The following is a 115,343-nucleotide window of genomic DNA, read 5'->3' on the forward strand; positions in this document are numbered from 1 at the left end:
AACGGCCACTTGCAGATCACCTACAAGGACACCGCCGACAAGTGGGCGACCACCGACCTCACCACCAAGGTCGGCACCCCGGTGACGGACGGCGCTGTCAGCGCCACCACCGATCCCGACGGCACCCTCGCCATCTACTCCCGCAGCTCCCTCAACGGCGGCCACATCAACCTCACCGCCCTCCAACCGAACGGTCAGTGGGCCGCGGTCGACCTCACCAACATCGTCGGCACCCCCGCCAGCTGACCCACCTATCAGACCGACGGTGAAACGGCCCGGCCCTGAAGAGGCCCTGTCCCATCATCAGTGGTAACGAAGCGTGACGGGCGTCGCTGACAGCTCATGCGAGATGTCAGCGAGCTTGTGAGTGTGGTGTTTTCGGGATTACGGGGCAGCGCCCGGTGACCGGTGTGTCTCCCAATCACGGAAGAGCAGCTCATGAGCGCCGCCGGCGTCAGGGCGTCAGGGCGTCAGGGCGATCGTGGGAGCGAGGCGAGGATGGCGTCGAGGCCGAACTCGAAGACGTCCCGCTGGGTGAAGGTCGGGAAGTCGACGGTGGTGGCGTGCATCGCCGGGTACACCTCGGCCGGGAGGCGGGCCCACTGTTGGCGGACCCGTTCCCAGTGCTGCGGGTCCTCGTCCCAGACCCGGCGGACGGGGTAGAGCGTGGCGCAGCCGAGGACGAAGCGGATCAGCGTGGCGAGCAGGCCGATCGCCGTCCGGTGGTCGACCTGCAGTCGCGCCAGGCGGGCGTAGATCTGTTCGGACATGCGGGCCTCGACGTCGCCGACTCCGTCGGAGGGGGTGTTGATCTGCAGGAGGGCCGGGTGCGTGATGAACAGCTCGAAGTAGGCGTGCATCACCTGCCGGAGCCATGCGACGTCGTCGAGGTCGGGGTCGGGCCACTGGAATCGGCTCAGCAGTTCCGCGGTGACGGCGAGGAGGATCGCGTCCTTGTCGCGGAAGTGCGTGTAGAGCGACATCGGGCGGACGCCGAGGTGGTCGGCGAGCCGACGGATGGTCACCGCGTCCAGTCCGTCGCGGTCGATCAGTTCGATCGCCGCGTGGACGATGGCCTCGGGGCTGAGGGTGCCGCGGGGTGCGCGAGCGGGCGCTGTCTTGTGCCTGGGCGATGACATTGGGGTTCCTGATTCGTTCGGGACCGCAGTTCCATCAGCGTACCGTACGCTGTACTGTTCCTGGATCGAGACTGATTCCAGGAGGCCGGATGTCCATGAACGCACTCCCCGCCATCGCCTACGACCGAGCTGAACGGATGCTGCTGCACAACCGATCCCGGCTCGCCCTGCGGGCCAAGGCGAAGCCCGTCTGGATCGGCGGCGGCGAGAGGTTCTGGTACCGGGTCGAGACCGAGCGGGGCGGCGAGTTCGTGCTGGTCGACCCCGCCGCCGGGACCCGGGGGCCGGCGTTCGACCCCGAACGACTCGCCGCCGCGCTGGCGTCCGCCGCCGGCCAGCCGGTCCAGCCGTACGCACTGCCGTTCCGGGCGGTCGAGTTCGCGGACGGGACGGTCGCGTTCGACGCGTTCGGCGCGCGCTGGACCTGCCGGCTGGCCGACTACCGGTGCGCGCGGGACGAGAAGCACGCCGAACCCGCACCGCTGGAAGTCGCCTCGCCGGACAAGAAGTGGGCGGCGTTCCGCCGCGACCACGACCTGTGGGTGCGTTCGGCCGAGACGGGCGAGGAGTTCCCGCTCACCGCCGACGGCACCGCGGATCGCAGCTACGCGGCCCACCCCGACGCGGCGGTCCCCACGCACCTGCTCGGCAAGCTCGGTCTTGCGGACATGCCGCCGGCGCTGCTGTGGTCGCCGGACTCGGCGCGCATCCTCACCCACCGCACCGACCAGAGCGATGTCGCCCTGATGCACCTGGTCGAAGCCGTCCCGCCGGATGGCGGCCGGCCGCGCCTGCGCAGCTACCACTACCCGGTCCCCGGCGAGCCGATGACCTGCGGCGAGTGGATCGTCTTCGATGTCGCGTCCCGGACCGCGACACCCGCCAAGACCGACCCGTTCCTGCTGCCCTACATGTCACCTGTCTCGCTGAAGAAGGCGTGGTGGGCCAAGGACAGCGCGGCCGTCTACTACCTGGATCAGCCCCGTGACCTCCGGACGCTGCGGCTGCACGCACTCGACCCGGCGACCGGCGAGGTGCGCACCCTGGTCGAGGAGCACGGCGACACGCGGGTGGAGGCCGCGCAGGAGATCACCCAGAAGCCGATCGTGCACGTGCTCGCCGGCGGCCGCGAGACGCTGTGGTACTCCCAGCGCGACGGCTGGGGGCACCTGTACCGCTACGAGGACGGGGCGCTGGTCGAACAGCTCACCCGAGGGCCGTTCGCGGTGCAGCAGATCGTGCACGTCGACGAGGCGGAACGGGTCGCGTACGCCGTCGTCTCAGGACTGGTCCAGGCCGACCCGTACCGACGGTCTCTGGTCCGGGTCGGCCTGGACGGCGGCGGGATCGCCAAGCTCACCGACGACGATCTGGACCACGTGATCACCGCGCCGGAACACGGCCGCTGGTTCGTCGACTCCGCGTCGACCGTCGACACCCCACCGACGATCACCGTGCGTGACCGGGGCGGAGCCGTGCTGGTCGAGCTGGAACAGGCCGACATCACACCGCTGCTGGCCGCCGGCTGGACGCCGCCGGAGCGGGTCAGGACCCTGGCCGCCGACGGCGTCACCGAGATCTACGGCGTCCTCTACAAGCCCCACGGCTTCGACGCCGCGCAGCGCTACCCGGTGATCGACCACCCCTACCCGGGCCCGCAGATCCACCGGGTGGCGGCCTCCTTCGACCCGGGCGCCTACGGCTACGACGCCGAGGCGGTGGCGGCGCTGGGCTTCGCGGTGCTGGCCGTCGACGGCCGCGGAACGCCCGGCCGGGACAAGGCCTTCCACGATCACGCCCACCGCAACATGGGCAGCGCGGGCGCGCTCGAAGACCATGTCGCGGCGCTGCGCCAACTCGCGCAAGCGCGTCCGTGGCTGGACCTGGACCGGGTCGGCGTCTTCGGCGTCTCCGGCGGGGGATTCACCACCGCCCGCGCCCTCCTGGCGTTCCCCGACTTCTACAAGGTCGGCGTGGCCGAGGCCGGCAACCACGACAACCGCCACTACCACGCGCTGTGGGCCGAGGCCTACGACGGACCGTTCGACCCGGACGCCGGGGCCCGGCTGTCCAACACCGAGCTGGCCGGGAACCTGGTCGGCAAACTACTGCTCGTCCACGGCGACATGGACGACAACGTGACACCGCATCTGACGATGCGGCTGGTCGACGCGCTGATCGCCGCGAACAAGGACTTCGACCTGCTGATAGTCCCCGGCGTCGAGCACAGCTTCCTCGGCCGCAGCGGTTACGTCGCCCGCCGCCGCTGGGACTACCTGGTGCGCCACCTCATGCACCGCGAGCCGCCGGCCGGCTACCGGCTGGCGGACGTCCCGCTCTCCCTGGAACTGCTCGAAGCCCTCTTCAGCTGACGTGGAAAGGACCTTCCCCATGCCCACCTTCTCCGCCCGGGCCCGGCCCTTCTTCTTGAACCGCGAGTAGCCGCCGGCCCGGCCGACACGACGGCCCGGCCGGCGAGTCGAACCAGTTCCCGAACGCCGTGTCCGCATCGATGAACGCGGACTGGAACGCGTCGGTGGATACCTCATGCCACCGCGGACACGGCGCCGGCGGACCATGGAACCCGTCTGCCGGATCGTCGGTCCGGGAGTCGCCTTCGATCGCGTCGAGGTGCTTCTTGATCGCGGCCTGCCTGGGAATCCGGACGTCGGCCTTCATCCTCGCCTCGGCCTCGCTCAGCCCACCTGCGACCAGCACCATCTCGTCGACGCCGGTCAGCCTTCGCCGGCGTTTCTTGACGATCTGCGGCTCGAAGCTGCCCTCACGGTCTCGGGGCACCTCGACCTCGACCGGGCCGGCGAGCACGTCGGCGGGTGCGACGGGGAGGTAGTGGCCGTAGGAGGTGTCCAGTTCCAGGTCCGTCATCAGGTCGGCGAATCGCCGACTCTCTCCTACGGCCCGACGGGGCCCATCAGAAGGAGCTGCTGCTTCCGGCGAAGGGGCTGGGCTCTGCAGAGGGGCTGATCTCCGCCGAGGAGCTGAGCTCGCCCGGAGCGCTGGGTGCGGCCGGGGAACCGGGCGTGGCCGAGAGGCTGGGCACGGCTGAGGGGCTGAGCTCGTCCGAGCGGTTGGGGGTGGCCGAGGGGCTGGGTGCGGCTGGGGAAGCGGGCGTGGCCGAGGGGCTGAGCGCGTCCGAGTGGTTGGGCGTGGCCGAGGGGCTGAACTCGTCCGAGCGGCTCGGGTACGGCTGAGGGGCCGGCTGTGGCCGAGCGCCGGTGGGCGTGGCGGACGGGCTGGGTGAGGCGGAGGAACTGGGCTTGGCTGAAGAACTGGGCTTGGCGGAGGGGCTGGCCGTGGCCGAGGCGCTCGACGTTGCCGAGGGGCTCGGGCGGGGGTCGTGGGGGCAGAGCACGTCGGGGTCTTTGAACCCGTAGCTCAAGCCCCAGTCCCTGTCGCAGCCGCCCCAGTACGTTCTCACCCAGCCGCAGTAGGGGCCGCCGTAGCTGAAGCAACGGGGCACCGAGTCGTCCGAGTCCGGATCGGTGGAGGGTGACCAGGATGATTCGGCTTCGCTCTGCGAGGTGCCGAGGGCGTTGACCGTGCGGACCTGCGCGGCATCGGAACTCTGGGCCGTCCCGCCCGTGAAGAAGAGGGCCAGGCCGAAGGCTGAGGCGGAGGCCGCCACGATTGAAGCGGCGAGAGCGCGGCGGGTGGAGCGCATGACTGTTCCTCTTGGCTTCGTGGTCTGTGGCACGTGGGAATGCACTCCGGGCACGAGCATCGCCGCTGTGAGCGCCGGAATTAAACGTATGGTCTGAAGACCTTTCAGTGGCTGGCGAAGCGCCGCTCAGGCGGCCCTGCTCCGGTTTTTCACTCGAAGGGTCTCGCCTCGACCCACGTGTCGCGACCGCGCGCAGATCTTCGCCGACGGGGGCCTCGGCCGGGCCCGGTGATCGGCGGATGACCGGCGATCGACACGGTCAACGCAGGGAGCGGATCGCCGGGCTCGTGGCGACCAGGCCGGCACACGCCAGGACGGCGCTGCCGCAGACCAGGAACAGCGTCGTCGTGCCGTAGGGGAGCAGGGCGCCGGCGATCACGTAGGAGAACGGGTCGAACGCCACCGTGGCCAGCACGACGAGGCTGAGCACTCGGCCCAGCAGTTGCTCGGGCACCCGCTCCTGCAGAGTGGCCACGACGACCACTCCGAGGAACCCGGATCCGAGGCCGATCAGCGAGACGACCGCCGTTGCGGCGACGACATGGGTGACGGCGGCGAGTCCGGCCATGCCTGCGCCGATCGCCGCGACACCGCCGACCACGGTCCGGCCGCGCCGGGCGGGCGGCCGCCACCCGGCCATCAGTGAGCCGGCCAGTGAGCCGGCACCGAAACCGGAGAGCACGACGCCCAGGGATCCCGCGCCGCCGAGGCGTTGATCGGCGAGCACGGCGCCGCCCACCAGCACGGGGCCCACGACCGCGATGTTGATCAGGGCGATGGCGGCCAGCATCCCTCGTACCAGTGGTTCGTGCCAGGCGTATCCCAAGCCCACGCCGAGGGCACGCGCACTGCTGAACTGCTCGCCGTCGACGGCGGCCGGACCGGCGTCGACCCCGGCACCTTCGCCACGTCGTACCACCCGGATCAGCGTGCTGAGGACGACGGCGGCCAACGCTGCCATCGCCACGATCCCACCGAGCGTCGCGGCGAAGCCGACTGCGGCGATGCATCCGGCGGCCACCGCCGGGCCGACCAGATCGCCCCCCGACTCCGCGCCCTGCACCAGCCCGTTGACCCGGGAGAGCTTGTCGGTCGGCACGACGGCGGGTAGCAACGCCAGGGCCGCCGGGAAGTACGCGGCGTCGGCGGCGCCGAGCAGCCCGCCGAGCAGCGCGACCGTCGTCAACGACGGTGAGGTGAAGGTGACCAGGGCGCCGAGGGCGAGCAGGACGGCGACCCGGAGCCAGGCGGCGCCGGCCACGACACGGGCGGGACCGAGGCGGTCGACCAGTACTCCCGCAGGAGGCAGGAGCACCGCTCGTGGCAGCGCCACGGCCACCAGAACCAACCCCGTGGCGATTCCGGGTTCCGACAGGTCGAGCACGAAGAGCGTGAGCCAGACGATGAACAGCGCATCGACCACGGCCGCCAGCCCTTGACCCGCGATCAGGCGGCGCAGGTGCGAATCGCCGAGCGGTTCGCGCGGAAGAGGCGGGGCAGTCGGCTCCGTCGTCATCGGTGGCTCTCCGGGGCTCGGGTACGGGGCATCAGCCATGGCGCGGCGGCGGCCCACCGGCAACGCCGGCGGGTCCGGCGCCGGGTGTCACCATGCGATGTGGGTGCCCCCGTCGAAGAGCCGTCCCGGCGGCGGTCACCGGTGCTCGGCGACGTAGTTCACCGCGTCGCCGACGGTCCTCAACCCCGTGACCCGGTCGTCCGGGATCTTCACCTCGAACCTGTCCTCGACCGCCACGGCGATCTCCATCATGGCCAGGGAGTCGACGTCGAGGTCGTCGGTGAACGACGTCTCGGCGCTCACCTCGGCGGAGTCGATGCCGAGGACCTCCTCGACGATCTCGGCAATGGCGTTGAGGATGTCGATGTAGTCCACCACGGGTTCCTCTCTCTGGGGATGGGGATGGGGTCGGCTTCGGTCATCAGTCGGTGCGGCGGGCCTCGGTGGGGACGTCAGAGCCCGAGGCGTCGCCGGTAGGTGAGGAGGGTGCGCAGGAAGCCGTCCAGCTGCTCCTCGGTGTGGCCCGCGTGCGGGAACAGGCGCAGGAGCGCCTGGTTGCGTGAGACGGCCGGGTAGGAGAAGACGGGGACGAGGTAGCCGTCCTCGACGAACCACTCCCGCATCTGCAGGGCGGCGGCGTCGCTTCCGATCGGCACCGAGAGCATGTACGACTCCGTCGGCGTCGTCGCCGTGCCGGCCTCGTGCATCTGTTGGCGAAGGCGGGCGGCATGCGCCAGGTAGTCGTCGACGATCCCCGGAGTGCCGGCGAGGACGTCGATCGTGCGGTCGGCGGCGTAGGCGGTCGGCGGCTGGATGGCGGCCGTGAACATCGAGGTGCCGGAGAGCAGTTCGAAGGCGTCGATGGCCGCCGCCGGCCCGGCGATCGCGCCGCCTTCCAGACCGATGGCCTTCGACAGCGACACCATGACGAAGTCGGCCCGCTCCCGGATCGCGGCCGCCTCCCGGGCGTAGGGGCGGTTCTCGGGTCCGTAGACCATGAAGCCGTTCGCATCGTCGATCATGCTGACGGCACCGTGCCGGTCGCACTCGTCGAGGATCTCCACGATCGGCCCCATGGTGCCGTCGGCCGAATAGATGCTCTCGGCGATCACCACGGTCTTGCGGGTGCGGGCCCGGTCCAGGACGCGTGCCAGGTCGGAGACGTCGTTGTGCCGGAACGCGTGGACGTTGCGGCCGTAGTCAAGTCCCTGGAGGCCCTTCCAGATGCTCCAGTGGACGTCGCGGTCGACGACGAACACGGTGTCGTGGTTGCGCACCTCGATCCCGGCGTCGAAGTGCGCGGAACTGCTCATGGCGTGGACGAACCCGATGTTGGCCAGGAGCCCCGTGGCGAAGCTGATGGCACGTTCCTTGCCGGTGTGACGGGCGATCGTCTCCTCCAGCACCTGGTGCGGGCGGCAGATTCCCTGGGTCATCCTGGATCCGCTGGTGCTCAGGCCGTGGGCGAGCGCCCCCTCCGCGAAATGACGCCGTACCGGGACGTGGCGCTCCAGATCGAGGAAGCTGATGCTGGCGAAGTTCACCAGCTCGCGGCCGTTGCGGACGATGGTCGGCCCGACCGGACCGTCCACCACCGGCGGGCGGTATGCCGTGTCGTGGGTGTTCGCCTCGACGAAGGCGGCGAAGGCCCACGGGGCCAGGCGGTCCGCGGAGGGTCCAGCGGTGCGGGACGCGGTCATGGTGAGGTGTCTCCTCCACGATGGGCGCGGGGCGGTGAGGGCTCCAGGGCGGTGGCAAGGTGGCCGAGCGAGGCCGTTCCGGCCAGTTCGTCCGGCGCGATCCCGGTGAAGCCGAACCGGTGGAGCACCGCCAGCAGACGAGGGACGGCGACCAGGGTGATTCCGTGGTCGGCGAGGCAACGGTTCATGTCCACCGCGTCAGGGCTGTCGGAGGAGCCGTCCGGCGGACCGCCGGGTGCGACGGCGGCCACGGCGGCGGCCAGCGCCCGTTCGGCGCCTGTCGCGGGCGGGCGCGACGGGATCCGCAGGGCTGCCGTGCCGGTGGTGGCGGTGATCGCGGTGCGGGACCGGTCGGACCGACGGCCGGATCCGGGGCCAGCCGGGGACAGGACGTAGCGGCCCGGGGCCGCGATGCCGGGCACTTCGTCGAGGTGGTCCAGGACGTGGCGGTGCAACTCGTCGGGGGTGACACCGGGGGCGGTGCGAGCGCGTGCGACGAGGTGCGGTTCACCTTCCCCCGCGGCGTCCCCGCTGGGCGCCACCATCACGTCGAGCACTCCGGCGTGGCCGCGCAACACGTCCTCGACCTTGGCCGGGCACACCCACCCCTGCGGGGCGCGCCACCATCCGGAGGCGGCCGGTGTCAGCGGGCGCGCCGGAACCGGGCACGCGGCACCGCCGGCGAGCGCGCGCAGGAAGGCGCACAGACGGACGGGCAACGCCACGGCCTGCCCGGCGTCGAGCAGGTGGTCCCCGACGGTGACATCGAGGGTGACGAACCCCGCGTCGAGGCCGAGGTCGACGTAGAGCGTGTCGCAGGGCTCGTCGGGCGCGCTGCGGATCCAGGTGGCGGACGCGTCCGGCAAAGTGTCGTGCGCGGGGGCCGGGTACCCGGGGACCAGGTAGTCGCGCGGCCACGAGTAGCAGTTGTACTCGATGGTCGGTACGGTCACGACACCGAGGCGACGGTGCATCCGCGCCTCGGCGGCGACCAGTTCCGCGGGGCGCCACTGACCGTGCCGGTAGGCGGCGGCGGAGGCGGCGGCCACCGAGGCGACCACCTCGCCGAACGCCGCGCCCGGGCGGAGGTCGATCTGCACCGGAACCGTCAGGGCCCGGACGCCGATGCTGTCGCGCAGAGCGGCCCGGGCCCGGTTGGAGACGACCACGGACGCGAGGAACCGGTGTTCACCGGTGCGGCCGGCGACGTCGTGGGCCAGCGCCGCGAGCACGACGACCTCCGGGCTGACCCGATGGCGCCGGGCGACGCGGTGGAGATCGTCGTACGCACCCACCGAGCGGTGCTGGAGGCGGTGGCGCCCGGCGCCGTCGTCGGCCCCGCCGAACGGGGCCAGCACGCCGGTCGGATTGCTCGCGCGACGCGCGAGCCACTCGTGCTCCGCCGCGCGGGCGCGTTCCAGGGGCTGGGCGGCGACCGTGTCGAGCGGGTGCACGGACGCCTCCGCCGGCGCGCCGACGCCGCACAGTTGGTCGTGCAACTGGTTGATCAGCACCGCCAGCCCCCAGCCGTCGATCAGCACGTGGTGGGTGGCCAGCAGGACGGCACGCGGCCTTCCCGCCACGAGCAGCACCCTGGCGAGCCAGGGCGGATTCCGCTCGGGATCGATCGGGCGGGCGGCCAGCGCCGCGGTGGCGGCCTCCAGGGTGTCGGCATCGACGGCGGGGACGTCGAGGTGGTCGACCGGCAGCGGGGCCCAGTCCGCGCGGTGGACGTGCTGGACCGGGAGGAGAGGGTCGACCGTGGTGCGCAGCGCCTCGTGACGGGCGGTGAGGGAGGCGAGTGCCACGTGGACGTCGGCGAGGGTTGCCGGGGGCGGGACGTGGCAGTGGTCGGCGAGCGGCGTCGGGTTGACCCGCCGTCGTGCGGGAACGGTGCGTTCGAACCAGTGCCACTGCTGGACCCAGGTCAGCGGCCCGCTGCGGGTGACGGCGGCGGCGCTCGGGGTCGGCTCCGGGAGTCGGTTCACGGCCTGGCCCTCACACCGCTCGGACCACGAGAGCGGCATTGTGGCCGCCGAAGCCGAACGAGTTGCTGAGAGCGATCCGCATCCGCTCGTGGTGCTGCGCCCGGTGCGGCACGAAGTTGATGTCCGGGTCGATCGGCTCGTCGCAGTTGATGGTCGGCGGGACGTCACCCGTGCGCAGGACCTGGATCGAGGCCACGAGCTCGACCGCTCCGGCGGCACCGATCATGTGCCCGGTCATCGACTTGGTGGAGCTGACCGGGATCCGGGTGACACGATCACCCAGCACCTTGCGCAGGACGGCCGTCTCGGTGGCGTCGTTCAGCACCGTTCCGGTGCCGTGCGCGTTGACGTAGTCCACGTCCGCCCCCGTGATCCCCGCGTCGCGCAGCGCCGCCTCGACGGCGAGGCACGCGCCCCGCCCCTGCGGATGCGGGGCGGTCCAGTGATGAGCGTCGGAACTCGCTCCGTAACCCGCGAGTTCGGCCAGAGCCGTCGCCCCTCGCCGGTCGGCCACCTCGGCGGCCTCCAGCACCACCACGGCGGCCCCCTCGCTCATCACGAACCCGTCGCGGTGCGCGTCGAACGGCCGGCACGCCGCCGTCGGGTCGTCGTTGCGCCTGGACAGCGCGCGGGCGTTGCCGCTGCCCGCGAGGTCGACGGTGGTGACGCAGGCGTCGGCGCCGCCGACCAGGACGACGTCCGCCTCCCCGCTGCCGATCATGCGCATCCCCGCGCCCACCGCGTCCGCGCCGCTGGCGCACGCCGTGCTCTGGGCCCGGCTGGGCCCCTGTGTGCCGAGACGCATGCTGATCTCGCAGGCGGCGCTGTCCATGGCGGTGGTGACCTGGGTGAACGGGCTGATGCCCCGCGGCCCCTTGTCGCGCAGCGTGTTCGCGGCGCGGTAGATCGCCCCGACCGGGCCGTAGCCGCTGCCGATGATCACGGCGACCCGCGGCGCCAGGCGGTCGTCGACGACGAGTCCGGCGTGCTCGCACGCCTCCAGCGCCGCGGCGAGGGCGTACTGCGCGTACGGGTCGGCCCGGCGGCTGACCGTCGGCGGCATGTAGCGGCCGGGTGTGAAGCCGCGCACCTGGCCGCCGATCCGGACTTCGAGACCGGTCACGTCGATCGCGTCCACGGTGGCGATGCCGCTGCGGCCGGCGAGCATCGCCGCCCAGGTCTCGCCGACACTGTGGCCGAGCGGCGTCACCGCCCCGTACCCGGTGACCACCACCTGGCGCCGGGACCGGCTGCGCCCGGCATCGCCCCGCTCTCCTGCGTTCGTCACTGGGGAACCACCTCGGCGTCGCGGATGCAGGGGAGGATGTCGTCGGGTGCGACCGGCACCATGAGCACGGCCGTGCCTCCCCGGGAGCAGAACCGTCGCGCGGCAAGAAGCTCAGCGGTCAGTGCGGCCTTGTCGCGCAGCACTCGACAGTGGATGTCCGGCCCGTCCACCACGGGCGGCGGCGCGCCCGGGCGGGCGAAGGGGTGGCGTTCGGCGTCGAGACCGAGGCGGGCGCGTTGGGCGTCCAGCCAGCCGTAGCCGCCGTTGCACAGCACCACGTACAGCACGCCGCCGTGGGCCGGAGCGGTGACGGCGATGTCCGCGCGGGCCGCGAGGAACGCGCCGTCCCCGATGAACGCGGTGACCTCGTGGTCCGGGGCGGCCCGCTTGACCCCGATGGCCGCGGCCGCGCCGAAGCCCAAGGGGGTCTGCTCCGACGGCACGACGGACCCGCCACCGACGTGGAAGGGGAAGCCGTAGGACCACATGTCCTGCAGCCCGTTCTCCTGGACCAGCACGCGGGGCTCGCCGGCGGTGGCGTCGAGCGCGGCGAGCAGTTCGGCGATGCGGATCCCCGGCAGCGTCGCCGCGCGGGCCAGTTCCGCCTCCACCTCAAGCGACATGGCTTTGCGGGCGTCGGCGATCCTGTTCGCCCACGCCTCGGTCGCGGCTGCGCGTTCGGCCTCGCCGCCCTCCTCCAGCGCCCGCGACCAGCCGAGCACGGCGTGCCGGGCGTCCCCGAGCACCCGCGGGCCCGCGAACTCGGCCGACAGGCCGCCCGGATCCACATTGACCTGCACCACCGCGACCGGGGGCCACGGTGTCCCGCCTTCGACGACCGTCTCCTCGAGTCGCCCGGCGAGCGACACCACCAGGTCGCAGGACGACCACAGTTCGCGGGCGGGGGCCGAGGCGTAGAGGCCCGCCACGCCGCAGAACAGCGGGTGGTGCTCGTCGACGGCACCGCGGCCGGACGCGGTGGTGAAGAGCGCCGCGCCGAGGCGTTCGGCGAAGCGCTCGACCACGCCGCCGCCGTTGCGGTGCCGCATTCCGCCGCCCACCAGCACCACCGGACGCCGGCTCTCGCGGATCGCCGCCAGGGCCGGCCCCGGCGTCACGGGAACGGACTCGAGGACCAGTGGTTCGGGCAGCGTCGGCCATGCTCCGGTGACGAGGATCTCGGCCGTGCGGACGTCATCGGGCACCTCCAGGTACACGGGTCCGGGCGGCGGCCCCAGAGCCCGGGTCAGCGCCGTCACCGCCGCGGGGACGACCCGGTCCGGATGCCCCACCCGGTGCGCCCACCGCACGAGCGGCGCTGTCACGGCGACCTGGTCGAGTTCCTGGAATCCGCCGCTGCCCCGGCGACGTTCGGGCACGCCGGCGGCGAGCACGAGGACGGGTGCACCGGACTCCCGAGCTTCGAGCAGTCCCGTGGCCGCGTGTGTGACAGCCGGGCCCTTGCCCAGTGCGCATACGGCGAGCCGGCCCGACTGCAGCGCGTAACCGGTCGCCATGTACATCGCGTTGCGCTGGTCACGGCACGGCACGAGGTCCAGTCCGGCGGCGTCGAGGGCGCGAAGCAGCTCCAGATCGTCGCCGGGCAACCCGAAGCAGGTGTCCACCCCGTTGGCCACCAGCAGGTCGACGATCGCGGACCACGCGTCGGCGTACCGTCTGCTCACCTGGCTCACCTGGCTCACCTGGCTCACCTGGCTCACTCCCCGCTCACCGTGACGGGGGCAGCCGCCGGGAGGGTCTGCGCCACGGCCTGCGACATGAGCAGCGGTTCGGCGTGCCGCTCGCCGCCGTAGGAGATGTAGTTCGCCCGCATCCCGAAGCCTCCGAACGGGCGGTTGCCGTCCTCGGCGTCGAGCAGTGTGTGGTCGACACAGGTCTGGTGACGCCTGGCCAGGACATCCACCGTCTGCGGATCGTTCCCGTAGACCATCGCTCCCAGCGCGCGTTCGCTGAAGTAGGGGTTCGACAGCCGTTCACGCAACAGCCTCGCGCTGGGATAGGCCACGACGTTGAACACCGGGGCGAACATCTCCTCAAGGGGGATCTTGTCGTCGAAGCCCCAGAGCAGCACGGTCGGCTCGATCTTGCGGGACGGCAGGTCGATGCGCCCGCCGTGCCGGATGCGACGTGCGTGGTGCACCAGGTAGCCCGAGCAGTTCACCAGCGCCGAGTCGTAGAAGATCGGGCCGTAGTCGGCGGCGGGGTCGCCGTTCCGTCCGAATCGCAGCGAAGCCAGCTCGGCGGACAGCAGGTCGACGAAGTCCTCGGTGCGGCCCTTCGGCGTGAACACGACGTCTGGGCCGAAACAGTCCTGGCCCGAGTTGTAGAGCCGGATCCTCGTGAGGTCGTGCACGGCGCGGGTGAGATCGGCGTCGGGTGCGATCACGAAGGGGTTGATGCCGTTACCGAAGAAGAGGAGGAGTTGGTCTTCCGCCAGCCCCTCGCGGACGGTCTCGGCATTGACGTAATTGCCGGTGAAGACGACAAGGTCCGCCTCGCGTACCGGCCCTGTCACGAATTTGCGCTGACTGAGCTCGGAAAGGCTGATGGGCAGGCCGTGAACCGGTGCCAGCAGGTCGTGCAGGCGCTGCACCTGGCTTTTGATCTCGGAGGACGGCCGAAAGGTGATTCTTTCGCTGTAAAGGGATGCTATGAGCATGTAGAGCGCGTAGGAATGGAGCGGCATGTTGGAGGGCATGAAGACCGCGACCCGAGGCACGCAGCCGGGCCGGACGCGACGGATCTCCTCCTCCGCTCCGTCCAGGGTGGCGAGGAAGGAGCGGATCTCCGCGCCGGCGGTGTGGTGGGGCGAGATCTCGGTGAGGATTCCCATCACCGTGTCCTCGTTGTCGGCCACGTACCGGCGCACTGCGCGCAGCGCGTCGACCCGGCCGGCGAAGGGGATGCGGTAGCCGGTCGAGCCGGTGGTCGAGCCGGTGGTCGAGCCGACGGTCGAGTCGGATGCGGTGACGTCGGTGGTCGTCCTGGGCGATGCGGGCAGCGAGCTCATGGCGATCTTCTCCAGAACGGCCCGGTCGGGCTTTCCCGTGTTCGTGAGGGGCAACGAGGGAAGCACGACGATGTGGTCGGGCTGCTCGTAGCGGGCGAGCACAGGGCGCAGCAGCCGTTTCCAGTGCGCGGGCTCGTGAGCGTCCGGGTCCGCGATCACGAACACCAGGCGACAGCCCAGACGTGCGTCGGGGACCGCGACGACCTCGGTCTGCGCGCCGGCCGACTCGGCCAGCTTGGCAAGGTGGTCGGGATAGAGCGTGTGGCCGTCGCGGTGCGCGGCGTGCTTGCGCCCGACCGGGAAGACGCGGCCGGCGTCGTCGATCAGGCCGATGTCGCCGGTGCGGTGAACGGGGCTCGAAACCGGAACGATCTCACCGTCGGCGCCGAGGTGGCCGGTCATCAGGCCGTCACTGCGGACGACGAGCTCGCCGAGCCGGCCGGGGGGAAGCTGCCTGCCGTGGTCGTCGTGGACTTCGACGACCACACCGGGCAGCGGCGTGCCGCACCCGACCGGATCGGTCGGGTGCGCCAGCGCGATGTTTCCGGCCTCGGTCGCTCCGTAGCCGTCGAGCAGGTGCCGGCCCGTGCGGGCGTGGAACCGGGCCGCCAGGCTGCTTCCCAGCGGCGCGCCGCCCACGCACCAGGCCCGTACCGTCTCCAGCGCGTTCACGAGGGCGGGGCGGCGGTCGAGCACGTTGAGCAGGCTGTAGTAGGTCGACGGGGCTCCGTCGACGATGGAGAGGCCGTGGTCGACGCCGACCGCGAGCGCACGGTCCAGGCGCGTGGTCGGCCCGTAGACCACGAGCGTGCCTCCGCCCAGCCACCAGCAGAGGACCAGGGACAAGCCGTACTGGTGGGAGTACGGCAGGATGGGCAGGAAGACGTCGTCAGGCCGGTACCCCATGCGTTCCGCACTGAGCGTGAGGTTGTCCAGAATCGAACGGCCGGAGCGAACGATGCCTTTGGGGCTGCCGGTCGTACCCGACGACCAGGAGATCGCGGCGTCCTGGCGCCGTGCCCAGCTCGCGACGTCGGGCACGGCCGCGGTGTTCGAAGCGGGGCGCGGCGCCGCGGTGCGGCCCGTACCGTCGCTGATTTCGAGCACCACGCGCGCCTGGGCGCGGATCTTCGACCGCTGTGACGGGGTGGCGCGATGATCGGCCAGGACCACCGAGGCGTCGAGGTGAATGAGCGCGAGCAGAGCGACGACCCATTCCGGGGAATTGGCCCCGCTCATCATCACCCGCGAACCGGGCCCGACGCCACGGCGTGCAAGAAGTTCGGTGGAGGCGAATACGCGGGCCGTGATTTCGTCGGTTTCCCAGATGTGTCCATCGGGCGAGATCAATCTCCTGGAAACGGGCAACTTGTGCTCCTCAAAACCAGGTGGTTCAAATTGACTGTCCCACACCTGAAGAACGGTGTCGAGTGTTTCGGTGAAATTCCGCTACCTGTGAGGGGTGATTGAGTGTGTAGTGACGAAAGAGGCTTATGGGGTGTGAGGTATTCTCAATAGAAATAATTTAATATGGCCATTGAGGGCGAAGGTGGAGCGGGCAATGCCGCCGATAAGGTCACCACCGCCACCGGCACACACGCCGCCGGACCCGACCCCTTGCTCGGACCGATCGGCCGGATGGTCCTGGACAACCTGCTGCCCACCACGCGGCGCCGGCGCGTCAAGGCCCGCAGCCGCAAGAACCCAACGAGCAAGTACGGGCCGAACGCAGGAAAACGCCCGCAAACCACCCAGACCCACGCCCTTTCCGTCGAGATCCACGTCATGGAAGACGGACTTGCATCACGCCGCCGCCGGTAAACGCAACTGCGTTGAAGCCCTACTAGTTGTATTCGAACCAGGTCAGGATGGCCTTCACCCGGCGGTTGTCCTCGCCGGAGGGCATGCCGAGTTTCAGGAAGACGTTCCCCACGTGTTTGGCCACGGCGGCGCCCGAGAGGAACAGCTCTGCCGCGATCTCCGCGTTGGAGCGGCCTTCGGCCATGAGAGCGAGCACCTCCTGTTCGCGGGCCGTGAGCCGGGCGAGCGGGCCCCGCGGCGGGTCGGCGCGGGTGACGTGGCGAACCACCTCGGGGTCGATCACCACTCCGCCGCCGGAGACCGTTTCGACGGCCCGCAGGAAGTCCGCCACTCTGCCCACCTTCTCCTTGAGCAGGTAGCCGACTGCCCCGTCGGCGCCCGGGCCGTTCAGGAGTTCGCGCACGTATGGGCCCGTGACGTAGGCGGAGAGGACCAGTACCGGCAGGTCCTGGTGCCGCGACCGAATGTCGATCGCGGCCCGGAGTCCGTCGTCGGTGTTCCCGGGCGGCATGCGAACATCCGTGATCACCAGGTCGGGGGCGGCTCCGGCGGCGGCGAGGTCGTCGACAGCGGCGACCAGTTCGTCGGCGTCCTCGCATTCACGGATCACGTCGTGGGCACTGGAAACCAGGATCTCCCGGATTCCGGCGCGTATCAGCAGACTGTCGTCCGCCAGGATGATTCTCACAATCGATTTCCCATCGCTTTTCCCTGTCGAATTCCGTCACCACGGGGGTTGGGCCGGGGCGGATGCCACGACCTCCGTTCCGCCGCCCGGCGGGCTGATGATTTCGAGGTTCCCACCGACGCTTCGCATCCGCTCACGCAGCCCGGAGAGCCCGGATCCGGTGCTGATCCGCGCGCCGCCGGCGCCGTCGTCGCCCACCCGGACGCGGACGCCGCTCTCGGTGCACCGCATCTCGATCCGGGCGCTCCCGACGCCCGCGTGCTTGGCAATGTTCGTCAGGGCCTCGGAGACCGTGAAGTACACGGCCGTGGCGATCGTCGAGGAGAGCCAGGCGTCCGTACCGGTGCTGGTCAGTTCGACCTGCAACGGTGATCTGGCCACCAGTTCCCGGACGGCGGCGATGAGACCGAGATCGCTCAGTTCGCTGGGGTGGATGTCGCGCACCGTCTCCCTCAGCCGTTCGAGCGCGCGCTCCGCCTGGGCCTGGGCCTGGCGGGCCAGTTGGACGATCCGTTCCTGGTCGGTGGCCGTCGCTGCGGCTTCCAGGATGCCCAGGCGCATGACGAGGGCGACGAGTTCCTGCTGGGCGCCGTCGTGCAGGTCACGCTCGATGCGCCGGCGCTCGTTCTCGAAGGCCGCCGTCAGCGACGCCCGGCTGGCGCGGACTTCCTCCAGTTTCGCGAGCAGGTCGGGGTTCCGGCTCCCCGAGAAGGCCCGCAGGAGCAGGTCGCGGAGCAGGGAGATGCCGGCCAGCGCGCCCACGGTGACCGCACCGAGGGCGATTCCCGCGGGCACCGCCACGAGGGTTTCCCACAGGGCGGCCGGGGTGAACGGGCCGACTTTCGCGGCGATGCCGAAACCCCAGAGGACGGGGGAGAAAACCAGCGCCAGAGCGCCGAAGAATCCGAAGAAGCCCACCAACAGCGAGAGCGCGGACAGGAGCGCGGCGGTGACGAACACGGGGAGGTCGGTCCTCCACACCGACCGTGCCCGCAGCCGACCGGCCACCCACTGCGGCCAGCTGCGGTCGGCGGGTCGCAGCGGCATCGTCCGGACTCCGCACCACTGCGCCCTGGAGCGGTCCAGTTCGGCCACCACCGGAACCGAGACCGGCGCAGCGAGAACGGAAATCAGGAGAATCGGAAAGGCGGCCGCTGCGACGAATTCGGTCAGCAGCCTCCGGGCAACACGAATCTGCGCCATGATCAACATTTTCGCACAGTTCGGATCGGTCAGGCGGTAGATCCAAGTCTACCTCCAATAGCAGTGCAGGAACCCGTGCACTCCACTGCCCGGCCCTGCTTTCCTTGATTCATGCCATTTTCCACTACCGCTCCCGTGCCGTGCATTCGTTTGCGCGGCCTTCGGACGGAATTCCCCATTCCCGGCCGCCGGGGCGAGACGACGCGCGTCCTGCACGACATCGACCTGGAGATTCCCGAAGGCCGGCTGACCGCCGTCGTCGGCCCCTCCGGTTCGGGCAAGTCGACGCTCCTGCTCTGCACGGCCGGGCTGGAGCGGGCGACCGCGGGGTCCGTCGAGATCCTCGGGACGGACGTCCGCTCACTCAGCCCCCGCAAGCAGGCCGCGTTCCGCAGCGAGAACATCGGCTTCGTCTTCCAGGAGTACAACCTCGTCAGCTCGCTGACGGTCGAGGACAACATCGCCCTGCCGGCGCGGCTCGCCGGCCGCCGGGTGCCCAGGGCGCGGGTCGAGGACGCCATGGCGCGGCTCGGCATCGCCAAGCACGCGCGGCGACGCCCCGACCGCCTCTCCGGTGGCGAGCGCCAGCGCGTCGCGGTGGCCCGGGTGGTGGCGAACCAGCCGCGGATCGTCTTCGCCGACGAGCCGACGGGTGCGCTCGACCTCAAGTCGGGTCATGTGGTGCTCGACTGGCTGCAGGCGCTTCCCGCCCAGGGGAGCACGGTGCTCATGGTCACCCACGACCCTCATGCGGCCGCGCGGGCCGATCAGGTCGTGGTGATGGGGTCCGGGCGGGTACACGCCGTCATCCCCGGTGGCGACTCCCGCGCGGTGGGCGACGCCGTCCTCGCGGCGCAGTCGGCGGACGAAGCGGGCGGGGAGGAGTCGTGATCCGGCTCGTGCTGTCGGACATCCGCCTGCAGGCGTCGATGTGGTGGTGGACGCTCCTGTGCGCCACGGTCGGCGCGGCGTGCTCGGCGGGCTCGGCCATCGCGATGTTCACCGCCGTCTCGGCGGCGCGGGCGGCGGGTGACGCACGGATGGTCTCCGCGTCGATCGCCCTCGGCGGCAACATCGTCTTCTTCACCGTGCTCGCCGCCGTGGGCATCGTCGCCTCCGCGGTCGGTCTGACGCTGACGACCCAGCGGCGCGAGCACGCCCTGTGGGTGATCCTCGGGATTCCGCGCCACCGGGTCAGGTTCATCCTGCGGACGGAGATGGTGGTGCTGGGCGCGGTGGCCGGCGCGCTGGCCGCACCGCTCGCCCTGCTGGTCGCGGGTGTCGCCCTCGCGCAGTGGAAGGGGACGGGTCTCGAACTGCACGGGGCCTCGGTCGGGTTCCGGTTCTGGTACGTCGGCGTGAGCGTGCTGTTCGGACTGGTTCCATGCCTGCTCGGGGGCTGGGGCGTCACCCGGCGGGCCGCCAGGACGCCGGAGATGCGCGCCTTCCGGGACTTCTCCGATCCCCCGGCGCGGCCGGGCGTAGCCCGCGGTGGCCTCGCCCTGTGCCTGCTCGCCGGTGTGGTCGGGATGTGGGTCCCCGGCCTGGGCCTCGAACTCAAGGGCGGGCTCGCCCAGCGGACGGCCTTCGCGTTCGCCGGGAACCTCTTCCTCCTCTGCCTGCTGCTGATGGGGCCGTGGGTGCTCACCCCGCTGATGAAGCTCTGGACGGCGCTGGTGCCCTCGCGCGGCGTCGCCTGGCACCTTGCCGTGCAGTCGTGCCAGGCCCGCGCGACGAGGAGCGTCACCACGGTGCTGCCCTTCGCGCTCTCCCTGTCGTTCGTCGGCCTCTTCATGGTGATGGGGAAGGTCATGCCCGGAGGCAGCGCCGGGCTGGACAACATCCTGGTCGTGCTGGGCTGGGTCTTCGTCGTGTCCTGGGTCGGGGGCCTCGCCGTGATCGCCCTCGTCGGGCGGGAGCGCGCCCGTGACTCCGCCGTCGTGACGGTGGCCGGTGCGCGGCCGGGCGTGGTCACCCGGTCGATCGTCTACGAGGGGGCGATCTACGCGGGGACGGCGATCGTCTTCGGCGCGCTGTTCGTCGCCGTGTCGAGTCTCACCATCGCCCTGGGAGCCCGGATCGACGTCGTCCGGGTCCTGGCGGGCCTCCCCTGGGCCACGCTCGGGGCGCTCGCCGCCGGGACGCTGGTCACCACCTGCCTCGCGCTGGTCCTGCAGGCGGCCCGGGTGTCGCGCACGGTCGCGGTCCGGGCGCTGCGCTCGTGAACCGGGGTGCGGGAATCCACACCACCATGTTCGTTGACGAAGGAAGAATTCGATGAAACCGACCACGCGCACGCTTCTCGCCTTCGGCGCAGCCGCGCTCCTCGGCCTCGCCGCCACGGCCTGCACCACGGACGGCGCATCGGCCGACACGACCGTGGAATCGAAGTCCTTCGACTTCGCCGGTGGCAGCCTGACCGTCAACTCCGGTTCCGCCGACCTCGCGCTGGTGGCCGCCGACATCGAGGGCGTTCAGGTGGAACGACGGGTCAGCGGCAGGAAGGTTGGCGGGGAGGTGGGGTCCGGCTGGCAGCTCGAAGGGGGCACGCTCACACTCTCGCTGGACTGCACGGGGATCTCGGTGGACTGCAGCGCGAAGTACACCGTGAAGGTGCCGCGCGCCGTCGCCGTCACCGCCGAGAGCGGCAAGGGGCGCATCGAGGCCACCGGCTTCACCGCGGACTTCTCGGCCAGGACCGCCGGCGGCGACGTCCGGTTGTCGGACCTCCACGGAGCCAAGCTGGCCCTGGAAGGCGGCGACGGAAGCATCAAGGGCGACGGGATCTCCGCCCGGTCCGTCAGCGTCACGTCGCGGAACGGCAACGTCGACCTGGGCCTGGCCGCCGTGCCCGACCTGGTCGACGTGCAGAGCAGGGACGGCAACGTCGAGCTGGGCCTGCCGGAATCGAAGTACGCGGTCCGCACGGCCGCGAAGAAGGGCGACGTCACCGTGAACGTCGCGAAGGACGACGCGAGCGGCCATTCCGTGGCCGTCCGGACCCGCAACGGCAGCATCGCCATCGGCAAGGGCGGGAAGTCCTAGCCGCCGCGCAGCAACCAGGCCGGAAGCGTTCGATCGAGCGCGAAAGTCGAACAGGAAAGAACGAATGTCAAGCAACTCCCTCTCAAGCAACTCCCTCTCCGGAATCAAGACACCTCGGGTACGGCGGCGTACAGCCCTGGCGCTCGCCGCTTCGATGACGGCTGCCGTGGCGATGACGGCGTGCTCCCACAACTCCACGGACAACTCAGCCTCTCCGGCACCGGGTGCCACACGGGTAAGCGCCGACCTGCAGAAGCTCATGAGTACCGCGCCGTGGTCGTCGGGCCAGTGGGGCCTGGAGGTCGCCGATCTGCAGACGGGGAAGGTCGTCCAATCCAAGGGCGCCGATTCCCAGTTCATGACCGGTTCGACGGCCAAGACCTTCGCGGTCAGTGCTGCGCTCGATGTCCTGGGTGACGACCATCGCTTCCGTACGCCCGTGGTGCATTCGGGTGCGGTCTCCGCGGACGGGCGGCTCTCCGGCGATCTCATCCTGGTCGGGAGCGGCGATCTGGCACTCGGCGGGCGGACCACCGCGTCAGGCGGACTGGACGTCCCCGACTTCGACCACTATGACGCCAACGCCGTACCCGGCATGGCGACCATCACCGAAGAGGATCCGCTGGCGGGTGTCAACGAGCTGGCTCGACAGGTCGCGGCCAGTGGAGTCCGCCATGTCGACGGCGACGTGGTGATCGACAACCGACTCTGGGATCCGGTGTCGATCGGCGGGGTGCCGGTCACTCCGACCATCGTCAACGACAACCTGATCGACGTGCTCATCACGCCGGGCGCACCCGGCGAGCCAGCCAAGGTCGACTGGCGCCCGAAGACGGCCGCCTTCGGCGTCGACGCGCAGGTGACGACCACACCCGCCGGAAGCAAGCCGACGGTGACGACCGAAAGCGTGAGTCCTGGTCATATTCGGGTCCGAGGTTCCGTGCCCGCGGACGTGAAGGCTCCCTTCGTGACGACCTACCAGGTTCCCGACCCGGCGGCGTTCGCCCGCACCGTCCTCATCGAGGCACTCGCCAGAAACGGCGTCAGCGTATCCGCCCCCTCGCTGGGAGCGAACCCCGACAGCAAGCTTCCTCCGTCGGCGGAAGTGAGCTCGCTGCCCGCATCGGCGACCTACACTTCTCCGCCCTTCAAGGAGTACGCAAAGCTGATCAACAAGGTCAGCCACAATCTCGGGGCGAACCTTCTGCCGCCGCTGATGGCAGCACACAACGGGCAACGAACCTATGCGGACGGCATGAAGATCGAGAAGGAGTTCCTCGCTCACTCAGGTGTGGATCCGAATTCGGTGAGCCTCGTCGATGCCCAGGGCCTCCCCGGCGACAAGGCGACGCCGACTGCCCAGGTGGCGCTGCTGCGGCACCTGGCACGACAGGACGACTTCGACGTCTTCTACGACTCCATGCCGAACATGGGCGTCGACGGTTCGCTTGCCGACGTCATCGAGCGCACCGATCCCGGCGCAGGACACATCCGTGCGAAGACTGGCACCCTGGTCAGTTCCTACCAGGGCAAGCTGGCTCTCGGCACGAAGGCGCTCGCAGGCTATATCGATGCGAAGGACGGCCGCCGCTACGCCTTCGCGATCTACGTGAACAACATTCCGGTGCCCAGTGACTCCGTGAGCGATGCCATCGACCTCGCGCTCAAGGCCAACAAGCAACTGGGAGCGATGGCCGCCACCATCTACAAGTCGCCCAAGGCGTGATGGGCAGCCCGAGCAGGTGATCGATTCAGCAGCCGGAGACCAACGCCGTTGCGTTTGCCGGCGGCGGCGTGCAACGGGACCCCTGGGTCTTGATCATCTTGCTTGACGCAAGTGATCTACCAGAGGTCCCGTTCCTCGTCGTCAGGGACTTGACCAGCCGCCGAACAGCCAAACGCAACGGCGTTGAGCTCAACGGGTGTGGGCGATCTGCGAGTTGACCGCGCACCACTGGCCCTTCTCCATGTCTCCGGTCGTGTTGTCCGGCACGTCGAAGGCGGCTGCGGCTCCCGGCTGGAAGACCAGGACCATGCTGGAGCCGCCGTAGCTGAAATATCCCAGCTCGTCGCCCTTGTCGACGTGCTGCCCCGGCGTGACCCCGATGGTGAGCGAGGAGATCTCGGTGATGCCGATGGGCATCACGCAGACGATGCCGACGGGGTCGGGGCTCTTGACGAAGATCAGGGCGCGGGCGTTGACCGAGGCCTCGTAGATCTGCGACTGAACGCCGGCATCCTCGTCGTGGCCCGCCGATTCGAGTTCGGTGAACGTCAGCCCCTCGACCACCCGTGCGCTGATGACCGTACCGCTGACCGGGGTGTGCCAGCGGTGGTAGTCGCCGCCGGAGAGGAACGACTGGTAGACGTCGCCTCCGACGAAGCCGTCCGTCAGATCGCTGCCGTCCAGCATGTCGTAGAGGGAGTAGCGCTGGCCCTTGACCCAGAACTCGTCGGTGCGCCGCACGTTCCCCTGGATCTTGACCACCCTGCCGTCGTTGGGGGCGACGATGACCTTGGGATCCGTGTCGCCCGCGACCGGGCGTTTGCCGGGCCTGACCTCCCGGTGGAAGAAGTCGTTGAACGAGGCCAACCCACCGTAGGGCTGCGTGAAATCGACTTCGAAGTCGTCGAGCTTGAGCTCCTTCCTCGCATCCGGTGACAGCCACTGGTCGGTGGTCAGCACCTCGCGGCTGGCAGGGCTGTCCAGGTACGTGCACCACTCCCGCAGGATCCCCACGAGTGCCCTGTTGAGGTCCCTGTTGCGGAAGACGGCCTCTCCGGCCGGCGTGTACATCATGTCGACGAACAGGGCGGACATCGGAAAGTGGATCTTGTCGGTGTAGCGCGGGGCCCAGGTGACGATGGCGTCGAGGTGGTCGAGCAGGTCGGGAATGTCGCGCACCTTGCCCTTCCAGCTCTCCGCAGCCTGCTCGATCATCAGGCTCACGTACATCCGCACCACGGGATCCCGGTCGATCAGCCTCGCCAGCCCGGCCACCGAGTTGTGCCGGACGATGGCGCCCTGTGCCTGCTGCCGCTCGACGTACCCGCCGAGTTCGTCCAGCCAGGCGTGGACGACGGCCCGGTCCGGCGGAAGGTACCCGGCGGCCCGGCCGAACGAGTTCTGGTAGCGGGCCTCTGCGGCCTGCTCGGTGCATTGGTTGCCGTTACTGTGCGTCACTGGGTTCCCTTCGCCCTGGCTGGTGAACTGAACGCATAGGGAGGGCCTGACTCCGCGTCCACATTCGGCAGCGCGACCTCGATCTGCGGCACGCGGTGCTGTGCGGCCCGAACGAGGCTCTTTCGGAACGGCCTCGAACCCACCCGCTCCCCGATAGCATTATCTGCACACGATCTATCTGATGTCCACTTGAACCGTTACGCAGGGTCACATCGGCCCTGGGGGTCAAGTGGCCGCAGGTTCAAATCCTGTCGTCCCGACGGAATGCCTCTTGTGCGCACCGCTGGCGTCGGCGGCCAAGCGCGCGGTCTGCCCGTGGTGGACGAGCCAGGCCACCTGCTCGCTTCCCCGCCGGCCGACCTTCTGGCACCGGCGTCCGCCAGGCTACGCCGCCGCGCACGGCCGGTCGGCCGCAGCGGCGCCGCATTGTACGGGGAGTGCCGCCGGGTATTGCCCCGTCGGATTCCTTGGGTCAAGGTGAGACCGGTGCGGCAACCGGCCTGGGCGTGCCGCGAGTTGGCCACGGAGGTGCCATGGGTTCCGAAGCAGCTCACTCCGAAAGCCGCAAGGCCGCGCCGGGCGGGGCACGAGTACGCGACGTGGTCCGTGACGTGGTGGCCGAGGCCGCCGCAGAGGAACTGCCGCTCGTGGCGTGGCTGACCCGGTTCGACGACGCATCGGCCGTGCGCCGGCTCGCGGGCCGCAGCCGGAGCGAACCACTGGGTTTCGGCCTCGGCGAAGTCGCCGCGTTGGTGACCCCCGTGGTGTGGCTGGCGCTGGACCAGGTGGGGCAGAGGATCGCGGACGCTGCGGTGGACGGCGCCGCCAAGGGGCTGAGAGCCGGGCTGCGCAAGGTCTTCCGCAAGGGGGCCGTGCCGGTGACGATCCCTCCGCTGACGCGTGAGCAGCTCGTCGAGGTGCGGCAGTCGGTGCTGGACTCGGCCGCGCAGCGGGGCCTGGCGGAACAGCGCGCGTCGGCGATCGCCGACGCGGTGGTGGCCCGGCTGGCCCTGGCCGACCCGGGCGACACCGGACACGAGTCGGCCGAAGCCGCACCGCACCGCACCGCACTGGACCCGGCCGAATCCGACCCGGCCGAACCCGACCCGGCGGCCGACGGCGAGGCGCGATGACCGACGCGCCCGCCGACGCCGCCCCCGAGGCAGGCCCACGGCAGGCCCCGGCTCCGCCCGACGAGCGGGTCCTCGCCGCCGGCACCACCCTGCGCTTCGTTCTGCTCCTGCTCCTGTTGGCGGCGGCCGGCGCCAGCATGGTCCCGAGGACCGTCTGGCAGCTCCTCGCCTCCTCCCAGCAGGCCGACAAGGAGATGGCCTGCTGGCTGGCCGCGGGCCTCGACCCGGGCGCACCCATGAATGCCGGCTACGTCCTGTCCACCCGGAACCAGTCCGCGCTCAAGGTGTGCGCGGCGCGCTACGTCCAGAACTTCGACGGGGTGTCCGTCGCCGTGGGCGCGCTGCTGGTCGTCGTGGTTCTCACGGTGTACTGGTTGCTGCCGGTGTGGAAGGCGCGCCGTTCCCGGGTCGTCGCCCTGGAGGAGCTGGACACGACCGGACGGCTGCGGCAGCAGCTCGACGAGCTGGTGGACACGGCCGGGCTCGCCCGCACGCCCCGGTTCGTCGTCGACCCGGTCGTGCCGGAGGTCGGCGCCGTCGTGTTCGGCCGCTGGCGCAACCCCACGGTCTGCCTGTACGGCGGGCTGTTCGCCACAAGCGGCACGGACCGGGACCGGTTCCGTGCCGTGGTCCTGCACGAGCTCGCGCACCTGCGGAACAAGGACATCGGCATCACCTACGCCACCGTCGCCCTGTGGCGCGTCTTCCTTGTGCTGGTCCTGCTCCCGTGGGCCGCAGTGGGCGTGAAGAACCTCTTCTTCACCGGAACCGCGGACGTCCGGGGGCAGTTCGCCCCGTTCAACACGCACGAACTGGTGCTCGGCCTCCTGATCGCGGTGTCCGTCCACCTCACGCGGGCCGGGATCCTGCGCAACCGCGAGATCTACGCCGACCTCATGGCGGCCCGCTGGGGCGCGAGCCGGGAGTCCTGGAACGTCCCCGTCCGGCCGGGCTCCGGCCGCGCACTGCCGCGGGCCCTCGCCGCGTTCGTCGAACTCTGGCGCACCCACCCGTCCTGGGAACTGCGCCGGACCTCCCTGACCGACCCGAAGGCACTGTTCGCGCTGGACGCCCTGCCCCTGTTCCTCACCGGGCTCGCCGCCGACATCCTCGTCTGGCAGCTCGGAAGCCTGCCCTACGAGGCCTTCCCCGCGAAAGCGGTCCTCATCGCGACACTCGTCGTCGGCATCGGCGGCGTCGCCCTGTGGCGTGCCGTGGTGTACGCCGTCCTCACCGGCCGGCCGACTCCACCGGGATGGCCCGTCGGCCTGTGGCTCGGCACCGGCGTCGTCGCGGCCGAACTGCTCGGCCCAAGGGCGGCCTGGAACCACTGGTGGCCCAACCACCCCGAAGCCCTGCTGATCCTCGTCGCCGCGCTGGTGCTGGCGATGACCTGGACCGCTCAGAACGCCGAGTGGTGGATCGCCTCCTGGCGCGGGCGCTCGCTGCGCCCCGTCATGGTCGTGGGCCTGGCCGCCGCCTCGCTGGCCCTCGCCTGCGTACTGTACTGGTGGTACGCGCAGGGCGAGGTCCTGACCGACGGGTGGCCGTTCACCACGGCCGGGCTCCTGGGCTCGTACGGTCTGCCCGGGCTGCCGCCGGCGCACATCGGCCCGCTGCTGGAGGTCGTCGCGGTGGTGGGCGTCCTGCCCGGCACCGACAACGAGGCCCACAGCCTGTGGTGGGCCGAGTCGCTGCTCTGGATGCTGCCGTTGCTCGCGCTGGCGCTGCGCCGGCCGGGGCGCCGTGCGAAGTGGCTCGCCGAAGCGCTGCCGGGGGCGGCTGACGCACAGCCGAACACGGACGTACCGCCCGGCCCGGACGCACCGCCGCCCTCGCCCTCGCCCCTGTCCCTGGCCGTGTCACCGAACGCCGCCGCGCTGCCCGGCCCGGGCAGGCTCCTGGTCGCCGGCCTGGCGGGCGGGCTGCTCTGCTGGGCCGCCCTGGCCGCGGCGAAGGCCCACATGCACACACCGCGCCCGGCGGCCGTGCGGATGACCGGCCCGTTCCAGATCACCTACCTGATGTGGCCGATCCTGGTGATCTGCGCCGCGATGGCACTGACCGCCGTGGTCGTCGCCGCCGTGACGAGGGCGGCCTGGCTGCTCGCCGGGCTCGTCACAGCCGGCGTCGCCGGCCTGATCGGCATGGTGGGCACCTTCGTTCTGGCGAGTGCGGACGGCTGCCTCGGCCCGTTCAACGTCATGACCAACACCTGTGGGTGGAGGCCGGGGGCGGTGTGGAGGCTGGTGGAGATCGCGGCGGCCTACACGCTGACCCTGGGGATATTGGTGGCGGCCCTGGCCGCCTTCGTGGGCCGGGGGGCGGGCCTGCTGTGGCGGCGCGTCCGGGCCGGGCTGCGCCCCGCCGCGGTACCGCCTGACGTCGCGCCGCCCGTCGCGGTGGGGCTGCCCCGCCGGAGGCGGCGGTATGGCGCCCGGGTGGCGGCCGTCGCGGCTGTCGCGGCGGTGGTGGCCGGGGCCGCCGGCGCAGCGGTGACCGTCGTTCAGCTGCCCGGCTCGGGCAGCGGGAACGCCCAACGCGCGGAGTCGATGCTGGACCAGACGACGAGCGCTCCCTCGGCGGCGATCGCGCTGGCCCAGAACCAGGCCTGGGCGGCGGTCGGAGGCCTGGACCACATCAACGAGCTCAACGCGGCGCAGCGTGACTTCGCCGCCGCAATGGGCGGCGCCGCGAACGCCACCTCCGACGCTCAGGTCGAAGCGGAGCTGCGCACAGTGGGCGGCACCTGCGAACAGCTCGCCGGGGCGACCTGGCGGGCCGACGAGTATTTCACGGTGCCCGACCCGACGGGACAGCGGCTGTGGTCCCGACTGCTGGTCGGCTACCAGCAGTTGACCACTGCGTGCCGGAACCTCGTGGACCGGCCGGACATCGTCGCGAACGGCTATGCCGCCGGTGAGGCGCAACGCGCCGCCGTCGATGCGGGGAGCCGGATGGTCTCCTGGCTCGCCGGATCGGGCGCGGTGGTCCGGCGAACCCCACCCCGATGACCCGCGACCACCGTGGCCCAATCATTCGAACGCATCACGCTCAGGAGAAGCGTGAAGAACGGTCGCGTCACGTACCCCCGGTTCAAACCTGGATCGACTGCCGATCCAACTGGATGATCACCGTGCCAGGGCTAGCGTGTCGGTGTACGATCCACCGCTTGTTGTCGGGAGAGTTCGGGAAAACAGCAGCACCCCCGAGTTCGGAGCCGACCCTTGAGCCGACCCTTGAGCCTGTCACCAGCCGAGCCGTCCGGCCCTTCCCCGGCGCCGGGCCGGGACACGCCCTCCGGGGGTGGGGCCGTGGCCATCGTGGGTGTCGGTGTGCGGCTGCCCGGCGGCATCACCAGCCTGGACGGCCTGTGGCAGGCCCTGGTTCAGGACCGGGATCTGGTCGGCAAGGTCCCCCCTGACCGTTTCGACGTGGCGCGCGTCCTCGCGCCGGGCGGGCCGGGGTCCGCGCGGCCGGGAAAGACCTATACCGACGACGGCGGCTTCCTGGCACAGGACGTCGCCGCGTTCGACGCGGACTTCTTCGGGATCTCCCCGAGGGAGGCCTCCCGCATGGACCCGCAGCAGAAGCTCCTCCTGGAGTGCGCGGTCGAGGCGTTCGACGACGCGGGGATCGACCCGGCAGTGCTGGCCGGCGGCGACACGGCGGTGGTGGTGGGCGTCTCGTCCCACGACTTCGCCGATCTGCAGCAGCGGCGGCTGCGGACCGTCAACGCGTACAGCAACACCGGCATGGTGCTGTGCAACACGGCCAACCGCCTCTCCCACGTGTTCGACCTGCGGGGGCCCTCGTTCTCCGTGGACACCGCCTGCGCCTCGGCCCTGACCGCCGTGCACACCGCCTGCGAGCACCTGCGCGGCGGCCACAGCCGGCTCGCGCTGGCGTGCGGGGTGAACGTGATGCTCAGCCCGGCCCTCTACGTGGGCTTCGCGCAGGCCTCCATGCTCTCGCCGACCGGGCGCTGCCGGCCGTTCGCCGAAGGCGCCGACGGCTTCGTGCGGGCGGAGGGCGCCGGGGTGCTGCTGCTCAAGCCGCTGGTGGCGGCCCTGGCCGACGGGGACCGCGTCCATGCGGTGATCGCCGGGTCCGGGGTGAACGCGGACGGTCGCACCAAGGGCCTGTCCCTGCCCAGTGCCCGCGCCCAGGCCGACCTGCTGCGCCGGGTGTACGCGCAGGCCGGCGTGGAGGCGGCGCGGGTCGTCTACGTGGAGGCGCACGGGACGGGGACACAGGCGGGTGACCCGGTGGAATGCGAGGCCCTGGGCGAGGTGCTGGGAGCCGCGCGCCGGGCCGGCGGCGGCGTGCTGCCGGTGGGGTCGGTGAAGTCGAACCTGGGGCACCTGGAGGCGGCTTCGGGCGTGCCGAGCCTGCTGAAGGCCCTGCTGGTGCTGCGCGAGGGAGCCGTCCCCGCGACGCTGCACGCGGAACCGCTCAGTGGGCGGATCGACTTCGCCGGGCTGGGTCTGGCGCCGGTGACCGCCCGACGGAGCCTGGAGGTGCGCGAGGGCGATGTGGTGGGGGTGAACTCGTTCGGCTTCGGCGGGGCGAACGCCCATGTGATCATGGCCGCGCCACCGAAGCCGGCCACCGGAAGCGGGTCCCCTGCCGGGGGCGGCGCAGGACCCGTGCGAGGGCTCCCGGTCATGGTCAGCGCCCGCACCCGCGAAGCCCTCGTCCAGGGCGCGCTGGCCTGGGCGGCACACCTTGAGGCCTTGGAGGAGCGGGACTTCTACGACCTCGCGGCGACCTCGTGCCGGCGCCGGGCACGCCACGAGCACCGGGCGGTGGTCGTGGCGCGGGACGCGGGCGAGGCGGCCCGCGCCCTGCGAGGCCTGGCGGCGGGAGAGCCCGTCGACGGAGCCGCCGTGGCCCAGGGCGCGCGCGGCGGCCGGATCGGGTTCGTCTTCAACGGCAACGGGTCCCAGTGGGCCGGCATGGGCTCGCTCCTGCTGGCCCAGGACCGGACCTTCGCCGCCGAGGTCGCCGCGCTCGATTTCGAACTGGCGCCACTGCTCGGCTGGTCCGTCCAGGAGGAGCTCGCTCGTCCGGACCGCGACCGGTGGGGCCGCACCGAGATCACCCAGCCGGCGCTCTTCGTGGTGCAGGCGGCGCTCGCCGCCGCACTGCACGCCCGTGGTGTCACCCCCGGGGCGGTGGTCGGCCACAGCGTCGGCGAGGTGGCGGCGGCGCACTGTGCGGGCGTACTCGACCGTTCCGCGGCCTGCCGGCTGATCGCCGCCCGCAGCCGCGCCCAGGGCGGAACGGCAGGGCAGGGACGGATGGCGGCCCTGGGCCTGGGGGAGCGGGAGGCGCAGACGTGGCTGGGCCGCGACCCGTACCAGGACCACGTGGTCGTGGCCGGCGTCAACACCGCGCGGGACGTCACCGTCGCCGGAGACGCACAGGCGCTGGCCCAACTGGAGCGCGAGGCACAGGAACATGGAACGTTCTTCCGGGACCTGGGCCTGGACTACGCCTTCCACAGCCCGGCCATGGACACCCTGCGGCAACCGCTGAAGGACGCGCTGGCCGACCTCCTCCCGGTGGAGGGCCGTCTCCCGCTGGTGTCCACCGTCACCGGGACGCTCGCGCGCGGCAGCGATCTGGGGGCGGAGTACTGGTGGCGGAACGTGCGTGCCCCCGTCCGCTTCCACCAGGCCGTGCTGGAGATGATCACCGGTCAGGGCTGCGGTGTGCTGGTGGAGATCGGCCCCCACCCGGCGCTGGGCACCTACCTGCGGCGCATCGCCGCCGAGCAGGACGACGAGGTCGCCGTGGTGGCCACGCTCTCGCGCACCGGAGCGGGAGCCGCAGCCCTGGAGAGTGCGCTCGCACGCGTCGTGGCCGCCGGCGGCGAGGTGGACTGGAGCGTGCCGTTTCCCCGGCCCGCGCGAGTGGTCTGCGCGCCGGGCTACCCGTGGCAGCGCGAGCGGCACTTCAACGGGGACCCGTCGTGGTGGCTGGAGTCCTCGGCCGAGGGCGAGAGCCCGCGGCAGCACCACCCGCTGCTGGGCGCACGGCAGGGCGGCCCTGAACCCGCCTGGCGCCAGGTGCTCGACCCGTCAGCCCTGGGCTGGCTGCCCGACCACCGGATCGCCACCGCCGTGGTGATGCCCGCGGCGGCCTACGTGGACATGGCCCTGGAAGCCGGCCGGCAGGTCTTCGGGACACCGGCCGAGGTGACCGGCATGTCCATCGAGCGCGCGCTCACCCTGCCACCCGACCCGGACACCGAGATCCACGTGCAGACGGACCTCGGGGAGGGCGGATCCCTGCGCATCCGCAGCCGCGGCGAAGCGGGCGGACCGTGGACGGAACACGTACGCGGCCGGCTGCGCCGACTGCTGCGCCCGGCCCCGGCCCCCCTCGACCTGGACGGGTTGAGGGCACGGATGCCGAGCGCCGTCAGCGCCGAGGACCACTACCGGAACTGTGCGAGGACCGGGCTGATGTACGGGCCGGCCTTCCGGACGGCGGCCCGACTGCACGTCGGAGACGGCGAACTGCTCGCCGACTACGCGGCCACCGTGGCCACCGGAGCGGAGCACACCGCCCACCCCACCGTGCTGGACGTCGCCTTCCAGGCGGGCATCCAGCTCTCCACCGCGGTCCTCGGACACCCCCTGCCCTTCCTGCCCACGGGCATCGAGGCCGTCGCCTGCTGGCACCCGATGCCCGAACTCGGGGTCCTGCACGTGTGTGCCCGTGAGGTTTCCGAACACCGCCTCGTGTGTGACGTGTCCGTCGCCGCCCCCGACGGGACGGTGGTGATGGAGCTGACCGGATGCCAGGGGCGCCGCCTGGAGAGCACGACCAGGCAGGAGGCGCAGCAGCTGACCGAGGTCGTCCGCGTCGCACCGCTGGGACGCTCCCGACACCTGGAGATGCCCGCGCTGCCCCGGCCGGAGCGGCTGTGGCGGCCCTGCGAGCCGGCCGCGCCGGACACCGCGCGGCACCTCAGCCCGCCGGCTGAGCTGCGCGCCCGCCTCGGCCGCGTGCAGGCGCACTTCCTCGGCGCAGCCGTCGAGGCGATGCTGCCCGGCCGGGACGGCTTCACCCTCGCCGACCTCACCGCCGCCGGGGCCGTCGCCGCCCCCGCCCGGCTGCTGCCCGAACTCATCACCGCCGCCACCCGGCACGGCGTCCTCGCCGAAACCGCCCCGGGAACCTGGCGGCCGGTCGGGCGGCCCCGGCCGGAACGGGAGTTCGCTGCGGCACTGCGCGACTTCCCGGCTGCCGCCACAGCCGTGCAGGCCTACGGTGTGTGCGGCCGGCGCCTGAGCGAGCTGCTGCGCGGCGACCTCGACCCGCGCGACCTCCTCGAATCCGCGGCCGACGCGCTCGCCGACCGGTTCCGGCGGGACGACCACGTGGTGGACGGCCAGCACCGCCACGTGCAGGGCCTGCTCGACGGAATCGTCGCCGCCTGGCCGCGTGGGCGGGCCCTGCGCATCCTGGAACTCGGCGCGGGCAGCGGCACGCTCACCGCCCAGCTGGTACCGCGCCTGCCGGCCCACCGCACCCGGTACACCGTCACCGACCGCACACCGGACGGCTTCCCCGCGGCACAAACCCGCCTGTCCGCCTACGACTTCATCGAATACCGCCGGCTGGACCCGGGCGAGGAGGTGGCGGCCCAGGGCTTCACGCCCGGTTCCTTCGACCTGGTGATCGCGGCGAACACCCTGCCCGGCACCCCGGACGTGCGCACGGCACTGTCCCAGGCGGCCGGCCTGCTGTGCGACGGCGGACTGCTGCTCGCCGTCGAACGGCACGACACCGACTGGCTGCTGCCCGTACTCGGGCTGCTGGACTCCTTCTGGGCCGCCACCGACCTCGACCTGCGCCCCCGCGGCCCGCTGATCTCGCACCGCGACTGGCCCCACCTGCTGGCCGCCGCCGGCTTCACCCGGCCCGTGCGGCCCGCAGTCCCGGACGGCGGGGAGTGGTCCGCAGTCCTCGCGGCACGCGCCGCCCGGCCCCCGGAGCCCGACTCCGTCATCCCCGCGACCGAGACCGCCGCGCAGCGCCGCCGGTGGGTCGTCTGCCCCCTGCACACCGGCGATCCGGCGGCCTCCCTCCAGCCCGTCACCGAAGCGGCCCTGCGGGTGCTGGCCCCCGAGGCTGCGCCCACCGTGACCGTCGGCGACGATCCCGCGCACTGGACGCCCCACCTGACCCGCGCCCGCGACGAAGACACCGCCCTCGATCTCGTCCTGATCGCCGACACCCCGCTCATCGCCGAGCCACACCACCACACCGACCTGGCCGTGCACGGCCTCGGCGTCCTGCGCGCCGTCGCGACCGCGTGCCAACGCGCCGAACAGCAGCCCCGGGCGACGATCTGGCTGATCGCGGCAGCTGACGACGGCCCCGACGGTACCCCCGCCCCGACCCCGGCCTCCCCGGCGGCCGCCGCGATCTGGGGCGCCACCCGCACCCTCGCCAACGAACACCCGAACCTGACGGTGCGCCGGATCGCCCTCCAGTCGCCCGAGCAGGGCGCTCACGGCGCTCACGCAGGTCACGCCGCTCAGGCCGGTCACGCCGCGCTGCTCGCCGACCAGCTCGCCGCCGAACTCGCGCTGCCCGGCGGGACGGAAGAAGTCCTGCTCACCGCCACCGAACGTTTCGTGACCCGGGTCCGCCCCCAGCCGCCGCTGCTGGACACGGCGGCCGACGGCGAGCGGACTCCGTACGTGCTCACGCTGCGCGATCCGGGGATGCACCCCAGGCTCGGCTGGCACATCGCCCCCGAGGGGGCACCGGAGCCCGGTCCGGACCAGGTCGTGGTCAAAGTGTCCGCGGCCGCGCTCAACTACCGCGACACGATGATGGCCACCGGCCGGATCCCGCTCACCACCTGCGCCCTGCGTCCCGGCATGCCGGCGATCGGGCTGGAATGCGTCGGCACCGTCACCGCCGTGGGGCCCCAGGTCACCACGGTCGCCGTGGGCGATCGCGTGGCCGGCGGCTCATCGGGCTGCCTCGCCTCCCACGCGCTCCTGCGCGCCGCCTACACCTACCGCCTGCCGGCGTCGATGTCCGACACCGAAGCGGCCACCATGCCGGTGCTCTTCATCACCGTCCGGCACAGCCTCGAACACCTCGCCCGCCTACAGCCCGGGGAAGTGCTCCTGGTGCACGGCGCGAGCGGTGGGGTCGGGCTCGCGGCCCTCCAGCACGCGGGGCGCCTGGGCGCGCAGGTCATCGCCACCGCCGGAACCCCCGCCAAGCGCGAACTGCTGTCCCTCCTCGGCATCGAGCACGTCTTCGACTCCCGGAGCCTGGACTTCGTGGAACACGTCCGGCAGGCCACCGGCGGCCACGGTGTGGACGTCGTCCTGAACTCGCTGTCCGGTGAAGCCCAACTGCGCAGCCTCGGGCTGCTCAAGCCGCACGGCCGGTTCATCGAACTCGGCAAACGCGACTTCCTGGCCGACAGCCCCATGCCGCAGGCGCCATTCCTGCGCAACCTGTCCTTCTTCGGCGTGGACATCGACCCCGTGATCAACCAGCCCTCCAGGCTGGGCGAGCAGTACATCCGCGCCATCCACGACGCCACCCACAGCGGCGCGTACCGGCCGCTGCCGCACCAGGTCCACCCCGCCGCCCGGATCGGTGACGCCTTCGACCAGCTCCGCCACTCCCGCCACATCGGCAAGGTCGTCATCAGCTTCGACCAGCCGGTGACCGCGGAACATTCCCCGCCGCCCTTCGCGCCGGACCCGGACGCGGTCCACCTCGTCACCGGCGGGCTGAGCGGATTCGGCGCGGCCACCGCCCGCCACCTCGTCCGTCGCGGCGCCCGCCGCCTCGCCGTCATCGGACGCCGCGGAGAGCGGAGCCCCGAAGCCCCGGCACTGCTCGCGGAACTCGCCGCCCTCGGCGCGAGCGTCACCGTGCACGCCGCCGACGCCGCCGACCCCGCCGCCATGCGCCGGATCTTCGACACCATCGACGCCGCCGGCCACCGCCTGGCCGGCGTCGTCCACGCCGCGATGGTCCTGGACGACGCCCCGCTCACCGAACTGGGCCACGACCGCCTCCGGGCCGTGCTGGCACCCAAGTTGACCGCCGCCCACATCCTCGACACCCTCACCCGCGAACGCGACCTGGACTACTTCGTCCTGTACAGCTCCATCTCCGCCCTGATCGGCAACATCCACCAAACCCCGTATACCGCCGCCAACTTCGCGATGGAAGCACTCGCCCGCCGGCGCCGCCGGGCCGGGCTTCCCGCCCTCGCCGTGCAATGGGGCGCCCTCGCCGACACGGGCTACGTCCACCGCACCTCCCGGACCCAGGAGATGACCACCCTCGGAATGGGAACGCTCACGGCCGAGGAAGCGCTGCACCACCTCGACCACCACCTGGGCCGCGCCGACACCGACGTCGTCACGATCGCCCGCCCGGACTGGCAGCGCCTCGCCCGCGTCCTGCCCACCCTGAACCTCCCGCGCACCCGCTCCCTGCTGCCCGAACGCACCGACCCCGCCACCTCGGCCAGCCTGCGCGAAACCATCACGGCCGCCGACCCGCGCACCGCGCCCACCCTGGTCGAGGACGCCGTGGCCGACGTCCTCGCCCGCGTCCTGCAGACCGCCCCCGAACGCATCGACCGCACCCGCAGGCTCGACCACCTCGGCCTGGACTCCCTCATGGCGGCAGAACTGTCGACCATGCTCGCCAACCGCCTCGGCTGCGACATCCCCGCCGTGGAGGTCACCAGCGCCACCAGCATCACGGCGCTCGCCCGCCGACTGCTCCCGCGCATCCGTGTCAACACCCCGCACCAGCCGCTCTGACGGCCCCACCGTCGCACGCACCCGTCGGTGCTCTCGACCTGTCGGCCTTTTTCCCACGGATGCAACAGGAACTCCCATGGACTCACCGGCCCCACCCGCCTCCGGCACCGCGCAGCCGTCCATCGCGGTCCTCGCCGCACGCCCGGCCGCCCGGACGTTGCTGTACTGCCTGCCGCCGAGCGGCCTCGGCCCGAGCTACTTCTCGTCATGGGCAGCCGTGCTGCCCCCCACCGTCGAACTGAGGGCCGTGGCCCTGCCCGGGCGCGAAGCCCTCGCCGACACCCCCTCATGGACCGACCCGGCCCCGCTCGCCGCCTCGATCGCCCGGTGCATCAGCACCGACCCCGATCCGCGGCCCTACGCACTGTTCGGACACAGCGTCGGCGCGCTCCTCGCCTTCGAGACGGCCCGCCGCCTGCAACGCCTCGGCCACCGGCCGCCCGAACTGCTGGCGCTCTCCGGCCTGGCCGCCCCCCACCTCGGCACCTACCGCACCGCCATGCCGCAACTCCTGCTCGCAGGCCGCGAGGGCATCGCCGAACTCCTCGGCCCCCTGCTCCTCGACGACGCCGACACCGTCCTCGCCGTCGGCATCCCCTTCCTGGCCGACGTCCTCCTGATGCTCCACTACCGCTACCAGGACGACCAGCCGCTGCAGACGTCCCTGGCCGTCTACGGCGGCCGCGACGACCCCCTCAACCCGCTGCCGCACCTGGAGGCATGGAACGACCTGGCCACCATGCCCACGCCGGTACGGCTCTTCCCCGGCACCCACACCTACCCCAACGACCAGCGCGAAGCCCTCCTCCGGCAGCTGACCGCCGACCTCACCGCCACCCGCACCCCCTCGGCGACAGACACACGGTGACGGACGCACGGTGACGGACGCACGGTGACACCGCGGCAGCACACGACCTCGCCAGGCCCGGCAGAAAGCCCCGACCACATGCCCGACACACCCGCTCGACCACCGTCCCCCGCCACCCCGGGCCGCGCCCGGCACCGCTGGACGGCGGCGGCCACCATGTACCTCGGCCTGTACCTGCTGGGCCTGGACCTCACCGTCCTCAACGTCGCCGCCCCCGACCTCCAGAACGACCTGCACGCCCACCTCTCACAAGTGCAGTGGGTGGTCAACGGATACACCCTCGCCCTCGGCGGCACCGTCCTCGCCGTCGGCGCGATGACCGACCGCATCGGCCGCAGACGCGCCTTCACCGCCGGCCTGGCCCTGTGCGCCGCAGCATCCGCCGCAGGAGCCCTGGCCAGCGGCGTCACCCAGGTGATCGCCGCGCGCTTCGCCATGGGAACCGGGGCCTCCCTGCTCATGCCCGCCACCCTGTCCACCGTCATCAGCCTCTTCCCCGAACCGCAGCTGCGCCAACGCGCCATCGCGCTGTGGGCTGCCGTCGGCGGCATCGGATTCGCCAGCGGCCCGGTGGCCGGCGGATGGCTGGTCGAGCACCACGGCTGGCGCGCCGGTTTCTGGATCAATCTCCCGATCGCCGCGACGGCCATCGTCCTGGCCTACTGCGTCGTCCCCGAATCCCGGGACACGGAACGGCGCCGCGTGGACCTCACCGGTGCGGTCCTGTCCGCCGCGGGACTGCTGACACTCGTATGGGCCGTCATCGAGGCCCCGACCCGGGGTTGGACCAGCACGACCGTCCTGGCCGCGTTCACCGTGGCGACAGGATGGCTGGCGGCCTTCCTCGTCCACCAGAGCCGCAGCGCGGCGCCGATGCTGCCCCTGGCCTTCCTGCGCGACCCGCGCATCGGCGTCGCCGCAGCCACCCTGGCCACCCTCTCCCTGGCCCTGTACGGCGCCCTGCTGGTCGTCTCCCTCTACCTTCAGGAGGTGCTGGGCTACTCGCCGTGGCAGGCGGGCGTCCGCACCCTCCCCCTGCCGCTCGCCCTTGCCGCGGGGGCCGTCGCGGTGGTGCCGCAGATCTCCCGATGGGGAGCGCGGGCGACGGTCGTGAGCGGCCTGGCCCTCGTCGTCGCCGCCTTCGTCGTCCTGGCCGGAGCGACCCCGGAATCCGGGTACCCGCGGGTGGCCGTCTTCCAGATCATCGCAGGATTCGGCGCGGGCATGGCCGCAACAGCGGGAACCGGGTCCGTGATGGGGGCCGTTCCCGCGCAGCGTGCCGCACTCGGCTCGGCCATCAACGACGCGACCCGCCAGGTCGGCTCGGCGGTGGGGGTGGCCCTGCAAGGCTCGATCCTCGCGTCCGTGTCCGCCTCCAGCCTGCACCGCTCCCTGTCCCCGTACTCCGCCCAACTCCCTGAAGCAGCAAGGGCCGACATCCTCAGCACCCGCCTCTACCTGGCAGACGTCCCGCCCGCGCTCAGGTCCGTCGTCCTGGCCTCGGCCCGCCAGGCGTTCATCGACGGCCTGATCACGGCAGCACTGGTCGCCGGGGCACTCACCCTGGCCGCCGGCGCCGCAGCCGCAGTGTGGCTGCCGCGACGGTCAACGAGCTGCGTGCCGGGCTCGGAGGTGGACGGGGCGGCGCCACGGGACGGCACCGCGGAGTCCTGCGAGCGGGCGGAGCGGTGAGCCCTTCGACCTGCTCGACGAGCGTCACCGCGGTGCAGAGGCCGCTCGGCGCCCGGACCGCGCTCCGGCCCCGCTCCGGACCGGGCTCCGGCCCCCGCTCCGGACCGGCCCTGGCTCAGCCCCAGGCGTCCATCAGGGAGGTGACGTAGGCGTCCAGCCGCTGCTCCACGGCTCGCGTCGTCAGCTCCGCCCTCCCTGCCTCCCGCCAGGGCTGCGCCACCGACCGCACTTCCTCCGAGCACGCCAGTCCGTCCCGCACCCGCCAGTACAGCCGCTCGCTCGCGGTCGCGGCCAGCACCCCGCCGGCCTCCTCGTACGCCTCGGCGAACCGCTGACCCCACGCCGGGCCGTGCAGCAGCGCGAGATTGGTGGAGCAGTGCGCCACGTCGAGATCCGCCGGGCCCCAGGAGGCCGCCGCCCAGTCGACGACGCCGGTGATCCGCGCACCTGCCGGCCCTGGGGGCGGCACGTCGAACAGCACGTTGCCGGGTTGGAAGTCCCGGTGCAGGAACCGCCCTTCACCGGGCGGCGCGGGCCGGCGGATCACGTCGATCGCCGCGGCCCATGCCGCCGCGTCGGCGCCCTTCGGCACGACGACGGTGTCGGCGGTCGTCAACGCCACATAATCCCGGGGCTGTTCGGCGGGCCGCAGCGCGTGGATCGCCACGAGCTGACGGGCCAGCAGCGGGACGCGTGTCTCCACCCCCTCATCGTCGAGGACCGTCCGGCCCGCCAGATGCGTCATGAGGAGCGACGGATACTCGCACTGCGCGGCGCTCGGATCAACCGCGACCAGCGCGGGAGCCGGCACACCGGTCCCCGCCAGCAGGGTCAGGGCGCCGGCCTCCCTGCCCAGCCAGTCCTCGGCGCGCTCCACGGAGAACGGGTCGACGAAACTCCGCAGCACCAGGTCGCGGGTGCCTCCGTCCCGCGTGCCGATGGTCAGCCTCCGCATCTCGGCAGTGATGCCGCCGTGCAGCGCCTCGATTCCGACGATCCGTTCGCCGGCCTCCAGGTGCCGGCGCACCCAAGCCAGTGTCAACGGTCGGACGGCTGACGCTTCGTCATGGTTGGTCACCGCGCCACCTCATCATCCGGGCAGCAGCGCGCGCAAAGGACTTCAGCGGCATGACGGTCAACGGTCAGCCGCAGGCAGCCGCGATTCCGCCGGACGGTGAGGGCCCCCGATCGCGGCGGTACCGCCCGTGACAGCCTCCTGGCCTTCGACGATGGACGTCAGACCGTCGAGGAGCGTCTTGAGGCCGAATTCGAAGAGCGCGTCGAGGCGCAGGTCGTAGCCGTCCTCGAAGGATCCGACCACCTTGGTGAAGGCCGGGAAGCGGCCGGATTCCACCAGTTCCTGGAGGGCGGGGGCGCGGCTGTCCATCCACTGGTCTTCCGACTGGCCCGTGGCGGCCTCGGCGTGCGCTTCCATCTCCAGGTGCACCGCCAGGCCCTGGACATGGCTGTAGAGCAGGACGTGGATGTCGAACAGCGTCGTGGGGTCGAGTCCGTGGCCGTCGAGGGCGCTCAGCACCCACTCGCCGTGGACCATCAGATTGGGCACGAGCAGCGGGCGCGTGAGGGAGCCGAGCTGCGCCAGCCACGGGTGCTGCCGGTACAGGCTCCACAGGGTCCGGGCGCCCAGCTCGATGCGGGTGCGCCAATCCTCGGGGGCGTCGGGGGCGTCGGGGGCGTCGGGGGTTTCTGCGGGGTAGGACTTCTCGCCGAACGCGGCGTCGGCCATGCGCAGGACGAGGTCTTCCTTGCTCGGGACGTACCGGTAGGTCGACATCGCCGCGACGCCGAGGCGGGCCGCGACGCCGCGCATGGAGAGCGCCGGGAGCCCTTCGGCGTCGGCGATCTCGATGGCGGTACGGACGATCCGGTCGAGGCTCAGCTCCTGCTCCTGCTCCTGCTCGGGGTCCGGGACGGGTGACGGGCGCCTGCGGGCCGGTGCGGCGGGGGCGGTTCCGGCGACGACCGTGCCGATCCGGGGCCGGGCCTCGACAAGTCCCTCCAGGCGCAGGGTGGTCAGGGCCTTGGTGGCGGTGGCGAGCGCGACGCCCCATTCCGCGGCGATCTGCCGGGTCGAGGGAACCCGGTCCCCGGGGGCGAGTTCACCGTGCGCGATGCGCCGCCGGATCGCGGCGACGATGCGCAGATAGGGCGGATCACCGGCTGTCCCTGTGGTCTTCGTCACGACCTGCCGCCTTCCTTCTGTGTACTAGGACAGAGGGTAGCAGCGGTAACGCCGAACGGAACGGGACTGCTCTAGTACACGTCGCGTAGACGGCTGGTTGAAGGCTCTGCGCGTACGGCGTACGTTCAGGGCGCGTACATCGTACAGAGCACTGGAGGAGCTCCTCATGCAGACCGTACTCATCTCCGGCGGCGGAATCGCCGGGCCCGTCCTCGCCTACTGGCTGCGCCGCCACGGCTTCGCGCCCACTGTCGTCGAACGCGCTCCGGGCCGGCGCCCCGGCGGACAGGCCGTGGACATCCGCGGTGTCGCGCTGGAAGTCGTGGAGCGGATGGGCCTGCTGGAGCAGGCAAGTAGCGTACGGACCCGGATGCGCGGCATGTCGATCCTCGGCCCCGACGGCCGCGAGGTCGACCGCTCCACCGAGGCGACCTTCAGCAGCGGACGGCTCGACAGCGAGGACATCGAGGTGCTGCGCGAGGACCTGGTGAGGATGATGCACGAGCACACGCGCGCAGGCGTCGAGTACCTCTTCGGCGACAGCATCGCCGCGCTGGACGAGGACGAGACCGGCGTGCGCGTCGACTTCGCGCACGGACCGTCCCGCACCTTCGATCTCGTGGTCGGGGCTGACGGCCTGCACTCCACCGTACGGCGCCTGGCCTTCGGGCCGGAGAAGCGTTTCGCCCACCACCTGGGCAGCTACCTCTCGGTGTTCAGCGCGGACAACTTCCTCGCCCTGGACAACTGGCAGGTATGGCTGCGGGACGGCGACGCGGGCTTCGGCATCATGCCCGTGCGTGACAACACCGAACTCAGGATCGCCTTCGGCTTCGAGTCCGCCCCCCTCGCCCACGACCTCCGCGGCGGCGCCGCCCTCCGGCAGCTCGTCGTGGACAAGCTCGCGTCGATGCGTTGGGAAGGGACCCGCTTGGCCGAGGCCGCCCGGAAGGCCCCCGACTTCTACTGCGACGCGATGGCCCAGATCCGCATGGACCAGTGGTCGCGGGGCCGGGTGGCCCTGCTCGGAGACGCCGGCTACTGCCCTTCCCCTCTCTCGGGGCAGGGCACCAGCCTGGCCCTCGTGGGCGCCCACGTGCTGGCCGACTGCCTTGCCCGGGCCGGCGGCGACCACCGCGCCGCGTATGCCCGCTACGAGCGGCGGATGCGCCCCTTCGTCACCCTCAACCAGGCCCTGGCCACCGAGAACCCCGGCGGACCCGCCTCGGAGGAATCCGTCGCGCACGCCAAGAACGCACTCTCACTGGACGGCTGAACCCTGCCCCGAACGGACACCGAAGCCGACAGGGGAGGGCTTGAGACGGCGGCGAGTGCCGCTGTTCGCGCGGTGCGCGTCGAGGCCTGCCCGGCGCAGGCGTCGGCCCCCTCTACCAGGAGGGGGCCTCTACTGCTCCTGCGACTTACACTCTCGTTCTTGACGCCTGTTCATGCTTCGTTGGTTGCCGTCCGTGCTCACTGGCCGGACGGAGCGAGCGTCGCGTACGACGCGGCGTGATGTTGTTCCGAGAGCGACCCCCGCTGGGGCCTCCGTCCGTGCGCAGTCGGATCGGACGGTTCGTTTCACCCGGGTTTGCTCGGGGTGGGGCCGCTCCTCCGGATGGGGCGGTGATGCTCCCGAGCTCCCTGCTTTCCGTGAGGCTCTCGCCCTACGCGGCTTCCAGGGGACACCCCCCAGCGTGCGCCTTGCCGGCCGCGGAGGCAACCCCAGCAGGGCCTTCGCCGAAGGTGACGGCGGAGGAGCGTGGTGTCGCCGGGCCGAGCGTAGGCGAGCAGGTGGCCGGGCTTGTGCTTTCAGCCGGTGGGGGTGCCGATCTGGTCGCGTTCGAGCGCGGAGCGCAGCCGGCGGAGGGCCAGGGCGGCGGCCGCCGTCGTGGACTGGTCGAGGGTGCCTTCGACCAGCTCGCTCAGGCCTGCGGTGAAGGTCGCCTCGGCGGCGTCGAGGAGCTGGGAGCCGTCGTCGGTCAGGGCCAGCAGTGAGGACCGGCGGTCCGCCGGGTTGGCCTGGCGGACGACCCAGCCCTGCTTCTCCAGGCGGTCGACGCCCTTGCTGGTCGCGCCGGCTCCGATGGCGAACTCCGCAGCGAGGTCGGCCACCCGGGCCCCCGGGTGCTCGCGCAGGAACCGCAGGAACTCGAACTGCGACGTCACGATGCCGTGCCGCTCGCGCAGGCGGTCATTCAGCGCGTAGTACAGGCGCGTCTCGCAGCGGACGAGATCCGCGAAGAATCCCTGGAGGTCGGCGGCGCCATCCGATGTATATTCCACGGCATATAGTGTAGAGGAAGCCATTTCATAGGAGGAACGCAGATGAGCAAGGAACAGCTCGCCAAGATCGACGCGATGCTCCGCCGGCCCCGACCGGAGGGCCAACGCTCCGTCGAGGAGCTGCGCGCCGGGTTCAGGGCGCTCATGGACACGATGATCGTGCCGGACGACGTCCGCACCTCGCGGACCACGCTCGGCGCCCGGCCCGCCCTGCACGTCACACCGGACAACGGCGCGCGCCCGGGCACGATCCTGTACTTCCACGGTGGCGGATTCGTCTTCGGCTCTCCCGAGACCGCGCTGTCGCTGACCGCGCAGCTCGTCTCGAAGACCGGGCTCGACGCGTACTCGGTGGACTACCGGCTGGCCCCCGAGCACCCGTTCCCGGCTGGCCTGGAAGACAACCTGAGCGCCTACCGCGCCCTCCTCGACAGCGGCCTGGAGCCGTCCGCCATCGCGTTCGCCGGGGACTCCGCCGGCGGCGGTTTCGCGGTCACCACCGCCCTCGCCGCCCGCGACGCGGGCCTGCCGCTGCCCGCCGCGATCGTGGTCTTCTCCCCGGGCCTGGACGCCACCCGGAGCGGGGAGAGCATGACGACCAAGGAGGGCATCGACCCGATCTTCACCCGCGAGGCCGTCACACACACCGGGGCCATGTACCTCGCCGGCCAGGACCCCGAGCAGCCCCTCCTCAGCCCGGCCCTCTTCGCCGACCTGACCGGCTTCCCCCCACTCCTCATCCAGGTGGGCGCCAACGAAATCCTCCTCGACGACTCCACCCGCCTCGCCACCCGCGCACGCGACGCCGGAGTCGACGTCATCCTCGACATCACCGCCGACGCCCCCCACGTCTTCCAGGCCTTCGCGGGCGGCACCCTCGACGAAGCCGACCAGGCACTCGACCGCGCCGCCCTCTTCCTCACCCAGCGCATCCCCGCGCCCTGACGCCCCGCGCCCTCACCGGCCGCCAGGCCGCCGGCGTGGCCAGGTGATCGTTTACGCCGGTGCCTGCGGCCCGGTTGCTGCTCCTCGCCGGGGTGACCAGTTCAGCAGCCGGGCCGGGTTCGTGGTGACGGCGGCGCGCAGGACCGACGGGTCGACGTGCGCGGCCGGCCAGGCGAGGCAGTCGGCGAACGTCCTGCTGTGTTCGTGGCGGGTCCAGGGCCAGTCGCTGCCCCACAACAGGCGCTGGTGGCCCGCTTCCTCCAGTACGCGTTGCAGCATGAGGCCGGGCGCGTCGGGGGCGCAGCGGTAGGGCGCGGAGGCCTTGACCCACACGTGGTCGCGCGTGGCCAGGTCCAGTACCGCGCGGTCGGCGCCCTCGGATGCGCCCGGCAGGCCGAGGTGGTCGATCACCACGGGGGACGGCCAGGCGCGCACTACGCCCTCACCACCTTCCTGCCCACCTACCTCCACACCACCCGGCACCTGTCGATGAGCGGCAGCGGGCACCTCGCGGTCTTCATCGCCGGCTCGTTCCTCGGCTACCTCGCATCCGGGTGGCTCTCCGACCGGATCGGCCGCCGCCGCAACGTCGTCCTCTTCGCCCTGTGCTGCCTCGTGACCCTCGTTCCCTACCTGCTGCTGCCACTCGGCGATCTCGGCACCCTCATCGCGGGCGCGCCGCTCGGGTTCTTCTCGGCCGGGATCCCCGGCGGACTGGGCGCCCTGTTCGCGGAGTTGTACCCCACCCGCGTCCGGGGCAGCGGGCAGGGCTTCTGCTACAACCTGGGCCGCATCGTCAGCGCCGCGTTCCCCGCTCTCGTCGGCTACCTCTCCGGATGCCTCGGACTCGCGGCGAGCATCGCCCTCTTCGCAGGGCTCGCCTACGCACTGGCGGCCATCGCCGCCACCTGCCTCCCCGAGACCCGCAACCGCGAACTGCCCCACGACCCGGCCCCCGCCGCCTATCCGGAGCACATCGCCGGCTGACCACATCCCTTCGGCCCGGGCGCGTTCCTCCTCCCCGGGTGTGTTCCTCCTCCCCGAACACCAGGCAACCGTCCCGTGGCGGCCCGGTGTACGGCGGACACGTCCGCATGTGCACCCGCCTGGGGCCCCAGGCGGGTGAACCCGCCACCGACACCACGTGGTTGTCCCCGGTGGCGGCCGCCGTGTCCCGCAGAGCGAGAAGCCGTCGGGCCGGTTCGCGCAGCCGGGACGGTTTCCGTGGGCTTCAGGACGGCACGATGGCGAACTCCGTGAAGCGTGGGGCAGTTCAATCCAATGTTGCGGAGAGTGGTCACCCGTTAGGTGCCTGGCGAGGGCGGGAGCGGCCAGGTCGGGATAGGAATCGTGTGGTGGCCCTACCAGGCACTATCGCCAGCCGTTCCACCTGCTGGTCTGCCTGGCCGATGGCAGCGGAGGGCGGTTCGGCCTCATCCAGATCTGAGCCCCGCCCACCGGCAGGCCGGGCCTTCCGGCCCGGACGTGAAAACGGTGGACGCCTCTCCGGCCACGCGAGGATCCGACCCGTCCGAGGTCGCGTCCGCCGGGGCCGGAGCGGTCCTTCGCGACGCGCTCCCCGACTCGGTCGCGAAGGGGCCCACCCCGCTCGGACCAGTCCCGCCCCTCTCGACGTCGCTGCCCGACGGCGACGACGCACATCGCCGACAACGACCGCGAACGGGAAGACCCATGAGAAATCCACTGTCCGCCAGGGCGTCCGCTTTTGTTGCCGCGAGCGCGCTCGTCTGCTCGGTGTTCACCAGCGCCGGCGCAGCGCCGGCCGTACCCGCCGCCGTACCCGCCGGCCGAGCCCTCGCCGCGCAGGTGGCGTTCTGGGCGGGGCAGTCGGTCCAGCCGTGTCTGGCGGTGGACCCGCTGACCTGCCCGCGGGACCTCAGCGCGTTCACCGACACCGTGTGGAACACCCTGGCCGCCGGCCACAGTCCGCTCTACCTCGACCTCGTGTACGGCTCGGATTTCGGCCCCGCGCTGCCGGGCGAGAACCAGCGCACCGACGCTCTGGCCCTGGTCGAGCAGGCGAACACCCGTGGCGTGCCGGTCAGCGCCTGGATCACCGTGCCGCTGTCGGACGGCACCTTCGACACCGAGCAGAACGCCGCCCTCGTCCAGAGCGCCGTCGAGGACTTCCACGTCTGGTCGCTCGCCCACGACCTGCAGTTCTCCCAGGCCGTACTCGACCTGGAATCCCCCACCGGCGACCAGGCCGTGGCCCAGGCCCTCACCCAGAAGGACCTGACCGGCTTCAACGCCCTGCTGAACGCCAACAGCCTCGACCCCGCCGCACAGTGCCGCGCGATCCACACCTACGCCGACACCATCGCCTGGGCGCACCAGAACGGGATGCGGATCTCGGGCTCGCCCGTGCCCTACGCGCTGGACGACCTGGACAACGGCAGCATCGCCCTGCAGGCCGCGCTCGGCATCACGGCGTTCCCGCCGACCGGCTACGACCAGTACTTCCTTCAGGCCTACCGTGCCTTCGGCATCGACCTGGGATCCGGCTACGTGGCGTCCTACTTCGCCGACATCCAGCGCTACTTCGGCACTGCGGGACAGGTCACCATCGGCAATACCGGGATCCCGCCGTACGACAACCTCACCACCGTCGTCAACGACATCAGAATGCTCACCGGCCTCGGTGCCACCACCATCCCGGTGTTCGACCTCGAAGGCACCGTCAAGGCCTTCGGCGCCGACGGCGTGACCGCCCTCGTCCAGGCCGGCCGCAACCCCATGACCGGCAGCGAACTCACCGCCGCCACCCAGATGTCCGTGACCGGCGCCGCCGCACGCGCCCTCTTCCACACCCTCGACACGGCCGCCACCACCGCAACCCCCCTCACCACCGGACACCAGCCCAACCCCTACCCCGGTGCCTGCATGTAGTACCGGCACCGGCCCGTGGGCGGTGGGGCCCTGGCGGCTCGCAACGGCTGCCGGAAGTCCTGATCCCGGGGAGTGGGTGAGGTGCGGCTCAGGCGGACACCGGGCCCGCCGCAGCGGGCCCGGTGTCCGGTGATGCGAGGAGCCGGCGCAGGGCGAGGACAACGTCCCGGGGTGACGCGCCGCCGCGGCTCACACGGTGACCTTGGCGACGAAGGCGGCGAGGTTGGCCGCGGTGCGTCGGATCTTCTCCTCGACGGTGAGCGACTCGTGCAGCCGGGTGCCGGTCTCCCGCTTGCCGCGCACGTAGAGCGAGCAGGCGAGGTCGCTGCACATGTAGGCGCCGACGGAGTTGCCCTGCTTGCCGGCCTTCCCGGCCAGGGGCGCGACCAGCAGCGAGACGCCTCCGGTGTGGGTGGTCACGCACAGCGAACAGATGCTGCGGCGGGCCTGCCAGGAGGCGGCGCCGGAGGAGCGCAGCGCGACCGCCACCACGCGGCCGTCCGACTCGGCGGCGAGGTAGGCGCGATCGGGCGCCTGCGGGTCGCGCCACCCGAGGAAGTCCAGGTCGTCCCAGGGCTGTTCGGCCAGGTCGCGGGGGATGTGCAGTCGCTTCGCCTCGCCCTTGGTGCAGTTCACGAAGGCGGCACGGATCTCTTGCTCGGTCAACGGCTTCATAGGATCCAACGTAAATTACCTAGGACTATTAGGCAAATGTATAATGGCCTCAGTCGATCGGAGGGAAGGCCATGGCGCGCGTAGGACTGAACGCGGAACGACTCACCCGGGCAGGAGCAGAACTGGCCGACGAGGTCGGCTTCGACAAGGTCACGGTCTCGGCGCTGGCACGACACTTCGGCGTCAAGGACGCGAGCCTGTACTCGCACGTCAAGAACTCCCACGACCTCAAGACCAGGATCGCCCTGCTCGCACTCGAGGAACTCGCCGACCGGGTCGCCGCCGCCCTGGCCGGACGCGCCGGCAAGGACGCCCTGGCCGCCTTCGCCAACGCCTACCGCGACTACGCCCGCGAACACCCCGGCCGCTACGCCGCCGCGCAGCTCGAACTCGACCCCGAGACCGCGCGCGCCAGCGCCGGCGTCCGGCACTCGCAGATGACACGCGCGATCCTGCGCGGCTACGACCTCGCGGAACCCGACGAGACCGACGCCGTCCGGCTGCTCGGCAGCACCTTCCACGGCTACGTCGCCCTGGAACGGGCCGGGAGCTTCCAGCACACCCCGCGCGGCACCGAGGACACCTGGGCGCGCATCCTCGACGCCCTCGACGCACTGCTGCGCAACTGGCCGGCGGCCTGACCGCCCGCTCCGCGCGGCTCCGTGCGGCTCCGTCGGCCGGGGCCGGCCCCGGGGTGCGGCCAGGTGACCGTTCCCGCCCGGGACTGCGGGCGCCGGAGCCCGTCCGGCGGGAGAATTGAGGTCGACCAGGCCGCCCGGGCCCTGTGCAGCGGCGGGAGGAAGGTGGTCCGTGAACGTCGTGCTGAGCGAGGTGGCGCCGCTGGCCCTGGCCATCGCGTTGTCGCCGTTGCCGATCGTGCCGGCGCTCCTCCTGCTGTTCACTCCCCGGCCCAGGGCCACGGCCGGAGCCTTCCTGGCCGGGTGGGCGGCCGGAATCCTCGTGGCGGCGTCCGCGTTCACGGCACTCGCGGCCGTCATCGAGACCCGCGAGGAGACCCCGACCTGGGCGTCCTGGACCAAAGTCGTCCTCGGCGCGGTCCTCGTCCTGCTCGCCGGGCGGCAGTGGCTCTCCGGCGGCAAGAAAGGGACCCCGGCCTGGATGCGGAGCCTCACGGACGCCACGCCGGCCAAGGCCCTGCGGCTGGGGCTCCTGCTGTCGGGGGCCAACCCGAAGACCATCCTGCTGTCCGCGGCGGCAGGGCTGACCATCGGCTCCGCCGAACTGGGTCCGCCCCGTACGGTCATCGCCGTGGCGGTGTTCACCGCGCTCGCCGTCTCCACCGTCGTGCTTCCCCTGCTGCTCCACATCGCGCGGGGGGAGCGTGTCCTCACTCCGCTGGGCAGGGCCAGGACCTGGTTGGAGACCCATAACAGCACCGTCACCGCTGTGGTCCTCGCCGTGATCGGGGTGCTCCTCGTCATCGACGGTGCCGGCGGGCTGTGAGCGGCGTCGGCCCCGCTCACCTGGACGGATGAGGGCCTGGGGCGGCTGCTGCGGCCGGTCAGGCGTCCGGGACGACGGCGACCGGGCAGCGGACGTGGTGGATCGCGGCGTGCGCCACCGGGCCGAGGTGCGCGCCGAGAGGCAACCGCCGGACGTGGCGGCCGAGGACGACCAGCCGGGCCGTCTCCGACGCTTCCACCAGGACGATGGCGGCGTTGCCCCGGACGAGTTCGGACGTCACGGTCACCTGGGGGTAGCGGGCCAGCCAGAGGGCCAGGACGTCGGCGAACTGCTTCCGCTCGGAGGCGGACAGCTCCTTCTCCAGCCCTCCGATGGCGTCGAACGCCATGTACTCGCTGCCGGCCGGTGGCGCCCAGACGTGGACGATCCGCAGGGGGGCCGAGCGGTGGGCGGCCGCCTCGAAGGCGAACGCGAGGACGTCGTCCGGCGGATGTGCGAGGTCGACGCCCACCAGGACGGGGTCGGTGGCGGCGCCCTGTTCGCCCTCACCGGCCCGGACCAACACCACCGGGCAGGTGGCCCGGCGCAGCACCTCCTGGCTCACCGAGCCGACCAGGAAGCCGCGCACGGGCCCCAGCCCCCGGGAGCCGAGCACGAGTACGGCGGAGGTCCGGCCGGCGGTCACCAGCGCCTTGGCCGGGTCGTCGGGGACCTGGCGGGAGGAGACCTGGAGGCCGGCGTGCGTGGCGCGCAGCTCCGCCTCGCGGGCGGCCAGGGCGTCCCGGCTGCGGTTGTACACCTCGTTGGTGCCGACCGAGTCCCGCTTGGGCCAGGGCCAGGCCTGGAGGAGTTCGAGGGCGAGCCCGCGGCGCAGCGCCTCCCGGGCGGCCCACGCGGTGGCGGCGAGGCTCTCCGGCGAACCGTCGAAGCCCGCGACGACGGGACCGTCCACGGCGACGGGACCGTTCACGGTGACCTCCCAGCGGTCGGGTCCGGGCCGGTCAGGCCCGCAGGTGGGTCGGGGGCGGCGGCGACCGTGGTCCATGCGGCGTCCCGCGGGTCGTACGTGGCCCGGGCGCCCCGGCCAGTATCGGCGGGAGCCGCTGCGGGCGCCTCCCGGCGCAGGGCGGTGCCCCGGGCGGTCCGGGCCCGGCTCGGCGGATCGGTCTGGGGAACGTGGGCGGACAGGGCGCAGGTCAGGCGCGCGGGGCGGTGTGCAGGACGGCGAACAGGCCCCGTGTGCGCGTGCCGTCGGGCAGCTGCCAGGCGCCGCCGAGGTGGCCGGCGGTCTCCGGGGCGGGGAGGGTCGCGTCGTCGGCGGCGGGGTGCAGCACCCGGTGCAGGCGCAGGGTCATGCCCCGGGGTGCCGTCAGCTCGGTGCCCTCCTGGTCGTCGTCGGCGGGGGTGGGGCTCAGGGGGGTGTCGCCGCGGTAGGAGCGGGTGACCTCCAGGTCGGGGGTGTCGCTGATGTTCTGGTCCTGGGCCTGGGCCCGGCCCTCGATCAGGGCCGACAACTGGGCGACCAGCACCGGGTCGTGGCAGCCGTCGTAGGCCCAGCGCCGCCCCAGCTCGCCGTGCTCCATGGTGCCGACGAGCGCGTGCTCCGCCCCGTCGAGCGGGGCGCCGCGGTAGGTGAGCGGGACGAAGTAGGTGGCGGGGGCGGGGCCCGAGGTGTCGGTGACCACGATGAACTCGATGCCGACCTCGCCCTGGGGGTCGTCCAGCCGGAAGCCGCCGGCCTTGGCCAGGTCCGGGGCGCCCGCGCCGCCGCGGTACCAGGGGCGGGAGGGGAGCCAGGAGGCGAGCAGCTCCAGCTTGCTCGGCTGGAGGGTGGTGTGGTGGATGACGGACATGCCGGGGGTGCTCCTCCGTTGTACGAGTGCGATGGTCATACCCTCCCACCCGTGCGGGGCTGACGGGCAAGCAGGCATCGTCGCTGGAGCGGATCGTTCAGGGCCCGTGGCCACGTCGAAGTTCGTCGTCGCTCAGGCCGGGGGTCGTATGCCGCCGAATCCTCCGGGCGGATCCTGGGAGCGGCGTGCCCGGGAAGACCCGTCCTGCCGCCTGTGCGCGATCGGACCCATGCCGACGGCACCGGCCGCCGCACGACGCGGCCGTCGACGTCTCGAAGGGCTGAACATGACGCACCCGTCCACCCCGGCCGCCGAGGCCACCGCGAGGCGTCTCACCGCCGCAGGCCACCATGTGGTCCTCGGGGCGCGGGCCCCCGCAGGCCTGTTGTGTTGATGGCCTGTTTGTCCCTCTTCGGGGCGGTGGCCGGGGCAGTACGGTCTGGACGAGACCGCATGGCAGTCGTCCTCCGCGCGAAGGAGTCTGTGTGATCACTCAACGCTACGGCGATCTGGAACTGCACTACACCACGAGCGTTCGGATGGCCTGGCCGACAAGGCTCCAACCCGCAGTGGCACCAGCGAGCAACCACCGTCGGATCGTCGCCGGTACCGTGGGGCAGGCCGGTTGGCGGGCCGCAGGATTCCAGTTCTCGAACGGGGCGAACCTCGGAGACACGGGGTCGCTGATGCTGCGGGACCGCTCCACCGACGGGAGCCTGCTGCGATCGGCTGTGAGGTGGGAACGGGTCGGTGATCTCCCGGTTGTTCCCGAGTATGCGGGCAGCGTGGCCTCCGCGATCTGGCGGCCGATACCTCCGCCGGGGTACGTCGCCCTGAGCGACTGCGCCTCCGCCGCACAGCCCCCGCTGGAGGCCGGCGTGTGCATCAGGCAGGTGCACAACGGGCAGACCTACGCGCGTCAGGGCGAAGTCGGCGAGCAGTTGTTCGAGCACGCCGGGACGCGGTTGTGGTCGGTGGTGACTCCGCCGTACCCGGACGGGGACCTTGACGAGCGCCTGTTCCTGCCCGTGGGCGGGTTCACCGCCGTGCGCGTCGCCGGGCGGCCCAACCCCACGCCCACGACCTGGATCCTGGATCTGCCCGCTGCCGTGCAACGCGGGAACAACCCCGGCATCCCGGTCCTGACGTCGCCCGCCAGGCCGCCGGCGCAGACGAGGGTGAACGACCGCACCGTGACCGTGCCCTACGTCCTGGTCGACGACCCCAGCCGCACCACGGCCTGGCGGATCCAGAACTCGCCGTTCTACCGGATCCGCCGCCACCGGATCTTCGATCTCGTCCTGTTCCGCGACAACGTCGCCGGAACCGCGGCCCAGACGGAGTCGCAGACGGTCACCACGGGGGTCACCCGGGAGGCGGGCTTCTCCTTCAGCGTGGCCACGGGCATCACCGTGGGCGCGTCGGTCGGTGTGGAGGTGTCCGCCAAGCCGTTCGGCATGGGCGCCAGTGTCACCACCACCGCCTCCGTCTCCGCCTCCATCGAACTGGGCTACGAAACCCGCCGCAACGTGTCGACCATGGCCCAGGAGAGCAAGGAACGCGGGCTCGTCATTCCGCCGCGCAGCACCGGCTGCCTGTGGATGGAGCAGCACGAACTCACGCCCATCCGCGCCGATGGCAGCACCCTCAGCACCCAGGCGTCCCTCGGGTTCCGTACGGACTACTACGTGACCGGCGAGTTCCCCGGCGGATCGGGCGTCATCCCCTTCACCAGCGACGCCTCCGGCGGGCGCACCCCGCTGCCTGCCACGCACCTGCTTCCCGACCGTCCCCGGGCGGCCGCAGACACGCCGCCGCCGGACAGCACGGCAGCCAACGGCGAACTGGCCGAAGGACAGTAGACGAGACGGTCCCACCAAGACGAGGACATCTGGTCACCGGCGTGCCCTCCGGCAGGCGGCACGCCGGTTCTTCGCCATCAGGCGTAGAGGCCGCCGAGCTTCTTGGCACGGGCGTACTCGGCCTTGGCCTTCACGGTGCGCGGGGTGTCGAGGGAGATGAACACGCCGCGTGCCTCGGGCAGTGCGCCCCGAAGCAGGTCCCAGTCCTGCCGCGCCTGGCCATCGGAGCGCCGAGCGACGCGTTGTGAATGCATCATCTGGTGATGGTCGGTCAGAACGCCTGAGCGGTTTTCGATCTTCACTTGAAGGAGTGATCCCACCCGTCGGGCGGTAGGGCGTACCGGCACCAACTTGCCAGTCTGGCCGGAAAGATGGCTCGTGGTCGGCCGATTTTGCGATCTTTTGGACAAGTGGGCGATCAAGGCCTTGATCTACTGCGGGGATCACCCCTAGATTGCGGTGCAATGTCACACTGAACCGACCGACACGGCGTGCCTGGGGGACCGGTGCCGGACACTGCACAGCAAGTACCGCACCAGAGCGCCGACAAGCTGCCCCGGGTGTTCTACCGGCTGGCACTGGGCGACGCCCTGTCCACGTACGGGAGCCAGCTCGACCTGGTGGCGCTCAGCCTGTTCGCCTACGAGGCGGCCGGGAACGCGCTCGGCACGGCCGGGTACCTGATCATCCGACTGACCGGCGGCCTCGTCGGCGGGCTGGTCTCCGGGCGTCTGGTGGCCCGGACCGACCGGCGGCGGCTGATGACGGGCTGCGCGCTGGCCCAGGCGCTGGCCCTGGTCGTGGTGGCCCTCGCGCCCGTCCCCGCGCGCATCCCGGTGCTCTACTCGCTCGCGCTGGTCTTCGGCGGCGCGGCCGCGGTGTGCGCCGTCGCGCTGCGGACCAGCATCCCGGAGATGGTCGGCTCCGAGCGCCGGGCCCGTGCCAACAGCCTGATGGCCAGCTGCCGTTCGGCCGCCATGGTGCTCGGCTTCGCCTCCGCCGGCGTGGTGGTGGCCTGGGCCGGGTTCCGCGCGGCGCTGCTCATCGACGCGTCCAGCTTCCTGGTGTTCGCGGCGGTGGTGCTCCGGCTGCCGCTGCGCACCCGGGCCGAGCCCGCCGAGCAGCCCGCCGCAGAACCGGCTGATCCCGCCGATCCCGCCGATTTCGCCGGGGGGACGAAGCGGCGCGGGAGCCGGTGGCAGGCGCTGATCGTCCTGCGGGCCGCCCCGGTGGTCGGCGCGATGGCGGCGATCCGGCTGCTGGACGCCTTCGGCTCGGCCGCGCACAACATCAGCCTGCCGGTCTTCGCCAACCAGCACTCTCCCGGCAACCCGGCCGCGCTGCTGGGCATGTTCTGGGCCACCTGGGCGGTCGGCAACCTCGGCGCCCAGCAACTGGTCTCCCGGCTCCTGCTGCGCCGGGGCATCGAACCGGGCGAGCGCGCCTTCGCCCTGGGCACCTGTCTGATGTCCGGCTGTTTCATCCTGGTCTTCACCGGGCTGCCGACCCCGCTGTTCCTGCTGGCGGCGATCGGCGCCGGGCTCGGCGACGGCTTCACCGAGATCTCGTACACCACCCGGATCCAGGCCCTCGCCGACGAACGGCGCGGCCAGGCCTTCGGGTTGCTGGCCTCCGCCGAGAACGTCGGCATGGGCACCGGGATGCTGCTGAGCGGATCGCTGCTGGCGCTGCTCAGCCCGCTGACCGTGGTCGGCGTCTCGCACGCCGTCCCGATCGTGCTGGCGCTCGGCTTCCTGGTCGTGGTCGCCCGGTCCCGCAAACGCTGAACCCCCCACCCCGCCGCAGTCACCCCGACGCACCCCCTCACAAGCACCCCATCACAAGCACCGCGCCACCGGATCCGCCGGCGCCACCGCGCCGCAGGCACCAGCCTGATCCGCTCACCCTCCGTACCCCGGGGCGGTCCGTACCCGCGCGCCCCGGCACCGATCCGAAAGGTGCCGTACCTGATGAGCTCCACCGGTCCCGACCGCGCCCGGCTGCGTGCCCTGGAGGCCCGGCTGCTGCTGCGTCCCGAGGTCGCCGACTGCGCGCTGCTGCCGGTCGAGCGCGCCGACGGCCGCCGCGGGCTGCTGGCCTACCTGGTGCCCGCCGCCGACACCGACACCGCCGCGCTGCGCCGCCGGGCCGCCGCGGCCCTGCTGGACGCCGACCCGAGCGCCGAGGTGCACCTCCTGGACGGCATCGTCCGCACCCCGCAGGGCGAGCCCGACCGCGCCGCACTGGCGGCCGCCGCCGCCCGGCCGCCCGCCGAACCCGGGCCCGCCCTGCGCCACCTGCGCGAACTCACCGCACACTGGCGGCCGTTCGGCGACGCCGGGACGGCGGCGGGCCCCGCCCCGGACGGCCCGACGGCCGCCCCCGAGGGCACCGGGACGGAGGCGGTCGGCGCCCCGCTGCCCGACTCGGCGCCGGACGCGCCCCGGACGCTGCCCGAGGCGCTGCTGCGCGCCGCCGAGCGGCACCCCGGGCGCGGCCTGCACCTGGTCCGGGCCGACGGCGGGGCGACCCGGCTCACCTACCGCCGACTGCTGGAGCAGGCCCGGGAGACCCTCGCCCTGCTGACCTCCGCCGGACTGCGGGCGGGCGACCGGGTGATCCTCCAAGTCCCCGACCCGGAGCGCTACTTCCCCACCCTGTGGGCCTGCCTGCTGGGCGGGGTACAGCCGGTCACGGTGGCCCGGCCGCCGGCCTACGACGAGCGCAACCCCGTACTGGAGAAGCTCTGGCACGCCTGGCAGACCTTGGAGGAGCCGCCGGTGCTCGCCTGCGGCCCGGCGGTGGCGGGCCTGGCGCGGCTCGGGGAGCTCTACCCGGCGCCCGGGCTGCGGGTCATCGCGGTCGACCACCGGCCCGCCGGTACCGGTGTCGCCACCGACACCGGCGCCGCGCCCGACACCATCGGCGTGCCCGACACCGGCACCATCGGCGCGCCCGGCGCCGAGCACGCTCCGGACCCCGGCGACGTCGCGATCCTCCAGCTGTCCTCCGGCAGCACCGGCCGGTCCAAGGCGGTGCAGATAACCCACCGCGGCATCCTGGAGTACGTGGCCGGCGCCGCCTCCCAGGGCAGCTCGCCCGAGGACGTCACCGTCAACTGGCTGCCGCTGGACCACGTCGCCGGGCTGCTGATGTTCCACCTGCGGGACGTGGCGCTGGCCGCCGACCAGGTGCAGGTGCCCACCGAACTGGTGCTCGCCGACCCGCTGGTCTGGCTGGACACGCTGGAGCGCTACCGGGGCGCGCACTCCTGGTCGCCCAACTTCGGCTTCCGGCTGGTCGCCGAGGCGGTCCGGGCCGCCGGTCCCGGCCGGCACTGGGACCTCTCCGCGCTCAAGTCGCTGATCAACGCCGGGGAGCAGTGCACCGAAGCGGTACTGGACGAATTCCTGGCCGCCACCGGGCCGTTCGGCGTTCGCGCGGACCACGTCCTGCTCGGCTGGGGCATGGCCGAGACCTGCACCGTGATCACCTACAAGCGCTACCACGAGGACGGCGCCCGCCGCCTGGTGCGCACCGACTCGCTGAGCGGCCGGCTGGAGCCCGCAGACCCGGCCTCGCACGAGCGCGGCACCGGCTTCCTCAGCATGGGACGCCCCGCGCCCGGCACCCGGATGCGGGTGGCGGGCGAGGACGGCCGGGCCCTGCCCGAGCACTGGGTCGGCCGGCTCCAGGTCAACTCCGGCCGGGTGACCCCCGGTTACCTGAACAACCCGGCCGCCGACCGGGAGTCCTTCGTCGGCGACGGCTGGTTCGACACCGGAGACCTGGCCTTCCTCGCCGATGGGGAGGTGGTGCTCACGGGCCGTCGCAAGGAGATCATCATCGTCAACGGGGTGCACTACTTCTGCCACGAGCTGGAGGACGTGGTGGCCTCGGTGGCGGGGGTGCGCTCCGGGCACGTCGCCGCCTTCGGGGTCCCGGACGACCGCACCGGCACCGAGCAACTGGTGGTCGTCTACGTGCCGAACGACCAGGACGCCCCCGCGCCGCCCGTGGCCGCCGAGATCCGGCTGCTGCTGGCCGCCCGCCGACAGCCCGCCCCCGCCCTGGTGCTGCCGGTGCCGCCGTCGGAGTTCCCGCGCACTACCAGCGGCAAGATCCAGCGCACCGCGCTGCGCCGGCGGCTGCTCGACGGCGAACTCGACGAGCACCTCGTCGCCCTGGACCTGGCGGAGGCCAACTCCCGGACCCTGCCGGACTGTGTGCGCCGACTCGCCTGGGAACCCCGCCCGGTGCCGGAGGCCCGTACGGCTCCGGGCGACGGCGCTCCGCAGGGGCCGACCCTGCTGCTCGGCCCCGCCGGACCCGGCACCCTCGCCGAGGCGCTGCGCGCCGCCCTGCCGCAGGCCGTGGTGGTGGACCGGCCGCCGACCACCGACCCGGGGGAGTGGCTGCGGGCGCTCGGCGAGGAGCGCCCCGCGCGGGTGGTGCACCTGTGGGGCGCGGGGCCCGAGGACGCGCCGCGGCCCTCGGACGCGGCGGCGCGGGACGAAGCGCTGCTCGCCCTGCTGCGGGCCCTGGCCGGCCGGCCGCCGATCGGCGAGCTGGTCACCGTCAGCGCCGGGCTGCATGCCGTGCTGCCCGGTGAACTCCCGGACCCGACCGCGGAGTTGACGGCCGCGCTGACCGCCGGAGCCCGGGCCGAGCAACTGGTGCCAGCCGCCCGGCACATCGACCTGCCGGCGGGCGCACCGGCCGCCGAGCAGGCCACCGCGCTGCTCGCCCTGCTGGCCGAGCCCCGGCCGGAGCCGGAGTGCGCCTGGCGCGAGGGTCGCCCGTGGGTGCCCCGGCTGGGACCGGCCGAGACCGTAAGCGGGCCCGACGCCGTGACCGCAACCGAGGGCTGCTCACTGCTCACCCCCGGCGCCCGCTACCTGGTCACCGGCGGCCTCGGCGGGATCGCCGCCGAGCTGCTGCCCGGCCTGCTCCGCGACCACGGCTCCCGGCTGCTCGTGATCGGCCGCACCGACCTGGACGCGCCGACCGCCGAGGCGGCCGAGCGCCGCGCCGCGCTGCACCGGCTGTCCTCCTACGGCGGCCGGGTCGACTACCGCCGCGCCGACGTGACGGACCCCGAGCAGCTGGCGGCGGTGGTCGCCGAGGCCGAACGGGACTGGCAGGCACCGCTGGACGGCGTGTTCCACCTGGCCGGCAGCTACCGGCTCGCGCTGCTCGCCGACACCGGCCCCGACGACTGGCGCGAGGCGGTGCGCGCCAAGACGACCGGCACGGACCACCTCGTCGAGCTGGTCCGGAAGCGGCCCGGCGCCCAGTTCGTCGGCTTCTCCTCGATGGTCGGCTTCCAGGAGGCCGTCGGCTCCACGGCGTACGCCGCCGCCAACCGCTACCTGGAGAGCGCCGTCGACCGGCTGCACCGGGAGACCGGGGCCCCGGCCTGGACGATCTCCTGGGGCCTGTGGAGCGGGGTCGGCATGAACCGCGCCACCGACCACGAGCAGGCCGCCGCCGACCGGGGCATCGCCGTGCTGAGCGCCGCGCACGGCCGCCGACTCGCCTCGCTGCTGCTGGCCGCCGCCCCGGGCCGCTGGTACGCCGGGCCCGACCCGAGTGCCCCCGCCGCGCGCCGCCGCCTGCTGGCCACCGCACCGCGACCGGTCCGCGAAGCGCCCGCCGCACGGCCGGCCGACGAGCGGGCCACCGCACCGGCCGCAGCCGTACCGCCTGGCCCTGGCAGTCCTGCCCACGCCGCCCCCACCCCTGCCACCGCCGCCACCCCTGCCACCGCCGAGCTGCGCCGGGCCGTCATGGACGCCTTCGAGGCCGTCCTCGACACCCCACTCGACCCTGGCCGCCCGCTCGCCGAACTCGGCATCGGATCGCTCCAGTTGATGCGGGTGCACGGCGCGCTCGGTGCCGTCCTGCCGGCGCCCCCGGCGCCCACCGAGCTGTTCCGGCACCCCACCGTGGACGCCCTGATCGCGCACCTGACCGAAGCGCCCACCGCGTCCACCGCGTCCACCGCAGCCACGGCCGCCACCGCCGCGCCCGACGGCCGGGACGGCGGCCCCGACGGCGGCGACCGCCGGGTGGCCATCGTCGGCCTGGCCCTGCGCTTCCCCGGCGCCGACACCCCCGAACAGTACTGGTGCAACATCGTCGACGGCGTCCGCAGCACCACCCGCTTCACCGAGGACGAGTTGGCGGCGGCCGGCCTGCGCCCGGCGGAGTACCGCCACCCCGACTTCGTCCCGGTGACCGGCGCGCTGCCGGACACCGACCACTTCGACGCCGAGGCCTTCGGCATCAGCGGCACCGAGGCGGCGCTGATGGACCCCCAGCAGCGCCTGCTGCTGGAGATCTGCCGGCAGGCCCTGGAGGACGGCGGCTACGACGCCCCGGACCCGCGCCGCCGGGTCGGGGTCTTCGCCGGCACCGGGATGACCCTGTACGCGCTGCGCAACTACTACCAGCACACCCTGGCCGCCACCGCCGACCCGGCCGAGCCGGTGGCCGCGCTGCAGACCGCGATCGGCAACCAGGCCGACTTCGCCGCCACCAGGGTCGCCTACCGGCTGGGCCTGACCGGGCCGGCGATCGGCGTGCAGACCGCCTGCTCCACCTCGCTGGTCGCGGTGCACCTCGCGGTGCAGTCGCTGCTGGCGGGCGACTGCGACCTGGCGCTGGCCGGGGCCGCCGCCCTGCACACCCCGCAAGCCGCCGGATACCGCTACGAGGAGGGGTCGATCCTCTCCCCGGACGGCGCCTGCCGGGCCTTCGACGCGGCGGCCGGCGGCACGGTCGGCGGCAACGGCGTCGCGGCCGTCCTGCTCAAGCGCCTGGACCGGGCGCTGGCGGACGGCGACACCGTGCACGGCGTGATCCTCGGCTCGGCCGTCAACAACGACGGCGGGCTCAAGGTCGGCTACACCGCGCCCAGCGTGGACGGGCAGGCGGCCGTGGTCGGCCGGGCCCTGGACCTGGCCGGGGTGCCGGCCGAGAGCGTCGGCTACATCGAGGCGCACGGCACCGGCACCCCGCTCGGCGACCCGATCGAGTTCCGGGCGCTGTCCCAGGCGTTCCGCGCCCGCACCGAGGCCGCCGACTTCTGCTCGCTCGGCTCGGTGAAGCCCAACATCGGCCACCTGGACACCTGCGCGGGAATGGCGGGGCTGATCAAGGCCCTGCTGGTGCTGCGGCACGGCACGATCCCGCCGCTGGTCAACTTCAGCCGCCCCAACCCCGCGCTGGAGCTGGACGGAAGCCCGTTCCGGCTCTCCGCCGAGCGCCGGGACTGGCCGGCCGGCCCCACCCCGCGCCGGGCCGGGGTCAGCGCGCTGGGCGTCGGCGGCACCAACGCCCACCTGGTGCTGGAGGAGGCGCCAGCCGCGCCCGGCATCGCCGACCCGCGCCCCGCCCCGACCGTGCTGCCGCTGTCTGCCCGCACCGAGCAGGGCCTGACCGCCCTGGCCGGCCTGCTCCGCGACCGGCTGGCCACCGGGCCCGCCCCCGCCCCCGGCGACCTGCCGCTCACCCTCGGCGGCGGCCGCCGCGCGCTGCGCCACCGCCTCGCCGTCACCGGCGCCGACCCCGACGAGCTGCGCCGGGGCCTGGAGGCCCACTTGGCGGGCCGCGCCTCCGGCGCCTTGCCCGTTGTGGGCCGTACCTCCGGTGCCGTGCCCGTTGCGGGCCGTACCTCCGGCGCCGTACCCGTTCACCGCGAGGCCCGGCGCGGCGACGTGCAGCCGGTGCTGCTGTTCACCGGCCAGGGCGCCCAGTACCGGGGCATGGCCGCCGAACTCCACCGCGCCTTCCCGGTCTTCCGGGCCGTGCTGGACGAGTGCGACCGGCTGCACCGCGACGCCTGGGGCGAGCCGCTGCTGCCGCTGCTGCTCGACGCCGTGCCCGAGGGCGCCGACGACGCCTGGACCACCGAGGCGGCGCAGCCCGCGCTGTTCGCCTTGCAAGCGGCCTACCTGCGGCTCTGGCAGGAGCTCGGGCTGCGTCCGGCCGCGGTCGCCGGGCACAGCGCCGGCGAGTACGCGGCCTTCCACGCGGCGGGCGCGCTCGACCTCGCCGACGGGATGTTCCTCACCGCGGTGCGCGGACGGCTGATGCACCGGGCGACCGAGCCCGGCGCCATGACGGCGGTGATGGCCGGCCCGCAGCGGCTCGCCGCACTCGGCGACTGGCTGCCCGGGGTGGAGCTGGCGGTGGTCAACGGCGCCGGCCAGTGCGTGCTGGCCGGATCGCCGCGCGAGATCGCGGCAGCCGAGGCCGTGCTGGCCGCCGACGGTGTGACCACCGAACGGCTCGCCACCGACCGGGCCTTCCACTCCCGGCTGCTCGACCCGGTGCTCGACCCGTTCCGTGAGCAGCTCGCCCGGCTGCGCCTGCGGCCGCTGACCGTACCGCTGGTGAGCAACCTGGGCGGCGAGGTGCTGGCCCCCGGCACCGTGCCCACGCCCGACTACTTCGTCCGGCAGACCCGGGAGACCGCGCGCTTCGACCTGGTCCTGGCCGCCCTGGACGGGCAGGGCCACGAGCTCTTCCTGGAGCTCGGCCCGCACTCGACGCTCACCGGCATGGGCCGCCGGGAGCTGCCGCACCGCCACTTCGTGGCCGGCGCCCGGCGCGGCGCACCGCCGGAGCGGCAGTTCGGCGTCGCGGCCGCCGCGTTGTGGTCCCACGGCGTCCCGCTCGACTGGGCGCGCTTCGCCGCCGCCCGCGACTGGCCGGACGGCCCGGCCCGCCGCGTGCCCCTGCCGACCACCGTCTTCCAGCGCCGCCGCCACTGGTTCACCGCCCCCGACCGGCCGACCACCGAGGACTCCGCCATGCACCAGGCACCGCCGCCCCAGCAGCCCGTTCCGCCGTCGGCCGTACCCGAGGCCGCGTCGGCGCCCGGCCCGGCGCCCGTCGCAGTGACGCCCGTATCGGCGCCCGCAGCGAGCCCCGAGCAACTGGCCGAGGAGGCCGTGCTGCGCCAGGTGCTGGAGCAGACGGCCCGCCAGCTCGGCCACGACGAGGGGTCGGTCGGAGCCGACGAGCCCTTCTTCGACCTCGGAGCCGACTCGCTCTCGATGATCAACATGATCCGGGACCTGGAGCGGACCTTCCGGGTACGGGTCTCGATGCGCGAACTGTTCGAGGCGGCGGACACCCCGGCCCGGCTGGCCGGGCTGATCGCCGGCCGGCTGGAGCCCGCCGTCCGGGACGCGCTGCTGCCGGCCGCCGCACCCGAGCCGGCGGCGGCGGCTCCGGCACCGGTCCCTGCCGCCGCCCCTGTTCCCACCCCGGAAGCGGCACCGATACCGGCTCCCGCACCCTCGCCCCAGGTGATCGCGCCGCCCGTCCACTTTGCTCCGCCCGTCCCGCCCGTCCCGCCTGTCCCGTCCGTGCCCGCGGCGCCGTCCGCGCTCGCCCCGGTGGCCGACGGCACCGGCCTGATCGAGCGCCAGCTCGCCTTGCTCGGTCAGTTCTCCGACCTGATGCGCGACCAGCTCGGCCTGCTGGCCGGAACCGGGGTGGCGCCGCCCGCGCTCCCCGGGGCTGCCGCCCCCGTCGCCCTGCCACCGGCCGCCGCACCCGCCGTCACCCCAGCCGCCGCCGCACCCGCCGTCACCCCAGCCGCCGCCGCCCCCGCACCCGCGCCGGCCACCCCGCCCACCCCGCAGGTACACGGCCCCCGGGTGACCGTCTCCCGGGAGTCCGGCATGGCCTCCGGCGGCCTGACCGAGCAGCAGCGCGCCCACGTGGACGAGCTGGTCGCCCGCTTCACGGCCCGGACCGCCGCCTCCAAGGCGGTCACCCGCCGCCACCGGCGCACCCTCGCGGACAGCCGCGCCGTGGTCGGCTTCCGCTCCGCGACCAAGGAGATGCTCTACCCGCTCGCCGCCCGCCGGGCCCGGGGCTCCCGCCTGGAGGACCTCGACGGCAACACGTACGTCGACATCACCATGGGCTTCGGCGTCCTGCTGTTCGGCCACGACCCGGAGTTCGTCTCCGATGCCGTCCGCGAGCACCTGGCCGGCGGGCTGCGGCTGGGCCCGCGCGGCCCGGAGACCGGTGAGGCCGCCGAACTGCTGGCGGAGCTGACCGGCACCGAGCGGGTCGCGTTCGCCAACTCCGGCACCGAGGCGAACGCCGGGGCGATCCGGCTGGCCCGCGCGTACACCGGCCGGGACAAGATCGTCATGTTCGAGGGCTCCTACCACGGCCACTTCGACCACACCCTGGGCCGGACCGTGGGCCGCGGCGCCGACCGGGAGACCGTCCCGGTGTCGATCGGCATACCCGGTAGCGCGGTCGCCGACCTCGTGGTGCTGCGGTACGGCGATCCGGAGAGCCTCCAGGTGATCGAGGAGCTCGGCGACCGGATCGCCGCCGTGCTGGTCGAGCCGGTGCAGAGCCGCCACCCGGGGCGCCAGCCGGTCGAGTTCGTCCGCGCGCTGCGCGAACTGACCGCCCGCCGCGGCATCGTGCTCATCTTCGACCAGATGCTCACCGGCTTCCGCCCGCACCTGCGCGGCGCCGAGGGCTTCTGGGGCGTGCGCCCGGACGTCTCCACCTACGGCAAGGTGCTCGGCGGCGGCTACCCGATCGGCGCGATCGCCGGGCGCGCCGACATCCTGGACGGGATCGACGGCGGCCACTGGGACTACGGGGACGACAGCTACCCGCCCAAGGACACCACCTTCTTCGGCGGCACCTACATCCAGCACCCGCTGGCGATGACCGCCGCGGGCGCCGTGCTGCGCCACCTCAAGGCGGCTGGCCCCGGCTTGCAGGAGCGGCTGAACGCCCGCACCGACGAGCTGGCCGCGACCCTCAACGGGTTCTTCGAGGAGGAGGAGTTCCCGCTGCGGCTGGCCCACTTCGGCTCGCTGTTCCGGTTCGAGCCGCGGGCGGACATGGAACTGCTCTTCCCGCAGCTGCTGACCCGCGGGGTCTACGTGTGGGAGTGGCGCAACTTCTTCCTCTCCACCGCGCACACCGACGGCGACCTGGAGTTCGTGGCCGACGCGGTCCGCGACTCGCTGCGCGACCTGCGGCGCGGCGGCTTCTTCCCGGCCTCGCCCGGGGTACGGCTCCCGGCCCCGCGCTCGGCGGCCGCACTCCCGGCGCCCGCGGCGGACGACCGTACAAGCACCGGCACCACCGGCACTACCAGCACCACCGGCCACACCGAGCCCGCCGGGACGCCCTACCACCCGGTCAGCGACCCGCAGCGCCCCGTCGACTTCAGCCTCTACTTCTTCGGCGACTACCCCCTGGACTCCCCGGAGGACGAGAAGTACCGCATCGTCCTGGAGAGCGCCCGCTTCGCCGACCGGCACGACTTCCACGCCGTCTGGCTGCCGGAGCGCCACTTCCACTCCTTCGGCGGGATCTTCCCCAACCCCTCGGTGCTGGCCGCCGCACTGGCCCGGGAGACCACCCGGATCCGGCTCAACGCGGGCTGCGCGGTCCTGCCGCTGCACCACCCCGTCCGGGTGGCCGAGGAGTGGTCGGTGGTCGACAACCTGTCCGGCGGCCGGGTCGGCCTGGGCTGTGCCAGCGGCTGGCACCCCAACGACTTCCTGTTCTTCCCCGAGAACTACGGCGGCCACAAGGAGCTGATGCACCAGCAGATCGACACCGTCCGGGCGCTGTGGCGCGGCGAGCCCTACCGGGGCCGTAACGGCAAGGGGGAACCGATCGAGGTGACCCTGCACCCGCGCCCGCTGCAGGAGCAGCCGCCCATGTTCACCGCGATCGTCGGCAACCCGGACAGCTTCCGCGAGGCCGCCCGGCACGACCTGGGCATCATCACCAACCTGATGACCCAGGACGTCGCCCAGCTCGCCGAGAACGTCGCGCTCTACCGGCGCACCCGGGCCGAGCACGGCCTCGACCCGGAGGCCGGCCGGGTGGTCGTGCTCGTCCACACCTACCTGGGCGCCGACCTCGCCACCGCCCGCGAGCAGGCGTACCGCCCGTTCTGCCACTACCTGCGCTCCTCGCTCTCGCTGTTCGGGCAGATGGCCAACAGCCTCGGTCTGACCCTGGACTTCGAGAACACCCGCGAGGAGGACCTGGAGTTCGTGCTGGAGCGCGCCTACGAGCGGTACTGCGCCTCCCGCGCGCTGATCGGCACCCCGGAGAGCGTGCAGTCGGTGCTGGCCGAGCTGCGGGCGGCCGGCGCGGACGAGATCGCCTGCTTCGTGGACTTCGGGCTCGCCCCCGACCAGGTGGCCTCCGGCATGCCGCACATCGACGCCCTGCGCCGCTCCGCCCAGCGCGGCGCCCCGCTGTCCTACGCGCAGCAGCGGATGTGGTTCCTGCACCGGATGCTGCCCGACACCGGGCAGTACAACGAGGTCAAGGCCATCGAGCTGGACGGCCCGCTCGACCCGGCCGCACTCGACACCGCGCTGCGCGCGCTGGTCGAACGGCACGTCGGGCTGCGCACCGCCTTCCGCGAGCAGGACGGCGAACCGTTCCAGCAGGTGCTTCCGGTGCCCGAGGGCCCGCTGCTGGAGCGGGTCGCGGCCGACGGGCCCGAGCACGAGGCGGTGGCCGCGCTGGTCGCCGCCGAGGGCACCCGCCGCTTCGACCTGACCGAGGGCCCGCTGTTCCGGGCCCGGATGCTGGAGACGGGGCCCGACCGGCAGGTCCTGGTGCTGTCGATGCACCACATCGTGATCGACACCCTGTCCACCGTGGTGATCACCCGGGAACTGGGCGAGCTGTACCGGGCCGCCCGGGAGCAGCGCCCCGCCCGGCTGCCGGTGCTCACCACCACCCCGGCCGCCGAAGCCGTCCGGGAGCGGGCCGCAGTGGCCGCCGGGGCGTACGACGAGAGCCTCGCGTACTGGCGCAAGGTGCTCGGCGGCGACCTGCCGGTGCTGGCCCTGCCGACCGACCGGCCGCGCCCGGCGGTGCCGGACGGCCGGGGCCGCTCCCACGTCCGTCAACTTCCCGCCGAACTCTCCGACAGCCTGCGGGACTTGGCCCGCAGCCGCCGCTCGACCCTGTTCATGGTGCTGCTCACCGCCTTCGCCGGGGTGCTGCAGCGCTACGGCGGCCAGGACGACGTGGTGCTGGGCACCCCGGTGGCCAACCGGACCGAGGGCACCGAGGACCTGGTCGGCTTCTTCGTCAACACGCTGGCGCTGCGGCTGGACCTGTCCGGGGAGCCGGACTTCGCCGAGGCGCTGGACCGGGTCCGCTCCAGCGCACTGGACGCCTACGAGCACCAGCAACTGCCCTTCGAGGTCCTGGTCCAGGAGCTGAACCCGCAGCGGGACACCAGCCGCAACCCGCTCTTCCAGGTCCTCGTCGAGTTCGAGAACCACGCCGTCTTCGAACTCGACCTGCCCGGGGTGACGGCCCGCCCGCTGGACCACGTCGTGGACCGCTCCGCCTTCGACCTGTCGCTCTTCCTCACCAACCTGCCGGACGGCATCCGCTGCCACGTCGAGTACGCCGAGGCCCTGTTCGACCGGGCCACGGTGGACCGGCTGTTCGACGCCTTCGAGCGGCTGCTCACCGCCGCCGTCGCCGACCCGGCCCGCCCGCTCGCCGAGCTGACGGCCGCCCAGGCCGACCCCGCCCTGGAGTGCGGGCCCGAGGCGCAGCCGGCGCCCGCGCACCCGCTGGCGGCGGTGGCCGCCGTCGCGGCCGCCCGTCCGGACGCCCTCGCGGTGGTCGCCGCCGACGGCACCGGGACCGACTACCGGACGCTGCACGCCCGGGCCGGCGAGCTGGCCGGCCGGCTGCTGGCCGCCGGAGTGCGGGAGGGCAGCCGGGTGGGCGTGCTGCTGCCGCGCTCGGTGGACCAGGTGGCCGCGCTGCTGGCCGTGCTGCGCCTCGGCGCCGTCCACGTGCCGATCGACCCGTTGCAGGGCCCGGAGCGGTGCCGGCTGATCGCCGCGGACAGTGCGCCGGCCGTACTGCTCACCGCCTCGGACACGGACCTGATGGGCCTGTCCCTGCCGACGGTCCTGACGGACGCCGAGGCCGATGCTGTCGCCGCCGCCGAACTGCCGCCGCTGCCCACCCCCTCCGCGCAGGCCCCCGCGTACCTGCTGTACACCTCCGGCTCCACCGGCCGCCCCAAGGGCGTGCTGATGCACACCCTCGGCCTGTCCGCGCTGCTGGCCTGGAACGTCGCCGAGCACCCGGCCGCCCGCACGCTGCAGTACGCCTCCTGCGGGTTCGACGTCAGCGTCCAGGAGGTGCTGACCACGCTGGCCGGCGGCGGCACCCTGCTGCTGATCGAGGAGGAGACCCGCTACGACGTGACGGCGCTGGCCGCCGTGGTCCGCGCCACCCGGGCCGAGCGGCTGCACCTGCCGTACACCCCGCTGGCCGCGCTGGTCGACGCCCTCGGCGGCGAACCGGTGCCCGACCTGCGCGAACTGATCACGGGCGGCGAGCAGTTGCTGCTCACCCCCGGGCTGCGGGCCTTCCTCGCCCGCAACCCCGGCTGCCGGTTGATCAACCACTACGGCCCCACCGAGACCCACGCCGTCACGGCCGGCGAGGTCGCCCCGGACGGACCGGACCACGCGCCGATCGGCCGCCCGGTGCCGGGCACCCGCATCCTGCTGCTGGACGCCGCCGGGCGCCCCGTCCCGCCCGGGGCGGTCGGCGAGATCCACGCGCTCGGCGTCCAGGTCGGGCTCGGCTACCCCGGCCGGGAGCAGGAGAGCGCCGCCGCCTTCACCGACACCCCGGAGGGCCGCCGCTACCGCACCGGCGACCTCGGCCGCTGGCGGCCGGACGGCACCCTGGAGTACCTCGGCCGCGCCGACCGCCAGGTCAAGGTGCGCGGCTACCGGATCGAGCCGGGCGAGGTCGAGACCGTGCTGCGCTCCGTCCCGGGCGTGCGCGGCGCGGCCGTGACGGCCCGCCGCACCGGGACGGGCACCATGCTGGCCGGGTACGTGCAGTGCGCCGCCGCCGAACTGCCCCGGGTCCGCGACCACCTGGCCGACCTGCTGCCCGAGCACATGGTGCCGGGGCTGTGGGCCGCGGTGGCCGCGCTGCCCTTCACCGCGCACGGCAAGCTCGACGTTGCCGCCCTGCCGGAGCCACTCCCGCTGGGCGCGGGCCGGGCCGCCGTCGCCCCGGCCACCGAACTGGAACGCACCGTGCAACGGCTGTGGGAGGAGGAACTCGGCCGCCCCGCTGGCGTGGAGACCTCCTTCTTCGACCTCGGCGGGCACTCGCTGGCCGCCACCCGGCTGCTGAACCGGGTCCGCGAGGCCACCGGGATCCGGACCGGCGTCCTGGACTTCTTCCGCCGCCCGACCATCCGCGCCATGGCCGCCCAGCAGCCGCAGACCGAGGACCGCCAGGCCCCGGCCTACGAGGAGGGCACGCTGTGACCCCTGTCGACGATGGCTGGCACCGGCTCGTCCGGCTGCTCGACGAACGCGAGATCGTCCTGCGCACCACCGGCGACCGGCTCGGCTACCTGGCCCCGCCCGGCGCGCTGGACGAGGAGGCCACCGGGCTCGTCCGGGCCCACCGGGAACGGCTGCTGGCCACCCTGACCGGCTCCGGCACGGCCCTCGCCGCCGCGCCCGCCGGGGTGGCGCAGCGCCGGATGCACCGGGCGCACGCCCGGGCGGCGGACCCGGCGGTGTGGAACATCACCCAGCGGATCGTCCTGCGCGGGCCGCTGGAGCCCGAGCGGCTGACCGCCGCGCTGACGGCGCTGACCGGGCGCCACGAGAGCCTGCGCACCAGCTACCGGGACACCGACCTGGGCCTGCTCCAACAGGTGCTGCCGAACGCCCCGGTGCAACTCCCGGTCGCCGACCTGCGCACGCTCACGCCCGGGGCACGGGACGCGGCGCTCGCCGAGGCGGCCCGGGCCGAGAGCGACCGCCCCTTCGACCTGGCCACGGCCCCGCTGCTGCGCGCCCGGCTGCTGCGGCCCGCCGACGACGCGTGGGTGCTGTTGCTGACGCTCCATCACATCGCGGTCGACGGCTGGTCGTTGGCTACCCTGCTGGCCGACCTGGGCACGCTGTACCGCCCGGACGGGCGGCTGCCGGAGGACCCGGGCCGGATGACCGACCACGCCTGCTGGGAGCGGACCGTGGTCACCCGGGCCGCCGTCGCCGCGGCCGCCGACCACTGGGCCAAGACCCTGGACGGCGTCGCGTCGGCGGCGGAGCTGCCCACCGCCTGGCCCCGCCCCGCACAGCGCTCCGGGCGGGGTGCCACGGCCGCCTTCCGCCTCCCCGCGGCACTGGCCGAGGAGGTGGGCCGCTACGCCGCCGCCCGCTCCACCACCGCCTCGGCCGTCCTGCTCGCCGCCTTCGCGCGGCTGCTGGGCGAGCTGAGCGGCGCGGCGGAGACCCTGGTGGTGCTCTCCCACGCCAACCGCACCCGGCCGGCCGACGAACGGGTCGTCGGCCTGCTCACCTTCGGCCTCCCGATCCGGCTGCCCACCCGCTCCCCGGGCGGGTTCGGGGCGTCGGTCGACACGGCCGCGACGGCGATCGCCACCGCCCTCGACCACGCCACCGTCCCCTTCGGCCTGCTGGTCGAACCACTGCGCGAACGCGGCGTCCGGCTGCCGGACGCGTACCCGCAGGTCCTGCTCACCGTGCAGAGCACCCCGCCCGCCGTCCTCGGCCTCCCCGGCCTGACCGTCGAGGTCGAGGACGTGCCGGGCCCCTCGGCCCGCTCCGACCTCCTCCTGGTCCTCACCCCGGACGCGGACGGCTACGCGGGCCTGGCCGAGTACGACGCCGACCTGTTCGACCCGGACACCGTGCGCTCCTGGCTCGACACCCTGGTGAACGACCTGGCCCGGCACCTGACGGACCGGCCAGGCTGACCGACCGGACGGACCGCCCCCGGGCGGGGCGGTCGGGGACCAGAATTTTCCGTGGAAAATTCTCCGAGCCCGAGAGCACACCGGGGGAGGACCACCGGCGCCCCGCTCACGGCCGGCTGTCCTCCCTGGTCCAGGCGCCGACGCCGAGCCGCCCCGTGGTACCCAGGTCGATCTCCGGGACGACCATCACCGGGGCCGCGTCAGGGGTGGTCCGGACCCGCACGTACGGGGCGTTCACCGGGTTGCCCGCCTCCACGGTGTTGCGCCACACCAGCGTGGACCGGGCGCCCTCTCCCGGGCGCAGCACGATCTCCTGCGGCGGGTCGTCCGCGCCGGTGCCGCTGGCGATCCCGGCGCCGCCGGACAGGAAACGCACCCCGTCGACCGGCCGGTGCTCCACGTCGAGCAGTTGCAGCTTCGGGTAGCCGTTGACGGACACCGCGGACGTCCCGCAGTTGCGCAGGTGCAGGCCGACCACGCGCAGGCCCATCGCGGCGTCGCCGTCGTCCGCGTACAGCCGCAGGCCCGAGGCCGGGCAGGGGCCGCCCGGCTGCGAGGCCTCGGCGCTGGGCACACTGCGGACCTGGACGATCTTCACCAGCGGTCCGGCGCCCGGCCGCGCCTGCCCGTGCCCGTCCAGCTCGATCCGCCCCTTTGCGGTGGCCCCCGGAGCGAGCGAGGTGACGACCTGCGTCACGTTGTCCAGCGCACCTCCGGCCGCCGAGAGGCGGCTGAACACCGCTGTGACATCAGAGGTCTCGTCCTCCGGATTGGTGACCTCGTACTCCGCGCAGGCCGTACTGGCGGCCGTGATCCGCACCCCGCCCTGCGCGAGCCCGGGCGACGCCTGCCCGTTGCGGGACGCCGACGGCAACGGCGCCCCGCACAGCCCGGCACTGCCGGAGGCCGCCGAAACCCCGGTCGCCCGGGATCCGCAGCCCACGAGCAGGGCCGCGCAGACCGCGACCACCACAACCGCGGCAGTCGGCCGGCGGGCCGTCAGGTGATTCCCGGCGTTCTCGAACTGATGCATCAGCCGATGCGATCACGAACCACCCGCAACGCCTATGAGCTGCGCCACTGCCCGCGCAACAGGACCGCAACGATCCGCCCGGCGCCCGCCGAACCGAGGCCGGCCAGGCCTCCGGGCGTCCCGTCGCGCCCGCCGGCACCATCGCCATCGGTGACCGGGCCCCGCTGCCCGATGGTCCGAACCGGTCGCCTTCGGGTGCGGCGCGTGGTCTGCCGCGCGCGGTGGGGGATGTTCCGCGCCGGATGCCACCCGCAGAAAGGATTCTTCATGGTGGAGCACGTGTTCGCGCGCATGGTACGGACGGTGACCGTCTCGGCCCTCGCCCTGGCGACGAGCGTCGGTGCGAGCGGTACGGCCGGCGCCGCCTCGCCGGAGGAGCACCCCGTCGAGGTGAGCATCGGAGCCTCCGGCCTGCAGGCACCGGACACCGCGAAGGGCGGCCTGGTCAGCTTCCGGGTCAAGACGGACGACCCGAACGGCCGGCAGCTGCAGCTGCTGCGTCCGCACGAGGGAGTGACCATCGACCAGGTCCTCCGGGACCTCGCCGACGCGGTCAGCCCGTCGCCGGCCACCGCGGGCGCCGGGATCCGGGCGGTGAACGGTGAGGCGGACCTGCTGGGCGGGGCGCTGGTCACCTCGCAGGTGCACGAGCAGTTCACCGAGGAGGTCAGCCCCGGGCCGGTCTACCTGCTGGACCTCACCGCGTTCCGGGCGGACCCGGCCCACCCGGTCTCCAAGCAGCTGAACCTGGTCGGTACGAACGGCCAGAACGACAACCAGGTCCGCTTCGACGACGGCATCGTGATCGAGAAGGACACGGCCGAGGGCCCGCGTTTCCAGACCGAGGACGTCGACCACGCGCACCTGGCCTACCTGGTGCACGACGAGTCCAAGCAGATCCACGAGATGCAGCTGCGGCCGATCGGTGCGGACACCACCGACGAGCAGATCGGGGAGTACCTGAGGGACGTCGCGCTGGGCGGCCTGCCGGCCCGGTCCCCGTTCACCGGTCCGGCCACCGGCCTCGGCGCCATGTCCGGCGACCGCACCGCCTCCGTGCAGGCCCACGGCCTGCAGCCCGGACGGTACGTCCTGCTCTGCATGATTCCCGACGAGCGGACGGGCGTCCCGAACGCCGGCCTGGGCATGCGCAAGATCGTCACCCTGAAGTGACCGGCCGGGCCCTGGCACGCCGGCGGCAGCGGGCTGTCAGGGCCGACCGCCCCGGTCGACGCACCGTCGCGGTGGTGGGCCGGGTCAGGCGCCGAGTACGTCGTCGGCGCTGCGGGGTTCCGTGCGCGGCTGCCGGTTGAGCTTGTGGCGCGCGATGGAGGACTGCCGGTAGACCTCCTTGCGGGCCCGCATGATGTTGCCCAGGGGCGCGTGCTCGGCGGTGACCCGCCAGGGCGTGAAGGACAGCGAGTCCATCTTCTCCAGGTTCTCGGGGCCGGAGATGTCCTGCTGCGGCAGCCGCAGCTTCGCCACGGTGACGGACGGCGAGAGCTGCTCGGGCCACTCCACGGTGGTGTCCTCCACCGGCATGCGCTCCAGGTCGGTGCAGAGCTGGACCTGGATGTCGAAGGCGTAGGGCCGCTCCTGGAGCTCGGCTTGCAGGGTCGGCCGGAAGAACTCCGCCCCCGAGGCCGGGTCGATGGTGCGCCGCACCACCGCCGCGGCGAAGGACGGCTCGGGGGTGATGCGCACCTTGGCGATGTAGTCCCCGTGCCGGACCGCGCCCATCGTCCAGTAGCTGGACAGCAGCAGGTTCGCCGGAGGCGTCTTCGACAGGCGCAGGAAGGCCAGGAACTCGTCCCAGGCCCAGTCCTCCTGGTCCAGCGTTCCTTTCCCGGTCACGAACTCGGTGAAGAACCGATGCGCGCCGGGTCGGCCCTGGGAGAAGTACGCCGGCGCGTTCAGGAACAGTTCCTGGATGAACAGGTAGTGCTCGACCGTGTTGCAGAAGAAGACCGGTCCGTTGATGTTGGCGTAGTCGAACGTGCCCGTGTCCGGTTCGTCCTCCAGCAGGGTCGGGCCGGGGATGTCGAACATCTTCAGCGCCAGTCCGGTGGCGGCACCCAGTCGCGCGTCGGCGCCGGCGTGGGGCGAGCCGTTGGAGAAGCGGATCAGCGCATCGTGGGTTCCCGCAGTCGCGTAGATTCCCTGGGCGTACTCGGGGGGCAGCCCGGCCAGGATCTCCACTTCCCCTCGGACCAGCCCGTAGCCCTTGGCGTGGGCGTCGCGCAGGGCCCGTCCGGTGCCGCCGGCCTCGACCGACTCGGCGATGTAGCCCTCGGTCTTCTCGATCACCGTCTGCAGGTTGCGGTCGAAGTGCGGGTCGTCGTCTTCGACGTCGGGCGTGTAGCGGACGAACTGTGCTGTCATGACTCCGACCTCTCCTCGGAGAGCGTGATCGGACCTCAGGGGGTGGGAATCGCCCTCAGTCCTCCAGCTCGGCGAGCCAGCGCAGGGCACGCAGACCCGGCAGGAAGCAGTACTCGCCGCCGCGGGTGACCACGAAGCTGGGCAGGTTCCTCAGGCGGCGCCGGACCGGCTTCTCCGGGATGGTGACGCTGCCGGTTCCGCCGTGATGTCCGGCCACCGGGTCCTTCTCGCCGGGGTAACCGATGAAGTTGCCGTCGTTGACCCACTCGGCCTTGATGAACTCGAACTGCCGTTCCAGATGGGCCCCCATGAACACGCCGACCAGGCCCCGCTCGGCGCCGTCGTCCTCCAGCACGCCCTCGGGCAGCGGCGGGCCGTAGGTGGTGCCGCGACGGATGAGCCGGTGCATCCGTGCGTCGCCGATGATGGTGGAATCGCGGGGGTTGGTGCGCCGGATGTGCGCACCGGCCGGGCACCGGAAGCCGCGATCGTCGTTCTCCCGGTACAGGAAGTCGTTGACGCGGCGCGGATCGGCCGCCAGCTCCGGATCATCGTGCTCCGGCGCCAGCGTCAACGGCGCCCCGCTCGGCCAGCGCCCGACCATCTTCGCCGCCAGCAGTGCCTCCTCCTCGGCGCTGGAGCTGTTCGCCCGCAGGTACCGGCGCCAGGCCGCCACGTTGGTGTGGATCTTGCGAACGGCCACGTAGGTCCCGTTGCGTCCCAGGACGTCGGGGCTGGGCACGGGCGGCAGGCCGCCGGTCTCGTCGGGGTAGCCGAGGATGAACTCGCCGGCCTTGATCGGGGCTTCCTGCGGGTTGGAGCCGGGCAGCCCGACGCCCTCGATGTTCGGATGGCTGATGCCGTCACGGAAGCCGAAGGTGGTACGCCCGGTCGGGAGCTGGTGGACCTCCTGCTGCCAGATCACCTGGACACCGGGCGTGTCCTCGTAGGCGACACGGGCCCGCCCCAGCTCCCTCTCCAGCTGCGCCGCATCGGAGGAGAGGGCGCTCAACGCGATGTGGACCTCACCGGTTCCGAACGGGGCCTCCCAGCGGGCCGGTGCACTCTCGCCCACGTCGCCGATCAGCTCCGCCCGAGCGGCCATGCCCTCACGGAACGCCCGCGGAAAGCTGTCCAGCGACTCCTGGGGCACCCCCAGGGCCCTCAGCCCCTGGTAGGTGAACGCCACGGTCACCCAGGCATCCCGGCTCGGGTCCACGCTGGGCAGACCGCCCGAGGCCAACGGGAGCAGTCGGCGCAGCAGGGTGCGCCCGACGTGGCGGTCATCCACGCGCAGGAAGACGAACCGCCCCTCGTAGGGCACGGGCCGTGGACGCAGGGCCCCGCTCTGGACGTCGTCGATCTCGACGCGCACGCCGCCCGTCGCGCTGCCGCTGTCCGCTGTGTTCATGGTCGCTTGTGCCTCTCCACATCCGTCTCCACATCTGTCTCTCTGCATATGTCTCTGCGCATCTGTCTCCGCCTGGACAGCCCGGCAACGGCCGACTCGCACCGGCCGACCTGGTCCACCGACGGTGGGTGGGCTCCGACGGCTGGCCGTGCCCCGGTGCTAGGCCGAGGCTTCCTCCAGCAGCTTCTGGAAGGCCGGCGTGGCCACCAACTCCGCGTTGGCCGGGTTGTCCAGCGCCGCCCGGAACTGGGGGGTGTCCAGCACCTCCTGGAACGCGTCGTCCACGCGGTGGTCCTTGTAGATCTGCTGGACGGTGAGGTCGGGATAGGCGCTGACGAAGACCCTCGCCGGCTCCTGGTGGGCGACGAACCAGTCCTTCACCCCCGGATCGGCGACGCCGGGGAACCCTTCGCTGTGCGAGAAGACCTTGTCGAAACGGGACCCGACCACCGTCTTGGCGAAGTCGTCGATGTAGGTGTCCCAGGAGCCGTCGAAAACGCTGGCGAACATGAACCGGGTGTTGTCGTCGAAGATCACGTGCCGTGCGTCATGCAGGGTGCCGATCTGGCGCACCGCCGCATGGGCGCTCTCGTCATGCGCCGCGTCGGAGAGCGTCGCGAGGTCCTCACGCAGCGCATCCGCATGGCCCGGCTTGATCTTGGTGAAGACGGTGAACTCACTGCAGACCCCATCCGACCTGCCCGGGCGCTCGGGGTGAGCCGATTGGGTAGCGCCTGTCGTCGCGGTCATCATGGACCTCCTGCCGTGGTCGGTGCGAGGGACGCCAACCGCCCGAACATGAGGCGCCATCGCCCTCACCTCTTCATCCTGACCCGAGTGCGATGGGGGCACCACCGGGCAATGGGCGGGCCGAGGCCTTCAGAGCTCCGAGAAGCTCATGAGGACAGCTTCGCCAGAGCGGAGGATCATGGAACACGGGCCTGCCGGGTTCGTCGTCGTCACGCGCTCTGGCTCCCCTCTGGAGGCCATCATGGGCAAAGTTCTCGGTGACATCCTGGGCCTCGCCGCCGGCGTCGCGATCAGCCCGCTCCCGATCATCGCGATCATCCTCATCCTCGCCACGCCTCGGGGACGCCTCAACGGAGTCCTCTTCACCGTCGGCTGGATCCTGGGACTCTCGGCGCTGGGCGCGGTGATGCTGGCGGTCGCTTCCCCCGCAGGCGCCTCCGCCCACCATCACCCGGCCACCTGGGTGGGAGTCCTCAAGCTCGTCCTGGGCCTGCTCCTCGTCCTCTTCGGCGCCCGGCAATGGCACCGGCGCCCGAAGGATCCGTCGCAGGCCCAGCTGCCGAAGTGGATGAGCGCGATCGACCGCCTCACGCCGGTCAAGGTCCTCGCACTCGGACTGGCCCTGTCCGCGCTCAACGCCAAGAACGCCCCATTGACCCTCGCCGCGGGCGCCGCGATCGGCTCGGCCGGACTGCCGGTGGGGCAGCAGATCGCCTCACTGGCGACCTTCGTCGTGATCGCCACCCTCGGCCTGTTGGCCCCACTGGGAGTCTTCCTGCTCGGGGGAGAGCGAGCTCAGACCACGCTCGGTAACTGGAAGGACTGGGCAGCTCAGCACAACGTCGCCGTGATGGCGGTCCTGTTCTTCGTGCTCGGGTTGAAACTGTTCGGAGACGGGATCTCCGTCCTCACCTCCTGACAGGCCGCTCTGATCGACAGGGCACGCCTTAGGGGCTCTCTTTCGGATCACGCCGGGCGCGCGACGCCGGAGCACGCACCTCGCCGCGTTGTCGTCGGTCGCCGATGGCCCCCAGCCTCCGGCCGGGAGGTGCCCCCACCGCATGGACTCCCTCCTCCGCCTTGCGATGCACGCACTCCGACGCCGCGCGCTGATCCGACGTGATCCGAAAGAGAGCCCCCTAGTCTTCGCGCCGGGTCTCGCGTTGGAGATCGGCCACGTGGTGGAGGGCGGCCTTGAAGGCGGCGTACTCCCGCGCGCCCAGGGCCTTCGCGTGGCGCTCCTCGATCGAGCGCATGATGGCGGTGGCCGCCGCCATCTGGAGCAGGCCTCGTTCGGTGGGGTGGATCAGTTTGGCGCGGCGGTCCGCGGGGTCGGGTCTGCGTTCGACGTAACCCAGGCGTTCGAGGTCGTCGACGAGGGTCCCGATGACCTGCTTGTGCTGTCCGGAGGCGCGGGCGAGTTCGCTGGCCCGGATGCCGTCGGTGCGCAGGTAGGCGAGTACGGCGCCGGCGCGGGGCTGGATGTCGTCGAAGCCCTGTTCGGCGAGCACGGTGAACAGCTCGTGCTGGACGGAGAAGAGCACCCGGGCGGCGAGCACGCCGAGGTCCGGTTCCGCCGCCTGGTGTCCGCTCAACGCCTCTCCCGCTTCCGCCGTTTTTGGGCCCGCCCCACGTTCCGCCCTGTGACCAGCAACTTTAGTCGCCCGCCCGGTGGGCTCGGGCGGCGCCCCAGGCGTTCCGGCGCCCCGCCCTGACCAGTGCTTGCGCCCCGGGGGGCAGGGGTATAGCGTCGAAGTAGTCACTAATCTTGACTATCAAGATTAGTGACTACTGGCCGCCAACGGAGCCGTGGTTCAACCCGAAGGAGCACACGATGAGCGAGCACAGCAAGTTCCTGGAGCCGGTCACCCGGGAGAACGCCGCCGTGGTCCTGGTCGACCACCAGGTGGGCCTGCTGTCCGGCGTCCGGGACATTCCGCTCGGCGAGCTGAAGCACAACGTGGTGGCGCTGGCGCGCGCGGCGACCGTGCTCGGCATCCCCCTGGTCGTCACCACCACCGCGGCCGACAGCATGTGGGGGCCGACCACCCCGGAACTGGTCCAGGCCCTGCCGGCCGGACAGCGGATCATCGACCGCGGCACGGTCAACGCCTGGCACGACGCCCGGGTCCGCGAAGCCATCGAGGCCACCGGGCGGCAGAAGCTGATCTTCGCCGGAGTGTCACTGGAGGTGTGCGCGGCGCTGCCCGCGATCGCCGCGACGGCCGCCGGGCACCACGCGTACGTCGCCGTGGACGCCTCCGGCACCTTCAGCCAGGCCAAGCGCGAGGCGGGACTGCTGCGCATGCAGCAGGCGGGCGTCACCGTCTCCGACTACGCCACCCTCATGGTCGAGGCCCTGGCCGACAACGCCGCCTCCGAGGCCGGCGACCTCTACGCCGCCCTCGACATGCCCTTCGCCGTCCTGGTCGGCCAGATCTCGGCGGCCGCCCGCCCCGCGTGACGGTCGGCGTACTCACCCGATCCGGCCGTCACCGACCCGCGCCACGGGGGGCGTGCCTCGCCCCGTCGTCTGTCAGTGCCGGCTGGCATTCTGCCGGGCAGAAGAGGCCGGCAACGGGTGGCAAAGGGCTGTGTGCGATGGGTTTTGAGGGCGGGGTCTGGCGTCTGCTGCGCGGGGACGAACTGGTGGGCGAGATCGTGGTCGAGGAGGCGGACTTCCCGTGGCTCCACGGGCGCTTCGTGCCGGGAACGGCGTTCCCCGCCGTCCAGCGGCTCTTCGTCCGTTCGCTCGCGCTGTCCGAGGCGGAGGACTGGGAGGCCTTCGACGACGCGTACGACGAGATCACGAGCACCGTGTCGATGCTCTCGCCCTCGGGGCCGGTCGCCGAGTTCCTGCTGCACATCCAGGACGACAGGGCTTGGTTCCGGTGGAGTGGCGAGCCGTTCGAGGACGCGGACGGGCAGGGCGGACGTGAGGCGGACAGCGCCGGACCGTCCGCGGGAAGCGACGTCGACCTCGGTCTCGGCCTCGACCTGCCGGTGATGACGTGGGAGCAGTTCTGGCAGTTGATCGAGGTCCTCGGGGGTGGGGCCGGTACCGAGACGTGCGAGCAGCTCGAAACCGCCTGCGTCCGCCTGACCGAAGTTCTCGCGTGCGAACCGCTGGGCCAGATCATCGGCTTCGGTGAACGTCTCGCCGAGGCGCTGCACCGCCTGGACCAGGAGCAGTTCGGGACGCTGCCGATCACCGGGGCGGTGTTGCCCGACGGCTCGCCGTTCCCTCAGTCGAGCGACCACTTCCTGTACGCGCGAGCTGCGGTCGTGGCTGCGGGCCGCGACGTGTACGAGAGCATGTTCCACGATCCCGAACGGTTCGCTCCGTACACCGCGCGACAGTGTGAACCGCTGCTCTACGTGCACGAGGAGGCGTTCGAGCTCGTGACCGGGACGGAGTGGGACCGCCTCACCCGCTACGACTACGAGTCCTGCTCGAACGCGGACGGCTGGCCCGAGCTGCGCGGCTGAGCGCCGCCCGTCGCAGAGCACCGTTCGCCGCAGGCCCGGGCCCCGCTCGGCGGGCGAGCGGGGCCGGGTTCCCTGGCGGCCGCCGGTCCGTCTGTCCGGCAGGCAGACAGGCAGACAGGCAGGCAGGCGGCTCAGGCTTCGATGTTCTCCAGGTCCGCGAGCAGGCCCGGGTGCGTCGGCTTCCAGCCGAGGGCGGTGCGGGTGTGAACGCTGGAGGCGGGCTGGTCGGCCGCGAAGACCGGGCCGAGGGGACCGAAGCTCTCCTGCGGCACCGGCTCGACCGGAAGGCCGAGCCGCCGTCCGATGACCGCGGCGATGTCGCGTACCGCGTCGCCTTCGTCGGCGACGGCGTGCCACGCGCTTCCGGCCGGGGCCTTCTCCAGGGCGAGCCGGAACAGGACGGCGGCGTCGAGCGCGTGGACGGCGGGCCAGCGCTGCGCGCCGTCTCCGGGGTAGCCGACGACGCCGGTGCTGCGGGCGATGCCGGTGAGCAGCCCGGCGAACCCGCCCTGGCCCTGGTTGTGGACCGTGCGCGGCAGCCGTACCGCCGAGCTGCGCACGCCGCGTGAGGCGAGTGCGAGTGTGCGGTTCACCGACAGGCTGCGTCCGCTGACGGGGCCGTCCAGCGGCAGCGGGTCCTCCTCGGTCGAGGCGCGTCCCGCCACGAGGGGCGTGCCGGACGCGGTGACGAGCGGCCTGTTCGTGCCGACGAGGGTGTCGCCGAGGGCGGCGAGTGCGGCGCTCTCCTCGGCGATCCCTCGCGCGAGTGCGTCGGGCGAGCTGAAGTCGTTGCTGAAGGCGAGGTGGATGACGCCGTCCGCCTGTTCCGCGCCGGCCCGCAGCACGTCGAGGTCGGCGAGCCCGCCGCGGAGCACGTCGGCGCCGGCGGTTTTCGCGCTGGCCGCGGAGGCGTCGGATCGGGCGAGGGCGGTGACCAGGTGGCCTGCGGCGAGCAGTTCGGCGACGACGGCAGAGCCGATCAGGCCTGTGCCGCCGGTGATGAAGACGCGCATGGTGAGCTCCGAGGAGTGATGCGACTGTTGTCCCATCACTGTACGACGCGATGCGACACTTGTCCCGTCATCTAGACTGGCAACATGCCGCGATGGAAACCCGATGCCCGACAGCGCCTGGTCGTGGCTGCGCTAGGCCTGTTCGCCGAGCAGGGCTACGACGAAACGACCGTCGCTCAGATCACCGAGCGGGCAGGGCTCACGCGGAGCACCTTCTTCCGCCACTTCACGGACAAGCGCGAGATCCTCACCATGGGACAGACGGCGCTCAGCCGCCTGCTGGCCGAGGGCATCGACGGCGCCCCCGCGGACGCGACGCCGATGACGGCCGTCGCGGCCGGACTCGAGCGCGCATCGGGCGAGATGACGTCGTTCAACCGCGAGCTCAGCCCGCTGCTGCACGCGGCGATCGAGGCGAACGCGGAGTTGCAGGCGCGCAACGTGCTGAAGTGCATCGGCATGGCCACGGCGATGGTCGACGCGCTGAAGCGACGGAACGTCGCGGAACCCACGGCGCAGGTGGCCGCCGAACTCGGCGTCCTCGCGTTCAGGCTCGGCTACGCCCGGTGGACCGACCCCAGCCACGACGAGGACCCCGGCGGGCTGACGCCCCATACGCGCGCCGCGTTCGACGAACTCCGCGCGGCAGCCGCTGAGCTGCGCTGAGCTCCGCCGATCTCCGCTGAGCTCCGTATCGGCCGCTACGAGGAATCCTGCCGCCGGTTGCTGCCGCGTAGAGTGGATACGGAGAGTGCTGGATCACGGCTTCCCTTCTCGGAGGGTTATCGGTGAGACACGCGGATGCCTCCGGTGAGGCGGTGTCGGTCCGGCTGTTCCTGGACTTGGTCGACGGCGGCGCGAGTCGCGCCCGGCCGATCTGATCTGCGCGTCGACGCCTCGTCTCGGGAGAGGCGATCCTGCTCGCGGCGGTTGCGGCGCGCGGGAGGAGACCTTCGCCATGAAACTGACCGCCGAGCGGCTGCGGACCTCCGTCCGCAGTGCCGCTCCGACCTCCACGCATCCGCCGCCGGTGTCCGCCGCCGATGTCGGCCTGCTGGTGCTCCGGCTGGCCGGCCTGCTGCTGGCCGGCCACGGTGCCCAGAAACTCTTCGGTGTGTTCGGTGGCGCCGGTCTGCATGCCACCGGTAAGGGCTTCGAGGCCCTGGGCTACCGGCCCGGCGTCCTCTTCGCCACGCTGGGAGGAGCCTCCGAGCTGTGCGGCGGCCTGGGCCTCGCCCTCGGGCTGTTCACCCCGCTGGCCGCCGCCGCCGTGATCGGGGTGATGATCAACGCGATGTCCGTCAGCTCGCGCGGCGGCCTGTGGGCCGACAAGGGCGGCATGGAGTACCCGCTGTGCCTGGCGCTGATCGCGATCGCGGTCTCCGCCATCGGCCCCGGACGCCTGGCGCTGGACCGCCCGTTCCGGTGGGGCCAGGGCGGGTGGTGGAGTGCGGCCGTCGCCCTGGGGATGGGCGGCATCGGCGCGGGCATCGTGCTGTCCCTGCAAGGGGTGACTCTCTAGCGCCGCGTCAGCACCGCGTTGGACCACCACTACGTGCGCGAAGCCAGGACCAGCAACCCGTCGCATCCCTCAGCAGGTGTGGCCGCTGGGCAGCGCGGAACCGTCCGACTCGCTGAGCCCGGCACGCGGGCGGGCCGTCATCCGGCGTGGTCGTAGTCCGGCAGGATCACGTCGCTGTGGGCGGCACGTCCCCCCGTTCCCGCCGGGTTGGTGGGGTTGCGCAGGGCCGCGTTGCGGGTGTCGAGCATGTCCTGGGTGCCGGGGATGAGGGTGGTGCCGCCGGAGCCGGCCAGCGCCTGGTTCCGCTCCACGAAGGGGCGCGCCTTGCGCTCGTAGGCCGCGAAGGCGGCCGCGTGGTCGGTGTGGCCGGCCAGTTCCCCGGCCAGGAGGTAGGCGCCGACGAGCGAGACGCTGGAGCCCTGGCCGGACAGGAACGAGGTCGCGTGGGCCGCGTCACCGGCGAGGGCGACGCGGCCACGGGACCAGGTGGGCATGTGGATCTGGCTGACGACGTCGAAGAACAGGTCGTCGGCCTCGCGCAGCGCGTCCACCAGGCGCGGGAGGTGCCAGCTGCGCTCGGGGAAGGCGGCGGCGACGAGTTCGCGCTGCGCCTGCGGGTCCCGGAAGGCGTCGACGGGGGCGTCCTCCCGCTTGAGGACGAGGAACCCGTGTACGCGGTCGGCGGGTTCGTGGGCGTAGAGGACGGCCGCTCGGCCTGGCGTGTTCCAGATGATCCCTTCGTGGGCGAGGCCCAGGTCGTTCGCGAGGGTGAAACCGGCGAAGACGTGGCCGAGGTAGCGGTGGAACGCGTCCTCGGGGCCGAAGACCAGCCCGCGGGTGTTGGAGTGCAGCCCGTCGGTGCCGATCACCAGGTCGAAGGTGCGGTGGGCGCCGCTGTCGAAGGTGACGTCGACGCCGTCCGCCCGGTCGTCCAGGGCGGCGATGGAGTCGCCGAAGAGGAACTCGACCCGGTCGCGGAGCGGGGCGTGGAGGGTGCTCGCCAGGTCGCCGCGCCGTACTTCCAGGTCCAGGCCTGCGGCGCCTCCGGTGACGGCCTCGGGGGTGACGGAGCCGATGAGCGCCCCGTCCGCGTCCACGAACGAGAGCTTGCGCGTGTCCACGTGGGCCTCGCGCAGCTGCGGGAGCAGCCCCATGCGGTCGACGACCTCGCGGGCGGCGCCGCGGATGTCGATGGCGTACCCGCCGCCCCGTACGGCTGACGCCCGCTCGACGACGGTGACGTCGAAGCCGTAGCGGTCGAGCCAGTAGGCGAGGGCCGGGCCGGCGATGCTCGCGCCCGAGATGAGGACCTTGCGGTTCGCGGAGTGGTTGTTCACGGTGTGCTCTCCTCCTGGCGGCGCAGCCCGGCGGTCGCCTCCTGGCGGTCACACCGAAGATGCGTACCTTAGGTATCTTTATGGACGGCACAGTGCACCCGCGGAGAGCGGGCACAGCCCCAGGATATAGATACCTAAGTTAGGTATTCAAGTGGAGGTGGTGGTCCGATGACCGCGGACTCGCCGGACGACCCCGGCGCGGACGAGCAGGCGGCAGCCGTCTGGGCGGCCCTGCCCCGGCTGGCCCAGCTGAGCAACGCCATGACCCGCGGCCGCCTGGCCGAACGGGCGGCCGAGGCGGCGGGACTCGCCCTGGAACGCCCCGCGCTGAGCGCGCTCATGACCCTGCACATGGCGGACCGGCCGCTGCGCATCGGGGAGATCGCCGAACGGATGCAGGTGGTCGGCCCGCACGTCACGCGACAGGTCCAGGCGCTGGAGCGGCGCGGCCTCGTCCATCGCGTCGGCGATCCGCACGACCGGCGTGCCAGCCTCATCGAGGCGACCGCTGAAGGAACGAGGACGGCGAACGCCTACGCGACGTCCATGATCGGCTGGTTCACGGACGCGATAGCGCACTGGTCGGACCAGGACCGCGGGGACCTGGGCCGCCTGCTCGCGAAGCTGGCCGACGACGTCATCGCCCGCCTGGCCCTCCTCGACGACGGCGGAGGCGCGCCACCGCCCGCCACCTGACCCGGCCCGCCCCAACCTCAGGAGGGCCGCGCCGGGTGTCCGCGCGAGCTGAACGCGCGGCCGGCATCCACCCCGCGAGGGCGGCACCTGAAGGGTCAAGGCGGCATCTTGAAAACCCGTCCCACCCCATCTCGTTCGGGTGAAACCTCCGAGGCCACCGGCATCGGAGGGCCCGGACGGCGACATCATGCCTCCATGATCACTTCTCCTCCTCGGCCCGCCCGCCGGCTGCGCGCGGGCGCTGCGGCCCTCGCCGCCCTCGGCGCGCTCGCCCTCACCGCCACAACTGCCGCCGCCGCCCCCGCCGCCCCCGCGCCACGCCAGGCCGCCCCGTCCACGCGTACGGTCGCCGAGCCGCACTGCGGTGAATGGGTCGACTACAACGGCAACGAGGACCGCCGGATGAAGAGCTGGCTGTGCCTCTACGACAGCGGGGACGGGGGGATCTACCCGACGCTGTGGACCGAGTGCGGCTGGTGGAAGATCATCGGCTGGGCCGACCCGCCGAACGGCTGCCGCATCTGGGAGCCCAGCTCCTACGAGATCACCTTCCCGGACGGCACCAAGACCAAGGACGCGGTCTTCCCCGGCGCCTCCGGCAAGAACAGCGCCGCGAGCAACGGCAGCACCCACCCCTGCCAGAACGGCACCTGGAAGCTGTGGTCCTACTACGGCGTCCAGATGAAGGACATCCTCGGAAACTGGGGCAGCAACGTGGCCGCCACCCACGAGGTCACCTTCAACGTCACCTGCCCCTGACCTGGCATCCGCTGAGGGTCCGGACCTGGTCCGGACCCTCAGCGCCGGGCAGTTCGCGATCGGGCCCCGAACCGGCCGCCGCAGCCGCCGCCGGAGCCGCAGCCACACCGTTGACCGCTGGTCACCACCGGCCCGGTCCGCGGCGGTACGCCCCGCCGTCGCGCCGCCTCCTACCGGGCCGCGGCCTCGTGGTGAATCATGGAGGCGGCCGAACGGAGCGAGGGCCTCGGGGCGGACGGCACCAGGTCGGCCGCCGCCGGTCCTCATCGAGTGGGACGGGAACAGCATGCCTCTTAGCGGCGAATACCAACCGAGCCCGGAGAAGTGGGTCAGCGACCAGGTCGCGCTGTACGAGGGCTCCGGGGGCACCGAGGGCACGACGCTCCGGGGCGTGCCGGTGGTCGTCCTCACCAGCCTGGGGGCCAAGAGCGGCAAGATCCGCAAGAACCCGCTGATGCGGGTGGAACACGAAGGGGCCTACGCCCTGGTGGCCTCGCAGGGCGGCGCGCCCAAGAACTCCACCTGGTACCACAACCTGGTCGCGCACCCGCAGGTCGAGCTCCAGGACGGCTCCGTACGCCAGGACATGACGGCCCGTGAGGTCGAGGGTGCGGAGCGGGAGCTGTGGTGGTCCCGCGCGGTCGAGGTCTGGCCGGACTACGCCGCGTACCAGACGAAGACGGACCGGGTGATCCCCGTCTTCGTGCTGGAGCCGGAGACCGCCGGCCGTTGACCCCGAACGGCTCGGGCGGGGCCCGGAGCGCCAGAAACCGCCCGCCCGCCCGAGCCCTTCGCCCGGCACGGCAGCTCCCGTGCACGACGCGACGTGTCACGACGCGACGTGACATGACATGACACGAACGGAGAACCCGGCCGGAGCGGGTGAACCGACCGGTCCGTCGAGGCGTCCCGATCTTCGACGAGCTCCAGCATCTGATCGACGAGACCGACGCCCGCTGAACGGTCCCGTGGGGTGGTGGGTGGTGGGTGGAGGGAAGATGACTTGAGTCTCCACCAGGGGGAGACGTGAGGGTGGGGGCATGGACGGCGACGGACTTTTCACGATCGGGGCTTTGGCCCGTAGGACCGGACTGACGGTCAAGACCATACGGTTCTACTCCGACATCGGGATCGTGCCGTCGACTGACCGAAGCCCGGCTGGCTACCGGCTCTACGACCTCACTGCGCTCGCACGCCTGGATCTGGTGCGCACTCTTCGCGACCTGGGCCTGGAACTTGCCGTCATTCGGCAGGTGCTGGACCGGGAGGTCTCGGTGTCCGCGGTCGCGGCGGCCCACGCCGACGCACTGGAGGTGCAGATCCGCACCCTCCGGCTGCGACGCGCGGTACTGCGGGCGGTGGCCAAACGGGGCTCTACTCCCAAGGAGATGGACCTCATGCACAAACTCGCGAAGCTCTCCGACGACGAACGCCGACGCCTCGTCAACGACTTCATCGACGACGCCTTCGGCGGTCTCGAAGCCAACCCCGACTTCGTGGCCCTGATGCGCTCGGCCATGCCCGAACTGCCCGACGACCCCGAGCCCGAGCAAGTCGACGCCTGGGTCGAACTCGCCGAACTCACCCAGGACCCGGACTTCCGCGCCTCCGTGCGACGGATGGCCCAGCACCAGGCGAACGAGCGCGCCCAGGGCGACACCACCGGCCTGCACCAGGAGCTCACCGAAGCCGTCCGCGACCGGGTCGGCGACGCCCTCGACGCCGGCATCGCCCCGGCCTCCGCCGAGGCTGTGCCCATCGTCGGTGACCTGACCGCCCGCTATGCCCAAGTTTTCAACCGTGCGGACGACGGCGAGCTGCGCGAGTGGTTGCTGACGCGTCTGGAGACGGCCAACGACCCTCGGGCGGAACGCTACTGGCACCTCCTTGCCGTGATCAACGCATGGCCCGTCCCGCCGAGCCTTGCGCCCGTGTTCGCCTGGCTCATCGCAGCCCTGCGCGCCGGGACCAGCAGCCCCACCACCGTGTAACCTCCCGCCCGGCCCTCGCAGCCCCTGATCAGGCTGCGAGGGCCTCGGCACGTTCGACGAGCAGGCCGCGTTCGAAGCGAGCACCGGCGCGGACGAGCGCGACCAGGTGGGCGCCGTTGACGGCGCGCCACCGGGCCTGGGTGGACTCGACCAGCTTGAACACCATCGCGAGTCCGGTCCACGCCTCGGACGATTCGCGGTAGCCGTCGGCCATGGCCACCACGTTCAGGGCCACCTTCCGAACCGTCACCGACCGCATTCCGGAACGTCGATCGCCCTGCAGTCGTATGCGTCGGCCCGGGGCGCTGGGCGTCCGCATCCGACCGCGGTGGACGGCTTGGGCCAAGGCCGGTTCAGGCCAGCACGGACCCCTAGTTGGGCCACTGGCCGGCGGGCAGGATCGTACCCAACGGCAGCGACAAGCAGCCGAATGAGGAACCGGGGCAGCGTCACCGCGGGACGCACCGGATCCGGACCACTCCCTGTTGCGCGTGTGTCCCGAAGGAGCCCTGTCATAATCCGCACCCGCATCGCGAAGGCCGCCGCGGTCGCCGCCCTCGTCACCCCGCTCGTCACCGCCACCCCGCTTCCGATGCCGCCCCTGGTGAGCACCGACACCATGGGCCGGCAGTAGCAGCCCACTTCGGGCCCACCCGCACGTCACCGGCCCGGGCGCCGCGCCCGTCGCCGCGATGGCGCCGCGCGGCCGGGGCGGTCGCCGAACCGGGGCCGTCGCCGAACCGGGGCGTTCTCACTCTGCTCTCACGTGTTGCGCGCCGGGCTTGTCCATGCCCTGTCCGGCGCACGGTCGAAGGCGAATTCCCTCAGTGCCCTTGAGACCTGTCGTGGCCCAGATCTCTGGCGACGACACATCCGACCTGCGAACGAAGGAAACGTTTCACCATGAAGAGGACTGTGCGCAACGCCCTGCAACTTCTCGCGGTGAGTGGGGTCCTGGCCGGCGGGATGATGGTTGCGACGAGCCCCGCGCACGCGACCCTGCCCGATGTGTCCTGCGGCACGGTCACCTCCGCCGACACCACCGCCGCCGCCCAACTGAACCAACAGCTCACCGGAAGCCTGCGGAACGCGATGAACGCGTACCGGATGTCCTGCGCCCGGGCCATCGTCAACACCGTGCGGGCCAACGGCTTACCGCAGCAGGCCGAGGTCATCGCGATCACCACGGCGATTGTGGAATCCACCCTGCGGAACAACCCGAACATGGAGGACCACGACAGTGTCGGCCTGTTCCAGCAGCGGGCCTCGTGGGGCACCACCGCGCAGCGGCTCGACCCGGCGACGACGACCCGCAAGTTCATCAGTGCGATGCTCTCGACGTATCCGAACAACACGTGGCAGAGCAAGTCGATCGGCGAGGTCTGCCAAGGCGTCCAGCAGTCGGCCTATCCCAGCCTCTACCAGGTTCAGGCGGCCGACGCGCAGAAGATCGTCAACGCCATCGGCCAGAGCCCCGCTATTCCGGTGGGGATGACGGGTTTTGCGTCGGCTGACTTCAATGGTGACGGGAAGACCGATCTGGCGGCGGTGGATGCGGCGACGGGGAAGATGTACCTGTACCCGGGTACCGGTGTCGGTACGTTCGGTGAGCGGAGTCTGATCGGTACCGGTTGGGACACGGTCAGCAATGTGACGCCGGGTGACTTCAACGGCGATGGGAAGGTCGACCTCGCCGCGGTGAACACCGCCAACGGGAATCTGTACGTCTATCCGGGCAATGGCGCCGGCGCGTTCGGCACGCCGTGGTTGGCGGGCACCGGCTGGAACAACCTGGACCACCTTATCGGTGGTGACTTCAACGGTGACGGGAAGTCGGATATCGCCGCGGTCGGTACTGCTGACGGGAATCTGTACGTCTATCCGGGTAACGGCGCCGGTTCCTTCGCAGCGCCGATCAACGCCGGTACCGGCTGGAACACCGTGGGTAAATTCGCGAGCGGTGACTTCAACGGTGACGGGAAGTCGGATATCGCCGCGGTCGGCACTGCTGACGGGAATCTGTACATCTATCCGGGTAACGGCGCCGGTTCCTTCGCAGCCCCGATCAATGCCGGTACCGGCTGGAACATCATGCGCGACCTCATCGGTGGCGACTTCAACGCCGACGGGAAGTCGGACATCGCTGCCGTCCAGGCTCCGCAAGGATCCACCGGCGACATGTACTTCTACCCTGGCACCGGCCAGAGCACCTTCGGCAACCGCACCAACATCGGCACCGGCTGGTAGCCGCCCCCCCCAACCCAGCAGCCGACACACACCATTGACCAGATCGAGGTAGACAGCCATGCCCAAGAACAGCCGTTTCCGCCGCGCGTCCGTTCTCGTTCCGTTAATCGCCGCCCTGGCCGCCGTGGGCCTGACCGCGCCGCCCGCCCAGGCCGGCTCCTCCCTCGGAGGCCCCGTCAACCGATCCGAGATCCTGCAGCGCGCCCAGTACTGGGACGCCCAGAACGTCCAGTACAACCAGGGCGCGACGTACGGGGACGGCGACGGCCACACCTACCGCACCGACTGTTCAGGGTTCATCTCGATGGCTTGGCACCTGTCGGCCACCGGGCTCGGCTCGCCGACCACCAATACCCTCGACAGCCGATCGCTGAGCACGCGCATCAACAAGAGCGAACTCCGCCCCGGCGACGCGCTGGACAACATCAGCGACCACGTCGTGCTCTTCGTGAGGTGGAACAACCAGGCGACCGGGGACTTCACCTACATCCACCAGTCGAACCCGAGGACCGACGTGACCTATGGGAACGGGAACGTCTACACCGGAAACATCTCGAGCTACCCGGCGAGCAGCTACGTGGCCCTCCGTCTCAACAAGGTCGTTGAGGACAACACCACGCCTCCGCCGGCGACTCCGGTGGGGATGACGGGTTTTGCGTCGGCTGACTTCAATGGTGACGGGAAGACCGATCTGGCGGCGGTGGACGCGGCGACGGGGAAGATGTATCTGTACCCGGGTACCGGTGTCGGTACGTTCGGTGAGCGGAGCCTGATCGGTACCGGTTGGGACACGGTGCGCAATGTGACGCCGGGTGACTTCAACGGCGATGGGAAGGTCGACCTCGCCGCGGTGAACACCGCCAACGGGAATCTGTACGTCTATCCGGGCAATGGCGCCGGCGCGTTCGGCACGCCGTGGTTGGCGGGCACCGGCTGGAACAACCTGGACCACCTTATCGGCGGTGACTTCAACGGTGACGGGAAGTCGGATATCGCCGCGGTCGGTACTGCTGACGGGAATCTGTACGTCTATCCGGGTAACGGCGCCGGTTCCTTCGCAGCGCCGATCAACGCCGGTACCGGCTGGAACACCGTGGGTAAATTCGCGAGCGGTGACTTCAACGGTGACGGGAAGTCGGACATCGCCGCGGTCGGCATCGCTGACGGGAATCTGTACATCTATCCGGGCAACGGCGCCGGCTCCTTCGCAGCCCCGATCAACGCCGGTACCGGCTGGAACATCATGCGCGACCTCATCGGTGGCGACTTCAACGCCGATGGCAAGACCGACATCGCTGCCGTCCAGGCTCCGCAAGGATCCACCGGCGACATGTACTTCTACCCCGGCACCGGCCAGGGCACCTTCGGCAACCGCACCAACATCGGCACCGACTGGTAGCCCCTGGGTGACGCACCCGCTCTGACGCGAGAACCCGCCCCGGGCCCGGGGCGGGTTCTCGCGTCAGAGGCGCACTGCTTCGACACTACCGCCGGATGACCCTGCGTCGAGACCGTCGTACGGCGGTCCGCCGCTGCCGGATCATCGGGGCGCGGAGGTGAAGGTCTGCGAGGTGCCCTTCGGGTGTCTTGCCGTACCTGGTGCGGGACCTGCGGCAGCGAGGTGACGCCCTGGAGGGGGCGGGTGCGCACCCATCGACAGGGCGCGCCGCTGTCAGAGTTCGGGGAGCGGACAGCCCCGGCCGCTGCCGATCAGCTTGTTGACGACGCTCAGCGCGTCCTCGTGGCGGAACAGCACGGCGTACGGCAGTGCCGCCGCCGAGTGCCGTCGTACCAGTGTGGTCTGGTCCTCGGGAAGTTCCGGGTCCGCGACCAGCTCGGCCTGTGCGAGCAGTTCGGGTTGGTCGGTGCGGACCAGCTCCGCAGCGCAGAACCGTTCGAGTTGGTCCGGCCACGCCACGGCGACGCTCGGGCGCGGCCCGGGGGCGGCCGCCGGGGTCGCCAGCCAGGCCCGCACCGGGTCGTCGGAGGGGACGCGGCCGGGTTCGAAGAACGACCAGAACGTTCCCGGCCACATGGCGGAGGCACGGTAGGCGGTGATCGACACATGGCTGCCCGTGGTCAGGTCGACTGCCAGGTGCACCGGCACGCCTTCCTCGTACCAGTGCGCTCCGTACTCACAGGCGGCGAAGCGACGTCCGTCGTGGTCGAGGAGTACGAACGAGGTGTTACGGCGGCGCTCGGTGGCCAGGTCATGCCGTGTCACCAGAACGTCCAGCAACTCCTGGTGCCGTTCCGGTAGTTCCTCGCGGGAAAGGTTGAGCACGGGAGCCTCCAGGTCGGCTGTTCGGCGGATCGGGTTCCCACTCTGCCTGTCCGGGAGCGATGAGGTGTGCGAATTCGAGGTTTCCGGGGACGTCCCGTCGCAGCCGATCCGGTCCGAGCGCCCGGCGGTGGCCAAGCGGCGAACCGGCTGGTGGCATCCGGGCGTCCGAACCGCGGACCGGCAAGCGTTCTCGGCCGACGCGTACCTGCTCTGAACTGCGCGTTCACCCCCGCCCGTAGGCACGGGTGAGAGGGCGCCGAGGCGCCCCACAGTTTCGAGCCCCGAGGAGTTCCCGTTGGTCCACCACATCGAAGATCCGGCCCGCCGCAGGGGCAGATGGCGAAGGCCGCTCGTGGCCTTCGCCACCGCGACCGCCGTCGTGGGAGTGCTCGCGGCTCCCGGCATCGCGCCCGTGGCGAACTCCTTCGGGAGCCCTTCACCCTTCCTGTCCTGGCATCAACTGATGGACATCCAGGGCAAGATGAACGAGACCGCTTCGGCCGTGGAACAGGTGTCGGGTCAGATCGGCAGCCAGGCCCTCGCCGGCGTGGTCGCCGCCCCCGAGACCAAGCACCTCACGGTCTACTGGCACGGCGAGCTGGCGCCCGAGGTCCGGGCGGTCGTCGCGCACAGCCCGGTGCGTGTCGACGTCAAGTCGGCGCCGCACAGCGCGCAGGACCTGAAGGACGCCTCGCGCGAGGTGACGCGCATCGCCGATTCCGTCGGAGTGCGGATCGCCGACGTGGCGATGCCGCAGGACGGGAGCGGCCTCACCGCGACCGTGGTGGGCGGCGAGGCCGACGCGCAGCGGCTGCGGCGGGCGGTGGCGTCCGTGAGCGTTCCGGTGACGGTCGAAGCGAACGGCACGGAGTCGATCAGCCTCGGCGAACCCTCGCGCCGGAGCGATCCGAGTGCCGGCGGCGCGCAGATCATCGCACCGTTCTGCAGCACGGCGTTCGCGATCAACTACCGCGGCGAGGACGCCATGCTCACCGCGGACCACTGCTTCATGCCGAACAACGAGACCAACGTCCGGTACGGCGTGGACGATACGGGCGGACAGGGGCCGGCGATCGGCACCCGGATCTCGCCCCACATCGTCCGCCAGGACGAGAGCGGGCCCGTCTACCTCGACGCGGCCGTCATCAAGCCCTCTTCGAACATCACGATGGACCAGCAGATCTGGACGGGCGGCGCGGCCGACCAGTCCAGCATCTCGCAGACCAAGAAGTGGGTGAGCGCCGCGCAGGTGGCGCACGAGGGGAACTGGATCTGCAACGAGGGCGCCCGCTCGGGCGAGATCTGCAACATCCAGGTCACCACCAAGGTGACCGACTACTACGCCAAGGGCCCCGACAACCTGGGCGGCGACGTCGAGCACCACTACATGTACGGGTGGAAGGCCCTCAAGCAGTTCACCGCCGCCGACAACTCGTCCATCGCGGCTCGCAGGGGTGACAGCGGAGGCCCCGTCGTGCTGGGAGGCGGCCCGGGCCTGCCGGGGGCGCCGCCCAACATCACGGCCCTGGGCATCGTCTCGGCCACCACGGGTGGAACCTGGAGCTGCAAGACGCCGGGAAAGACGATGGCGACCACCTGCTCGGGCGGCATCATGTTCGTCGGCCTGGAGGACGCCCTCCCCATGCTGGGCGCCAAGATCGGCGTTCGCGACTGGAGCACCGGGCACCTGAGCTGGGAGGACTTCGGCAGCGGCGGCGGGGGAGTGGCGATGGGCTCCGACCCCAAGCCGCACGAGCACGACGAACTGGTCGACGGCAACGGTGCGGCGATGGCCTACGACGTCCCGAGCGGCCGGCTCGTCGGCACCCGGCCCGGTGACCCGCGAGCCGACTGGGAACTCCTCCAGACGACGGACGGCGGCTGGATGTTCCGGAACCTGGCCGCACCCAACGAGTACCTCGGCCAGTCCGCCGACGTCGGACTCCAGATGTCGGACTGGGAGGGCGGCCACTGGTACTTCCACCTCCAGATCAAGGGCGGGAACTGTCTCGCACTGTGGCCCGGTGCGAGCGTGCCGAACAGCACCGCGACACCCGGCAACGCCCCGTGCGACCACAACGACGAGAACCAGCTCTTCAAACTGGTGCCGGTCGGCGACGAGGACGCCGACCTGCCGAGCACGCCCGGCTCCCCGCCCGCGGACAGCCTGCACCTGCCGTCCCAGCAGCCGCCGGTGAAGCCCTCCGGGCCCTCCGTGGACGCGGCCTACTCCTTCCTCGCCCAGCGCCTCGACGCCCACGGCACCGGCAGCACGCTGCGTGTGCCCCGCAGCTACCAGGGCGGGCACTTCGAGGACCCGAAGCTGTTCGGCCCGGACGGCTTCCAGGCCTCCTTCACGTACGACAACGCGCTCGTCATCACCGCGTTCCTGCAACGCGGCGGAACCGACGACGTCGCCCACGCCACGGCGCTCGGCGACAGCCTGCTGTACGCCCAGGCCCACGACATCACCCCGGACGGCCGCATCCGCGCCTCCTACGAGCCGGACCCCTTCGTCAAGACCCCGTCCGGCGAGCCGTACGTCGGCGGGTTCTCCGTCTACACCGGGAACATGGCCTGGGCCGGCATGGCGCTCACCCGGCTCTACCGGGTGACCGGCCAACAGCGCTTCCTGGACGGGGCGTTGAAGGCCGCCAACTGGATCCAGAACAACACCGCGGACACCCGCGGCGCCGGCGGCTACACCGGCGGCCTGCGCAACGACGACGGCACCGGCCAGACGATGGTCCCGCTCACCTGGAAGGCCACGGAGCACAACATCGACACCGGCGCCTTCTTCGCGATGCTCGCCGGCGTCACCGGCGACGCGGGCTGGGCGCAGCGCTCCACCAACGCGTTCCGGTTCGTGAAGTCCGTGCAGGCCGCCAACGGCCACCTGTGGACGGGCACCGGCCTGGACGGGGTGACCACCAACGACGACGTCGAGCCGGAGGACGTGCAGACCTGGAGCTACCTGGCCACCCTCGACCCGTCCTACGCGCCCGCCGTCGACTGGGCGGCCGGGCGGATGGCGGCCACCGACGGCCCGTACAGCGGGGTGGGCTTCAGCGGCAAGGACACCAGCGGCGTCTGGTTCGAGGGCACCGCCCACCTGCTGGCCGCCTACCAGGTCCGCCGCGCGGACGGCGACGCCGCGAAGGCGGCGACCCTGATGGCGACCCTGCAGAAGGCCCAGAGCGGCGCGGCCAACACGGACGGCAAGGGCATCGTCGCCGCCTCGCACGACGGCCTGGACACCGGGGAGGGCGACTTCTACTACTCCTCCCTCCACACCGGGGCGACCGCCTGGTACGTGATCGCCGCACAGGGCGGCAACCCCTTCCGCCTGTGACCGGCAGTCGCGGCCGCCGCACCGACGGCGGCCGCGACTCGCGGGACCGCAGCGCCAACTCCCCAGCGACCAGCCCGACGACTACGACCGGGCCTGCGAGGTCGAGGCCCTGGCTGAGGTGATCGGCCTGCGCGGCCACGGTCCCGTCAACCTTTTCGCGGGCTGTGGGTCGGTTGCCAGATGAGTGGGCTCCGGCCGATGACCGGAGCCCACTCATCTGGCGTCGGTGAGTTGCCGGTGCCTTCGTCTCACGGGGCGAAGGGCGCCTTCGGGGTCGGTGAGCGCCGCCTCTGCGACCGGTGATCAGCCTCCCAGTGGTGCCCGACTATTCGCCCGTCCCGGCCTCGGGATCGGAGGCGGTCACGAAGGAAAGCAGCTGACGCCCGAGACCTCTCCTCTCTCCCCCCGGCCGGGGCGGCTGTGGGAGGGTTCCCTGGCCCGCCGTCGGCTCTGGTGCCGGCCGCAGGGGCCCGAGGTCTCGGGCAGCCGGCAGCTCGGACGGGCGGTGTCCTTATGCGGGTCCACCGAGCTGTCCGTTGTCCGCATCGCGAACCTGGCAACCGCCCTACTACGGCAGGCGGTGGTCGTCGAAGGGGTTGTCGGGCTCGTGGGGCTCGTACCGCTCGAAGTCGGGGCGGTCGATGAGCTCAGCGACCGAGAAGGGGTGCCGGTGGTCGGTGAGGAGCCGGTGGACGAACTCGGCGGTGGAACCCTCGAACCGCGCCCAGCTGTCGCCGTCCTCGTTGCGGGCGATGACCGGCCACCGGTTCGGGTCTGCGTCCTCCGTCAGCCAGTAGAACTGGTCGGCCCGGACGGAGCCGGCCCACTGCAGGAGCCCGCCCGGAGCCGGGTGGAGCTGGTGAGGCCGGTAGAGGTCGGCGATGCCGGGGTCGTCGGCGGCGAGTTCGGCAAGGCGGAGGGCGTGCTCGACGAGGCACAGGAACTGCCGGAACGGGTCGTCGTGGCCGGGCGGGGGGCCGGGCAGGGAGATGTCGAGGAAACCTGCGAACGTGCCAGGGCCGAAGTGCTCCGCCAGGTGCCGGTAGTCGGCGGGCAGGGCGGTGCCGAGCCTGGCCTCGGCCGACGACCAGTCGACGGGCCACTGCCGCGACTGCGGTCGGCCCGTCGCGGCGGCGAGCCGCCGAACCCAGCGGTCACCCGGTACGTCGGCCTCTTCCTCCCCGTCCTCGGCGAGCAGGCAGGCCGTCGCCGGGTCGGCCCGGCGGGCCGTCACCGCGACCAGGTGCGGCGCGCCGCCGTCGTTGTCCCGGACGATCCCGCAGCCGATCCAGCGCTCGCCCACCGCCCACCCGCACAGCTCGACCAGACGCCCGACGAACGGGGCTACCAGCGGCAGCCCGCTGTCGACGTCGAGCGTCGGGTCGACGAAACCGCCGGTCGCGAGGTTGCGCGACGACCCCCAACGCGGGCGCAGCGCCTCAACGAGGCGGCGGTGGGCGGTGGTGAGGTCGCCGTCGGCCGGCAGGCGGGCGATGTCCGGGGCCGGGCCGATCAGCAGGGCGTCGATGCGGTGCAGGTGGTCGGTGGTTTCATCCATGGCGTCAGTCAACCGCGGGCCGCTGACAGGGGTTCCGGTAGTTCTCGTCGTCGGCCCGGGCGCTGTCCTTCGGGGGCGTGGACGAGCGGCGTCATGCGGCCGTCTCTTCGCAGGTCGACTGGGCGAGTCCTTGGGCGCGGAACGCTGCGGACCAGACCCGCCCGAAGTAGTCCTGCGGCCAGCGAAGGTCGAGAGCCTCGGATGGCCTACCTGGTCGACCACTTCCTGAAGCCCGCGACCTATTCGGTATTTTACCAGAATGGCGATGGAAATTCATATCCATTAGGGGGTATGGAAAATTGGTACCTCGTTCGCTATGTTGGCGCCCATGACTGCGATTGCTGAATTAATTGTCGAATCCGGCGAATTGCGCCTGTGGACCGAACGAGTCGGCAACTCAAACGATCCGGCGGTCCTCCTGGTGATGGGGACCGCCGCACCCGGCATCGGATGGCCGGACGAGCTGGTGGATGTGCTGGCCGCCAGCGGTCGCCAGGTCATCCGCTACGACCACCGGGACACCGGCCGGTCCACCTGTCTGGACTTCGCCACCCACCCCTACACGCTGGCGGACATGGCCGCCGATGCGACGGCCGTGCTCGACGGCCACGGAGTAGCCGCCGCGCACATCGTCGGGGCGTCCCTGGGTGGAGCGATCGGCCAATGGCTGGCCGTTCACCGCCCTGAACGCGTACTGACTCTGACCGCGATGATGACCGGCCCGATGGGCCACAGCGCGGGCCCGGCCTGGGCGCGCGCCATGGCCGGCCAGGCGCCCGACCCCAGCGACCTGCCGCCACCCGCAGCACGCTTCCTGACGCACCTCGCACAACGCGCCGCTCTCCCGCAGGGGACTCGCGACGAGTACGTCACAGCGAACCTGGAGACGTGGCGCGTGCTCAACGGCGACATCCTTCCCTTCGACGAGCCTGCCGCTCGCCGCTTCGTGGAAGCCTCCTTCGACCGGACCGGTAACCACGGTGCGGCCCTCAACCACGATCTGGCTGGACGCCACATGACCGAAGACCGCCTTGCTCCGCTGTCCTCGATCAAGGCCCCGACACTGGTCATGCACGGCACGGAAGATCCCCTGCGCCCGCTATCGCATGGCCGTGCCCTCGCCGATGAAATCCCTCACTCCCGATTCCAGCTGATTCCCGGTATGGGGCACACGCTGTTCTCCCCCGGACTTCCCCAGCAGATCGGCGAAATCATTCGCGAGCACACCGCGTAGAGAGCGGAACATCGACGTGGCGCTGGACCTCGCGGGCCTCGGCCAGGTGCCCGACGACCTGACCGGTGCCCAGGTCAACCGCATCGCCAACGGCCTCGCACGGGCCGGCGACGTCGTGGCCACCACCGTCGCCGAGTTCTTCCCCCGCGACGTGGTCCACGTCCAGCAGGTACTGCACCGCTTCCCCTCATCAGCGGCTGACCCCCGGCCGAGCCACCCGCGCCCACCGCCCCGGGGCGACACCCCCGTCCGTACGCACCCCGTTCCCAGCGGCACCAACGGCTCGGCCGAGGTTCGGGAGGTGGGTGGAGCTGCCGCCCTCGGGGATGTCGGGCAGGCGGCCGTTGCGTGCGTGCCAGGCGAAGGACACGGGACGGGGGCGGTCAGTCGGCGACGGGTCGCCAGGCGGGGCCGTGCCCGTCGGGGTGGACTCGGTCGAACACCACGTCCGCGAAATGGGCGCCGAGGCCGGTCGTGTCCGGTCGGGCCAACTCGGCGACCAGGCGCCGGCGTTCCTGTGCGGCCTGGTCGGGGTCGGGGTCGGCGGCGGCCGACGGGCTCGAACCCGGCGTCCCGGCAGGCGGCCGTGACCAGGTCGACCAGCGGCGGGTTGTTCCGGCGGGCCGGCAGGGCGACCACGAGTTCCTCCCGCCACACCGGGATCAGCCGCACGCCTTGCTGCGCCGCCACCTCCCCGCGCACGAAGGCCGCGTCCCACTCCCGGTCGGCGACCCGCCGCAGGCGCTCCTCCGGCGCCGCCGAGGCCAACTCCGCCCGGGTGCCGGGCGCGTTTCGCTCCAGCGCCTCCAGTACCTCCAGCACCCGTTCCAACCGCACGCCCATTCCCCGGTTCGTCCCGACGCGCAGCACGGTCTCCCGCGCGGCGACGAAGCCGCCGACCAGGTCCGGGGCCCGCTGTCCGGCCGCCAACACCTCACGGGCGCCGGGCAGGAACGCCGCCCCCGCAGCACTCAGCCGCACGCGGCGCCCCGAGCGGTCGAACAACTCGACGCCCAGCTCACGCTCCAGCCGGCCGATCTGCTGACTGACGGCCGACTGCACGATCATCAACCGCTCGGCCGCGCGACCGAAGTGCAACTCCTCCGCCACCGCGACGAAGTACCGCAACTGACGAGATTCCATGCTCCATCCTTCGGCCGGGCCAGTTGCCCCGGTTCGGGTAGCGGCGTTTCCCGCAGCCGGGCCGACGGCCGACCGCGGTCGGGTCGACCGTGGCGCCCCGGCAACCCGCTGCTCCTCCGGGGCGCTTCTCCAGTACTCGCCGGGAGCGGGGCACCCGCTCACCTCATCCCGTTGCGGGGGGCCTATCCCTGGGCGGTGGGGCGAACGACGATGTCGCCGACGTCGACACCGTCCGGTTGTTCGATGGCGAAGGCGATGGCGCGGGCCACCGCGGCTGGCGGGAGGGCGATCTCCATCAGCTTGTCGATCTGGGCCTTCGCTGCCGGGTCCATGTGCTCCGCGAAGTCGGTGCGGACGGCGCCGGGTGAGACGACGGTCACGCGCAGGTTGGGGCCGGCCTCCTGGCGCAGGCCCTCGGAGACGGTGCGCACGGCGTTCTTGGTGGCGGCGTACACGGACTGGAGCGGGACGATGCGCAGTCCGGCGGTGGACACGGTGTTGACGAAGTGTCCGAATCCCTGTTCCCGGAAGAGGGGGAGGGCCGCGGCGATTCCGTACAGGACGCCTTTGAGGTTGACGTCGATCATCTGTTCCCAGTCCTCGACGCGCAGGTCGTCGAGGGGGGAGATCAGGCCGATCCCGGCGTTGCTGACGAGGACGTCGAGCTTGCCGTATCGGTCGCATGCCAGCTTGACGAGGTTGGGGAGGTCTTCGCGCCGCGTCACGTCCGTGCGGGTCCAGGCGGCCTCGCCACCGGCCTGTTCGATGCGGGCGGCCAGGGCCGCGAGACGTTCCGGACGGCGTGCCCCGAGGATGACCTTCGCGCCGCGCTCGGCCAGCAGAAGCGCGGTCGCCTCGCCGATGCCGCTGCTGGCGCCTGTGATCGCCACGACCTTGCCTTCGATTCCCGGCATGCTCGCCTGTCCTTCCAGAGTGCGGATTGCGGAGTTGGAGTGCGGAGTGCGGAGCAGAGGGGGCGTCAGGGCAGGTCGGACCATGCCCTAGAGTGAAAGTGGAGGCTCCGCCACTTCGCCCAGGCTAAATGGCGGAGCCTCCACTTAGCAACGGAGAATGAGCAACGGAGAGAGGGAACGAGCCGCCGATGACCCGAGAGGCAGGGCGCCCGCTGAGGGCCGACGCGCAGCGCAACCGGGACAAGATCCTGGCCGCCGCGGTGCGCGTGTTCAGCGAGGAGGGGCTCGACGCCCACTTCGAGCGGATCGCCAGGGAGGCGGGCGTGGGAACGGGCACGCTCTACCGCAACTTCCCGACCCGAGAGGCGCTGATCGAGGCGGCGTACCGCAACGAGGTGGCCCGGCTGTGCGAGGCCGCCGCCGGCCTCCTGGAGACGATGCCGCCCGCCGAGGCCCTGCGGGTGTGGACTCGCCGCTTCATCGACTACGCCACCGCCAAATACGGCATGGCCGATGCCCTGCGAGCCGTCGTCGCCTCGGGCAGCAACCCCTACGCCGACAGTCACGAGATGATTCAGGGCGCCCTCAACTCCCTGATGGAGGCCGCTGCCGCCGCCGGAACGATCCGCTCCGACATCCGTCCGACCGACATGTTCGCCGCCCTCGCCGGAATCGCCCTCACCTCGGCCAAGCCCGAGCAGCGTGAGCAGGCCGAACGCCTTCTCGACCTCACCCTGGACGGGCTGAGATCCGCGCCGCCCCAGCCGCCCGGTAACTGACGACAGAACCCGGACGCCACCAGGCCGCCGGTTCGCCGCTCGCGCCGACGAGCGACGGACGCCGTCCCGGACAGCGGCACCACCGGGATCCGCTCGACGGGGGAGTGGTTCGACCCGGACAGCGCTCCCCACCCGTCTGCAGCGGCGAGGCGCCCGAACGCTCGCAGGACTGCGTAGACAGCGCATCAACACACCGTCGACCCCGGCGTCCCAGGCGGCGGAGGGCGTGTCCAGGCCCGCGCCGACGCCACGGGCCCTCCGGGCTCGCACACGGCCTCCGGCGTCAACACAAGCGTTGATCAAATATCAATTCCTGCTTCGTAAAGTCTCGACTTCCCTGTGCCGTCAACGGAAGGAAAGACGTGGAGCACACGTCAATGCGAGGCAGTCACCCCCCGAGCGGGATTCCACGATGTCGACCGACCATCTGGCGTCGAGTCGCCGCGGCACTCGTCCTCACCCTGACCGTGGGCCTGTTGCAGGCCCTCGCGGTCACGCAGGGGGCGCCCGCCGTCGCCGCCATGGATTCCTATAAGGCGGCCACGTTCAACATGAAGAACGAGAACCGCTGGGACGGCAGTTGGAAGGGCGGGGGTGGGAATCTGGAGGCCGACCTCCTGAACACCACTGACGCACCCCAGGTCATGGCGCTCCAGGAGTTGGGCAGCACCGTTCCCTGCCCCGCCAACCCCCAACAGTTCGTCACCCTGGGCCGTGACCTGCAGGGCGTCAACACCGACGTCAAGACGCAATGGACGGTGACCAAGTGTGAGAAGCCGTTCACCGAGGCGACGAACTACGACCTGATCTTCCTCGCCACTCGGAACGGGAACGCCACCAGGAACCTCGGTTTCGTGGTCGACCGCGGCCTGCCGATCCCGTTCGACGTCAACAACGTTCATGTCATCGGCCAGGCCCTCAACGATCAGAACAACGAGGTCCCGGGTAACCCCAAGCCCATGCTCGGCATCAGGCTTCCCGACGGCACGTGGTTCTACAGCGTGCACGGGGCGAACACCTCCAACGACCGTAACGACACCGGCAATCGCATCGCCGCGGCCAGGGAGGACGCGAGCCCCGACAGTTGGACCGTGCTCGGTGACTTCAACAGGACCGCGACGTCGTGGACGCCCGCCGACCTGGGCGGGGCACACGTCGTGCATTCCGACGGGGAGACGTACCCGGCCCCGCGCCCTGACCCCGATGACGGCAAGGGAAAGAACCTGGACTACGCGATCAGCAGTTCCCTGCTCCCGGACGAGTACCAGGCCTATCGTCTGAACACCCCCTACTCCGATCACCACGCGGTGTTGTTCGAGCGCGACTGCGCCCCTGCGCAGCCTGTTGCCCGTTCCACCGCCGCACGCGGCAAGGCCTGCAGCAGGAAGCAACCGGCCATCGTGTCCATGGGGGACAGCTACATCTCCGGCGAGGGCGGCCGCTGGGCGGGCAACGCCCTGACGAAGGAGGAGGGGGACGTCTGGGGAACGGACCGGCGCGACCGCTGCCGGTCCAAGGCGGACGGTACGAAGGAGGATTGCGTCTACGACGCGACGTCCTACGCCAACGGCGGCAACAAGTGCGACCGCTCCGACGTGGCACCCATCAAGGGGACGGAGTTCGAGGGCATTCCCGTCGAGCGGCGGTTCAACATCGCCTGCTCGGGCGCGAAGACGGAGGACATCCTCTCGGCGTCGCGCAACAACGAGAAGCCGCAGATCCAGCAGTTGGCCGACCTCGCCCGCACCTATGACGTCCGGATGGTCGTGGTGTCCATCGGCGGCAACGACCTGGATTTCAGCGGGATCGTCTCGGACTGCGCGCAGGCCTACTACCGCTGGGTGGAGATCTGCTCCTCTCCCAACAAGGCGGCCAAGGTCGATCGCAAGGTCGATGCCGTGAAGGCGGACATCGTCAAGACGCTCGCCGCGATCCGCACCACCATGAGGGAGGCCGGCCAGTCGGGCTACCAGTTGGTGCTCCAGTCCTACCCCAACCCGATTCCGGCGGCGGAGAACTTCCGCTACCCGTTCGGCGTGGTCAGCGACGCGCGCTTCCGCGAGGGCGGCTGTCCGTTCGCCGACCCCGACGCGGACTGGGCCCACAACACGCTGGTGCCGAAGATCAGCGACATGCTGCGCCAGGCCGCGGGGAGCGCCGGCGCGAAGTTCCTGGACGTCCAGAACGCCTTCGCCGGGCACGAGCTGTGCGCGAAGAGCGCGGAGCAGGCGACGGCAGCGAACAACAGCGCAAGCCCGTTGCCGGCCTCGAAGGCCGAGTGGGTCCGCTGGGTCCCGTACCTTCCGAAGACGGGGTGGATCACGCCCAGTGCGCAGGGTGACATCCAGGAGGCCATCCACCCCAACGCCTTCGGGCAGCGGGCCCTGTCGCAGTGCCTGACCGAGTTCGGGAAGGCGGCGTCCGATCTGTTCATCTACCACTGCGCCGCTTCCGGCGACGGCGTGAAGGTCACTCCCGACGCCTCCGCGGTGCGCGAGGGCGTGGTCCGACTGCGCAACGCCCGGACGGGGGAGGTGCTGGACACCGAGACCGACAAGTTCGACGACTACCTCGTCACCCGCCCGGACAGCGGGAAGGCCAGCCAGCGGTGGCTGCTCCACAACGTGGGTTCGCAGATCTCGTTGCAGTCGGTGCAGCACGACGGGCGCTACCTGGACCGCTACAACAACTGGACCAACATCGGCCCCAAGGAGACCGGCTGGTACGTGTCGAAGGCGGCCGACGGCCGGGTCGCGCTGTCCATCGGCGAGAACAGCAGGTGTCTCACGCAGGACCCGGGGAACCGCTCCAGGGACCTCAACTGGGTCAGCAACGACTTCTGCGCCAAGGGTGTCCAGGAGACCCAGTACTGGAACATCGAGTACCCCGGCGACGTGGTCATCACCCCCCGCGACCCGGCCTCCGGCACGGACCCGCGCGAGGGCCAGCAGGTGGAGCTGCGTTCGGCCACCGGCATGGCCGTGGACCTCAGCGGCAGCAGCACCGCCGCCGGTACGAGCGTCCAGGCGTACGAGCCCAACGGCAGCGGCGCCCAGCGGTGGGTGATGCGCTCGCTCGGCGCCGGGAACTGGCGCATCGCCGCGTCGGCGAAGCCCGACATGGTCGTCGACCACGATCCCGGGCCACACACCACCCACCTCATCCAGGCCCAGGAGGGCAACGCCAACCAGGTGTGGCAGCCCAAGGGCACCGGCACCGGCTGGTACACCCTGGTCAGCGGTGCCGACGGCGGCTGTCTGACCGCCGGCGCCGGGGGCGCCGCGCTCGCGGTGACGGCCTGTGACGCGAACAACCAGGCCCAGCGGTGGAAGTTCCGGGAGAGCGGGACGGGCACGCAGGTGGGCACGATCCGCGGGTTGGGCGGCAAGTGCGTCGAGCCGCGCGGCGGCAGCCGGGACGACCGGACCCCGATCCGGCTCGCGGACTGCGCCGGCTCCGACGGCCAGGCGTGGACGGTCGCGGCCGACGGCACGCTGCAGGCCCTGGCCAAGTGCCTGGACGTCGACGCCGGGCGCGCCGACAACGGGACGGCCGTCCAGCTGTACGCGTGCAACGGCTCCGCCGCCCAGAAGTGGATCTACTCGGCGCGCCAGGAGCTGCGGAACCCGAACTCGGGCAAGTGCCTGGACGTCCCCGGCTCGGACACCGGCCGGCCGCTGCAGATCTACGACTGCAACCGGTCCGACGCCCAGAAGTGGCAGCTGTCCGCCCGCCCGGTGGGCCAGCCCGACGGCGGTGACGCGGGCGACCCGTTCGACGCCTCCCCGGACGGTCGCGGCACCAAGCCGGCCGCCTCGGGGGACTGCCGCCCCGAGGGCATGACGCCCACCCAGGGCGTGGCGGCGCGGTACTGCGACGTGTACGACGGCGCGGGCCGCGAGTGGGTCGGCAACGACCGCAGCCGGCGCGTGGTGGGCTACTTCACCGGGTGGCGAGCGGGCGTGAACGGCGACCCGAAGTACCTGGCGTCGAACATCCCCTGGTCGAAGGTGACGCACGTCAACTACGCGTTCGCCGACGTCAAGGACAACCGGATCAGCATCGGCGACCCGAACGACCCGGCCAACCCGGCGACCGGCCTGAGCTGGCCGGGCGAGAAGAACGCCATGGATCCGTCCCTCCCGTACAAGGGCCACTTCAACCTGCTGAACACGTACAAGAAGCAGCACCCGGCGGTGAAGACGCTGATCTCGGTCGGCGGCTGGGCGGGCACCCGGAACTTCTACGCGATGACCACCAACGCCGACGGCTCGGTGAACCAGCCGGGCATCGACGCGTTCGCCGACTCCGTCAGCGCCTTCCTGGACCAGTACGGGTTCAACGGCGTCGACATCGACTACGAGTACCCGACGGCGCTGCCCAACACCGGCAACCCGCTGGACTGGGACGTCTCCAACCCGCGCCGCAAGGGCCTCCAGCAGGGCTACAACGCGCTGATGAAGACGCTGCGGGAGAAGCTGGACCGGTCGGGCGCGGACAAGGGCCGCTACTACCTGCTGACGTCGGCCGGCTCCTCCTCCGGCTACCTGGTGCGCGGGCTGGACGCCGGGCAGGCGCTCCAGTACCAGGACTACGTCAACGTCATGACCTACGACCTGCACGGCTCCTGGAACAAGTTCGTCGGCCCGCAGGCCCCGCTCTACGACGACGGGAAGGACAACGAACTGGCCGACGCCGGGATCTACAACGACCAGGCGCCCAACACGAAGGACTTCCAGAAGGAGGGCTACTTCAACACCGACTGGGCCTACCACTACTACCGCGGCGCCCTGCCGGCCGGCCGGATCAACCTTGGCGTCCCGTACTACTCCCGCGGCTGGCGCGACGTTCAGGGCGGCACCGACGGGCTCTGGGGCACGGCCGCGATGGCGGACCAGGCGCAGTGCCCGCTGGGCACCGGCGGGCGCGGGCCCGCCAACGCGCAGTCCTGCGGGCGGGGCGCGGTCGGCATCGACAACCTCTGGCACGACCTGGAGAACGACCGGGAGGTCGGCGCCGGGTCGAACCCGCTGTGGCACACCAAGAACCTCCAGGACGGCCGCACCCCCGGCTACCTGAGGTCCTACGGCGTCGACACCGGCCTGCCGACCGGGCAGCTGACGGGCACCTACGCGCCGAAGTACTCGGACGCGCTCCAGTCGCCCTGGCTGTGGAACGACGCCAAGAAGGTGTTCCTCTCCACCGAGAACGAGAAGTCGATCGACGCCAAGGCCCGCTACATCGTCGACAAGGGCATCGGCGGCGCGATGATCTGGGAGCTCGCCGGCGACTACGCCCAGCGCCAGGGCGGGGAATGGGGCATGGGCTACGACCTGACCACCCGCCTCGACAACGCCTTCAAGGGCGCCGGCGCCGCCGGCAGCACCAAGGCGGGCGGCCGGCCGCAGCCGGCCGAGGTGATCGACGTGAAGGCCGAACTGGTGGACTTCCCCACCGGGGAGAACGACTTCTACCCCGTCCAGCCGAAGCTGCGGATCACCAACAACTCCGGCGTCACCCTCGCCCAGGGCACCGAGATCGCCCTAGACCTGCCCACCTCGATGCCGCCGATCGTCAAGGACAACGACTACAAGGAGATGAAGGGCCTCGTGCCCGGCCACACCGGCCCCAACACGGGCGGCCTCAAGGGGGACTTCCACCGGCTCACCCTCACCCTCGGCTACTGCGAGGACCTGGCGCCGGGCAAGTCCCGGGACATCGACCTGAAGTACTACCTGCCGGTCACCGGGCCGTCCAACGTGACGTTCAAGATCGGCGGACGGGAGTACGGCTCGACCGGGGACCAACGCCGCGACGTGCGGACGGTGGCCCCGCCCGCCCCCGCGGCCGGCAGCTCCTGCCAGGCCCCGGACTGGAAGCAGGGCCAGGTCTACCGGCCCGACGGCGGCCGGCTGTGGCGGATGTACGACAAGGGCGACAAGGGCTGGATGTTCGAGTACGGCGACAGCCAGACCGGGAAGCCCATGATGATCGACAACAACCCCGACCAGTCCCGCGCGCACCTCGTGGAGCTGAACGACCAGAACCCCAACCAGTACTGGCGGATCCAGGACGCGGGCGGCGGCCTGTACACCGTCTCCGGCGGCGGCAGGTGCCTGACCGCCACCGCCTCCCGGCAGGACATCGCCTCGCTCGCGTGCAACGGACGCAACGAGCAGAAGTGGCGGCTCGTCCCGATCGCCGACAACGGCAGTGAGGGGGCGCCCGGCGGGCCGAAGCACAACGGCCTGTTCAAGCTCCGCTCCGCGAGCGGCAGCGACATCGAGGTCGCCGGCGGAGCCACCGTCCGGGAGACCCACCTCCTCACCGGCGACCCGGCCGCCTCGACGGCCGCGTTCGTGAAGTACCAGGGCTACTACTGGTACGCCCAGTGGTACACCACCGCCACCCCCGGCACGGCGGAGGCCAACGGCGGCCGGCCGTGGAAGAAGCTGAGCCCGGCGCCGTAGTCCCGTCTCCAGGGACACAGCCGGCCGGGAGCCGGCCGGGAGCCGGCCGGGCACCGTGCTTTTGCCGGTGCCTGGCCGGCTCCTTCGTCGTCCAGGCCAGTCGGGCGCCGTGCCCGGTCGGGGACGGCCCCGGGAGACACCCGGTGCCGTCACCTCCGGAGTGCGTCCCACAACGACCGCAGCGGGGATCGGTGCAGGTATCGGTGCAGGGGCGAGGTCGGTTGGCGGTGAGCAAGTACCAGCCGGCGCGCGGCGCTCAGCCGCCCGTCGTGCCGCCGGGCAGCGGGATGACGGTGTCTGCGACGTGGATCATCGCGAGACGGTCCGGCCGGACTGGCTGCCGTTGTTGGTCGGGTACAGGTTCGCCCATGACAGGTTGCACGCGAACTGCCACCACGCGTTGTTCGTCCCGGCGTCGGCCACGTCGTTCCAGTTCCAGCTGTAGGTGTGGCCGCAGGTGTCCCCGGCGGTCAGGTAGAACCGCTCGTCGGTGCGGCCCGCGTTGACGTGCCACCCGACGGTCGGGCCGTTCGCGTACACCTGGTACCACGCGCCGTTGTTGCTGGTGGCGCTGTCGGAGCCGCTGTCGGAGGCGGACGCGGTGCCGACGGTTGCGACGCCCACGCCGACCATCGTTGAAGTGACGACGGCCAGGGCGGCGAGAGTCTTCCTGATGCGCATGCTGTGCTCCCTTGGTGGATGAGCGTGTCGGTGGCCCGCCCCCGGTGCGTGGACGTCATTGCGTGAAGTGGTGCAGCCGATCACGATGAGGGGGTGCGCCGGGGGCGCGTACCCATGCCGCTTCCACTCCCTGCCCGCACAGTGGGCCGCCATGCAACTCTCCTTGGTGAACGGCCAGTTCGGCGAGGGAGGTGCGGGGCGGCCCGGTCTCAGCATGACCTGCTCCGACTGCCGGAGTCACTACATTCGGCAGACGGACTCGAACTCGGCCGCAGTGGCGCGGCGCCTGCGCTGGTGAACCGGCTTGCCCGGCGGCCGGACGCGGGGTCGTGCCCGGACCGTCGTGGTCTGTCGGGGTCGGCTGCCCCGGTTTTTGGTTCCGGCGGTGGTGGTGGTGCGTCTTTCCGGGCACGCGTGTTCGCCGTGTCGGGTGACGGTGCTGGCGGATCGCGAGGGCAGGGCGGAGTTCTGGGGTTAATGAGGTGACCGGTCGGCCGGTGTGTGCCGTCGGTGTGCCGTTGTTTCGTCTCCGAGGGATCTGGAGGGTGTCATGGCTGGGTCGGACGCTGGGGCTGTGCGGTTGCGGCGGGTGGTCACGGGGGTTCCCGTGGTGTTGGGGTGCCTGGTGGGAAGTGGTGTGCCTCCCGCTGTGGCGGCCCCCCGGGACGGGGGATCCGTGGCCGCGGTCCGCGCGTCGGGTCAGCGGGCGTTCGCCACTCCCGGCGCCTACAGTTTCCCCGTGCCGGCGGGGGTGAGCGTCATGACCGTGTACGTCGTCGCCGGCGGTGGTGCCGGTGGTGCTGCCGGCGGCGGGGGAGGCGGTGGCGGGGGAGGTGGCGGTGGGAGCTACGTCCTGGGGCCCGCCGGCGGTGGCGGTGGTGGTGGCGGTGCGGGTGGCGGCGGCGGTGCGGGTGGTGGAGGGGGCGGTGGCGGCGGGTTCGTGTCCTGCACGCTCACCGTCAAGCCCGGAGAACGGCTCGTGATCCGTGTGGGCGAGCCCGGGACGCTGACCCGCGGGGGAGCCGGCGGCGCCGGAGGGTCCGGGGGAAGGGCCGACTCCCTCTTCTCCCCGGGCAGGGACGGTACCGCGGGCGCGGCGGGTACCAGCGACTTCTCCAACAACAGCGTCGGCGGGCAGCTGTCCACTGTCTACTCCCTGACCACCAAACAGATCGCCCAGTCGTTCGGCGGCTACCCGGGCGGCAAGGGCGCCGGCGGTGCGGGTGGTGGCGGGGGTGCCCGGGGCGAGAGGGCCGGCGGCTCCCAGGGCGGCGTCGGCGGGCTGGGAGCCGCCGGGGCCGCGGGCGGCAGCGGAGGCGGGGGCGCGGCAGGCGGCACGGCCGGCCGCTGCACAGGACTCAATTCCGTTCTGGCCGCCGGCAGCGGGGGAAGCGGAGGCCGGGACGGCCAGTCCAGCACCACCGCGAGCGCCGGCGGTACCGGTGTCGCCGGCCGCGTGGGCTCCGGCGGCCCGTCCACGAGCGGGGGAGGCGGCGGTACCGGCGGCCAGGGCGGCGCCCCCGGCCAGTCCACCGCGGTCCTGCCCGTCACCCTTCCCGCCGGCGTCGGCCAGGGTGGCTCCGGCCTCGACGGCGCGAGCGGCGCAGCCGGGGGCAAGGGAGGCCACGGAGGCGCTCCCGATCCCAGCCCCGGCAGCCAGGCCGGGAGCAGCGGCACCACCGGAGCGGCCCCCGTCACCGGCGGCCACAACGGCGGTCCCGGCTACGTTCTGCTCACCTGGTAGAAACCCGACGATCGTCTGACGCGGCACGAGCGGCTCCGGGCGGCGACCCTCGCCCACCCGTCCCGGGGGTCGCGACGCCCCAGCTCAAGGCGTGCGGCACCTGGACCGGACCTGGGTCGGTAGCCCCGGGCCCGGAGGCTCCGGGCGGACAGGCGGGCGAATCCACGGTAGCGTTTCGAGCACTTAGAGTGACTATGTGGAGAGGTGAAGCCATGAAGCCGATCAGCATGGGAGCCGCAGCGCTCGTCCTTGCCACCGGGACGGTGAGCGCCGTTCAGGCCCCGGCCCGTGCCGCCGACCCGGCCTACGCCTACACCTGCCCCACGGGCTACTACAGCGAGCAGTACACGAGTGAGGGCGTGTTCTTCGGCAGGGCCTGCATCCCGGACCCTGCCGGCTCCGGACCCCGCTACACCTTCCACGTCGCCTTGCTCACGGTAGGCCTCCTGAGTGGGGACCGTGAGTACATCGACGTCACCCTGAAATGCGACGAGTTGCAGTCCGCCGACCCTGATGTCATTGCGTCGCGCTGCGACTTCGTCGACGCCGACCTCACGCCCCGGGCGACGACGAAGGCGTAGGGCCGGCCGGGCATGAACTGGCCCGGGGAGCAGGGGCCGGTTGTTGCGGCGTAGCAGGAGCGAACCAGACCCCCGGGTGGGCGTTCGGGCCACGTCGGTGGGTGCGGGCGGTTCCTTCCAGCGCGTGCTGGTCGCCGTCGGCAGGGCTTGGCCGGCTTGTCGGCCGGTGCCTGGGTGTGGTGGCAGAACGGGACCGCCCGGTCGCCGGCTCGGGTGAGTCGGCGACCGGGCGGTCGGGGTGTGTCGGGTTGGGTGGTGGGCCGTGCCGCGGGGTCAGGCGGTGGCCCGTTCGGGCTGCTCCGCCCGGCGGTCGGCGGGCTGTGCGGTGGTGGCGGGGGTGTTCTCCCGGGGTGCGGGGAGTGCGGCCATGATCGCGGCGGAGATCACGATGGTCGCTGCCCAGGCGAGCCCGTACCTGCCGACGGGGGTGTCGGAGAGCGGGCCGGCGAACCAGTCGCACTTGGTGAAGGCGAGCCCCAGCAGCAGGGCGAGCACCCAGGACACCATGGCCTGCCAGCAGAAGCCGCCGGTGTACCAGTAGCGGCTGTTCCTGCTGGTGTCCATGAGCCCGGCGGCGTCGTAGCGCACCGCGCGTGAACGGCGCCGGAACATGTCCACCGCGTAGACGCCGATCCAGGCCGAGAAGGAGACGGCGAGCAGGATGAGGAAGGTGATGAAGGAGCCCAGGAAGCTCTTGGCGACCAGCATCAGCAGCAGGCCGCCGACCAGCGAGATCACGGCGTTGATGCTGACGGCCGTGGCGCGCGGCAGCTTGACGCCCATGGTCTGCGCGGTGAAGCCGGCCGAGTACATGGAGAGGCTGTTGATCAGCAGCATGCCCACGATCGCGGTCAGCAGGTAGGGCACGGCCAGCCAGGTCGGCAGCAGGTCGCCGAGGAAGGAGACCGGGTCGGCGGCCTGGGCGAGGCCGGGTGAGGCCACCGCCATCACGGCGCCCATGAGCACCATGGGCACCATCACCAGGCCGGCGCCGGAGACCGTCACGCCGACGATCTTCCTGCCGGAGGCGGAGTGCGGGAGGTAACGGGCGAAGTCCGGGCCGGTGGGGACCCAGCTGATGCCGCCGGCGGCGATGGTCCCGATGCCGGCGATCATCATCGCGGTGGTGCCCGCGGGCTTGGCGAAGACCTCGCTCCAGTGCATGGTGGCGACCAGGTAGCCCAGGACCAGCACGCTGAAGACGCCGAAGAGGTACGTCGACCAGGTGTTGCAGACGTTCAGCGCCTTGCGGCCCATGCCGGAGACCAGGAAGGTGCAGGCGACGAAGGCGAAGAGCGTGACGACGATCAGCGCGGTGTTGGCCTTGACGCCGAAGAGCAGGTCGAGGACGGTCAGCACGGCGTAGGCGCCGGTGACGGCGTTGATCGTCTCCCAGCCGAACCGGGCGATCCAGAGCACCGCGCCGGGGAAGAGGTTGCCGCGCACCCCGAAGGTGGCCCGCGAGAGGGTCGCGCCCGGCGCCCCGCCCCACTTGCCGGAGACCGACAGCACGCCGACCAGGCCGAACGAGATGAGCGCGGCGCACGCCGCGACGATCAGGACCTGCCAGAAGTTCAACTGGTTGAACACCACCAGGGCGGCGCCCATGGTGAGCAGCAGGACGCTGATGTTCGCGGCGACCCAGGTCGGGAAGAGCTCGCGGACTCTGCCCCCGCGCTCGTGGTCGGGGACGGGTTCGATGCCGCGGGTTTCTATCGCGCCGCCGGTGTCGGCGTTCGACGGGTTGTCCATGAGGGTGGCTCCGTGCGTGTGAAGCGGAGATAAATCGAACAAATAGGGCATTTATGGAACTCTTCGCGCGTAGCGCGGGAGTTGAGTCATCCTACTTTGTCCGCTTCGGTTCCCGGGCAGGGCCGGTACCGGAGGGGAGGACGTCACCCCCGCCCGCGGCCCCTCCGCAAACGCCTCAAACGCCGCGAACGCCGCAAACACTGCGAACGCCGCAAACGCCGCGAACGGCGGACGCGGCCCACGGCCAGGCCCGACGCGCTCGCGGCGTTCGCCGAGGAGGAGATCAGGGCCGGGATGCGCCGCCGGCCCGGGAGCGCGCAGGCCCGACCGGGCGCCGCCTGGTCCAGGCGCTCAGCGCGCACCCGGGAGGTCTCACCTGGGTCTCACCTGGTGAACAGCGAGCTGCCGCTGACGACGCGGGTGGTGCCGTCGGCGAGGGTGACGGTGACCGTGTCGGGGACGGCACGGTGTGACATCGTCCCGGGCCACCAGGCGGTCCAGCGGCCGTCCGCCACGGTGACCTGGAAGGTGCGTCCGGCGACCTGCATGGTGATCGCCTTCACGCCGGCCCCCACGGAGCCCTGCGCGTAGTTGAACATGGCGTCCCCGTCGCCGTGGGAGCCGCCCGTGTCGTACGTGACCGCATCGGCCGCCACGTTCTTCACCGGGTCGATCGCCTCCAGCAGGCCGCTGGTCTCCGAGGCGACGTAGCAGAGCATGGCCTTGCCGCCGCGGTTGACGACCATGGAGGCGACCTTGCCCCGTAGGTCCGCATTGGTGATCTTGACGGGTGCCCCGGCGCCCGGGCCGTCGGCCATCCGGTCCAGGCACCACTTCTCGGCGGTGGCGCCCGGGCCCGTCGAAGCGGCCAGCGGTGTCGGGACACCGGTCCAGCTGGCCAGTTCCGCAGAGCTCAGCGGCCCGCTGGCGCCGCCCCGCGAGGACTGCGTCACGGCCACGGCCACGACCGTACCCACGACGAGCGCACCGGCGAGGGTGACGGCCAGCCGCCGCCGAAAGCGCGGCCTGGCGGGGGCCGGGGCGGGGGTGGAGGTTGGGGCGGGGGTGTCGAGGTCGATCTGGCGCATCAGGCGCTCCCGGTGTAGGGCGTGGCGTCCTGCGGGGAGGTCGCGCTCGGCCGGCACGGGCACCTGCCCGAGCAGTTCCGCGCGCTCGACCGGCTCCGGCCGCTGTCCGGCGTTCACTGGTGTACCTCCTTCGTGGACGGGGCCGCACTCGCGGACCCACCCTGGATCTGGTTCCGGCCACGGCCGGGTTCCACTTTTTTCCGTTGCGCCCGGCGCTGGGCCGTCTCGGCGAGGCGGTGCAGCCGGGCCCGGGCCCGGGACAGGCGTGAGCGTACGGTGCCCACCGGTACGCCCAGGGCCTCGGCGGCCTCCTGGTAGTCCAGGCCCGCCCACACGCACAGGGCCAGCACTTCACGGTCCGGGCGGCGTAACCGCGCCAGCGACTGGTGCAGGACCGCGATCCGCGCCGCGTCGTCGATCCGCCCGGCCACCTCCTGCGCGAAGTCGGGAACGTCCTCGCGGGCCGGCGGGAGCTGCGCCAGTACCTGCCAGTGCCGCCGGGCGGCCCGGCGCTGGTTGCTGACCAGTTTCGTGGCGATGCCCAGCAGCCAGGGCCGCAGCGACCCGCCCTCCGCCTCGACCCGGTCGTGCCGGCGCCAGGCCTCCAGGAACGTCAACGACATCACGTCCTCCGCCGTCGACCAGTCCCCGGTGAGCCGGAACACGTGGTTGTACACCGCGCGCGCATACGTGTCGAAGAGCCGGCCGAACGCGTCCCGGTCGCCGGCCCGCACCCTCGCGCGCACATCTCGATCTGAAGAGTCCACGCCCCCTATCTGGTGCCCCGCCCGCGCGGGTTCCTATGACCTGCGTCACCCGCGGAACGCGCCTGGCCGCTCTACCGGCCCGCCCGGCCATCGATCGCTTGCACTGCGATCCCGCGCATCGGGTCGAAGGCCTCCGACGGATCGTCGTGGTCCCCGAACTCGCGGGCAAGACCGCCCCGCGCACTTCGCCCCGCATGCCGGCCGCCTCGGCCTCCAGCCCACCGGCTGGTCCCGGGCGAGTGGCGGACGATCCGTGCTCAGGCCGTTGCGTCGAGGGCCGGGGGCTGCCAGTTGTACGTCCGGGCGGAGCGGTTGAGCAGGGTGCGGGCCGGGAGGAGGCCGGCGAGGGTGAGGGCGGCATCGCGCAGGCGGGTGGCGGCGGGGGTGTGGAGGGCGACGAGGTCGCCGGTATGGCGGGAGCCGGTGACGATGGCGGTGGTGCGCGGGAGGCGTGCGGCGGTGTAGGCGGGGAGGGTGGTGGCCGGGTCCGCGCCGGGAGTCAGGGCCGAGGCGAGGACGACGGCGTCCTCGATGGCCTGGCAGGCGCCCTGGCCCTGGAAGGGGCACATGGCGTGGGCGGCGTCGCCGAGGAGGGCGACCCGGCCCTGGTGGTAGGCGGGCAGGGGGTCGGCGAGGTCCCAGACGTCGTGACGCAGGACACGCTCGGGTTCCGCGAGCGCGAGGAGTTGGGGCACGGGCGCGCACCAGGTGCCGAACCGGCGCAGGAGTTCGGCCTTCTCGTCGCCGTCGGCGGCGCGCGCGCCGGCCGGGGCGAGGGCGGCGCCGTACACGTAGACCCGGCCGTCGGCGAGCGGGACGACGCCGGCGAGCTGTCCGCGTCCCCAGACCTCGCCCACGGCATCAGGCCGGCGGGTGGGGGACACGACGGTGCGCCAGGTGGTGAAGCCGCTGTAGCGGGGGCCGGGGTGCTGCGGGAAGAGCAGCGCGCGGGTGGCGGAGCGGAGGCCGTCGGCGGCGACCACCAGGGCGGCGGGCCGCTCCCCGTCGGGGGTCCAGACGACGGCTGGTCCGGTGGTGCTTCCTGGGGTGCCTCCGGTGGCACTTCCGGGGGTGCCTCCGGTGGTGCTTCCGGGGGTGACGAGGGCGGCGGGCGAGTTGGTGCGGACAGCGCCGTCCGGAAGGGCGTCGACCAGGGCGGCGATGACGTCGGCGCGGGCGACGGCGGCGATCGTGTCGCCGAAGCAGGCCTCGAAGGTGGCGGTGTCGGTACGGGCGAGCCAGCGTCCGGAGGGGTGGCGCAGGCCGACGGCGGGATGGGGGGTGGCGAGGGCGCGCAGGCGTTCGCCGATGCCGAGCCGGTCGAGGGCGCGCAGGGCGTTGGGGGCGAGGGCGAGTCCGGCGCCGACGGGTTCGAGCGAGGCGGCGCGCTCGTGGACGGTCACGGGGATGCCCTGGCGGTGGAGGGCGAGGGCGGCGGAGAGTCCGCCGATGCCGCCGCCGATGACGATCGCCTGGTACGCGCCCATGAGTGAACTCCTCTCCCGACACTACGGCTGTAGTGACCACTTCCCGCACCGTACTACACCTGTAGTTGGGATGGGATAGTGTTGGTGTGAGGGGGTTGGGCTCGCTCCGGGCCGGGACCCCCTGAAGAGAGAGGCCAGGACCGGATCCATGACACCGCCGCGCCCGACGCTGATCGCCGACGCCGCCATCGCCCTGATCGCCGAGCGCGGCCTGCGCGGGCTGACCCACCGCGCCGTGGACGAGGAGGCCGGACTGCCCGCCGGCTCGACCTCGAATCTCGCCCGGACCAGGGCCGCCCTGCTCGACCTCGCCCTCACCCGCATCGTCGAACGCGAGACCGGAGGCCACCTGGTCATGGCCGGCGGGCCCCCGCCGGACTGCTGCCCGCGTCACCTGCTCACCCAGGGAGTGGCCGAACTGCTGTACGAGGCGCTCACCACCGGGCGCAGGCTCACCCTGGCCCGCCTCGAACTCGCCCTGGAAGCCACCCGCCGGCCCGAACTGCGCGCCGGCTACGACCGGCTGGGCGCGCGCTTCACCGACACCGCTGCCGCCCTGCTGGCGCAGAGCGGCTCGGCCGACCCGGCGGCCGACGCCCGACGGCTGATCCGCTGGTGCGACGGGCTGCTGTTCAACGCCACAGCGGGAAGCGGACACTGGCACGTGCCGACACCGGAGGACCTGTGCGGCGAGGTGGCACACTACCTCGCCGCACTGCTCGACCGGGAGTGACCGGTCGGGACTGACCGGTCGGGACGGACCGGCCGCCGCGGACGCAGGCCCTCGACGCGGCGGGCTTCGGCTACCACCGCTGCTTCAGTTGGGTGTTCGCTGTTTCCGCCAGCGGGCCTGGTGGAAGATCGGTTCGACGGCGACCACGCAGAACGCGTGCATGGGCTGGTCCGTGCCCCTGGGGTCGAAGAAGCCCACCATGTCGCCGAGGAAGCTCTCGCCGTGCTGATGGACGTGGGGGTCTTGGGCGACGCGGTCGCCGGCGGCGGTGAGCCAGTCGCCGATCCAGAACAGCAGCTCGGCACGGGCGGTGATGACGATCGTCGCGGCGTACTCGGCGAAGCGGGCGGGG

At 72.0% G+C, this 115,343-nt stretch carries 78 protein-coding genes and 3 pseudogenes (1 of these 81 only partly in view); 41 read left to right on the top strand and 40 right to left on the bottom strand.

Features of this window, described 5'->3' with window-relative positions; translation table 11 throughout:
• A partial coding sequence (locus tag AB0R04_RS03585; RefSeq protein WP_363367811.1) for a hypothetical protein occupies positions 1–246 on the top strand: 246 nt, incomplete at its 5' end.
• A 224-nt stretch (positions 247–470) separates the two neighbouring features.
• On the opposite strand, the gene AB0R04_RS03590 is transcribed toward AB0R04_RS03585, so the two are convergent.
• Positions 471–1,139: a TetR/AcrR family transcriptional regulator gene (locus AB0R04_RS03590; protein WP_363367813.1), complete on the bottom strand. Its 669-nt coding sequence runs from the start codon at positions 1,137–1,139 to the stop codon at positions 471–473.
• A 95-nt stretch (positions 1,140–1,234) separates the two neighbouring features.
• Between AB0R04_RS03590 and AB0R04_RS03595 the strand changes: the two genes are divergently transcribed.
• Positions 1,235–3,511, top strand: coding sequence for a DPP IV N-terminal domain-containing protein (locus AB0R04_RS03595; RefSeq protein ID WP_363367815.1), 2,277 nt, complete (start codon positions 1,235–1,237; stop codon positions 3,509–3,511).
• A gap of 322 nt (positions 3,512–3,833) precedes the next feature.
• Here AB0R04_RS03595 and AB0R04_RS03600 read toward each other — a convergent pair.
• The 9 genes and pseudogenes from AB0R04_RS03600 to AB0R04_RS03640 form a co-directional block, all read right to left on the bottom strand.
• Positions 3,834–3,956, bottom strand: a pseudogene (locus AB0R04_RS03600) (transposase); the annotation flags it as partial.
• Between the two features lie 115 nt (positions 3,957–4,071).
• A complete protein-coding gene (locus AB0R04_RS03605; protein ID WP_363367817.1) occupies positions 4,072–4,821 on the bottom strand; it encodes a hypothetical protein in 750 nt (249 codons plus the stop codon).
• Between the two features lie 259 nt (positions 4,822–5,080).
• The gene (locus tag AB0R04_RS03610; RefSeq protein ID WP_363367819.1) at positions 5,081–6,337 is read right to left on the bottom strand and encodes an MFS transporter; all 1,257 of its coding nucleotides are present in this window, start codon (positions 6,335–6,337) and stop codon (positions 5,081–5,083) included.
• Between the two features lie 135 nt (positions 6,338–6,472).
• Positions 6,473–6,715 carry an acyl carrier protein gene (locus AB0R04_RS03615; RefSeq protein ID WP_063351933.1) on the bottom strand — a complete coding sequence of 81 codons (243 nt, stop codon included), beginning with the start codon at positions 6,713–6,715 and terminating at the stop codon, positions 6,473–6,475.
• Positions 6,716–6,789: 74 nt separating this feature from the next.
• Entirely contained in the window at positions 6,790–8,037 is a 1,248-nt protein-coding gene (locus AB0R04_RS03620; protein WP_363367821.1) for an aminotransferase class I/II-fold pyridoxal phosphate-dependent enzyme, read from the bottom strand.
• The gene (locus tag AB0R04_RS03625) at positions 8,034–10,025 is read right to left on the bottom strand and encodes a condensation domain-containing protein (RefSeq protein WP_363367823.1); all 1,992 of its coding nucleotides are present in this window, start codon (positions 10,023–10,025) and stop codon (positions 8,034–8,036) included. Before AB0R04_RS03625 ends, AB0R04_RS03620 begins: the two co-directional genes overlap by 4 nt.
• Before the next feature lie 10 nt (positions 10,026–10,035).
• Entirely contained in the window at positions 10,036–11,313 is a 1,278-nt protein-coding gene (gene fabF / locus AB0R04_RS03630) for a beta-ketoacyl-ACP synthase II (protein WP_363367825.1), read from the bottom strand.
• The gene (locus tag AB0R04_RS03635) at positions 11,310–13,025 is read right to left on the bottom strand and encodes a thiamine pyrophosphate-binding protein (RefSeq protein WP_363367826.1); all 1,716 of its coding nucleotides are present in this window, start codon (positions 13,023–13,025) and stop codon (positions 11,310–11,312) included. Before AB0R04_RS03635 ends, fabF begins: the two co-directional genes overlap by 4 nt.
• Positions 13,026–13,030: 5 nt before the next feature.
• Positions 13,031–15,712: an aldehyde dehydrogenase family protein gene (locus AB0R04_RS03640; RefSeq protein WP_363367828.1), complete on the bottom strand. Its 2,682-nt coding sequence runs from the start codon at positions 15,710–15,712 to the stop codon at positions 13,031–13,033.
• Positions 15,713–15,874: 162 nt separating this feature from the next.
• On the opposite strand from AB0R04_RS03640, the gene AB0R04_RS03645 reads away from it, so the two are divergent.
• The gene (locus AB0R04_RS03645; RefSeq protein ID WP_363367830.1) at positions 15,875–16,165 is read left to right on the top strand and encodes a hypothetical protein; all 291 of its coding nucleotides are present in this window, start codon (positions 15,875–15,877) and stop codon (positions 16,163–16,165) included.
• A gap of 22 nt (positions 16,166–16,187) precedes the next feature.
• Here AB0R04_RS03645 and AB0R04_RS03650 read toward each other — a convergent pair whose 3' ends face one another.
• Positions 16,188–16,853 (bottom strand): response regulator transcription factor, encoded by a 666-nt coding sequence (locus AB0R04_RS03650; protein WP_063351929.1) that lies wholly within the window; start codon positions 16,851–16,853, stop codon positions 16,188–16,190.
• A 36-nt stretch (positions 16,854–16,889) separates the two neighbouring features.
• Complete coding sequence (locus tag AB0R04_RS03655; RefSeq protein WP_363367832.1) at positions 16,890–17,900, bottom strand: sensor histidine kinase; 1,011 nt, start codon at positions 17,898–17,900, stop codon at positions 16,890–16,892.
• 267 nt (positions 17,901–18,167) lie between these two features.
• Here AB0R04_RS03655 and AB0R04_RS03660 point away from each other — a divergent pair, with 267 nt between their 5' ends.
• From AB0R04_RS03660 to dacB, 4 genes are all read left to right on the top strand, one after another.
• Positions 18,168–18,947, top strand: coding sequence for an ABC transporter ATP-binding protein (locus AB0R04_RS03660; protein WP_244934160.1), 780 nt, complete (start codon positions 18,168–18,170; stop codon positions 18,945–18,947).
• A complete protein-coding gene (locus AB0R04_RS03665) occupies positions 18,944–20,281 on the top strand; it encodes an ABC transporter permease (RefSeq protein ID WP_363367834.1) in 1,338 nt (445 codons plus the stop codon). Before AB0R04_RS03660 ends, AB0R04_RS03665 begins: the two co-directional genes overlap by 4 nt.
• 52 nt (positions 20,282–20,333) lie before the next feature.
• Positions 20,334–21,101, top strand: coding sequence for a DUF4097 family beta strand repeat-containing protein (locus AB0R04_RS03670; RefSeq protein WP_363367836.1), 768 nt, complete (start codon positions 20,334–20,336; stop codon positions 21,099–21,101).
• Positions 21,102–21,165: 64 nt separating this feature from the next.
• Positions 21,166–22,827, top strand: a complete 1,662-nt coding sequence (gene dacB / locus AB0R04_RS03675) for a D-alanyl-D-alanine carboxypeptidase/D-alanyl-D-alanine-endopeptidase (RefSeq protein WP_363367838.1) — start codon at positions 21,166–21,168, stop codon at positions 22,825–22,827.
• Between the two features lie 189 nt (positions 22,828–23,016).
• Here the strand turns inward: dacB and AB0R04_RS03680 are convergent, their stop codons facing one another.
• Complete coding sequence (locus tag AB0R04_RS03680) at positions 23,017–24,285, bottom strand: phophatidylserine decarboxylase associated domain-containing protein (protein WP_363367840.1); 1,269 nt, start codon at positions 24,283–24,285, stop codon at positions 23,017–23,019.
• A 533-nt stretch (positions 24,286–24,818) separates the two neighbouring features.
• Here AB0R04_RS03680 and AB0R04_RS03685 point away from each other — a divergent pair.
• From AB0R04_RS03685 to AB0R04_RS03705, 5 genes are all read left to right on the top strand, one after another.
• Complete coding sequence (locus AB0R04_RS03685) at positions 24,819–25,418, top strand: hypothetical protein (RefSeq protein ID WP_363367842.1); 600 nt, start codon at positions 24,819–24,821, stop codon at positions 25,416–25,418.
• Entirely contained in the window at positions 25,415–28,432 is a 3,018-nt protein-coding gene (locus AB0R04_RS03690; protein ID WP_363367844.1) for a M48 family metalloprotease, read from the top strand. The genes AB0R04_RS03685 and AB0R04_RS03690 overlap by 4 nt, the downstream gene beginning before the upstream one ends.
• Positions 28,433–28,732: 300 nt before the next feature.
• A complete protein-coding gene (locus AB0R04_RS03695) occupies positions 28,733–36,250 on the top strand; it encodes an SDR family NAD(P)-dependent oxidoreductase (RefSeq protein ID WP_363367846.1) in 7,518 nt (2,505 codons plus the stop codon).
• 76 nt (positions 36,251–36,326) lie between these two features.
• Entirely contained in the window at positions 36,327–37,118 is a 792-nt protein-coding gene (locus AB0R04_RS03700) for a thioesterase domain-containing protein (RefSeq protein WP_363367848.1), read from the top strand.
• 78 nt (positions 37,119–37,196) lie between these two features.
• Complete coding sequence (locus tag AB0R04_RS03705; protein WP_363367850.1) at positions 37,197–38,810, top strand: MFS transporter; 1,614 nt, start codon at positions 37,197–37,199, stop codon at positions 38,808–38,810.
• Between the two features lie 115 nt (positions 38,811–38,925).
• Here the strand turns inward: AB0R04_RS03705 and AB0R04_RS03710 are convergent, their stop codons facing one another.
• Positions 38,926–39,888 carry a phosphotransferase gene (locus AB0R04_RS03710; protein WP_363367851.1) on the bottom strand — a complete coding sequence of 321 codons (963 nt, stop codon included), beginning with the start codon at positions 39,886–39,888 and terminating at the stop codon, positions 38,926–38,928.
• Between the two features lie 57 nt (positions 39,889–39,945).
• Positions 39,946–41,013: a TetR/AcrR family transcriptional regulator C-terminal domain-containing protein gene (locus AB0R04_RS03715; protein ID WP_363367853.1), complete on the bottom strand. Its 1,068-nt coding sequence runs from the start codon at positions 41,011–41,013 to the stop codon at positions 39,946–39,948.
• Positions 41,014–41,179: 166 nt separating this feature from the next.
• On the opposite strand from AB0R04_RS03715, the gene AB0R04_RS03720 reads away from it, so the two are divergent.
• The gene (locus tag AB0R04_RS03720; protein WP_363367855.1) at positions 41,180–42,289 is read left to right on the top strand and encodes an FAD-dependent monooxygenase; all 1,110 of its coding nucleotides are present in this window, start codon (positions 41,180–41,182) and stop codon (positions 42,287–42,289) included.
• A gap of 536 nt (positions 42,290–42,825) precedes the next feature.
• Here the strand turns inward: AB0R04_RS03720 and AB0R04_RS03725 are convergent.
• On the bottom strand, positions 42,826–43,299 hold the full coding sequence (locus tag AB0R04_RS03725; RefSeq protein WP_363367857.1) for a MarR family transcriptional regulator: 474 nt from the start codon (positions 43,297–43,299) through the stop codon (positions 42,826–42,828).
• Positions 43,300–43,341: 42 nt separating this feature from the next.
• Here AB0R04_RS03725 and AB0R04_RS03730 point away from each other — a divergent pair, with 42 nt between their 5' ends.
• Entirely contained in the window at positions 43,342–44,244 is a 903-nt protein-coding gene (locus tag AB0R04_RS03730; protein WP_363367859.1) for an alpha/beta hydrolase, read from the top strand.
• Positions 44,245–44,295: 51 nt separating this feature from the next.
• Here AB0R04_RS03730 and AB0R04_RS03735 read toward each other — a convergent pair whose 3' ends face one another.
• Entirely contained in the window at positions 44,296–44,658 is a 363-nt protein-coding gene (locus AB0R04_RS03735) for an amidohydrolase family protein (RefSeq protein ID WP_363367861.1), read from the bottom strand.
• Between AB0R04_RS03735 and AB0R04_RS03740 the strand changes: the two genes are divergently transcribed.
• Both AB0R04_RS03740 and AB0R04_RS03745 read left to right on the top strand, forming a co-directional pair.
• The gene (locus AB0R04_RS03740; RefSeq protein WP_363367863.1) at positions 44,644–45,231 is read left to right on the top strand and encodes an MFS transporter; all 588 of its coding nucleotides are present in this window, start codon (positions 44,644–44,646) and stop codon (positions 45,229–45,231) included. The two genes, AB0R04_RS03735 and AB0R04_RS03740, sit on opposite strands and share 15 nt — an antisense overlap.
• A gap of 705 nt (positions 45,232–45,936) precedes the next feature.
• A complete protein-coding gene (locus tag AB0R04_RS03745) occupies positions 45,937–47,154 on the top strand; it encodes a hypothetical protein (RefSeq protein WP_363367865.1) in 1,218 nt (405 codons plus the stop codon).
• A 189-nt stretch (positions 47,155–47,343) separates the two neighbouring features.
• Here the strand turns inward: AB0R04_RS03745 and AB0R04_RS03750 are convergent, their stop codons facing one another.
• Positions 47,344–47,829: an FBP domain-containing protein gene (locus AB0R04_RS03750; protein ID WP_363367867.1), complete on the bottom strand. Its 486-nt coding sequence runs from the start codon at positions 47,827–47,829 to the stop codon at positions 47,344–47,346.
• A gap of 71 nt (positions 47,830–47,900) precedes the next feature.
• On the opposite strand from AB0R04_RS03750, the gene AB0R04_RS03755 reads away from it, so the two are divergent.
• Complete coding sequence (locus tag AB0R04_RS03755; RefSeq protein WP_363367869.1) at positions 47,901–48,470, top strand: WHG domain-containing protein; 570 nt, start codon at positions 47,901–47,903, stop codon at positions 48,468–48,470.
• A 169-nt stretch (positions 48,471–48,639) separates the two neighbouring features.
• Positions 48,640–49,293, top strand: coding sequence for a GAP family protein (locus AB0R04_RS03760; RefSeq protein WP_363367870.1), 654 nt, complete (start codon positions 48,640–48,642; stop codon positions 49,291–49,293).
• Positions 49,294–49,351: 58 nt separating this feature from the next.
• Here the strand turns inward: AB0R04_RS03760 and AB0R04_RS03765 are convergent, their stop codons facing one another.
• Positions 49,352–50,224 carry a universal stress protein gene (locus tag AB0R04_RS03765; RefSeq protein WP_363367872.1) on the bottom strand — a complete coding sequence of 291 codons (873 nt, stop codon included), beginning with the start codon at positions 50,222–50,224 and terminating at the stop codon, positions 49,352–49,354.
• A gap of 226 nt (positions 50,225–50,450) precedes the next feature.
• Positions 50,451–51,107 (bottom strand): 1,4-alpha-glucan branching protein, encoded by a 657-nt coding sequence (locus AB0R04_RS03770; protein ID WP_363367874.1) that lies wholly within the window; start codon positions 51,105–51,107, stop codon positions 50,451–50,453.
• Positions 51,108–51,892: 785 nt separating this feature from the next.
• Here AB0R04_RS03770 and AB0R04_RS03775 point away from each other — a divergent pair.
• Positions 51,893–52,969, top strand: coding sequence for a hypothetical protein (locus AB0R04_RS03775; protein ID WP_363367876.1), 1,077 nt, complete (start codon positions 51,893–51,895; stop codon positions 52,967–52,969).
• Between the two features lie 77 nt (positions 52,970–53,046).
• On the opposite strand, the gene AB0R04_RS03780 is transcribed toward AB0R04_RS03775, so the two are convergent.
• Positions 53,047–53,271 carry a hypothetical protein gene (locus AB0R04_RS03780; protein ID WP_363367878.1) on the bottom strand — a complete coding sequence of 75 codons (225 nt, stop codon included), beginning with the start codon at positions 53,269–53,271 and terminating at the stop codon, positions 53,047–53,049.
• A 204-nt stretch (positions 53,272–53,475) separates the two neighbouring features.
• Between AB0R04_RS03780 and AB0R04_RS03785 the strand changes: the two genes are divergently transcribed.
• The 3 genes from AB0R04_RS03785 (at position 53,476) to AB0R04_RS03795 (ending at position 69,794) form a co-directional block, all read left to right on the top strand.
• Positions 53,476–54,756 carry an MFS transporter gene (locus AB0R04_RS03785; RefSeq protein ID WP_363367880.1) on the top strand — a complete coding sequence of 427 codons (1,281 nt, stop codon included), beginning with the start codon at positions 53,476–53,478 and terminating at the stop codon, positions 54,754–54,756.
• Positions 54,757–54,939: 183 nt separating this feature from the next.
• Positions 54,940–68,328 (top strand): MupA/Atu3671 family FMN-dependent luciferase-like monooxygenase, encoded by a 13,389-nt coding sequence (locus AB0R04_RS03790; RefSeq protein ID WP_363367882.1) that lies wholly within the window; start codon positions 54,940–54,942, stop codon positions 68,326–68,328.
• Complete coding sequence (locus AB0R04_RS03795; protein WP_363367884.1) at positions 68,325–69,794, top strand: condensation domain-containing protein; 1,470 nt, start codon at positions 68,325–68,327, stop codon at positions 69,792–69,794. Before AB0R04_RS03790 ends, AB0R04_RS03795 begins: the two co-directional genes overlap by 4 nt.
• Before the next feature lie 106 nt (positions 69,795–69,900).
• Here AB0R04_RS03795 and AB0R04_RS03800 read toward each other — a convergent pair whose 3' ends face one another.
• Entirely contained in the window at positions 69,901–70,827 is a 927-nt protein-coding gene (locus AB0R04_RS03800) for a DUF4232 domain-containing protein (protein WP_363367886.1), read from the bottom strand.
• 267 nt (positions 70,828–71,094) lie between these two features.
• On the opposite strand from AB0R04_RS03800, the gene AB0R04_RS03805 reads away from it, so the two are divergent.
• Positions 71,095–72,000: a hypothetical protein gene (locus AB0R04_RS03805; protein ID WP_363367888.1), complete on the top strand. Its 906-nt coding sequence runs from the start codon at positions 71,095–71,097 to the stop codon at positions 71,998–72,000.
• Positions 72,001–72,084: 84 nt separating this feature from the next.
• Here AB0R04_RS03805 and AB0R04_RS03810 read toward each other — a convergent pair whose 3' ends face one another.
• The 3 genes from AB0R04_RS03810 to AB0R04_RS03820 form a co-directional block, all read right to left on the bottom strand.
• Positions 72,085–73,209, bottom strand: a complete 1,125-nt coding sequence (locus AB0R04_RS03810; RefSeq protein WP_363367891.1) for a catalase family protein — start codon at positions 73,207–73,209, stop codon at positions 72,085–72,087.
• 55 nt (positions 73,210–73,264) lie between these two features.
• On the bottom strand, positions 73,265–74,620 hold the full coding sequence (locus tag AB0R04_RS03815) for a Dyp-type peroxidase (RefSeq protein WP_363367893.1): 1,356 nt from the start codon (positions 74,618–74,620) through the stop codon (positions 73,265–73,267).
• Between the two features lie 159 nt (positions 74,621–74,779).
• The gene (locus AB0R04_RS03820) at positions 74,780–75,373 is read right to left on the bottom strand and encodes a hypothetical protein (protein ID WP_363367895.1); all 594 of its coding nucleotides are present in this window, start codon (positions 75,371–75,373) and stop codon (positions 74,780–74,782) included.
• 238 nt (positions 75,374–75,611) lie between these two features.
• Between AB0R04_RS03820 and AB0R04_RS03825 the strand changes: the two genes are divergently transcribed.
• Positions 75,612–76,289, top strand: coding sequence for a GAP family protein (locus AB0R04_RS03825; RefSeq protein ID WP_363367897.1), 678 nt, complete (start codon positions 75,612–75,614; stop codon positions 76,287–76,289).
• 220 nt (positions 76,290–76,509) lie between these two features.
• Here the strand turns inward: AB0R04_RS03825 and AB0R04_RS03830 are convergent, their stop codons facing one another.
• Positions 76,510–76,965 (bottom strand): MarR family transcriptional regulator, encoded by a 456-nt coding sequence (locus AB0R04_RS03830; RefSeq protein ID WP_363367899.1) that lies wholly within the window; start codon positions 76,963–76,965, stop codon positions 76,510–76,512.
• A 239-nt stretch (positions 76,966–77,204) separates the two neighbouring features.
• On the opposite strand from AB0R04_RS03830, the gene AB0R04_RS03835 reads away from it, so the two are divergent.
• Positions 77,205–77,834 carry an isochorismatase family protein gene (locus AB0R04_RS03835; protein ID WP_363367901.1) on the top strand — a complete coding sequence of 210 codons (630 nt, stop codon included), beginning with the start codon at positions 77,205–77,207 and terminating at the stop codon, positions 77,832–77,834.
• 137 nt (positions 77,835–77,971) lie between these two features.
• Entirely contained in the window at positions 77,972–78,859 is an 888-nt protein-coding gene (locus AB0R04_RS03840) for a DUF4240 domain-containing protein (RefSeq protein WP_363367903.1), read from the top strand.
• Between the two features lie 131 nt (positions 78,860–78,990).
• Here AB0R04_RS03840 and AB0R04_RS03845 read toward each other — a convergent pair whose 3' ends face one another.
• The gene (locus AB0R04_RS03845) at positions 78,991–79,872 is read right to left on the bottom strand and encodes an SDR family oxidoreductase (RefSeq protein WP_363367905.1); all 882 of its coding nucleotides are present in this window, start codon (positions 79,870–79,872) and stop codon (positions 78,991–78,993) included.
• An 84-nt stretch (positions 79,873–79,956) separates the two neighbouring features.
• On the opposite strand from AB0R04_RS03845, the gene AB0R04_RS03850 reads away from it, so the two are divergent.
• Both AB0R04_RS03850 and AB0R04_RS03855 read left to right on the top strand, forming a co-directional pair.
• Entirely contained in the window at positions 79,957–80,538 is a 582-nt protein-coding gene (locus tag AB0R04_RS03850; RefSeq protein WP_363367907.1) for a helix-turn-helix domain-containing protein, read from the top strand.
• Between the two features lie 292 nt (positions 80,539–80,830).
• Positions 80,831–81,394, top strand: coding sequence for a DoxX family protein (locus tag AB0R04_RS03855; RefSeq protein ID WP_363367909.1), 564 nt, complete (start codon positions 80,831–80,833; stop codon positions 81,392–81,394).
• Between the two features lie 137 nt (positions 81,395–81,531).
• On the opposite strand, the gene AB0R04_RS03860 is transcribed toward AB0R04_RS03855, so the two are convergent.
• A complete protein-coding gene (locus tag AB0R04_RS03860; protein ID WP_363367911.1) occupies positions 81,532–82,731 on the bottom strand; it encodes an FAD-dependent monooxygenase in 1,200 nt (399 codons plus the stop codon).
• Positions 82,732–82,899: 168 nt separating this feature from the next.
• On the opposite strand from AB0R04_RS03860, the gene AB0R04_RS03865 reads away from it, so the two are divergent.
• From AB0R04_RS03865 to AB0R04_RS03880, 4 genes are all read left to right on the top strand, one after another.
• Positions 82,900–83,427, top strand: a complete 528-nt coding sequence (locus AB0R04_RS03865; RefSeq protein ID WP_363367913.1) for a MarR family transcriptional regulator — start codon at positions 82,900–82,902, stop codon at positions 83,425–83,427.
• Positions 83,428–83,622: 195 nt separating this feature from the next.
• On the top strand, positions 83,623–84,186 hold the full coding sequence (locus AB0R04_RS03870) for a hypothetical protein (RefSeq protein ID WP_363367915.1): 564 nt from the start codon (positions 83,623–83,625) through the stop codon (positions 84,184–84,186).
• A 286-nt stretch (positions 84,187–84,472) separates the two neighbouring features.
• Positions 84,473–84,919 (top strand): nitroreductase family deazaflavin-dependent oxidoreductase, encoded by a 447-nt coding sequence (locus AB0R04_RS03875; protein ID WP_363367917.1) that lies wholly within the window; start codon positions 84,473–84,475, stop codon positions 84,917–84,919.
• 307 nt (positions 84,920–85,226) lie between these two features.
• Positions 85,227–86,177, top strand: a complete 951-nt coding sequence (locus AB0R04_RS03880; protein WP_363367919.1) for a MerR family transcriptional regulator — start codon at positions 85,227–85,229, stop codon at positions 86,175–86,177.
• Between the two features lie 28 nt (positions 86,178–86,205).
• Here the strand turns inward: AB0R04_RS03880 and AB0R04_RS03885 are convergent.
• Positions 86,206–86,352 (bottom strand): annotated as a pseudogene (locus AB0R04_RS03885) (IS256 family transposase); the annotation flags it as partial.
• A gap of 728 nt (positions 86,353–87,080) precedes the next feature.
• Between AB0R04_RS03885 and AB0R04_RS03890 the strand changes: the two are divergent.
• Both AB0R04_RS03890 and AB0R04_RS03895 read left to right on the top strand, forming a co-directional pair.
• Positions 87,081–88,424 carry a VCBS repeat-containing protein gene (locus AB0R04_RS03890; protein WP_363367921.1) on the top strand — a complete coding sequence of 448 codons (1,344 nt, stop codon included), beginning with the start codon at positions 87,081–87,083 and terminating at the stop codon, positions 88,422–88,424.
• A gap of 58 nt (positions 88,425–88,482) precedes the next feature.
• Entirely contained in the window at positions 88,483–89,823 is a 1,341-nt protein-coding gene (locus AB0R04_RS03895; protein WP_363367923.1) for a VCBS repeat-containing protein, read from the top strand.
• Between the two features lie 273 nt (positions 89,824–90,096).
• On the opposite strand, the gene AB0R04_RS03900 is transcribed toward AB0R04_RS03895, so the two are convergent.
• On the bottom strand, positions 90,097–90,708 hold the full coding sequence (locus AB0R04_RS03900) for a hypothetical protein (RefSeq protein ID WP_363367925.1): 612 nt from the start codon (positions 90,706–90,708) through the stop codon (positions 90,097–90,099).
• Between the two features lie 352 nt (positions 90,709–91,060).
• Between AB0R04_RS03900 and AB0R04_RS03905 the strand changes: the two genes are divergently transcribed.
• Positions 91,061–94,060, top strand: coding sequence for a trypsin-like serine protease (locus tag AB0R04_RS03905; RefSeq protein WP_363367927.1), 3,000 nt, complete (start codon positions 91,061–91,063; stop codon positions 94,058–94,060).
• Between the two features lie 568 nt (positions 94,061–94,628).
• Here AB0R04_RS03905 and AB0R04_RS03910 read toward each other — a convergent pair.
• Positions 94,629–95,618, bottom strand: a complete 990-nt coding sequence (locus AB0R04_RS03910) for a hypothetical protein (RefSeq protein ID WP_363367929.1) — start codon at positions 95,616–95,618, stop codon at positions 94,629–94,631.
• 328 nt (positions 95,619–95,946) lie between these two features.
• Here AB0R04_RS03910 and AB0R04_RS03915 point away from each other — a divergent pair, with 328 nt between their 5' ends.
• Complete coding sequence (locus tag AB0R04_RS03915) at positions 95,947–96,852, top strand: alpha/beta fold hydrolase (protein ID WP_363367931.1); 906 nt, start codon at positions 95,947–95,949, stop codon at positions 96,850–96,852.
• On the opposite strand, the gene AB0R04_RS03920 is transcribed toward AB0R04_RS03915, so the two are convergent.
• The 3 genes and pseudogenes from AB0R04_RS03920 to AB0R04_RS03930 form a co-directional block, all read right to left on the bottom strand.
• Positions 96,830–97,030, bottom strand: coding sequence for a hypothetical protein (locus AB0R04_RS03920; RefSeq protein ID WP_363368028.1), 201 nt, complete (start codon positions 97,028–97,030; stop codon positions 96,830–96,832). The genes AB0R04_RS03915 and AB0R04_RS03920 overlap by 23 nt on opposite strands.
• Positions 97,031–97,872: 842 nt before the next feature.
• Positions 97,873–97,995 (bottom strand): annotated as a pseudogene (locus AB0R04_RS03925) (LysR family transcriptional regulator); the annotation flags it as partial.
• Positions 97,996–98,177: 182 nt separating this feature from the next.
• Positions 98,178–98,909: an SDR family oxidoreductase gene (locus AB0R04_RS03930; RefSeq protein WP_363367933.1), complete on the bottom strand. Its 732-nt coding sequence runs from the start codon at positions 98,907–98,909 to the stop codon at positions 98,178–98,180.
• Between the two features lie 188 nt (positions 98,910–99,097).
• Between AB0R04_RS03930 and AB0R04_RS03935 the strand changes: the two genes are divergently transcribed.
• Positions 99,098–99,688 carry a helix-turn-helix domain-containing protein gene (locus AB0R04_RS03935; protein WP_363367935.1) on the top strand — a complete coding sequence of 197 codons (591 nt, stop codon included), beginning with the start codon at positions 99,098–99,100 and terminating at the stop codon, positions 99,686–99,688.
• A gap of 521 nt (positions 99,689–100,209) precedes the next feature.
• Positions 100,210–106,158: a glycosyl hydrolase family 18 protein gene (locus tag AB0R04_RS03940; protein WP_363367937.1), complete on the top strand. Its 5,949-nt coding sequence runs from the start codon at positions 100,210–100,212 to the stop codon at positions 106,156–106,158.
• A 309-nt stretch (positions 106,159–106,467) separates the two neighbouring features.
• Here AB0R04_RS03940 and AB0R04_RS03945 read toward each other — a convergent pair whose 3' ends face one another.
• Entirely contained in the window at positions 106,468–106,839 is a 372-nt protein-coding gene (locus AB0R04_RS03945) for a hypothetical protein (RefSeq protein WP_363367939.1), read from the bottom strand.
• A gap of 760 nt (positions 106,840–107,599) precedes the next feature.
• Between AB0R04_RS03945 and AB0R04_RS03950 the strand changes: the two genes are divergently transcribed.
• A complete protein-coding gene (locus AB0R04_RS03950; RefSeq protein WP_363367941.1) occupies positions 107,600–108,583 on the top strand; it encodes a hypothetical protein in 984 nt (327 codons plus the stop codon).
• 212 nt (positions 108,584–108,795) lie between these two features.
• Complete coding sequence (locus AB0R04_RS03955; RefSeq protein ID WP_363367943.1) at positions 108,796–109,164, top strand: hypothetical protein; 369 nt, start codon at positions 108,796–108,798, stop codon at positions 109,162–109,164.
• A 273-nt stretch (positions 109,165–109,437) separates the two neighbouring features.
• Here AB0R04_RS03955 and AB0R04_RS03960 read toward each other — a convergent pair whose 3' ends face one another.
• The 4 genes from AB0R04_RS03960 to AB0R04_RS03975 form a co-directional block, all read right to left on the bottom strand.
• Entirely contained in the window at positions 109,438–110,916 is a 1,479-nt protein-coding gene (locus AB0R04_RS03960; protein ID WP_363367945.1) for a cytosine permease, read from the bottom strand.
• A 383-nt stretch (positions 110,917–111,299) separates the two neighbouring features.
• Positions 111,300–112,121 (bottom strand): hypothetical protein, encoded by an 822-nt coding sequence (locus AB0R04_RS03965; protein ID WP_363367947.1) that lies wholly within the window; start codon positions 112,119–112,121, stop codon positions 111,300–111,302.
• A complete protein-coding gene (locus AB0R04_RS03970; protein ID WP_363367948.1) occupies positions 112,118–112,750 on the bottom strand; it encodes an RNA polymerase sigma factor in 633 nt (210 codons plus the stop codon). Before AB0R04_RS03970 ends, AB0R04_RS03965 begins: the two co-directional genes overlap by 4 nt.
• A 278-nt stretch (positions 112,751–113,028) precedes the next feature.
• Positions 113,029–114,258 (bottom strand): FAD-dependent monooxygenase, encoded by a 1,230-nt coding sequence (locus tag AB0R04_RS03975; protein ID WP_363367950.1) that lies wholly within the window; start codon positions 114,256–114,258, stop codon positions 113,029–113,031.
• 148 nt (positions 114,259–114,406) lie between these two features.
• Between AB0R04_RS03975 and AB0R04_RS03980 the strand changes: the two genes are divergently transcribed.
• Positions 114,407–114,991: a TetR/AcrR family transcriptional regulator gene (locus AB0R04_RS03980; RefSeq protein WP_363367952.1), complete on the top strand. Its 585-nt coding sequence runs from the start codon at positions 114,407–114,409 to the stop codon at positions 114,989–114,991.
• An 84-nt stretch (positions 114,992–115,075) separates the two neighbouring features.
• Here AB0R04_RS03980 and AB0R04_RS03985 read toward each other — a convergent pair whose 3' ends face one another.
• Positions 115,076–115,343 carry the end of a hypothetical protein gene (locus AB0R04_RS03985; RefSeq protein ID WP_363367954.1) on the bottom strand. 347 nt of this gene lie beyond the right edge of the window, so the window shows 268 of its 615 coding nt (coding positions 348–615); the start codon falls outside the window, past its right edge; it ends in the stop codon at positions 115,076–115,078.

The sequence above is a fragment of the Kitasatospora sp. NPDC056731 genome, from assembly GCF_040687675.1.
Lineage (GTDB): Bacteria > Actinomycetota > Actinomycetes > Streptomycetales > Streptomycetaceae > Kitasatospora.

What these genes read in the sequence shown, in the direction of transcription:
- AB0R04_RS03810 (WP_363367891.1), bottom strand. Translation starts at nt 73,209, where the DNA reads ATGACAGCACAGTTCGTCCGCTACACGCCCGACGTCGAAGACGACGAC.
- AB0R04_RS03610 (WP_363367819.1), bottom strand. Translation starts at nt 6,337, where the DNA reads ATGACGACGGAGCCGACTGCCCCGCCTCTTCCGCGCGAACCGCTCGGC.
- AB0R04_RS03660 (WP_244934160.1), top strand. Translation starts at nt 18,168, where the DNA reads ATGCCATTTTCCACTACCGCTCCCGTGCCGTGCATTCGTTTGCGCGGC.
- AB0R04_RS03770 (WP_363367874.1), bottom strand. Translation starts at nt 51,107, where the DNA reads ATGTCCGTCATCCACCACACCACCCTCCAGCCGAGCAAGCTGGAGCTG.
- AB0R04_RS03685 (WP_363367842.1), top strand. Translation starts at nt 24,819, where the DNA reads ATGGGTTCCGAAGCAGCTCACTCCGAAAGCCGCAAGGCCGCGCCGGGC.
- AB0R04_RS03865 (WP_363367913.1), top strand. Translation starts at nt 82,900, where the DNA reads ATGACCGCGGACTCGCCGGACGACCCCGGCGCGGACGAGCAGGCGGCA.
- AB0R04_RS03975 (WP_363367950.1), bottom strand. Translation starts at nt 114,258, where the DNA reads ATGGGCGCGTACCAGGCGATCGTCATCGGCGGCGGCATCGGCGGACTC.
- AB0R04_RS03815 (WP_363367893.1), bottom strand. Translation starts at nt 74,620, where the DNA reads ATGAACACAGCGGACAGCGGCAGCGCGACGGGCGGCGTGCGCGTCGAG.
- AB0R04_RS03870 (WP_363367915.1), top strand. Translation starts at nt 83,623, where the DNA reads ATGATCACTTCTCCTCCTCGGCCCGCCCGCCGGCTGCGCGCGGGCGCT.
- AB0R04_RS03820 (WP_363367895.1), bottom strand. Translation starts at nt 75,373, where the DNA reads ATGATGACCGCGACGACAGGCGCTACCCAATCGGCTCACCCCGAGCGC.
- AB0R04_RS03690 (WP_363367844.1), top strand. Translation starts at nt 25,415, where the DNA reads ATGACCGACGCGCCCGCCGACGCCGCCCCCGAGGCAGGCCCACGGCAG.
- AB0R04_RS03960 (WP_363367945.1), bottom strand. Translation starts at nt 110,916, where the DNA reads ATGGACAACCCGTCGAACGCCGACACCGGCGGCGCGATAGAAACCCGC.
- AB0R04_RS03595 (WP_363367815.1), top strand. Translation starts at nt 1,235, where the DNA reads ATGAACGCACTCCCCGCCATCGCCTACGACCGAGCTGAACGGATGCTG.
- AB0R04_RS03895 (WP_363367923.1), top strand. Translation starts at nt 88,483, where the DNA reads ATGCCCAAGAACAGCCGTTTCCGCCGCGCGTCCGTTCTCGTTCCGTTA.
- AB0R04_RS03730 (WP_363367859.1), top strand. Translation starts at nt 43,342, where the DNA reads ATGAGCAAGGAACAGCTCGCCAAGATCGACGCGATGCTCCGCCGGCCC.
- AB0R04_RS03700 (WP_363367848.1), top strand. Translation starts at nt 36,327, where the DNA reads ATGGACTCACCGGCCCCACCCGCCTCCGGCACCGCGCAGCCGTCCATC.
- AB0R04_RS03950 (WP_363367941.1), top strand. Translation starts at nt 107,600, where the DNA reads ATGACCGTGTACGTCGTCGCCGGCGGTGGTGCCGGTGGTGCTGCCGGC.
- AB0R04_RS03755 (WP_363367869.1), top strand. Translation starts at nt 47,901, where the DNA reads ATGGCGCGCGTAGGACTGAACGCGGAACGACTCACCCGGGCAGGAGCA.
- AB0R04_RS03845 (WP_363367905.1), bottom strand. Translation starts at nt 79,872, where the DNA reads ATGCGCGTCTTCATCACCGGCGGCACAGGCCTGATCGGCTCTGCCGTC.
- AB0R04_RS03875 (WP_363367917.1), top strand. Translation starts at nt 84,473, where the DNA reads ATGCCTCTTAGCGGCGAATACCAACCGAGCCCGGAGAAGTGGGTCAGC.
- AB0R04_RS03605 (WP_363367817.1), bottom strand. Translation starts at nt 4,821, where the DNA reads ATGCGCTCCACCCGCCGCGCTCTCGCCGCTTCAATCGTGGCGGCCTCC.
- AB0R04_RS03840 (WP_363367903.1), top strand. Translation starts at nt 77,972, where the DNA reads ATGGGTTTTGAGGGCGGGGTCTGGCGTCTGCTGCGCGGGGACGAACTG.
- AB0R04_RS03935 (WP_363367935.1), top strand. Translation starts at nt 99,098, where the DNA reads ATGACCCGAGAGGCAGGGCGCCCGCTGAGGGCCGACGCGCAGCGCAAC.
- AB0R04_RS03850 (WP_363367907.1), top strand. Translation starts at nt 79,957, where the DNA reads ATGCCGCGATGGAAACCCGATGCCCGACAGCGCCTGGTCGTGGCTGCG.
- AB0R04_RS03955 (WP_363367943.1), top strand. Translation starts at nt 108,796, where the DNA reads ATGAAGCCGATCAGCATGGGAGCCGCAGCGCTCGTCCTTGCCACCGGG.
- AB0R04_RS03655 (WP_363367832.1), bottom strand. Translation starts at nt 17,900, where the DNA reads ATGCCGCTGCGACCCGCCGACCGCAGCTGGCCGCAGTGGGTGGCCGGT.
- AB0R04_RS03915 (WP_363367931.1), top strand. Translation starts at nt 95,947, where the DNA reads ATGACTGCGATTGCTGAATTAATTGTCGAATCCGGCGAATTGCGCCTG.
- AB0R04_RS03835 (WP_363367901.1), top strand. Translation starts at nt 77,205, where the DNA reads ATGAGCGAGCACAGCAAGTTCCTGGAGCCGGTCACCCGGGAGAACGCC.
- AB0R04_RS03825 (WP_363367897.1), top strand. Translation starts at nt 75,612, where the DNA reads ATGGGCAAAGTTCTCGGTGACATCCTGGGCCTCGCCGCCGGCGTCGCG.
- AB0R04_RS03910 (WP_363367929.1), bottom strand. Translation starts at nt 95,618, where the DNA reads ATGGATGAAACCACCGACCACCTGCACCGCATCGACGCCCTGCTGATC.
- AB0R04_RS03790 (WP_363367882.1), top strand. Translation starts at nt 54,940, where the DNA reads ATGAGCTCCACCGGTCCCGACCGCGCCCGGCTGCGTGCCCTGGAGGCC.
- AB0R04_RS03745 (WP_363367865.1), top strand. Translation starts at nt 45,937, where the DNA reads ATGAGAAATCCACTGTCCGCCAGGGCGTCCGCTTTTGTTGCCGCGAGC.
- AB0R04_RS03620 (WP_363367821.1), bottom strand. Translation starts at nt 8,037, where the DNA reads ATGACCGCGTCCCGCACCGCTGGACCCTCCGCGGACCGCCTGGCCCCG.
- AB0R04_RS03720 (WP_363367855.1), top strand. Translation starts at nt 41,180, where the DNA reads ATGCAGACCGTACTCATCTCCGGCGGCGGAATCGCCGGGCCCGTCCTC.
- AB0R04_RS03980 (WP_363367952.1), top strand. Translation starts at nt 114,407, where the DNA reads ATGACACCGCCGCGCCCGACGCTGATCGCCGACGCCGCCATCGCCCTG.
- dacB (WP_363367838.1), top strand. Translation starts at nt 21,166, where the DNA reads ATGTCAAGCAACTCCCTCTCAAGCAACTCCCTCTCCGGAATCAAGACA.
- AB0R04_RS03880 (WP_363367919.1), top strand. Translation starts at nt 85,227, where the DNA reads ATGGACGGCGACGGACTTTTCACGATCGGGGCTTTGGCCCGTAGGACC.
- AB0R04_RS03750 (WP_363367867.1), bottom strand. Translation starts at nt 47,829, where the DNA reads ATGAAGCCGTTGACCGAGCAAGAGATCCGTGCCGCCTTCGTGAACTGC.
- AB0R04_RS03890 (WP_363367921.1), top strand. Translation starts at nt 87,081, where the DNA reads ATGAAGAGGACTGTGCGCAACGCCCTGCAACTTCTCGCGGTGAGTGGG.
- AB0R04_RS03945 (WP_363367939.1), bottom strand. Translation starts at nt 106,839, where the DNA reads ATGCGCATCAGGAAGACTCTCGCCGCCCTGGCCGTCGTCACTTCAACG.
- AB0R04_RS03645 (WP_363367830.1), top strand. Translation starts at nt 15,875, where the DNA reads ATGGCCATTGAGGGCGAAGGTGGAGCGGGCAATGCCGCCGATAAGGTC.
- AB0R04_RS03930 (WP_363367933.1), bottom strand. Translation starts at nt 98,909, where the DNA reads ATGCCGGGAATCGAAGGCAAGGTCGTGGCGATCACAGGCGCCAGCAGC.
- AB0R04_RS03705 (WP_363367850.1), top strand. Translation starts at nt 37,197, where the DNA reads ATGCCCGACACACCCGCTCGACCACCGTCCCCCGCCACCCCGGGCCGC.
- AB0R04_RS03800 (WP_363367886.1), bottom strand. Translation starts at nt 70,827, where the DNA reads ATGCATCAGTTCGAGAACGCCGGGAATCACCTGACGGCCCGCCGGCCG.
- AB0R04_RS03670 (WP_363367836.1), top strand. Translation starts at nt 20,334, where the DNA reads ATGAAACCGACCACGCGCACGCTTCTCGCCTTCGGCGCAGCCGCGCTC.
- AB0R04_RS03805 (WP_363367888.1), top strand. Translation starts at nt 71,095, where the DNA reads ATGGTGGAGCACGTGTTCGCGCGCATGGTACGGACGGTGACCGTCTCG.
- AB0R04_RS03855 (WP_363367909.1), top strand. Translation starts at nt 80,831, where the DNA reads ATGAAACTGACCGCCGAGCGGCTGCGGACCTCCGTCCGCAGTGCCGCT.
- AB0R04_RS03590 (WP_363367813.1), bottom strand. Translation starts at nt 1,139, where the DNA reads ATGTCATCGCCCAGGCACAAGACAGCGCCCGCTCGCGCACCCCGCGGC.
- AB0R04_RS03940 (WP_363367937.1), top strand. Translation starts at nt 100,210, where the DNA reads ATGGATTCCTATAAGGCGGCCACGTTCAACATGAAGAACGAGAACCGC.